The sequence below is a fragment of the Collinsella sp. AF23-2 genome, from assembly GCF_003459245.1.
Taxonomy (GTDB): Bacteria; Actinomycetota; Coriobacteriia; order Coriobacteriales; family Coriobacteriaceae; genus Collinsella.
This window is the reverse complement of sequence record NZ_QRVG01000004.1, coordinates 18,175-121,072: the sequence shown is the minus strand read 5'-3', so window position 1 is coordinate 121,072 and position 102,898 is coordinate 18,175. Positions and strand designations below refer to the sequence as shown.

Genomic DNA, 102,898 nt, shown 5'->3' with positions numbered 1-102,898 from the left:
GCCCCGAACACGCCGAGCGCCACGGCCAGCGCGCCCGCGCCGAGCGCCGCAAGGGCGAGTAGCTTCGCCGCGACGGCGCGCCCGCGCGAGGGGACCGCCGTGAGGTTGGCGAGACGCCCGGCAGCGCGCTCGTCGTCCACGGTGAGCCCACAGACGATGGCGGACATGAGCGGCATGAGGGCGCCGAGGAACTGGGCGTAGGCGTCCGCGCCCAGCGCCGGGTCCCATCGGGTTACGGAGAAGTACTCGCCGCAGGCAAGACCGGCTGCCAGGCCGCAGACGAGGTGCACCGCCGTGAGCGGGGAGCGCGCCAGGCGCAGGGCCTCGGAGAGCAGGGCCCGCGGGAGAGTCATGCGCGGCGTCGGGTCGGAGAGTCGTGTCATGGCCATCACCTCTCCTCGGAGCGCGCGAACCAGGCCGCGCCCGCCGCCGTGAGCGCGGCGAACGCGAGCGCGCTGACCGCAAGGCCCGCTAGCGTGAGCATGCCGTCCGCCGCGAGCGCCCCGCCGAGCGCCATGTCCGCCGCGAGTGGCTCGCCACTCGGCAGCACGGGGATGAAGCTCGTGGGTATGACCATGCTCGCCGACGGCGGAAAGAGCTGCGGCAGCGGCACCAGCGACCAGGCGAACCCGCCCACGAGCTGCGCGGCGAGCGGGCAGAAGATGCCCGCGAGCATTCCGAGCCGCGCCGTGAGGAAGAGCCCTGCGGGGATCATCCACGCCGCGGTCACCGTGTTGGCGAGCGCGCAGAGGAGCATCGTGAGGGTGCCCGCGGCCGTGAGGCCCTGCGAGGAGAACGCCGATCCCGCGAGGTAGATGCCGAAGACCACGAGGTTCGAGAGCGTGCAGAGAGCGAGGCACCAGAGCGCCTTGGCCCACCAGGCGCGCCCGAGCGGGAAGCCCAGGCCCAGAAGCCCCCGCATCCGCGTGCGAGCGTCCGCCCGCGCGACGCACGCCACCACGAGCGAGAGAGACACGGGCAGGAAGAGCGCGTACCAGTAGTTCCACGCGCTGAAGATCTGCACGCCCCGGTAGGGCATCGCGCCGAGCAGCGGCATCGGCAGCGCCATGAGCACGGCCAGGCGAACCGGTGCCGCGTGGCGCGACTTCAGGGCCTCGGCGCGCAGGCCCGCGAGCAGGCCGCCTTTCTCGCCCGTCATGCCGCCACCTCCCCGCGTGCTCGTCGCCCTTCCCGGCAGAAACTCATGAAGAGTTCCTCGAGGTCCTGCCCGGGCCGAAGCGCATCCTCGTAGGCGAGGCGCCCTCCGCAGATGATGCCGATGGTGTCCGCCATCTGCTGCACCTCGGAGAGGATGTGGCTCGAGACGATCACCGTCGTGCCCGCCGCCGCGAAGCCGCGGATCTGGTCGCGCAGCTCCTCGATGCCGATGGGGTCGAGGCCGTTGGTGGGCTCGTCGAGCACGAGCAGGCGTGGCCGGGCGATCAGCGCCAGCGCGAGCCCCAGGCGCTGCCGCATGCCCATCGAGAAGCGCCCGGCGCGCTTCTTCCCGGTGTCTGCGAGGTCCACGGCGGCGAGCACCTCATCTATGCGGCTCTCGGGAAGGCCCAGCAGCGTGGTGCGCACGCGCAGGTTCTCGCGCGCGGTGAGGTTGGGGTAGAGCGGCGCCTCCTCGATGAGGCTGCCGATTGCGTAGAGGTCCTCGCGGCGCCAGGCGTGCCCGGCAAAGAGGATCTCCCCGGCCGTCGGCCGCAGCATCCCGCAGATCATCTTGAGCGTTGTCGACTTGCCGGCGCCGTTGGGGCCGAGCAGCCCGTACACCTCGCCCTCGCGGATATGAAGGCTCACGTCGGCCACGGCGTCCTGCGCCTGGTCGCCGCGGCCGAAGCGCTTGGTGAGCCCGCGCGTCTCGAGCATGTAATCCATGGGCTTATCCTTTCTCTTCCGGGCGCGCGGGCCGAGTCGCCGTGCCCGCGCGCCTTACCTTTCGGGTTCACCATCCATGATGGGGCGCGTTTCTAACGAAGCCGTAACGGCCGTTGGGCTCTTTTGGTGCCAGCCCTTCTCGACCCGTACGCATTTGCTTAAAGCAACAACTTTCCCGATCGATGTAATCACCGAATCAAAACGTGTACACCAGCCACCAAAGATGCCGAAAAATGTCGCTTTTGGAGGCTGATGTACACAAATGCAGAATCCAGCGCAGCCCAGAGGCGCCCTCCACATGTCTGGACTCTCTATGGCTGCGCTGGATAGACATCGCTGGAACGGGTATAGTATCGAAAGTTTTGTCGTTAACCAGCGGGGGAGTCCTGTGGGCATCAAAAAGAAGATCAAAAAGGAGCTTATCGGCACTTCCGATTACCCGTCGAATAAGATCTTTACGATCTCCAATTTCATCACCTTTACGCGCCTGATCCTCACCCTGGTATTTCTGTACCTGTTTGTGACGGATAACAACCGTGTCATCGCCATCGTTATCTACGCCGTTGCCGCCTCCACCGACTGGATGGACGGTCAGATCGCCCGCATGACTAAGACGGTCTCGTGGCTCGGCAAGGTCATGGATCCCATTTGCGACCGTGCGCTGCTGTTCACCGGCGTACTTGGACTGGTGGTCCGCGGAGAGCTGCCCATCTGGGTCTGCGTACTCATTATTGGCCGCGACATCTATCTGGGCATCGGCACGCTTATCGTGCGTCATTATCACCGTCGCCCCATCGATGTGGTCTTTCCCGGAAAGATTGCCACGGCGCTGCTCATGACCGGCTTCTCACTCATGCTGCTCGGTTTCCCCGTTATTGACGGCCTGCACCTTTTATCTTCAACCCTTACGGCCTTCCCGGGCCTCAACGGAAGCTCGGTGCCCCTCGGCATCTTCTTTGTGTACGGCGGCGTGATCTTCTCCATGCTCACGGCTGTCATCTACTCCATTAAGGGCGGAGTGGCCATTAAACAGGCTCTCGCGCATCCCGAGGACGAGGACATCGACTTTCTGAACCCTGAAATCGAAGACTGATTCGTTGGGGTATGATTACGTACGGTTCATTATTTGCGGCACGTCCGCGATAAGTTAGGGGTTGTCATGGACAACATGGTTAACAATATGCCTCAGAATGATAAGACTGCTGACGCTACCTGCGTATTCCGCGTGCCTTCAAGCGACGTCACCGTTCCCGACCTCATGGCCAACGTGCGCATCACCGCCCCCGTCCTGTCCATCGTCAAGGGTCCGCAGACTGGTGCCGCCTTTGAGCTCGAGGACGACGTGACCACCATCGGCCGCGATCCCGCGAACGGCATCTTCCTTAATGACATGACCGTTTCGCGCAGCCACGCGCGCATTATTCGCGAGGGCCTCGGCGCTCGCATCGAGGACCTGGGCTCGCTCAATGGTACCTGGGTCGACGGTGCCATTGTCAATGCAGCCCCGCTGCACGACGGTTCTTCCGTTCAGATCGGTACGTTTACGCTCATCTACCACGAGAGCACGCCGGAGCGCATCGAAACCGGTGAGTAGGGCATGGCCGAACGCAACTATCTGAGTATCGGCCAAGTCGTCAACCTACTTCGAGGCGCATACCCCGATCTTTCGAACTCAAAAATTAGATTTCTAGAGGATGAGGGGCTCATTACCCCTCATCGTACGCCTAAGGGATACCGTCAGTACTCTAAGGAGGACGTTGATCGTCTGGAGGTCATCCTGCACTTGCAGAAGACCCGCTACATGCCGCTCAACGTGATTAAGCAGCGCTTGGAAAACGCCACGGACCTGTCAACGCTCGCCTACGAGGTGGGCTTGCTATCCGATGTTCCGCTCAAGACGGAGCCCAAGGAGACTAAGCAAAAGCTGCATCCCATCGAGACCATTCCCGATATGTTGGGCGTCGAAATTTCGTTTATCCGCTCGCTCGCCGAGAACGACCTCATTCGCATCATCAAGAGTCCGCAGAATCGCGAGCTTGTCGATGGTCGCGATTTTCCGATCATCCGCTACTGCTCCGAGCTGTCGCGCTTCCATATCGAGCCGCGCAACCTGCGTCAGTACGTGTCTTCCGCCAACCGCGAGTCCTCGATGTTTGAGCAGGTGCTTGTGAGCATGCTCGGCATGGATACCTCCGATGACGAGCGCGACGCCAAGCTCGAGCGTGCGTTTAAGAAGCTTCACGACCTGACGGAGGGCGTGCACACCGCGCTGCTCAAGAACCGCGTTTTTGAGTCGCTCAACGCCGTGGTCGAGGACGCCGACATCGATGCACTCGATGAGGAAATCACTCGCTCCGAGTCCACCAAGGCCAAAAACGAAGAGATAGCCGCGCCGGCTTCGCACAAGGATTCTCTCGTCAAGCCGCTCAAGGTCGTCCCCCCTTCGCAATCCGGCACCGCCACCGCGGGCAAATAACCGCTGCTGAAATTTCGGGAACCCATTGAAAGGTCATGCAATGTACGACTTCGAATCTCAAATCGTCGACATCCCCGACTATCCCGAGCCCGGAGTCATCTTTAAAGACATCACGCCGCTCTTTGGCAATCCCGAGGCGCTCAAAGCCATGACCGATGCCCTCGCCGAGCACTTTGCCGGCATGGGAATCACCAAGGTCGTGGGTCCCGAGGCTCGCGGCTTTATGGTTGGCGTACCGGTAGCTGTAGCCCTTGGCGCCGGCTTTGTTCCCGCACGTAAACCGGGCAAGCTACCGCGCAAGACTGTGAGCCAGAGCTACGAGCTCGAGTACGGAACGGATTCCATTGAGATCCATGCCGACGCTATCAGCTCTAAAGATACCGTGTTGATTCTGGACGACTTGGTCGCGACGGGCGGAACCGTCGAGGCAACAGGTAAACTGGTGCGAGATATGGGCGCAAAGCTTATCGGTTACGGTTGTATCCTTGAGCTTGCGTTTCTCAACCCGCGCGAGAAGCTCACGCCGTCTGATGACGATGTGGAGCTCTTTAGCCTGGTGACGGTGGACTAGCCGTTACCCTTAGTTACTGGAAAGGAAGCTACATGCGCACAGCAAACACGCACAAAAACATGGCACGCTGCGCTGCTACGGCAACCCTCGCTTGTGTTTTGGGCTTGGGCCTCGCGGCTCCTGCCTACGCCGATACCGCATCCGACCTTGCCGCTGCTCGTACGAAGCTCGAGCAGATCGGTACCCAAACTCAGCAGATTTACGATGAGCTCGCCACGCAGACGCAGGCGCTCGATCAGACTGCCGGCGAGATCACGCAAAAGCAGCAGGAGATCGCCGATGGTCAGGCTAAGCTCTCAACCTATGTCGCCGGCGAGTACAAAACCGGCGGTCTGAGCCTGCTTCAGGTTCTGACGGGTGTCGATGACCTGAGCGATATGCTCAACCGTCTGTTCTACTACGGCAAAGTTTCCGATAAGCAAGCTCAGACCATTCAAGAGGTCAAGGAGCTTAAGCAGCAGCTCACCGATAAGCAGGCCGAGCAGGAGAAGAACGTCGCCGCCACGCAAAAGAAGGTCGACGAGCTTAACGCCCAGCAGGCTGAAGCCCAGAACGTCGTAAACTCCCTGGATTCGCAGCTGCAGGCCGAGCTTGCCGCCGAGGCCGAGGCCAACGCCGCGCTGCAGGCCGGCATCAACGCCAGCACCGCCGAGAAGGCCACGGTGAGCAACGAGACTGCCGGTACGACCGAGAACACCAACAAGGGTGGCGGTACGACCAACGACGGCGGCGGAAACACGCCCGCGCCCGCTCCCACTCCGCAGCCCCCGACGCCCGCTCCGGCTCCGGCTCCGGCTCCGACGCCTTCCGCACCGAGCCAGTCCGTTGACGGCGGTTCCGTTGTTTCGCGTGCCTATAGCAAGCTCGGATACGCTTACTCTTGGGGTGGCATTGGGCCGAACAGCTTTGACTGCTCCGGTTTTGTAAGCTATTGCCTCACGGGACGCTACTGCCGTCTGGGCACCACGGTCGACTTCATGGGTTGGACCCGTGTGTCCGATCCGCAACCCGGCGATGTTGTGGTTAACTCCTACCATACCGGCATCTATATCGGTAATGGTCAGATGATCCATGCTTCCGACTACAAAACGGGCGTCATCATCAGTTCCGTCGCAGCCGGTATGAACAACAACTACATTTTCGTGCGCTACTAAGTCACTCTGTATAGCGAACGAAGGTGAACCTCGTGGCCTTTGAGCTGCGAGGTTCATTTATTTATGACCGTGCTCCATACATGATCCTAATGTGCTAGTTTTCAATACTAGATGCACGCTTCATCGGTGAGCAATATAGCTATAATGATTGAGAAGCATATAGAAAGGACCCTCTATGAGCTGGGCACTTATCTCCGATTCGAGCTGTAACCTCCGCGATTGGCAACCGACCGCGCCCCATACCACCTTTGCATTTGCACCCCTCAAAATTCGAGTGGGGGAGCGCGAGTTCGTCGATGACCTCACGCTCGACGTTCACGAACTCAATTGCGCCGTGCAGGCGGAGTCGAGCGCTTCTTCGAGCGCCTGTCCGAGCGTAGGCGAGTGGACCGAACTCTTTAGGCTTGCCGACAAGACGATTTGTATGCCCATCTCGGAGGGCGTATCGGGGAGCTATAACGCCGCCGCCACGGCACGCGATTTGGTTCTTGCCGAGGAGCCGAACCGTCAAATTCATTTGGTCAATTCACGCGGAGCCGGCGGCAAAATGGACCTGATCTTACTGCTGTTCGACCGGTATCTTGCAAGCAATCCGGATGTCTCATTCGAGGACGCTTGCGCATACTTCAATAGCCTTGAGCAGAACAGCAAAATCCTCTTCAGCTTGTGCAATTACGAAAACCTGGCCAAAGCCGGACGTATCCCTAAGGCAGCCGGCGTCATTGCCAACAAGCTCAATATCCGCATTTTGGGCACGGCGAGCGAAGCGGGCAAAATTGAACTCGTTGGGCACACCCGCGGCGAAAAGAAGATGCTCACCAAGATTGTCGACACCATGGAGGCCGCAGGCTTTACCGGCGGCGAGGTCGTTATCGACCATGTCGAGAATGAGGTGGGCGCCCAAGCACTTGCCAGCCGCATTGTGGAGCATTGGCCCGGCTCCAAGACGATTATCATGCCCTGTAACGGGCTAGATTCATACTATGCCGAGATGCACGGCCTCATTATCGGCTACGGTATGGGCGTGGCGTCGGGCCGATAATATCCAACTAGACAAACGTATGGGCGGGATAAGGAGCCATTGGCTCTTTATCCCGCCCATCTTATACCTCGGTTAGCTATTAAACCCATTGAACTTGAGATAGCTCATCAGATACGCCTTCGAAACGAAGGACGATACCGCACTGCGCACGAGCAACGATTCGCGCGTAACCTGATGTGCGGTATCGGGCACGGGAGTCTGCTCAACAGAAAACGCCGCACGAATCGATGCCTCGAGCTGATCGACAACATAATCGAAAGCCGTCGGAGCGTCGTAGCTCAAGCGCTGAATATTAAAGAGCGCCTGAACCGCAGCGATGGGCAGCACCTGCTTAAAGATACAAATGGCGATGAGACGCGCAATCTGCTCACGGCCATACTGCTTTTTAACCGGAGCAGGAACGAGGCCGACCTTTACGTAGTTATTGATCATCGATGGCGTGATAACGGGTTGCTCTACGCAAATCGAAAGCGGCTCCATCCACAGCGCAACATATTCAATAACCTGATCGCGATAGAGCGTTACGTTGGGCAGCTGGTCATAGCGTGGCAGGCTCAACGCGTTGAGTTTACCCACCATATCGGACTGAATAAATGCATCCGGCAGAACCGTCGGCTGAATATCCTCAGGCTTAATGCTGACCGACGTATCGGACATCGGGATAACATGTTTAGCATGGTTCATAAGAGGCCCCCGTTCGTTTTCTATATTGTATTCTAGGTTATATAGTTTTGCATACTACATAGCCGCAAAGTAAAAGTGGTTGGACGGCACATTGATGCACTGTCCAACCACTATGTTAAAAGATAGCAACCTTACATAAGATATATTATCGTACTTATCCACGGAGAAACGCGTATGCGCTCGTTGCCGCTATGGCTCCGTCCGAAACAGCGGTCACAACCTGGCGTAAACGTTTGGAACGGATATCGCCAGCGGCAAATAGACCTGGCGTGCGGGTCGCCATGGATTCATCAGTCAGAATGCCGCCATCAGGCGCCAGATCGACTAGATGCTCAACAAGCTCGGTATGGGGCTGCGTTCCGGTAAAAACAAAGATGCCAAACGAGCCGGGCTCAAATGACTCGGTATGAGTCTCGCCGGATGCATTGTCCTTAAAGGTAATCGTCGTTGGCATGGCTTCGCCCGATAGCTCCACAATACTAGTTTGGTACCTAACTGTAATATTGTCCTTTGCGAGTACTTTCTGAACAACACCATCGGGCGCACGGAACTGGTCGCGGCGCAGCACGATGGTCACACTGTTGGCAATGTCGGACAGGAACAGAGCCTCTTCGCATGCCGAATTGCCACCACCGATTACAAAAACCTGCTTGCCGCGGAAAAACATGCCGTCACATGTTGCGCAATATGAAACGCCACGACCGCGATACGTATCCTCGCCTGCGAAACCTGCCGGACGCGGCGTGGCACCCATGCAAGCGATAACGCTCGGGGCCAGCGTATCGCCCATATCGTGATGCACCGTAAACAACGCTGCATCGGCATCGTAATCGACACCCGTAACCATGCTCCATGCAACCTGTGCTCCCAGGCCCTCTGCATGCTGCTGAAAACGCTCGCCGAGTTCGGCGCCACTCAGGAGCGAGATACCCGGATAGTTCTCGACCTCATTGGTTGTGGCGATCTGCCCTCCCGACATGCCCTGCTCAATCACGGTCGTCGTCAGGTTAGCACGCGCAGCATAAATGGCGGCAGCATAGCCCGCGGGGCCGCCACCGATAATCGCAACATCGATCGGCTTATCGGTAGTCATGAAGCGTCCTTTCGTCGAAACGTTGTCGTTCTTTGCGCTCATACCCAAATTTACGTGAACGTGACACTCATGCACTACAATGATAAATCCGTATTACAAAGCTGAAGGGGAGTTATCGATGGACCAGGCGCAGACGAGTGACGACGCTCCCCTGCTCACGCACAGCACTCCCCAATCGGAGCAAACCACGCTCCTGGCTCAGCAAAAACCTCTCGTGACCATCGTGCACGCCTCCGTTGGCTCGGGCCACAAGGCCGCCGCAAATGCGATTGCGCAGGCATTCGACCTCATCCGCGGCACCAATGGCATCCCCGAGGATATTGAGATTGAAGTGCTCGATATCCTTGATTTTGGACGTATTAAATTCGACGGCAATAAGACCGCGGCTTCTTTTACGGGAGCCACGCGCCCCATTTACGACCTGACCTGGCGATATACGCTTACGGGACATCTTCTCTGGGGTGGCGGAACGGCATGGTCGCGAATTATGTTCCCCGCCTTCAACGAATATATTCGTAGCCGCAGGCCCATAGCCGTGGTTGCAACGCACATCACAGCAGCCAATGTTGCCGTGGGCGCCCGCGTAATTACGGGTATCGATTATCCGGTCATCTGCGTACCAACAGACTATGAAGTCGAAGGCTTTTGGCCCCACAAGGACACCGACCTGTTCTGCGTAGCCAACGAATTTATGGCCGAGACACTTCGCCCCCGTAAAGTTCCCGAGACCAAAATCCGCATTACAGGCATCCCCATTCGCGCCGGGTTTGATACGGACTACAATCGCGAGGAAGAACTCGAGAAGTTCAATCTCCCCACCGACAAGACCGTCGTGCTGGTAATGGCCGGTGCCAGCTTGCCTCAACCGTACGTTCGCTTTCGCGCGGAGATGGACCGCACCCTCCCCTTCCTACGCAGCTTCGAAGACATGCACTTTGTCTTTTTGCCGGGCAAGGATAAGGAATACGCCGCCCGCCTCAAGACACTCTTCGATGCCATGAAGCTCGAAAATGTCACGGTGCTGGACTATGTCGACGACATGGCGGCCCTCATGCACGGGTGCGACCTGGCAATCCTCAAATCGGGCGGACTCACGGTCACCGAGTGCCTATGCGCACATCTGCCGATGATTCTGCTGGGCAAGTCCTATGGCCAGGAAAAGGCCAACACCACCATGCTCACCGGCATGGGCGCCAGCATGCATGTCACCACCGCACGAGAGCTCATCGTTACCCTACGTCACTTGCACGACCATCCCGAATCACTCAAAGCCCTACTCATCAACGGCGAAGTACTACGCCGCCCCCACGCAGCCGAAGACATAGCCATCGCAACCATGGAGCTCGTAGGCAAACCCCAAAAGCGCAAACGAGCCTTCTGCCGCTTCTACTGGGGCGGAAAACCCGCGCATATCAGGTAGTGATTTACTGTCCGCTGACCGGCCCGACCCGCCTATATATCATCCCATGCTCAAACATTCTCGCTGCGCAGGGCGCACTAATCCCGCCCGTTCGGGGCTCACCCATATCATTCCATGCTCAAACATTCTCGCTTCGCTGCGCTCGCTGCGAAACTGCGCGTGGAACGATATGGGTGAGCCCCGAACGGGAGGCTTCTTGCTTGTAACAATATTATTCTTACTGGTTAGTTGATACGACAAAGGAACAGTTCCTTTGTCGTATCAACTAACTGTTATTAGATTATTTGTTTCTACCTTCGCAGGCTCTAACTGGGGCGAACCCGGCGTAGCCGCTAGCAAGTAAACGTAGCTCACCCGTGGGAGACCCCTATATATCGTTCCACGCGCAGTTTCGCAGCGCAGCGAGAATGTTTGAGCATGGAATGATATATAGGGGGCCTCCCACGGGTGAGCGGACATTACAATACGCCGCTAGAACCGAAACCGCCGGCTCCTCGGTCGGTTTTGTCTAGTTCTTCTACTTCTATGAGATTGACCGTGGGGACTTCTTGGATGACGAGTTGGGCTATGCGGTCGCCTTTGTTGATTTGGATGTCGTTGGTGGGATCCAGGTTGATGAGGATAACCTTGAGTTCTCCTCGGTAGTGAGCGTCGATGAGGCCCGGCGTGTTGACTATAGACAAGCCCTGCTTGATGGCCAAGCCGCTGCGGGGCTGGACGAAGCCGGCGTAGCCATCGGGCAGGGCGATGGCCAGCCCCGTAGAGACCAGACGGCGTTCGAAGGGCTTCAGGACGCAGTCTTCGTTGGAGCGTAGATCCAAGCCGGCATCGGTGGGATGGGCGTATTTGGGAAGCTCGACGGTGGGGTCGAGACGCTTTATGTTGACGGTAATGTTGGACATGGAATCACCTTAGCTTGTCGAGCTCTTGCAGAAATTCATCGACGTCTTTGAAATCGCGGTAGACCGAGGCAAAACGGATGTACGCAACCTTGTCGATCTTGGCCAAGCGCTTGAGCACCATGTCACCCAACTCATGGGACGTGACGGCCGTCAGTGTGCGAGAGCGCAGCTCGACCTCGATGTCGTCGATAATCTCATTGAGCTTCTTAGTGTCGATATCGCGCTTGATGGTGGCGCGCATCAAGCCGACGAGCAGCTTATTGCGATCGAACCGCTGCTTGGTTCCGTCTGACTTAATGACCTCGATAGGGTCCTCGCATCGCTCGAACGTTGTAAAGCGATAGTTACACGAGCAACATTCGCGACGGCGCTTAATGGTGTTATTTGACTCCTGCATACGGGAATCAACGACGCGGGTATGTGCCTTGCCGCATTTGGGACAGCGCATGGTACCTCCTCTTAAACGATAACAAGGGTACCATGCGCAGCGCGATAATGATTACGAACGAGCAGGAACCTTAAGATGCGCACCGGCGGCGAGCGAACCATGCTCCAGATGATTGACGTTACGGATCATGTCGGAAGTCTCTTGCGTGGAAAGGCCTTCGATTGGATATTCCTCGGCAAGCGACCAAAGAGAATCGCCAGTCTGAACGCGAATGGTCTCGTAAGTAATGTTGGAAACGGACTCGGCATACGCGGCGTGACGAGCGCTAAAGACCGAAGTAGCGAGGACAAAGAAGAGCGTAAGCGCAACGGCGACGGCGACAATCGTCGGAACCTTCAGGGCAACGCGGGCCGGCGCGACTACAGCCTGCTGATTGCGAGCAGGCTTTACGGTCAAAGGTTGAATGCCGGAGCGGCCACCCTGAACAACAGTAAAAGTGGGTTCTGCAGGCGTCTCGAGCTTAAGGGCGAGGTTTCCCTGGACCATATTCGTTACGTTCATCATGTTCTCCTCTCGCGTGTTTTGCTGAGAACAGTTTTATCAAGCCGCGCGGACAAAAATGTCTAGCGCGAGAACGAATGTTCGGTTATTATTATCTTCGAACAGTTGTTCCTGTCAAGCAAAATTCGAACATTTGTTTGACATGGGTAGAGAGGATGCCCTGATGGCTCGCAAAATTACCAAGCGTCAGCAGCAAATTTACGACTTCATCAAGGAATATCAGCAGGAGAAGGGTTATCCGCCCAGCGTGCGCGAGATGGCTTCTGCCGTGGGCCTTTCCTCCCCCAGCACCGTGCACGCCCATCTCTCTGCCCTTGAAGCGCGCGGGCTACTCAAGCGCGATGCCACCAAACCGCGCGCCCTGGAACTCTTTAACGAGGATGGTTCCTCTGTCTCAATTTCTAAATCTGACGAGCCCACCGCACCTCGCGGAACGGTCTCGCTGCCGCTCGTTGGTCGCGTCGCGGCTGGGATTCCCATTCTGGCCGAGCAGAATATCGAAGACACGTTTACTATCCCGACCGAAATCGCCACTGATCAGGGTTCCTTTATCCTTGAGGTGCATGGGAGCTCAATGATCAATGTCGGCATCTTCAATGGCGATTACATCATCGTCCGTGAACAAAAAAGTGCCATGAACGGCGAAATTGTCGTGGCCATGATTGATGGTTCGGCGACCGTCAAGACGTTCTACAAGGAGCAGGGACGTGTGCGCTTGCAGCCCGAGAACGACGCTATGGAGCCCATCTATGCGACGAACCCCGTTATTTTGGGAAAAGTTGTCGGTTTAATGCGCCGGTTCTCGTAATGCAAAAACGCATCACCATCTTTGATACCGTCCGCGGGTTTACGATGATTTCTATGGCAGGATTTCACGCTTGCTATGATCTCGCCTACCTGTACGGCTGGGATATGCCCTGGTTTACCCAGTCAGTCTTTCAAGACATCTGGCGCGCCAGCATCAGCTGGGTATTTTTGTTTATCGCGGGTTGGATGTGCACGCTCTCACGCAACAATGCCAAACGAGCGGCTAAGTACGCTGCCGCAGCTTTGGTCGTCTGGATCGCAACAACGCTCGTATCGGTCGACGATTCAGTGAACTTTGGCATCATTTATTGCATGGCGGTGTGCACCGCGGTGGTTGCGTTCACCCGTCCGTTACTCCAAAAATTACCGGGCTCATGGGGCATCGCAGCGTGCCTTGTTCTTTTTGCCCTAACCTGGGGCATTCCAAAGGCGGTCTACCCACTCCCCTACCTGGCATGGCTTGGATTCCCAGGCCCGGGTTTTGTTTCGGGAGATTACTATCCGCTCATACCGTTTGTCTTTATGTACCTTACCGGCTTTTTTGCTGCCCAGGCAGCACAAGCATCAAGTCTCGAAGCGCCAGCATGGGCATACGCCAATCCTATCCCGGCGCTCGCAGTCCTGGGTCGGCATGCCTTACCGTTCTACCTGCTCCATCAGCCAGTCATTCTAGGCGTGCTGGAAATCGTTTATTCCGTACGATAACGCTCGAGCCGCGGTGCAATACGAGCCGGCAGTTTCGCCACAATGCGAACGCCGTCCTCGAGATATTCCTCATGCAGAAGGGTTCCCTGCTCATGCACCAGCGTGATGAGAGCGCCCTCACGATACGGGATATCAGCGGAGAGCAACACATCGGTGGCAGCTGCCTCGCGAGCAATCCGGTCGACGAGATCGTCGAGCCCCTCGCCCGTTTGGGCCGAGAACAGAACGGCCTCCGGATAGCGACGACGGAAACTCAATCGATCGACGCTATCGAGAAGATCGATTTTATTGAATACGGTCAGCGTTAAACGCTCTCCGGCGCCGATCTCATCAAGCACGCGGTCGACAGCCTCCAGCTGCCGCTCATAGTCCTCGTCAGACGCATCTACGACTTTGAGAATTAGATCGGCACCCAAAACCTCGGACAGCGTCGATTTAAAGGCATCGACCAGACCATGCGGCAGCTTTTGAATAAAGCCGACGGTATCGGTAATCGTCATGCCGCGACCGCCGGGCAGACGATACGAACGCGTCGTCGGGTCGAGCGTAGCAAACAGCTTGTCCTGCGAAAGTACCGTAGAGCCGGTCAGACGATTGAGCAACGTCGATTTACCGGCATTGGTATAACCGGCTAACGCGACGCGAAACGCCGGGGACTCAATGCGACTCTTGGATTGAACATCGCGACGCTGTTCAACCTGCTTGAGCTCACGACGAAGCGCAGCGATCTTATTACGAATGAGGCGACGGTCGACCTCGAGCTGACTTTCGCCCTGACCAAAACGTGAGCCGATGCCGCCGCGCGTCTGCTCCTTAGCGAGATGGCTCCACATGCCACGCAGGCGAGGCAACAAATATTGAAGCTGTGCCAGCTGTACCTGCAGGCGTCCCTCACGCGTCTGAGCATGCAGGCCAAAGATATCCAGGATCAGTGCAGTACGATCGATAATCTTTACCGGCTCGCCCACGGCTTTCTCCAAATAGGATTGCTGCGAGGGGGTCAGGTCGTCGTCAAAAATAACGACATCGGCATCCATGCGATGCACCAGGCCGCACAGCTCTTCAACCTTACCGGAACCGATAAACGATTTAGGATACGGCTTTACCAAACGCTGCGACAAGCGTGCCACGCACTGGGCACCAGCTGTGTGGGCAAGACGCTCCAGCTCATCAAGCGAGCGATCGAGCGGCCATGCATTGTCGCGCCACTCAACACCAACTAAAATGGCACGCTCGGGCTCGGGTGCCGTGGGAACAAGGGGGAAACGGGGCATTAGGCAGCCTCAATACGATGCAGGATATCCTCAACGACCTCATCGATCGTACATTCATCCATATCAAACCACACGATACGGTCATCGCGCTTAAACCACGAAAGCTGACGCTTGGCATAACGACGCGAACGCATCTTAATGAGTTCGCGAGCCTCATCCATGCTCATCACGCCATTGAAAGCATCAATGATCTCTTTATAGCCAATTGCCTGCATCGACGTCAGGGCATCACCCAGCCCCTGGCCCATAAGACCGCGGACCTCATCGACAAGACCCTGCTCAAACATCAGATCGACGCGCTGGTTAATGCGCTCGTAGAGCACCTCGCGATTACGCGTCAGACCAAACCAAAGGGCATGATAATGCTCGTGCGGAACACTAAACTGCGACTTTTGCTGCGCATAGGAGACGCCATCATCATGCATCTCGAGCGCACGAATCACACGGCGCACGTTATGGGGATGAATAACAGCAGCCGATTCTGGATCGCGCTCGGCAAGCAAGGCATGCAGTTCTTCCTCGCCAATACGCTCGGCAAGCTCCTGATAGCCCGCACGACGATCGTCCTCAAGTTCACCCGAGGGAAAGTCCATCTCATCGAGGGCGGCCTTGAGATACAGCCCCGTACCTCCGCAAAAAACCGGCAGGCAACCCGAACCAAGGAGACGTTCAACATGCGCGCGAGCGTCGGCCTGATAAAGCGCAGCAGAATATGCCACACCCGGCTCTACAATGTCGACGAGACGCAGCGGCGCCGTGCACTCATCGGGCGCCATCTTTGCGGTACCGATGTCCATGCCGCGATAGATTTGCATCGCATCGCACGACAGCACTTCGGACGAAAGACGAGCTGCCAAACGGTCGGCAACATCACTCTTACCAACCGCCGTCGGACCGACGATCGCAACGGCGGAAAGACCTGCCCCGGGAGAAACCATTAGCGCGGCTCGCCCACAACGGAGCCGGACAAATACCAGGTCTTGGCAACGTCAACGTCAACATCAACGATCTTACCAACAAGCTGATCGATGCTGTAACCCTCGGGGATAGGCGCATGCACGGTCTGATTCTTGGGACTCTTGCCCAGCAGGACCGCGTCGTTCTTTTTACTCGTTCCCTCAATGAGCGCCGGAACCACAGTATGAAGCTCACCCTGGTTATACTCGTGTGCCGTGGTCTCGATAACCTTAACCAGACGGTTGAAACGCTCGAGAATAACCTCATGCGGCGTAGGATCGTCAATCTCGGCGGCCGGGGTACCGGCGCGCTTGGAATAGATGAAGGTATAGGCCTGAGCATAGCGGACCGTCTCGGCAAGTGAGAGCGTCTGCTCAAAGTCTTCTTCAGTCTCACCCGGGAAGCCAACGATAATGTCGGTCGAGAGCGCGATATCGGGCATGCGGTTGCGAATGCGATCGACAAGGCCCAGATAGTCCTCGCGTGTATAACGGCGATTCATCTCTTTGAGGATCCGCGTCGAACCTGACTGGACGGCCAAGTGCAGCTGCGGCATAACGGCAGGCGTCTCGGCCATGGCGTCGATGGTCTCGGGCAACAGGTCCTTGGGATGCGAAGACGTAAAGAAGATGCGCTCCACGCCCGTATCGCCCACGGCACGCAGCAGATCGGCAAAACGCGGCTTGCCAAACAGATCGCGACCATATGAGTTAACGTTTTGGCCCAGCAGCGTAATCTCACGCACGCCCTGGCGCACCAAACCGGTCACCTCGTCGACAATCTCCTCGAAGGGGCGGCTCTTTTCGCGACCGCGCACGTACGGCACGATGCAATAGGTGCAGAAATTATTGCAGCCCGTCATGATGGGCACCCAGGCGTGATACTGAGTCTCGCGATGCCACGGCATGCTCATGGCATCCGTATCCTCATGCTCATTGGTGCGGATATGACGCTTACCATCACGGAACGCCTCGGCAATGAGCTCGGCCACATGTGCAATGGAATGCGTGCCAAAGATGACATTGACGTTATCGACGTTGGTGAGCAGGCCCTCGCCATCGCGCTGCGCGATGCAACCGCCAACGGCAACCACGCGCTTGCCCGAAGGCGAAGGCGGCAGGCTTTTGCAGGAATTGCACTGACCGTACAGGCGAGTATCGGCGGCCTCGCGCACGCAGCACGTCATGAAGACAACGATATCGGCATGCGCGGGATCGAGCGCCATGAGGCAGCCATACGAATCAAGCAGACCGCTCACACGCTCGGAGTCGTGCTGATTCATCTGGCAGCCAAAGGTGCGGATAAAGTAGGTTTTACCGGCAAGAATATCGCGTACGGAACGCTGGTCCATGTGCATAAGTCCTAACGATGGGGAGCGAAACAAGGCAAGCAGAAGCTATGCCACAGGCTTAACATCATCCATGACGACGTTATCCATAGCAGCTCGATTGATCTGGTGAACGTAGATAGAAAGGCGGATGGCCGTGCGCGACTCCCCGTTAATGAGGATGTCGGAGAACACGGGCGCGCAGGAAATATCAAAACCGGTTGGAATCAAAAAACCGCGCGCGATAGCAACGGCCTTAATAGCCTGGTTGACGGCACCGGCGCCGACACACTGGATGTTGACGGGTACACCATCCTTGACCATGCCGGCGATGGCGCCGGCAACGGACGCGGGCGATGATTTGCTTGATACCTTCAGGCAATCCATGAAGAAACTCCTGCATTTAAAAGTACGTTTTAACTGCAACAACTGTATCGTACCGAGTGGACTCGGTAAAGGCACTATTCCTCTTTGGCAAGATCAAAGGTCACGGTGATTCGATCACGCGAAACACGGATCTTTGGGTCGCCGCAAAGGTTGAGATAGTACCGGGCGGCAAGGTCATTAAAGTCGCGTTCCACAGCGCGCGAAAACTGTGCCATGTCATCCTTGGCAATACGTAGCCCGCGACGATCCTTCGCGAGATCGACAGGAGTCGGCGCATGCGAGGACGAATCACGCTCGCGCAGCAGACGCGCGGTCACACCGCGAACGGGCTTAATCTGCCCTGCCAAAATGCGATGGGCCGTGCGCTCGGACATCTCAAGACCCAAACCCGAACAAATACGGATAAAGTCCTCGGCATCAGAAGCAAGGCCTAAACGATCGACAACCGGAAGCTCGCTCTCGTCATCAATGAACAGGAGACGAGACGTATCGAGCCGACTTGACGCTTGAGCATAAAGGGTCGCGGCAATCTCAGACGGAGAACCGAGATAGACATCGCAACCACGCAACTCCTCGAGCGCAAACTCACAAGCAGCGCGAATAATATTATGTGGACCGCGAGCGCAGACATAACGTCCGTCCTCATCCTTGACGGCCTGGGGCCAGCTGGACTGATCGGCACGCTCACTGAGGCGGTCGGCCGCAACGCTCACCTTGAAGGCTGAACCAAGATCGACGCCGGACGTGACCACACGGGCCTCGTCGGCGTTCTGCTTAATCGAAAACAATGCCATGCCACGACCGTGAACGCCCCAACGGTCCATCTTCATGCTCTCGAGCTTGGAGGTAACGCGGGCATCAAAGATTCGCTCTTGCATATCCTGCGGAACGCCAGAACCGTTATCCAGAAAGACAAGCGTGCGGACGCCATCTTCCTTGGTCGTGGCGAGATAGACCTTGTCGGCGCCGGCATCGCGAGCATTACGGAGCATTTCGATGACGATGTCCTCGACATGCTGAATGTCGTGCTTAGCCTGGCGCCGCTCGGCCTCCGAAACGCGGAGGCGGACATACCCCTCGCCAAGGTTCTCCTCGACGCGAAGGTTGCCCTCCCCCGACATCGACGCGATAAATGAGATGAGCTCGTTCGCGTCGCTCATGTTATTTAGCGATATCGACAGCGCGGCTCTCGCGAATCACGACGACGCGCACCTGACCGGGATACTCCATCTCTTCCTCGATCTGATGGGCGATATCGTGAGCCAGAACCGTGGACTGGGCATCGGAAATCTTGTCCGGCTGGACCATGACGTGGACCTCGCGACCGGCCTGCATGGCATAGGTACGTTCGACGCCGTCATGGGAGTTGGCGATCTCCTCAAGCTTCTCAAGACGCTTGATGTAGTTCTCGGCAGACTCGCGACGGGCACCGGGGCGAGAGGCAGAGACAGCATCGGCGGCCTGCACCAGGACATCGAGCACCGTGTTGGGGTCGACATCGGCATGGTGAGCCTCAATAGCGTGGACGATAACGGGCTTCTCGCCATAACGGCGGGCAAGCTCGGCGCCGATGACGGCGTGCGGGCCCTCGACGTCGTGGTCGATTGCCTTGCCCAGGTCATGAAGCAGGCCGGCGCGCTTGGCGGTCACAACGTCCAGGCCAAGCTCGGAAGCCATCACGCCGCACAGATCAGAGACCTCGAGGGAATGCTGAAGCACGTTCTGACCAAACGAGGTACGGTAGCGCAGGGCACCAAGGGTCTTGACGATCTCGGGGTGCAGATCGTGGATGCCGGTATCGAAGGCAGCCTGCTCGCCAGCCTCGCGCACGCGCTGCTGAACCAGGTCGGCGGCCTTGTGATACATCTCCTCGATACGGGCAGGGTGAATGCGGCCGTCGGCGATGAGGTTCTCGAGGGCGACGCGGGCGGTCTCACGACGGACCGGGTCGAAGCTCGAAAGAACGACGGTCTCGGGCGTGTCGTCGATCACGAGGTTGACGCCGGAAACCTGCTCGAAGGTCCGGATGTTGCGACCCTCGCGACCGATGATACGGCCTTTGAGGTCATCAGAGGGAATGTGCACGGAGGTAACGGTGACCTCGGCAGTGTGATCGGCAGCGCAGCGCTGAATCGCCAGAGACAGAATCTCCTGGGCGGTCTTGTGGCACTCGGCGCGAACCTGCTGCTCAGACTCGCGAATGATCGTGGCGGCCTCGTGGGTGACCTCGCCGCGAACCTTATCAAGGAGCTCCTTGTGCGCGTCCTCGCGGGTAAGGTCGGCGATACGCTCGAGCTCGGAGGTCTGCTTTGCGCAGAGCTCCTCGAGCTCACGGGAGCGCTTCTCGACCTGACCGGCCTGGCTGGACAGCTGATGCTCGCGCTTGTCGAGAGCGTCGTTGCGGCGATCGAGAGATTCCTCGCGCTGCATCACGCGGTTCTCGAGCGTACGAATCTCGTTCTTACGCTGCTTGTCCTCGGCCTCAGCGGCCTGCTTGTTCTTGATGATCTCCTCTTTAGCCTCGAGCAGAGCCTCTTTTTTGAGGGTCTCGGCCTGACGCTTAGCATCACCGATCAGGGACTCAGCCTGTGCGTGTGCCGACTGGATTTTTTCGTCGGCCTCGTGAAGACTACCCTGCTTGGCGGTGCGCATGTAGGCAATGGCGGCGATGGCACCCAAAATGATGCCAACGAGCGCTGCGATGATAGGCATGCTCACTCCTTTTTATGGATTCGTTACACAACAAAGCGAACCGTCCTTACGAACGGCTCGCGACATTTGAGTAATATGGGCGCAGCTTATGCGGGTCGGATACAGATAAACATATAAACAAACTCATCACAGATGAGCACATATCACAAAGCAAATGACAGTGTTTATCGTACGTTGAACCACAACAACTGTCAAATAAATGGCCCCAGCACGGCGGCTAAAACGCGGTGAACGGCAGGGCCACAAAACGCATACGCCTAAACCGCACATTCCTCACGTTCGGCATCGAGACGTGCCTTAACGGCATCGGCGGCGATGTGATACGAGAAGCCCTTGCCCATCAAAAACCGAACCAGTTTTTCGAATCCGCGCGTCTCTGGAACACGCCGCTTGGCGAGCAGGGCTGACGCACGCGCCAAATCGTCTTCGACGGCAAAATAATCCTCGGGATAACCGGGAATGTCATCGAGCACGACATGACGGCGCTTGAGCTCGGTCTCGATTTTACGCTGTCCCCAACCGCGCCGCTTGCGTTCCTCGATAAAGTACGAGCAAAAGCGGTTCTCGTCTAAAAAGCGATACTCGGTGGCGCGCTCGACGGCGAAATCGATCGCGGGCTGGCGAAAGCCGTAGCGTGCCAACTTGTCACGGACCTCACCCGTCGCATGGTCGCGTCGCGATAGCATCTCGGTCACCATGGTAAGTGCACATTTACGCTCGATGAGCTGCACCGCTTCACGAAAGTTATCCCAATCACAGGGAAGATCGGGGCGATTTTTGACATACAGGCGCGCGACCCGCACGGGAATCCAAATGGACCGCTCAAAACCGCCCTCAAGCTCACAATCGATATGTGCGCAAGGCTTTTTGGACGCATACCCGCTCGAGAACGAGGAGGCCGCCTTCTTATCGGGAAGGACAACCGTGGCCTCGGTCACCGTATACGACATGAGCGTAACCGCTACTCGTCGTCATCATCGAGCATGGCGGAACCATCGATGGCGTAAAGCTCGTCAAACTCCTCAGGCGCAGGCTGATCGGTCAGCTCGACCTCGGACGGAGCATCGTCATCAAACTCAAGCCCGCAGGCAAGGCGGACCTTATGCTCAATCTCGTCGGCGCAATCGGGGTGTTCGCGCAGGAACGCCTTGGCGGCCTCGCGACCGTTGCCGAGCTTGTCCTCGCCATAGGCAAACCAGGAGCCCATCTTCTTGCAAATGCCGCACTCGACAGCCATGTCCAGAATCGAGCCCTCCTTAGAGATGCCCGTACCGTACATGATGTCGAACTCAGCAGAACGGAACGGAGCTGCCACCTTGTTCTTAACGACCTTGGCGCGCACGCGGTTACCGATAACCTCATCCTTAAGCTTAATGCTGTCGATGCGGCGAATGTCGATACGCACCGAAGAGAAGAACTTAAGGGCGCGGCCGCCCGTCGTGGTCTCAGGGTTGCCGAACATGACGCCGATCTTCTCTCGCAGCTGGTTAATGAAGATGCATGTCGTGTTGGACTTGGACAGCGAGCCGGCGAGCTTGCGGAGCGCCTGACTCATCAGACGAGCTTGCAATCCGACCGTGGTATCGCCGATCTCTCCCTCGATCTCGGCACGCGGGGTCAGCGCGGCGACGGAGTCGACGACGATGGCATCGATGGCGCCGGAACGCACGAGCATGTCAACAATCTCGAGCGCCTGCTCACCCGTATCAGGCTGGGAAATCAGTACCTCGTCGATATCCACGCCAATGCGCGCGGCATACGTGGGATCGAGCGCGTGCTCGGCATCGATAAATGCCACCACGCCACCCATTGCCTGGGCTTCGGCCAGGATCTCGAGCGAAAGCGTCGTCTTACCGGAGGACTCAGGACCGTAAATCTCGACGATACGGCCGCGCGGCACACCGCCGATACCCAGAGCGGCATCGAGTGCCAGAGCGCCCGTGGGGATGGCCTCAACCTCAAGCTCGGGGCCGCCGTCACCATACCTCATGATGGAGCCTTGACCGAACTTCTTCTCGATCTCGGCCTTGGTGGTGGCGATCATCTCATCGCGCTCTTTACCCGTCGTGCGAGCATGAACGGTACGTACGGGACCTGAATTCTTGGCCATGAATAGCCCTCCTCTTAACAACCTGCATCGATAATAAACGAACGGCTGTTCGTGGTCAACCGTTCAGGCCAATCATATGCAGGCAGTCTTTCCAAAACCCAACCAAACGCCGACCAAACACTGACCAAATGCTTGACCACAAAGGGGCAAATAAGAACAAGAAAGGCAAAAATACACCTATGACCAGCGCAAACGCTAAATTCGTCAGGGGTCCCTATCTCCACAATTAAGGGGCCCGAAGGCCCCTTAAAACACGTCTATTCCATAGAGTTGAGCACAAGGGCAATGCGTCCCAATGCCTCCGCGACCGCATGGGCACGAACACACGAACGGTCGCCCTCATAGTGGCAGCGCACAGAGTCCACGACCGGCACTTCCCCATCAGCCGCGCGATACGCCCAGCCAATATAGAAAGTGCCAGCCGGATCGTCCTCAGTGCCGCCGCCGGGGCCGGCATAACCCGTTGCGCTCACTGCAATATCGCTCTGGTACAGCTCCAGCGAACCCGCCGCCATCTCGCGCGCGGTCTGATGCGACACCGCGGTATAGCGGTCGAGCGTCTCCTGATCAACACCCAAAACGCGATGCTTGATCTCATCGCAGTAGGTCACCGCACCGCCACGCAGCACCGCCGAGGCGCCCGGGATATCGGCAATCGTCGAGGCGATCATACCTGCTGTCAGCGACTCAGCCGTCGAAACCGTCACGCCCCGAGCGCTCGCGCGCTCGACAATATGACGCGCCAGCTCCTCGTTATGTGCGGAGATCTGCTCAAAAGAGTCCGTCATACCCACCAGAACCTAGACCGAAAAGACGATCTTGCGGCAGTTCCAGAAGTACTGGGCGCCCGAGATAACGGTCAGGACAACGGCAACGGCGTACAGGAAGCGCGACACCGAGTAGATGCCGAGCGTCAGCGCCAGCGGGCCAAGGTGCAAGCCGGCCATAGCAAAGACGCACAGGTAACCGCAGATGGAGACCATCGTGGTCGCCGTCTTGTACTTGCCAAGCTTATCGGCGGCAACGACCACGCCGGCGGCACTCGCGACCATGCGAAGGGCGCTCACCAGAAGCTCACGGAACAGGATAATGAACACGGACCACACGGTCACAGCGCCAAAATCCAAGAACAGCAGCAGAGCCGAGAACACCAGCAGCTTATCGGCAATGGGGTCCAAGAATTTACCGAAGTCGGTAATCTCATTGCGCGAACGCGCCAGATAACCGTCGACCTTATCGGTGCACGACAGGATCACATACAGAATGAAGGCAGCGGCGGCGAGCGGGCCGTCGAAGGTGCTCCAATCTGTACCGGCAACACTCGTGTGAGAAAGCGCCGACACGATCATGAACACCGGGATAAAGACGATGCGAACGCACGTCACGATGTTGGCGGGCGTCCAAACACTCGTCAGTTCCTTATTGCTCTCGTTTGCCACGATGCTCTCCTACTCCACAACATGGCCGATAAGCTCATAGCAGAAGCTATCGGTAAACTCGACCGTCAGAATATCGCCCACGGACGCCTCACTGGCGTCCAAGTGCACCGCGCCATCCGAATCGGGCGCCTGGAACCAAGCATGGCCGATCAGCTCGGCGCCGTCCTCGGTCTCCTCGATGCCGTCGACAATCACCTGGGCGCGCTCGCCCACATGTGCGGCGGTGGCGGCAAAACCGAGCGACTCGGCCAGGTCCATGGCCTCCTGGGCGCGCTCGAGCTTGACCTCCTCATCGACCTGACCCTCCATCTTAGCGGCCAGGCTGCCCTCCTCCTGCGAGTAGGCAAAGACACTCGTGTAGTCAAAGCCGACGGTGTCCATAAAGTCGATAAGGTCGCGGAACTCGTCGTCGGTCTCGGTCGGGAAGCCGACCATGGCCGTGGAACGGATCACGATGCCGGGGATACGCTCACGCAGATCGCGGAACAGGTCCTCGAGCTCCTGGCGCGAACCAGAACGGCGCATAGCCTTGAGGATGCGCGCGTCGCAGTGCTGCACGGGGATATCGATATAGGGCAGCACCTCGGGCATATCGCGAATCGTATCGATAAGCTCGTCGGTCATGCCCTCGGGCTGCAGATAGAGCACGCGGACCCAGACGTTGTGCGGGCGCACGGCCTCGGCGACGGCATGCAGCAGCTGCGCCAGATTGCGCGGCGAGCCATCGGTGGCGTCTTCGTCGGCAAAGTCGGTGCCCCAAATACCCGTGTCCTGGCCGATCAGCACGATCTCGCGCACACCGCCGGCAACCAGGTCGCGTACCTCGGAGATAATGCTCTCGGCATTGCGCGAGTGATAACGACCGCGGATATACGGGATCATGCAGAAGCTGCAGAAGCGGTTGCAGCCATCGGAAATCTTGACGTAAGCAACGGCGCCCTCGACAGTGCGCTTGACTTGCGGAATATAGGCAGCGATCTCACGCTCGACACCCAGCACGCCATCGATGACCGCCACGACGCCGTCCTCCTCGTCGGCCTTCACAAAGGCAGCGACCTCGGGCAGCTCGTCAGGCAGGTCGTCGCCATAGCGCGACGGCACACAGCCGCACATGACGATGGGACAAGAACGAACGCCGTCCTGAACCTCGTTGGCGAGCTCGAGCGTGGTCTCGATGCTCTCGGACGTTGCGGAGGCGAGGAACGAGCATGTATTGACGATGGCGATATCGGCATCCTGTGGGTCGAATGCCTCCTCGTAGCCCGCGGCGGTCAAAAGAGAACGCATGCGGTCGGTGTCAACCTCGTTCTTAGCGCACCCGAGGGTGATGTAGAGCACGGAGCCCAACGGTGTATCCATGTTGGAGAGCAGTCCTTTCGAATGATATTAGCGGTAGTTGGTGAACTGCAGCGGCTGGCCGTAGTCCTGGTCGCGCAGGAACTGGATCACGGTCTGCAACGCGTCCTTCGAAGCAGAGGAAACACGCAGCTTATCGGCCTCGATAGTCACCTTGACCTTGAGCTTTTGGTCCTTGATGTCCTTGTTGATCTTCTTGGCGGTCGCCTGGTCGATACCCTCGACGATATGGCCGAGCACGCGCACGGTGCCGCCCGATGCCGCCTGCGGAGCATCCCACGAGACAGCCTTGAGGTCGATGCCGCGCTTGATGAGCTTGGAGCTCAGCACGTCGATAATCTGCTTGGAGACAAAGTCGGCCGGGGCGTTGATCGTAAAGAGCTTGTCGCCCTTCGAAAGCTCGATCGTGGCGCCGGAATCCTTCAGGTCATAGCGCTGGGAAATCTCGCGCGTGGTTTGCTGGAAGGCGTTGTCGACCTCTTGCATGTTGACCTCGGACACGACGTCGAAGCTGGAATCTTTAGCCATGATGTTTCCTTTCGCGTACGAGCGACTTAGTAGCTATCGTACGAATAGTCGGTAGAATCGGTGGACGTCTGGCCGTCAGTTGCGGTATCGGCGCCATCCGTGGACTGGGCATCGGTGCCGTCGGTGGTGTCGGTACCATCGGTGGTGTCGGTACCATCAGAACTTTCACCATTCTCGGAACCAGTCGTCTCCTTCTTGGGAACGGTGATCGTCACACGCGCCACGCCCGAGGTCTTGGTATCGTAACGGACCTTTTCGCCGTTCTTGGTAACGGTGACATCGGAAGGCTTGGACGTGGTGATCTCGATCGAGGACTCAGGCGTGTACTCCTGCTCAAAGGGGCCAGTCGCCTGGGCGCCATAGACCGACTTGCCATCGACCTTGACCTCAATCCAGGCGGTCTTTCCCTTGGCAACGGAGACCTTGACCTTCGTTACCTCGTTTTCTTCCTTTTTAGCCGTCGTCTTGGTGGCGTCCGAATCGGTCGACTCATCCGTCGCCTCATCGGTGTCCTCATCCTCGTCGACGATTTCGGTCTTCTTAGAAGACTTCTTGGTCGTCGTCTTGGTAGCAGTGGGCGTCTCGGGCGTGGTCTCGGGCGTCGAAGATGCGCAGCCGCGCAGAAGTACCACGATGAGCACGATCAGCAGCAACGCCACGGCACCGATACCGGCGTAGACGATACGCGGATCGAGTCCGTTGTTTTGAGGAGCACGGGAACCGCCGCGTCCACGACTGGAACTGCTGCGGCCGCCTCCCTGAGGCATACGGCCACGATGGCTATCGGAACGGCCGCGATAGCCACCCTGGCCCTGAAGGCTGCGCTGACCCGATCGGGGCGCAAGTTCACCGCGGCCTTGATAGCCACGCTGGCCCGCACGCGGAGCCGAAGAGCGCTGGCCATACGGCTGTGATTGAGAGCGAAGACGCGGCGTCACCTGCGTGGTATCGGCGTCCGCATAGCCGCCGCGAGCACGACCGGCAGAGATACCACGGTGACCGCGATCGGAATAGCCGCCGTCGCCGTAGCCGGCACGAGGGTCACGCGCCACGCCGCGGGCAGCGGGAAGTGCACGGTCCTCGGGCATCGGCGTACTGCGGAACCGGTCACGCTGCGAGCGAATCTCCTCGCCCGAACCCGTCTCGGTAATATAACCGGCCTGCTGAGGACGCTGTCCATAGCGAGTCGAACGACCGCCCTGAACCATCAGGAAGCGCCCGTTATCGACAGAGGAACGCGAATTGACGTAGCCGGCGGCGTCCTGGAAACGACCGCCCTGCTGCGACGTCTCGCGTTCGTATGCCATCAGTTCGTCAAAGTAGGCATTGACGACCTCGCGCGGATTGAGGCCCAAAAAACGAGCATAGCTCGAAATCATGCCCTGCGCATAGCCGCGCGGCGGCATCGAAGCAAAGTTACCGGTCTCGAAAAACTCGATGATCTGCGGCCTGATTTTGATGGTGTTGGCGACCTGCTGAATGGAAAGGCCCATTCGGCGACGCTGCTCGAGCAGCATGTCACCAAAGCGTGCAGCCATCAGAATCCTCCAAACTCACGATCTTCACGTGCCATCTCGGCGTCGACAGATTCCAGCGCGGCAAGCCCTTCCTCGTCCAACAGGACCTCGCGCGGCTTGGAACCGTCGGGCGGGCCGACGACACCCTTTTCTTCCAGCATGTCCATAATACGCCCGGCACGCGCATAGCCAACCTTCAGGCGGCGTTGCAGGCCAGATGTGGAGCCCAGCTGCGATTCCACCACAATATGGGCGGCTTCCCAAATGAGCGGATCATCGTCTTGCGGCTCGGCGACTCCGGTGCGGACAATGCCGCCACCAGCCATGGACATGGAAGCGGGCGCCACGGCGGACAGAATCTCCTCGTGGTAGTCGGGCTCGCTCTGCGACTTGACGAACTCGACAATCTCGTTGATTTCGTCGTCCGAGACAAAGCAGCCCTGGATACGGCGGGGCTTGCCCCAGTCGACCTTGGAGAACAGCATGTCGCCCAAACCGGTGAGCTTCTCGGCACCCATCTGGTCGATGATGACGCGCGAGTCGATGCCCGTGGCGACGTTAAAGGCGATGCGGTTGGTGATGTTGGCCTTGATAAGGCCCGTCACCACGTTGGAGCTGGGGCGCTGCGTGGCAACGATAAGGTGAATACCGGCGGCACGGCCCAGCTGTGCAATACGCACGATCGAGGCCTCGACATCCTTACCGGCGACCATCATCAGGTCAGAGAGCTCGTCAATGATAATGACCAGGTAGGGCATCTTTTGCGGCGGGTTGTCGTAATGCTCAAACTCGCCAGCAGCCTGCTTTTCGTTGTAGGTCGAGATCTTACGCACGTTGAGACGCTCGAAGACCTTCAGGCGACGCTCCATCTCGGACACAGCCCATTGCAGAGCGCTCGCGGCCTGCTTAGGCTCGGTCACCACGGGCACATAGAGATGCGGAAGACCGTTATAGCCCGCAAGCTCGACGCGCTTGGGGTCGACCATAATCAGGCGAACGTCCTCGGGAAGGGCGCGCATGAGCAAGGTCGTGATGATGGAGTTGATCATCACCGACTTACCAGAACCGGTCGTACCGGCAATCAACAGGTGAGGCATCTTGGCGAGGTCGGCGACAACCGGCGTGCCCTCGGCGTCGCGGCCGATGGCGAGCTCGAGCGGACCGCCCTTCACATAGGGCAGCACGTCGCCCAGATTGACGTTCTGGCGCTTGCGGTTGGGAATCTCGATGCCCACGAGCGAGGTGCCGGGGATCGGGGCAAAGATACGCACCGACTGGGCAGCGAGCGAAAGCGCGATATCGTCCTCGAGGCTCGAGATTTTGCTCACACGCTCGCCCTCACCGGGCTGCAGCTTAAAGGTCGTCACCGTGGGGCCGGCGATCCAGCCGACCACGCGGGCACTGCGGCCAAACTCAAGCAAGGTGGATTGCAGTGACTCAGCGGTCTGCTCCAGCTCCTTGTCCGAAGACGCGGCGGAAGCCGACTGCGGGTTGGCATGCAGGATTTCGAGCGGCGGAAGCTTGAGGCCGTCCTCCTCTTCGCCCTCGTTATCTGCGGCGCCGTCGTCCACTCCCCCATCACGAGCCGCAGCCGATTCGATAGCACTCGTGGCAGGCGCATCGGCAACCTTGGGATGCTTTAAGAAGTCGGGAATCTGAGGTGCGGCCGAAACAGGGTTCACGGCAAACGGCGGCTCGGACTCGTCAACCTTGTCCGGATCGTCCTCCATCGAAAGCTGTCCAGTGACCTGCCCGCGCTTGGCGTGGCGACGCGGCAGCAAGGTTGTCTTGGCGGTCTCGAGCGGAGCCTCGTCGTCCTCGTCGTCACCCTCGGTGAGCTCAATCTCGCTATCGGACCAAGACGGGTCGGGCTCGCTTGTGTTGAGCTTGGGCGCAGCCTTGCCCTTCTTGGCATGGCGGCGCGGCAGCAGCGTGGTCTTGGCGCGCTCGGCTTCAACCGACTCGGATACGTCGACAAATGGGTCATCGTCCTCGTCGTCATCCAAAACCGGGTCGACATCGCCACCCATGACCGTGGTCACCGCGGCGTCAGTCCCCTTCTGGCGCAGAATGCTCAGGTGCGGACGAGCGACGCCGGGAACAGACAGGGCCTCTTCATCGCCCCACGGGCTCGCATTGACATCGGCACGTCGACGCTCGGCAAAATCGGCAGCGCGATCGCGTGCGGAGCGCAAAACGCCACCCACCGAAAAGCCGATAATGACCAAACCAACGACGACAAGCCCCAGCAAGACAACCATGGCGATAGGTTTACCCAGGGCGTTTTGCAAGGCACTTGCGATAAAGGCGCCAATGTAGCCGCCCGACACGGAAAGGTTCTGCGGCGTAAACATAAGGTCGCACGAATCGCTCGTGCCCGGCACCATCAGCGAAAGAATGGAGACGACGGCGATAAAGACCAAGGCGCCGCCCGCAACAGAGCGCACGTTGAGCGGCGAGTCCTCACCCAAAAAGAGCGTGGCGGCAAACAGCAAGATGACGATCGGCAGCACGTAGGCGCCCAGACCAAAGCCCAGGTGGTAGAAACCGGCAACCGCAGCCGTCACGGGCGCTGTTGCCGGAGAGATCACGGCAATGAAGGACGCGATCGCCAAAACGGCGATGACCACACCGGCGATATCGCGATTGGCTGAGGGCTCGACCAGGGGCTCGAACTCATCAAACTCGGACTCGTGGCCCTTATTGGCACGCAGATGGGAACCGGCACCCTTAGCAGATGCCGGTTGGTTATTGGCCTTATTGCCTTTGGCGTTTTGTGCAGATCCGCGCGCCAAACTAAACCTCCATGACGACCGGGATGATCATCGGGCGGGTGCGCGTACGGCTCCAGATAAAGTTAGAGAGCGAATCGCGTACGGCCTTGCGAATGGCATCGGAACCGCTGCTCGTAAAGCCGAACTTGCCCTTCTCGATCGTCTTCATAATGGATGCGGAGGCATCCTCGGAGAACTGGTCGTCGATGGCAAACGAGACACCACGGCCCGAGAACTCGATGGCCTCGATCTTCTTGTGCTTAAGCGAGACGATGGCAACAGCGGTAACCATACCGTCGTTGGCGAGCTTCTGACGATCGCGCAAGACGATGGGGTCGGTATCGCCGATACGCAGGCCGTCGACGTAGACGACGCCGGACTCGACGGGCGTACCGCGCTTAACGATACCGCCACGCATCTCGAGCGTGTCGCCGTTGTCGAGGATAAAGATATGATCGTCCTTGAGACCCATCTTGCGGGCCAGCTGGGCATGGGCGCGCAGATGCACGGCTTCACCGTGAACCGGCATAAAGTACGTGGGCTTGGCCATGGCCATCAGGAGCTTGAGCTCCTCCTGGCTACCGTGACCGGAGACGTGAACGAGAGCGCGGTTCTTATCCCACACGTCGCAGCCGAGCTTGGCCAGGCTGTTGACGACCTGCTGAACGGCCTTCTCGTTACCGGGGACCGGCGTTGCCGAGAGGATGACGGTATCGCCCTCGTGGATGGAGAGCGTCTTGTGCTCGCCGTTGGCCATGCGCGAAAGGGCCGACAGAGGCTCGCCCTGCGAACCGGTACACATGACGACAATCTTGTCGTCGGGCAGGTTGTCAATGTCGAAGGCATCGATGATATCGGCGTCGTCGATGTTGAGGTAGCCAAGCTCACGCGCCACGCGGGTGTTCGTGAGCATGGAGCGACCGGTCACGACGACCTTACGGCCGCACTTGCGGGCGGCATCGCAGATCTGCTGCAGACGATGGATGTGGCTCGAGAACGACGCGACGAACACGCGACCCGGCGCATTCTTGATGGCGTGCAGCAGGTTGGGACCAACCTCGGCCTCAGACTTGGTAAAGCCCGGAACCGTGGCGTTGGTGGAGTCGGAAAGCAGCAGGTCGATGCCCTGCTTGGCAAAGCGGCTGATAGCGGCATAGTCGGGCGTGACGCCATCGATGGGCGTCTGGTCGAGCTTAAAGTCGCCCGTGTGCATGACGGTGCCCTGATTGGTGCGGATGAACACGCCCAGAGCGCCGGGAATGGAGTGCGTCATCGAGAAGAAGTCGAGCGAGATGCCGCCGAGGTTGACATGGCTGCCGCCCTTGACCTCGCGGAACTTAGGTGCGCGGATGCGAAACTCGGAGAGCTTGCCCTCGATAAAGCCAAGCGTCAGCTTGCTCGAGAAGATGGGCACCTTATTGTTGAGATCCTGCAGCAGATACGGAAGCGAACCGGTGTGGTCCTCGTGGCCGTGGGTAACGACGATACCGCGTAGCTTCTCCTCGTTTTCTAGAACATAGGTGTAGTCGGGAAGCACCAGGTCGATACCGGGCTGGGAGTCATCCGGGAACATGAGACCGGCGTCGACGAGCACCATGTCGTCGCCGCACTCGAAGACCGTCATGTTCTTGCCGATGCCGTCAAGGCCGCCGAGCGGGATGATCTTCAAGGGAGATGATTTTTTAGCTGCCATAAGTGAGTGTTGTTTCCTTTCTTCGAAACGGGTCTGGAACAACCGACGGGGCGCTTCTGGCAAACCGACCGCCGGGAACGTACAAACATGCATCACCGAGTCGATGCAGTAACCCCAGTATGATACCCATTTGCACAACAACAGACCACCCATGCATCAAAGCCCCATCTGAACTGGTCTATCCCGCCGGTTTCCCGTGGGGCGGGCGCTGATGAAGTTTCCTGCTCTACAGTCCTGCTCACGACGGAGGCCACATTAAGTGGCCTCCTGTTCGTGCGGAACTCGCGATAAACTTCATCAGCGCCCGCCCCACGGGAAACCTGCCAAAAAAGGACAGGTTTGTTTTGGTCGGTTTTATATGGGAAGATGCTGCTGCGGCTATCTACAGATCTGAAATCTGACTACTGAATAGACTGTCTAACTAAATAGCGAGCGACACTAACCAGCCCTTTTGCTTGCGACCGGGAGGGGCGCATATGAAGTTTATCGCGAGTTCCGCACGCAAAGGAAAGCACTTAATGTGCTTTCCGTCTTGCGCAGGACTGTAGAGCAGGAAACTTCATATGCGGCCCTCCCGGGCGCAAACAAAAGGGCGACCCCTTAGGAGTCGCCCTTGCATGAGCTGCTTATGTACGGCTGTTACTCGGCGTCGTGGTGGCGGCGGGGCTTGCGGCCTCCGTTGTCGCCGGGACGGCGCGGACGGTCACTGCGCTCGGAGCGCTCGCGTCGCGAACGCTCACGGCGCTGGAAGTGCTCGCCGTCGCCCTCGGAGGCACCCTCGGTGCGAGCCGGAGCCTCGGGCTTGTCGAGACGATCGAGCGAGATCTTGCCGCGATCGTCGACCTCGATGACGACGACCTTGACCTCGTCGCCCACGTTGAGGACGTCCTCGACCTTCTCCACGCGGCCCTTGGCAACGCGGGAGATGTGCAACAGGCCGTCCTTACCGGGCAGCAGGTTGACGAAGGCGCCGAAGGGCTGGATGGAGACTACGCGACCGGTGTACTCCTCGCCAGGCTCGGGAACCTTGATGATGAGCTTGATGCGCTCGACGGCCTGGTCGACGGACTCGCCGGTGCCGCCGACAAAGACGGTGCCGTCCTCCTGGATGTCGACCGAAGCGCCGGTCTCGTCCTGGATGCCGCGGATGACCTTGCCGCCGGAACCGATGACGTCGCGGATCTTGTCAGTCGGGACCTGGATGGAAACGATGCGCGGAGCGGTGCTGCGCGTGGTGTGGCGCGGCTCGGGGATCACATCGAGCATCTTCTGCAGGATGAAGGCGCGACCCTCCTTGGCCTGCTGCAGGGCGCGGGCCAAGATGTCAAAGGTAAGACCAGTGGCCTTGTTGTCCATCTGCAGAGCGGTAATGCCCTCGGTGGTGCCGGTGACCTTAAAGTCCATGTCGCCAAGGAAGTCCTCGAGACCCTGGATGTCGGACAGGACCACGGTCTTGCCCTCCTCCTGGATCAGGCCCATGGCGATACCGGAGACCGGGCGCTTAATGGGCACGCCGCCGTCCATAAGGGCGAGCGTGGAGCCGCAGGTCGAAGCCATCGAAGAGGAGCCGTTGGACTCCATGACCTCGGAGACGACGCGGATGGCGTAGGGGAACTCGTTCTCGTCGGGGAGCACCGGAAGCAAAGCGCGCTCAGCCAGGTTGCCGTGGCCGATCTCGCGGCGCTTGGGGCTGCCCATGCGGCCGGTCTCGCCGGTGCAGAACGGCGGGAAGTTGTAGTGGTGCATGTAGCGCTTGCCCTCGGTGGGCTCGATGGTATCCAGACGCTGGCCCTCGTTGAGCATACCGAGCGACAGGACGGAAAGCACCTGGGTCTGGCCACGCTGGAACAGACCGGAGCCGTGAACGAGCGGCAGGTAGTTATCCTTCACCATGATGGGGCGAATCTCATCGGCGGCACGGCCGTCGACGCGCTCGCCGGTCTCGACGACCATGGTACGCATAGCCTTCTTCTCGAGCTTCTTGAGCGCCACGGGAATCTCGCGCTCCCAAGCGGACTGCTCCTCCTCGGTGAACTCGGCACGGATGGACTCCTTCAGAGCCTCGACCTTACCGATACGGGAGAGCTTGTCGGCGTCGCGAAGGGCGGCTGCCATCTCGTCGTAGTGGGCGAAGATGCGCTCCTGGACCTCCTCGACGGGCTGGTCGAGCGGGTACTCCTTCTTGACGATGGCGCCGTTGACCTGCTCCCACTCGGCGACAAACTCGTCCTGAGCCTGGCAGAAGGCAGCAAGGGCCTCCTGGCCAAACTTCATGGCGGCGAGCATGTCGTCCTCGGAGATCTCCTCGGCGCCGGCCTCGACCATCGAGATGAAGTCGGCGGAGCCACCCAGCTCCAGGTCCAGATCGGAGTTCTCGCGCTCCTCATAGGTGGGGTTGACGATAAACTCGCCGGTCTCCACGTTGCGGCCGATGCGCACGCAGGCAAGCGGACCCTCGAAGGGCACGCCGCCGAGCGTCATGGCCAGGGAGGCACCCATGACGTTGATGACGTCGAAGGGGTTGACCTGGTCGGCGACGAGCGAGGTGGCGACAATGTGCACCTCGTTGCGGAAGCCGTCCGGGAAGCTCGGGCGAATCGGACGGTCAATCATGCGCGCGGTGAGCGTGGCCTTCTCGCTGGGACGGCCCTCACGCTTGAGGTAACCACCCGGGATGCGGCCGGCTGCGTACATCTTCTCGTTGAAGTCGACGGTCAGCGGGAAGAAGTCGTAGTTCTTGCGCTCCTTGGAGACAACCACGGTGTCGAGCATCGTGGTGTCGCCCTGCTTGACCAGGCAGGCGCCGGTGGCCTGCTTGGCAAGCTCGCCGGACTCAAAGGTGTAGGTCTTGCCGTACAGCTCAAAGGTCTTGGATACGAGTGTCATTGTTCTCCTTTACCCCACAGGCCCCTTGCCTGTGGGCTTCTCATGTGACGCGGGCCCCCTGCCCCCGCCACGCTTCAGAGCGTGATTGTTCGCGCCCTTACACAAAAAGAGCGCCCCGCTGCGCAGGACGCTCTTAGCATGTACAAATCCTTACTGGATGTTACACATACCAAGGCTCCCATAGGTTAGCATAGTGCTCCATAGTGCAGTTATACAGTTTGTAAGGTCTCCATAGACCTGCATATTTCAGAACTTATGGTCTGAGTTAGGACGCGGGCGCAACCGCTAGATAAAAAATTGGCCCCATTTCCATCAATTCGGGAGCGGGGCCAATAACCTCAAATGAGGTTTGTATTGCGCCTTTATTTTAATCGTCTCGAAACGCGCCAACAATGCACAAAGCCATGAAGAAAATCAGGCTGCCGAAGGTGGAGCCGAGGATAAAGGCTACGACGATGCCCATCATCGGCGGGTACCGTCAGACACGTAGCACTGGAGACGATCAAGCGCATAGCCATAGATGCCAGCGTAGTCATCGCCGCCGTAGGTGGAGCCGTCATCGCAGACCTCATCGTGCCAGTTTGCGTGTGCAACGTCCTGAGCACGGTAGTAGACCTGTTTCCATTCGCCAGACGGGGTGATGTAGTACATCATCACGCCGTCGATGGTCTGGCCCCAGATGCCCGCCATGCCGTTGACGGAGTCACCGTAGTTGGCGGTCTGGACGTAGTCGAGCCAGCCGCTTTCCTTGGTGTGGACTCGATACATGAGGGTGCCAGAATCAACCCAGGCAATGAGCATGTCGTGCGATCCATAGGGTACGCCGGCAAAGCCCTCGCTGGTGCTGTCGTCGAAATTGGTCACGACTTCGTTCCAGCCGCCGCCGCGATTGTGCAAAGCGTAGTGGATGTTGACGCTCTTGCCCGTGGACTTCGGGAAACTCGTGCGCGTGGCAGAAGTGGATGGCTGGTACGTTCCCCCATTACCGTTGGTGGGAGCGATGGGTGCGACATAGCCGCTGCCGAGATAAGCCGCGACAGCCTGCTTGAATTCGTACCACGTCTTGCCGTACTGACGGAAATATCCGTTCGGGTCGGTATGGTCGCTGCCGCCCCAGCGTTGAGCTGCCTCGTAGTGGCTCAAGAGTCGAGACGTGTCCCAACCGTGGGCGCGGAGCTCATCGCCCGCCCACTTGACTGCTTCATTCCACTGCTTGGAGAAGTCAGAGGCATTGGTGGCATGCGCCAACTCGATGCCGATCGTGTAGCCGTTGCCGTTTCCGACATGCCAGCACAATCGATTCTCCTCGACCGTGTTGTAGACCGTGGAGCCGTCCAGCTCCATGACGTGATGTACCGCGTAGGTATCATTGCCGCGCCAGTACAGCACGTGGTTCCACGCGGATGCGCCGGGGTTCGCCGTCTCATGGATAACCAAGTACTGGGCGTTGAGGTAGCCGTGTCCATTGCTCACGTAGGCATCTTGGCTCTGGTAGGCTTCGGCGCTGAGCGGGGCGGCGAGCGCTGCCACAAGGGCGAGGACAACGGCAAAGGCGCTACGCAACGGCAGCTTGCGCTTAGGCTCGGCGTTAGTCTCCGTCATGCTCGCCTCCCGACTTGAGTCGCGCGGCGTCCACGGCCTGCTCGGCCGCGGCGTAGATGGCCGCACTCGCGACCCCGCACACCGTGCCGATGGCGGCGACGGTCTGGTTGTCCGTGGCGATGCCGGCCACGCTGGTCGCGACGGAGCCCAAAAAGGCAGCCGTGCACAGCCAGAACTTGCGGCTCGTCAGCTTGTGGATAATGTCATCGGTAGTCATTTTTCCTCCTATCTGCATGTTTCTTTGTCGTAGAGCAGGTCAACCCGGTCGCAGATGTGGTCGACCTTCTGCGCCATGCCTTGGCTTCTCGCCTGGCTGTGCGCAAGGTCGTTGTGCAGGACCTCGTTGGACGCCACGACCGACTCCATGAGGGTCTTCATGGCCTCCATGAGGCTGTTGCTTCGCTCCATCTGCGCGGCGATGCGGCCTTCCATCTGCGAGCGCTCGCGGTCCCGCTGCGCGCGCTCGTCGACCTCGGCCTGCTTCCGCTCCTCGCGTTTGAGGTCGATGCCGGCCTTGCGCTCGTTCTGACGCTTGTACTCTTCGAGAAATTGCTTTCCGAAATAAAAGGCGATGAGCGCCAGTGCCGCGCCGCCGAGCCAGCCAGGGCCATAAGGCGCAAAGAGCTTTAGCACTTCCATCCACTCACCTCCCCTCCTACGCTTGGTATTTATTGCGAGTATCCAAGCCATGTCCCCCGCGCTTTAAAGCCAAAAATCCCAGACGAAACGCGGAGGTCTACCATGCGAAACGTCTGGGATTTCTAAGAGATTGGATTGATCAAAAATGCTGTTTTCCACCGCCGTCACTGAGTACATGGCCGACAAATGTAAGCGCCTGCGCGCCACCACGCTGGAGGGCTACCGAAGCGCCATCCGCTGCCACCTGATGCCGATGTGGGGCGGGCGCGAGATAGAGACGATCAGCTTTGGAGAGGTACAGGATTGGGTGGATTCGTTCGACCTGCCCGGTGCCGCCGAGAAGGCCTACAAGACATTCCGCCAGATATACCGCTGGGTCTTGCGCCGCCACCAACTGCGCATCTGGGACGTTACGCAGGGCGTGGAGCTGCCGCAAAAGCCAACCGTGCGCCGACCGACACTGACCGCTGAGCAGGAGCGCACTACGCTGAAAGCAATCGTGGGACAGCCATTTGAGGCCGCCGTGCTCTTGGGTGCCGCTCTCGGGCTTCGCCGATGTGAGGCGTGCGCCGTGAGAATCGAGGATGTGGACTGGCGCTCGGGATGGGTTCACGTACAGCGTGGCCTGCACGTCGTGGGCGGCGAGGTCATCGAGACGGGATGCAAGACCAAGCTGTCTGACCGCAAGCTAAAACTGCCGCGCTTTGCATTGGAGCGCCTTCGTGCGATACGTGGGGCGCGTAGGTCTGGGCGCCTGTGCCTGCTCGACCCCAACGCCGTCGCCCGCAAGTTCCGCGCATTCTGTAAGCGATTCAGCCTGCCGCATGTGCCCATGACTTGTCTGCGCCACTCGTGGGCGACCATATCGCTTGAGCACGGTGCAGCCATCGAGGACATCGTCGTGGCGCTGGGGCATTCAACGGTGAATACGGCCATGAGCCACTATTTGCAGAGTTTCCGCACGGTCGTGGCTAGGGCGAGCGATTCGTACACAGCGGCGATGGAGATGTGATTCCGTATCCCGCGTTTACGCGATGGAAGTTAACGATTTGGACAACCCACCCACGGCGCTCATTCTTAATACGTCACCCGACCCGAAAGGGTTCCCGTCTAAACTTGGAGGAAATAGTTGCATTGTCATCCAGCAAAATTTCGGTGATAAAACCTACTCGGCGCAGCTCGCGTTTGGATTCGGCTCCGACAAGATAGCGATCAGAAACAAACGCAACGGCTCAAATTGGACTGACTGGAAGTACGTGACGCTGAGCTAGAGCATTCCGTATCCCGATTTGGCCTAAAGCAACAGGCTGTCGCTGTGTACTTCTCGGTGTGGAATGATGGCGGCGCATCAATCGACATCAAAAGAAACGACGGGAAAACCGTAAGCATCTACTTCAAAAACTCCAATTTTTCGCAGAGTGTTCAGTAGCATTCCGTATTCCGGACTTCCAACGACATTACGGCGAAAGTGGAACTTAATAACCAAAATTTGCCAACCTTCGGTTTTCAACTCGGAGCAACCAGGATTACGGTGAACTTCTTAAGTGACAGTATTCTCGTCTTTAACGAGACCGAGAGTAAAAGAATCGCTCTATTTAACAAGGACAAATAGTTTTCCGTATCCCGCTGCGAGAAGTACGTTACGGCAACGGTCAAAAACGTGCGATTCAGGCAGTCGAACAACAACACGACCGATGTGATCGTCGAGGTTACGATGTCCGACGATTCGGTCGTGACGCTCGGTTTTTCTGCCGACAAGTTCAGCTACATGAACAGCGCGACGGGTGAATCAACCAAGGTCGCGCTGTCGAAGTAGCCTAGCTAAGCTCTGCGTCCGTCTGGTCGGACGATACGTTTATCGGCGTCAGCTTAACTTTCGCAACATGCTTTCCGCCGCGAATAACAACGAGCTCGTTGTCCGACCAGGCTAGCCCTCGTCTATCCGGGTCATCTTCGCTTTTCCCGATGGTGAGCCAAGCCATGCCTGCATAACTTGCCTCCTGTATCTTCCCGAGTTTCTGGGATACGGAATCCCCGAGAGCATTGGTCTGCTTCGCGCAGTCGCTGATTCCCTTCTCGATTCGGTTCAGCTCCGCGGCGGTGACGGGAGTGTTACCGGAGACCTTGTCCTTCCAAGTCTTCATTGCGAATACGATTTTCTCGAATGCCATTATGGTGTCCTTTCGTTAGATACCGAAGGCGGTCCAAGCGCCCTTTTCATCGGGGAATGTGCTGTCGGAGGGGAATGTCGTGGCGCCGGGCCACAGCGCCGTGCCGGGAAGCCCTGCATCCCAGCGGTTGAATGCCGCGATCTTCTTGGTGCTCTCGTTGGTCTGCATCCAGAGCATGCCGTCCACGCGTTTGTCGCGGGCGGGCTCCGCGGCCTGCATGTAGTATGGCTTGGTCGCGGATGCCGCGGCGTTGGCCTGCTTTGCTGCGGCGGTGGCTGCGCTTGCCGCCCTGTTCGCGGCGTCGGCGTTCGCATCTGCCGAAGCGGCGGACGAATCAGCCTTGTTCGCTGATGCGTTGGCGCGATTAATGACCTGATTGAGGTTCGCGATCGTGTCGTAAAGCTCCTTGACCGCATCGCCGCTGGTCGTGCCGGATTCGAGCGATACGAGATTTCGGTCGACCGAAGCATGGAAGACACGTGTGCAGACCACATCGGAGCCCTGCCAGAACTGTACGCACAGATGCGCTGAATCGGTCTTGAGCACGCTGCCGGGTGCCGCGCACTCCCAGGCGGCGGTCTCATAACCGCTGACCGGGGTCATCGTCTTGTAGCCGCTGTTGCCGCACCCATCGGCGTACGCCAGCTTCGCCGTGATGCCGGCGGCGGACGTGATCGCCTTACCGTTGTCCGTAAGCTTGACCAAAAGCGTGCGACCGTTTGAATCGCCGCCGGAGAGCGTCACTGGCGGGATGTAATCATTTGCCGTGTCCACATTGATGGTGATGCGACGGAAGTTGTCTAGAGCCATTCTGACCCCCTTAGTTGCTTGCTGCGGTCAATAATCGGACAGCTGTCCCCCGCCGGATCAGTCTCGGTCGCGCTCGAACATCCAATCGAGTTGGAGCAGCTGAGCGCCACTGATGGCGTCAATTGCTTTCTCCTCTGGCAGAGTCAGAATCTCGACCTCACACTCAATATCGGCAAGCTCCTGGTACTTAGCGGCGAACTCGGCGAACTTCTCCGATTTGGGGTCGACCACATAATCGTTGATGTTGCCGTCATCGTCGTACTGCGCTTCGCCGTACTCCACGATCAACTTGTTGCGCTGGGTGAGGAATGGTTCAGCCACGTCGTGCAAGGCGCGGTAGTTTCGCGCCGCCGTGTAGCCCACGATGCCGACGTTATCCAGCACGCCGTTGTCGAGGTCTCGGCACATTGCAGCGATCTTCTCGTTAGTTAGCTTCAACGGTATCGTCCTCCAGGCTTGCTGTGCTTACTCCCAAGGCTTTCAAAAGCAGATTCACCTTGGAATCGATGCGCTTGACATCACGTGCCAAAGTCGTGCTGGTCCCCTGGACTTCAACTGGCTCACCAGCCCCTGCCGTCGGAACACCTGCTTCCATTACGTACTTCATATCCTCCATTGCGATCCTTTCTCTTCTCTACGAATAGTTATTCACAGGCCATGCAAAGTGTGTAAGCAAACCGCCCTCGAACTTCATGCTGCATCCGTTTGAGAACGTAAAGCTTCCGTCTTTGTTGGCGTTGGTGACAACGGTAAATCGAAGCGTATTGGTACATCCGTTGCCGATGTTTTTAATCGACCAGTTGTGCATGTCCAGATCGCATCCGGCGTTGAGCGCATAGGCCGTGAAACCGATGTTTGGCTTGTTCGCATACGTCAGCTTCATTGCGTAATACGGATCGTCTGCGTTCTTCATCGCAGCCCAAGACATATAGCCGCCGGACTCTTTCAGATTGAAGTTAAGTCCGTATACGCTTGGGTGCTCGACGAGATGGTTGCTACCGATGAAGCCGATGTCTTTGCCGTCATAGATGAAATGAGGACCGTCGTCCTGAAGCGACAGCCTGTTGTTGGAGATGTTATATTTGTCGATGGTGAATCCGCCGATGGTGCCGCGCGTCGTCTTGAGATAACCGGTCTTGAGATTCCAGCTGTTCGTGTTGGTCACGTCTGCGATGATGCCTGCGGCAAGGTAGCTGGCGTTCATGTACAGCTTGTTGTCCTGCATGTAGATGCCCTGCTCGGTACCGTTGTTTGTCAGACGGTTGAAAATCTTGAGCTGGTTCAAATCATCGTCGTAGTTGTCGAGCAGACCCTGCGCCATAGACTTGGCATCCTGTTGCTCGATGGCATGCTGCGCCTGACGTGCCGCGGCGGTATATGTGTTGACATTACCTGAGTGCGTGTTGTAGCAGGACTTATAGGTAGCCATGGCGCTGTCCAGCGCTTCCTTCGTGGTGCATTTGAGCACGTCCGAGATGGCGGTGTTGAGCGAGCCGTATGAGCCGCCTGTACCGAAAGCAGAATTGTACGTTGGGCCTAGGACATTGCCGATGAAATATTGATTCAACGACTTGTTGGACTTCAGACCGTTGAACTGCGTTGTCAGCTCGTCCTTCTCCTTGTCGATGGTCTGCTGAATCTTCTTGACCGCAGCCTTCTCAGCCTCGGTCACGACGCCGTCTGTGGCGAGGTCGTTGACCGTGGTATCGAGGTCGTTGAGAGATTGGTTGAGGTCGTAGGCACTCTGGTTCGCCTTATTCAGCGCAGCCACGAGGACGGGCGTTGAATGGTTGACCGAGCCGTCGCCGTAGGTGATGCGGTCCATCTCCCAGATGAAATAGCCGTTCGACCATTGCGGTATGTCCTCAGACCATCCCAACTCGGGATTCTGCATGTTCAGAGGCGGCACTGTGTCGGACTGATTCTTCGCGTAGAGCTTCACCGTGGACTTGACCACAGTGTTCGTTGTTGCGATGTCCTTGCCGTCAAGCTTGGCGCCGGGGCCTAGACGGACCTCGCTGGCATCGAGATTCCAGTAGTTCTTGCCGCTTTTGTCTTTGATGATGCCGGCCTTGATCAGGTTGGCGCTGATGGTGCCGGAGACGATCGCATCGGCCACCAAACCATGCCCGTTGCCGAGCGTGCGGAAGTTCCACGTGCCGTCCGAATTCTTGCCGTCGGCGATGCGGAAGTAGCCGCCGCCGATCTGGATGCACATGGTCGGGTTGGCATCCTCCGGTTTGTCGTAGACGAACAGGCCCTTGCCGGGCTTGATGTAGGTGTAGCCGCCGGTCTCGTTCATCACCTTGTTCAGGCCGTCGATAAGCCCATTGAGGTAGGCGCTGCCGAGCGTGGCGGCGCTGTCCCAACTGCCGGCGCTGCTCGTCAGGCGGTCGATTGTCTGCTGCACGCGATCGGAGCGCTTGACGATGCCCTCGATGACGTTGCCGACCTTCACGGTGGACGGCGAGCCGTCACTGAGCAGGTCTTCCACGATCTCAAGCACGCGACCGCTCAGTCGCAGCGGCTTTGGGAACGTGGTGTCGACCATCTGGAGGTTATCGCCGAGGTCGCAGGCGCTGGCATCGAATCCCGCGCGACCGAGGGCTTCGACCGTACCCTCGTAGCTCACGATGGGCTTCGAGCGCTCGGCGAGCGCAGCCCTGCCCTCGGCGAGAAGCGTTGCCTTGTCCTCGCAGTCTCCGTCCTCAAAGATGCCCTCGGTGTGCATGAGCGACCCATCGGGACCTGGCACGCCCCAGACCTCGAGCAGTGAATCATCCTGGATGTACTCTTTGCCGCCGTTGATGTCGGCAAATGTGATCTTACGCGAATATCCGCCAGTCGCATTTCCATCGTCATCCGTTGTCTGTACGCCCTTGCCGTAGCAATATAAGCGCGTAACCACGTCATCTGCGGACAGAACTCGGTCAATGCCGGACAGACCGCTACCGTAGTCGAGACGCAGCGCAGTATTGGCACGACCGAGGCGCTTGACCAGGCAGACCGAGCGCTTGGCGATGGAGTTGCCGTCTGCAGACAACTCGATTACCGGCTCGACCTCCATTTTGTAGGCTTCGGCTATATCTTTGACGGAAGCCAGCGAGGACTTGTGGTAGACGCTGTATTCGCCGCTGCCCTCGTCGCACTGGCCTACCGACCATCTGGTGCCATCGAGTGCCTTTGCAAGAGCCTGCTCGGGCGTGTCTTTGGAGCCGCGGCGTAGCGTCGGCATGAAATGTCGCGATAGCTCCTGCATGGAGCCGTAGCAGTTGACGGTGCAGATAGGTATGCTCTTCGCCCTCGACTCGCGCGAGGACATGACGATCCATTCGCACGTGCGCCCCATGGAATCACAGAACACGATGCGGTCGTACTTGTTGACACCGTTGTCCATCAGGACGAGCTCCACCTTGTCAACGCCGCACTGGTCGACATTGCGCGTGCGCGTGGCCTGCATCGGCGTGAGCTCGCCGAGGTATGCGCCGAAACGGCTGAAATGGATGAATCTCTTGGACATCTGACCGTCTCCTAGGGGATGAGCCAGAGCGGCTCATATGATGTCGTGATGCTGCTTGCACCGACCACTGTGATGGTCGAGTCCCCAACTGGCAGGTCGAAGAAATCCGATGTGAGTGTCGGGCAGGTCAAGACGTCATTGATGTACACGCCGCGCGATTTGGCCGGCGAGGTCTCGATGACGGCGACGGCGCCGGCGGCAAAGATCCTCTCGGCATCGACCTCGATGAACACGCCGTCCGCGCGGGAAATCTTCAGCTTCTTCTCGGCCTTGAGCGTGGCGGTGAATGTCGGGAACACCCGGCAGTTGCCGCTCACGGTCAATTTCGTACCGCTCACCGCCGTTTTCCTGCCGTACAGCATTGGCATAGCGCTCATCGTCAGGTCGATTTCGTAGTAGGCGAACACACCGCGCTGCCAGACCTCGCTGGGGCTTGACGATTCGAGCCTGCCGACGAAATCGCCGGGGAGCGCACGCCATGTGACGCGAGCATCGCGACCGACGATGGAGCCGAGCGCAATCTTGGACTTGACCGCCTCCTGCCACGTGCCGACCGTACGCAGGTGGAGCGTCACCGTGCGCCTGCCGGCATAGGCGAGACCGCTGCCGTCTGTCAGCGAAAGATCACGGGAGCCGTGGGCTCCGGTGACGGTCGTGTAGGACGTGTCGAACGAGATGGCATCGACCTCCGGCGCGGAGGTCAGATACCAGCCCATATCGCCGAGCCTGACGCCGTTCACGGTGACCGTGCCGTCATCGACGAACATCTTGTTGCGCAAGTAGATACCTAACCTAGAATCAGCCATTTAGACCTCCATTGCGTCGCGCTTGCCGAGCTCAGAGTCGATACAAGGCGCGAGCAGCATGGCGAGCGTCTTGAGGTCGACATCGAGCTTGAGCGCACCGATCTTGCTGAGTGCCGTGACGATTGCGAGCACGATGTCATCCACGGATAGACCGCCAGCGCCGCCAGATGCCCCCTGAGCGCCGTTTGCGCCAGATGCGAGCGACATACCAGCAGCCACGTCAACAGCCGCGGACGCGCCGCTCACGCGGTCGACGAGGGCATCGATCATCTTGTCGGCATCTGAGAGCAGCGCCGGGGTGTTCCGCTTGATGCCGACGCCGATACCGGACGGGATGAACTTGCCGACCTTGTCGCGGAAGACGCGCGAAGGCGAATGGATGCCGAGTGCGCTCATCGCCTCGTCGACCAAGCCAGAAAGCGCATTCCTGATGTTGTTGTACAGGCCGCCGATGGCACCCGAGATGCCGTTCCAGAGACCGGCGATGATCTGGCTGCCTGCATTCCAGAGCCAAGTCCCCGCGCCAGAGACCGCAGCCATCGCGGCGTTGTAGATTCCGCTCAGGATGCCGCCGAGCGCACCGACGGCGCCGCTGGCGATTTGCTGGCAGCTCTGCCAGACCTGGGACCAATTCCCCGAAATCAGCCCGGCAACCAAATTGACGACGCCCTGAACGATCTGGGCAATCGAGCTAATCACCTGGTTTACGGATGCGACGATTCCCGAGATAAACGGGGCCATCGCCGCAAAGGCGGGCTCAAGGGTGCTCACCAAAAACTGAACGACCTGCTCGATTACGTAGCCCGCGACAGACATGAATTGGTTGAGTGCGCTGCCGACCACCTCAAGCGCATCGCCGATGAGGTCCATGACGGTCTCAAAGGTGGAACCGAGCTGGTCGAGCCAAGGGCTGCACTTGGTCAGCAGGTCGGAGATGCCCTGAATGACCGCCGTGATGATGGGCAGCAGCAGCGACTCGATTCCCGCGACCAGCTGGCCGACAAACGACAGGACGCTGCCGATTAGGACTATCACGCCGTCGAGGATGCTCGTGAGTGGTGGCATGATGACCGTCAGGATGTTGGTCAGCGGCTCGATGAGCTGGGATATGCAGTCGAGCAGCGGTTGCAGGATTTCGGCGGCGACCGGAGCCAGCTGAGCCACCACATTGCCGATTGCCGAGAAGAGCTGACCGAGACAATCCTCGAGGACGGGGAAGATCTCGGATGCCGCCTGAGACAGCTTGCCGAGAATGTCCTGCGCGATGGGGGCGAGCGTGCTGAAGGCATCCATCAGCGATGAGCCGATGGTGCCGGCGACCTGACTCAGGGTTTGCTGCAATGTCGGGCTGATCATCACGAGACCGGCGAGAAGCGACAGCACGACACCGACAGGACCGCCGAGCAGCTTGAGCGCGTTGCCGAGAAGCGCGGACTCCCCTACGAGACCTTTCAGGGCCGGGCCGACCATGGGCACGTTGACGAGAAGCTCGCCGATGGTGCCGAGAAGCCCCGTGCCTCCCATGGCGGCGACCAGGGAGCCGACCAATGGGATTGCCGCCATGATCCCGCTGGAAAAACCCGAGAAGCTGTCGCCGCTGAGCACGGATGTGATCTTCTCGAATGCATCGACAATCTTCGGCGCGATGGTGTTGGAGACCAGGTCACCCCATTGCTCGAATACGGGAGTCAGCTTGGTCGTGACGGCATCGACCAGCGGGATTGCGGCGTTGAAGATGTCGCGCAGGCCGTTCAGGACGGGGGTCATGGCCTTCTCGCCGAGACGGCTGAAAGCTGCCTTGACGTTAGCCATCGCGCCCTTGAACGTGGTTCCCGCGGACTGCGCCGCACCGCCGAGGTTCTCCTGCATGGCGGCTGCGAAGTTCTCGAAGTCGACCTTGCCGGAGGACACCATCTTCTGGGCCTCCTCGGCGGTGATGCCGTAGTGCTTGGCAAGGAATTGCAGGATGGGGATGCCGGAGTCGAGAATCTGGTTGACCTGCTCGCCCTGGAGCTTATTGGATGCGGCTACCTTGGAGAAGATCGAGCCCATCTCCGTGAAGTCTCGGCCTGAGATTTGCGCGGAATCGCCGACCGTCTTGAGGACGCTCGTGAGCTGGTCGCCCTGCTTGACGCCGGACGCCACGAGCTGTGACGCCGTTGTCGCCGCGTCTCCCAGACCGTAGGCGGTGCCCTTGACCGAAGCCAGGGCGTTGTTCATGATCTCGTCGATGCTGCCGGCATCGTGGCCGAGACCCTTCAGCTTCGCTCGCGCGTCCTCGATGCTGAGGGCGCGGTTGAAGCCACCCGTGAGCGCCATCTTGCCGAGCGCCACGGTGACACCCGCACCCACGCCCACGATAGCCGTGGACACGTCCTTGAAGGCGTTGGCGGCGGCGGAGCCGATGCTGCCGAGTGCGGACAAGCCGGAGGAGATTGCGCTCTTCGCGCCCTCGATGCCCGATTTCGCGGAATCGGGCAGCTTGTCGAAGACGGATTTAGCCGCGGTCTCGACATTGGCGAACCACGTATGCGCGGTCGAGCAGACGCTTTTAATCGGTTGCGGCAGCTTCGATGCGATGTTGCCAACAACAGCCTGCACCTTGCTGCCAGCACGGGACAGGCCGTCCGAGATGGCGTTTCCGATCTCGGCTGCGGCAATCTGCATCCTGTTCTTGGCGCTGCTGGCGAAGTCGGCGATCGATGCCTTCACCCTGGCGAGACCGGCTGTCGCCTTCGCCGCGATCGGCCCCCACATGTCGATACCGGATGCGGCGCGGACGATGGAACCCAAAGCGCCTGCCATGCCGGTAGCGGAGCTCTTGCCCGCATCCAGCGACTTAGCACCGGCAAGGAAATTCTTGGCGGCGCGGGCGAAGGCGTTGGACGATTGGTTCGTATATTGCGCCAAATCCTGCTGCGCCTTGGCGGCGAACTCGTTGGCGACGTTCAGCTTCTCGGTCGCGTCCTTTACGGCGGCGGCGCTCTGCTCGGATTTACGGCGTGCGGATGCCAGGCGCTCCTCGGCGGCGACTGCCTGCGTGGAGCCCTCGCCGTACTTGGCGACGGCATCCTGCAGCTTCATCTCGGCCACACGGACCCTGCCGGCATCGTCTGCCTGCTTCATGCGAGCCTTGCTCAGCTCGTTGGTCGCGGCCTTCACGTCATCGGTGAAGACCTTGAGGGCATCGTCGGCTAAGCCCTTGGAGGATGCGGCGAAGGATTCCTTCAGCTGCTTTCCAAGCTGCCGACCGCTGATGCCGCCTGCGTTCCTGAATGCGCTTTTAAATGAATTGCTGGCTTCGTCGCCGGTCGACTTTACCTCTTTGTTGACCTTTGAGCGGAAGCCCGTCATTACGGGAAAAATCGATATATGTGCGGAACCGACCTCAGATGACATGCGCGATCTCCCCCGATCTCGTTACTCGTAAAGCGAAGCGAACAGCGGCGCCATGTTCTCTGCCGCCTTCTGCGCTTCATCGCCAGAGGCCTTGAAGGAGGCAGCTCGGAACTGCTCCTCTTCGGTCGGGATGGGAGATGGGAACTTGTTCTGCGTCAGCGCCGCCACGACGAACATGTCAGCGAAGCTGGTCGGATACTTGAGGCCTGCCACGTGCGCACCCGTTGAGGTCGCCGGGTCTCCTGAGAGCGCCCTGAACAGCGCGATCGCGTCCGCATAGCGGAGCCTGCTTCCGAGGTCGGCCTGCAGGCTCCATCCCCTTGCCGCGAAATCTGCCCTCGCGGCGTCCTCGTGCTCCTTCAGCTCGGCGATGAAGCGGGCTATTCCCCCAGGGTCGCTCCCTGGGTCTTAGCCAACTTCTCGCCGAATACCTCGAGGATCTTGACCATCGTCTGGAGCGGCTCGGCCTTGAAGCGCTCGACGGCATCGGTGCCGCCCTTGCCGCCCTCGATAAGCGTGCAAAGGTGCTCGAAGGCATCGTTATCGGTGCCGCTCTGGATTGCGGACACCTCTGCATAGCTCGGGCACATCGGCAGGCGGTAGACGTTGCCGGCGGACGTGCGGACGAACAGCGTGTTGTCGCCGATCACATACATGACCTTGTTCGCATCGGCGATGCGCTCGAACTCGGCCTGCTCCTTCTCCTCGGTCCAGTTCTCGAAGTCCTCGATGGTCGGCTCGAACTCTTTCTCTTCAGCCATCTCGACTTTCCCTTCTCTCGAATGGCCTCTTACGACATGGACATTGTTCGGCTGGGGTCCCCCGATAAAAAAAGGGCACCGCGCCGAAGCGCGATGCCCAACGAGAGAAGGGAAAGCTGTGTTTCGCTTAGGAATTCTTGCCAGCGGCGGCAGAAGAGGCGGCTACCGTGACATCGGCGGGCGTGCAGTGAGCCTCGATGTAAGCCTTGCCCTCGTAGAGGTCATCGCGCACCCACTCGACGGTGACGGCGCGACCGAGGACGGAGCCGCGCTCGGCCTGACCCGGCTCGTTGGCGGTCACCTTGATGACGCCGGCGCGGCGGTCGACGTTGCCGTTCTTGTAGGTGATCTCCTCGTACGCCATCCACTTGGTGTCGGGCGTGTAGGTGTCGACCGCGATAACGCCGTCGGCATCGGGCTTCTCGCCGAAACAGAGCTCTCGAGAGAGGTCGGTGTCCTCGGCGATGGTGAAGGCTGTGTAGATGGCAGTCTCGCCGTTGAGGGTGTAGCCCCCCTGCCAAAACTCGATGGGGTCGCCCTTCTCGGTGGAATCCTGCGGTGCACCGTCGCCGGCGATGAGACCGAGGCAGGAGGTACCGCGGGCGTACACCTCGGGCAGCTTCGGCGTGGCGTTCTTCTTGCTGATCATGGTGCGGGTGATGACGTTGCCCTCGGCGTACGGGACGATGCAGATCGCACCGGTTACGGGCACACCTACGTTTGCGAGGTCGTTACCCTGCTTGTCTTTAGCCATTGCAAGCTCCTTTCCAGGGCAAAGCCCTAACCTTAATCCTCTATTGCACCGACGACCGAGTACTCGACCGTCATGTAGCACTTGCTCGAATCGTGCTGGTCCGTCACGCGGTACGGCCCGTTGCAGCCGTCATCGATGACCGCCGCGATGGGAGACCCCTTCTCGTGGGCGATGGTCGGCGATGTGAGCGCGGCGAAGGCGCGTCTGGCAAGCTCTCCGGCCTTGAGTGTGCTCTGCCGGTTCCCCGCATAGATGGAGATGCCGACCGAGCGGTCGAAGGTGGTGAGACCGGTCTTCTGGCCCCCATCGTCGCGCACCACGCAATAGGGTGTGCCGCCGTCGAAGTCTGACGGCTCGCGATTGTCGACCTCGATATTCGTGCCGAGGACGGCGCGGAGATACCCACAGAGGAACATCTCCAGATCGGGAGGGACAACCATCTGCATCTACTTCACCGCTTTCAGGGCTCGGGCGAGATAGCCGCCCTCGTACTCAAGGAGAATCGTCTTCCAGTCGTGACCTACCACGCGGTAGCTGTTTCGGTGCGCCGATTTGTGGACCTCGATGCGGAACCCATCGCGGTACGCGCCGGTGTCGACGGGCGCGGTCGCGCGGATGTTCGCAAGCGCCTGCTGCGCCTTGGACAGGCACATGTTCTCGACGCCTGCGCTGTGGAGGATGTCATCGAAGAACTTGTCGTTGAACTTGACCTTCGTCTGTCCTGCTGCAGGCATCAGCCCTCCACCTCCTGAAGACCTACCTCGAGGGTAGGCTGCCAGCCCGTGAACGGGTTAGCATCGACCGACGGCACGACATCAACCGTGTAGACGTGTGCACCGTCCTTGATTCGGTCGCCGCGCTTGATGTCGACATTCGGATCAGCCACCGTGAGCGTGACGGCTGTTGCCGCCTGCTCGCGTGCGCCATCTGGCGTCATGACTGAGGATGCCGTGGCGATGAAGCCGTTGAACGCGAGCTCATCGACCTCACCGTCCCAGTCAGACACAGTGCGTGCGGGATTGTACGGGTCTTCCACAAGGGGTGCGCGGAGGCGCTTGAGCGGTCGACCGAAGTTGCCGAAATCCGAGCCACTCACGGGAGCCTCGCAATCCTGTACCTGTCGAGAATCTCGCGCTCGTCCTGCATGAGCTGGATGGAAGTCGCGCCGGACCCGCTGAATGCATAGCTCACCGAAGCGCCGTTGACGCTCTGGGAGCGCACGGTGCCCGCGGGGGCGCTGGCGGCTCGTCGGGAGACCTGAAGCGCGACCGCGATGAGATCTGGCACGTCATCCGTGTTGAATCCGGCGGTGACGGTGTACTCGATGGCGCTCAGGCACGGCTCGACGGGCGCGGCAAGCTCGACAAGGCCTGCCGTGTTCCACTGGGCACCGTCCAGAAGGTCAGTGCCGTCGGTCAGCGCGAGCTTCGTGACCTCGGTCACGTTGAGCGCGGGGATGCGGATGATCTTGCCGCCAGCGGAACCGACCCTGCCGGACAACTCCATGGACGGCGCGATATGCCACCCGCAGTAGCCGCGGATGGCGCTCACGGCGGCGGCGTTGAACATGGGGGCATCGAGCCCGCTGTAGTCGGTATGGTCGCCGAGGAAAGATTCGGTCATGATGCCCCCTTCCAATCAGTCAGCCGAGGCTATTTCGCAGCCTTGGCGGTCTTGGCGGTCTTGGTGGCCTCGGCGGTCTCGGCATCGGCCACGGGCTCGTCGGACTGGACCTCGATGCCGGAATCGTCGGACTGCGCGACGACCTTGGTCTCGTCCGTGGACACCTTGACGAAGGCGTACGGGTACTTGACCTGGAGCGTGCAGCGCTCCTTCAGGCGGAAGGCGGTGATGCCGGAGCCGAAGTTCTCCTTGTGGGAGTCGCTGGTCTTCAGCGTGCGCGCGCCGCGGGACAGGACCTTGCCGGTCTTGAAGGCGCCGACCACGCAGTTGCCCTTCGCCTGGGTCGGGGTGACCACGGTCGGCAGGCCCCACGGGGTCTGCTGGATGACGAGGGTGCCGGTGCCGTTGTAGGGCGGCAGGAAGAAGCCGCCACCGTAGTACTGGCCGTTCTTGTCACGCTTCAGGCGCAGGGTCTTATAGTCCTCGGGGTTGATGACCAGACCGTCAGCCGTGCGGTTGACGTTCTTCTTGATCATCGTGACTGCCGTGAAGATACGGTCCTCGAGCGGCTCGGTGCTGGTGTTGTCGATCACGGAGTCAGCCGGGATTCGAGCGACAAGGCCCTTGATGTTGTCGCTGGTGCCGTCGCCGTTCCAGATCTTGTCCTCCTTGACCAAGTCGAACTCATAGTCGTTGTGGTCGTTGATCTCGGACACCACGTAAGGCAGGTCGTCGATCATGTCGTCGGTGATCTCCCACAGGTCCGTGATGGTGTGGAGGGAATCATTCTCCCAGGTGGGGTCGGGGAAGTGGGTGTGCGCGGCGGCTGCGCCCTCGGCGGTCTCGCCGGGCTTGCCCTCGAGCTTGCCGTAGACCGGGTACTTCAGCACCTGACCGCCCATGGTGCCGGTGCCGAACAGGTTGACGATGAGCAGATCCTGGCGAGGAGCGAACACGGGGGTGTCGAGCTCGGTGAGGTACGGGGCGTTAGAGCCGGCGGGACCGCCGGTGACATTCACGTCGGTAGAGGCTTTGACGTTGAACTCGGAGGTCTCGAAGTTGATGGTCTTCGCCTGAGCGACGTCGATGCCCTTGGCCTTCAGCTCGTTGGCGAAATGCTCGCCGATGCTCTTGGCGGCCACGGCGTTCTCCTCCTTCTTCTGCTCGAGGTTCTTGCCCTCGGCGGCGTTGTCGAGGATCTCGGCTCCGTCCTTGAGCAGGGCGGCACGCTCCTCGAGCTTCTTGGACTCGGCAACGTGCTGCTTCAGCTGCTCGAACTCCTCATCGGTGAGATTCTCCTCGCCCTTGGCGAGGATGTCCTGTGCCGCCTTCTTCTCGGCGGCGATACGCTCCTTAATGCGCATGTTTGTCCTCCTAATCGGTGACTCCGCCGAAGTATTCGGCGATTTTCTCTATCTCAGACTTGCGCTCGGCAAGTGCATGAGCCTTCTCGTCGGTCTCCTCGGACTCATCCTCATCGGAATCGTCATCGGAGCCGACATTCTTGAGCACATCCTGCAGGCAATCGACGGCCTGCTGGATGAGGGACTCGTTGTCCTTGGAGATGGCTCGACCGCTCTTGACGTTGGTGACCTCGGCCTGCTGGTTGCAGGCGATGGGCACCACGGAAACCTCGAAGAGCTTGATCTTCTCGATTCGGCGGTGCGACCACTGGTCGCCCTCGTCCTTGACCCAAGCGGTCTTCTGGGCGAGGAAGCCGACCGACATCTGGTGCACGAGGCCACGCTTGAGCAGGTCGTACGCCTTCTTGCCCTCATTCGTGTCGAGGTCGAACTTGAACTTGACGTTCAGTCCCTTCTCGTCCTCGCAGGCGGAAAGGGACTCGCCGATGCAGTTGAGCGGGGAATCGTAGTTGTGGCCCCAGTAGAGCGGGATTCCCGCGCCGCCGTCCGGGTAGTCGGCGGAAAGCGTCTCGGCGTATGCGCCCTTGGTGATCTCGTCGTCGATGAGGTCGCGCTCCCAGGTGGAGGCGTATCCCTCGAACACGCCCTCCTCCTCGGGGACTGCCTTTACCTCGAAATTGAGGAAATCGAGCTTGCTCATCTAGTTACCTCCCGTTCGGGCTCGCGCCCGTCTGGGCGTTCTGGGTATTGCCGCCGTCCTGCGGGGACGGCTGACCGCCTTGGGTGACGTTGAGCGGGACGATCACCTCGTCGCCGTCCTCCTTGGCGGGAAGGTTGAGCTTGCGTCGGCCCTCATTCAGGGACATGAACGGGCGACCGGTGGCCGTGCTCAACGCCTTATATTGTTCGCTGGGGGTACCCCGCAGCTGCGCATCCATGTTCGCGAGGATGAATACGTCCTCCTCGCCGACCGCCTTGGGGATGACCTGATTCAGCTGCTGCTCGAGCTGGACGACGTAAGGCGACAGCTCAACGTTCCAAAGCTGGTCCTTGTAGGCCTCCACGCTCGACTTGTTGCCAGTGCGGATACCGACGTTCTCGGGCGAGATATGGTAGGCATTGCACACGGCAATACCGATACGGTCGCGTGCGTCGAGGTCGGCCATGTCGACGGGCTTGAAAGCGTCGACCGTGACGATCTCCATGCCGTCCTCGAGCAGGGGCCAGCCGCCGTCCTTGCCGCCGCCCTTGCGGTAGGCGCGCATACCCTGGATGAAGTCATTCCGCGCATTCTCGCTCGCCCACGGCATACCGGCGGGTCGCTTGACGTAGGCGGGGATGCGACCGCCGTTCTGGGCGATGAAGCGGCGATAGCTCGCCAGCTCGCGCGCCTCGGTGAGCAGCGGCCCCAAAGCGCCGGACATGGGCTTGGGGTTGCCGACCGCGCCGGGGTAGCCGAGTGACAGCAGGACGTTCTTGTTAGGCAGCTCGTAGTTGACCTGACCGTTGGGCAGCGTGATCTGGACGCCAGTCGGCTCCGCGAGCGCGTTGTACCGCACGGAGTACGTGCCGTACGGGATGCGGCGCAGGCGGTAGTCGTAGTCGTTGTCCATCGTGAGCAGCATCAGCCACTGGTCGTTGAGCATCATGTCGACCACCAGCGAGTGGATGAGACGGTAACGGGTCTCGTTCGCGACGTAGCTGGGGTCCGCGATGAGCTTGCCGATTTCGGAGTCCGGAGCCTCCTCGCGGTCGCCGTTCGGCTTCACGCGGTACGCATGGAAGGGCAGCGCCGCGATCTTGCTCGCCACGAAATCGACCACCATGCGCACGTTGTACTCGGCGGCCCACAGGTCGCGGCGGTCGTAATCGCCGAATGCGATGTCCTCGGCGAGACCGGGGGAAACCATCGGCGCATACGGAACAGCGTGCTGCGCGGTGGTCTCGGACTGCTTGGCGGCATTCTCGGCAGTCTCGGATTTGCCCGTGAAGCCATCGTAAGCCGCCCTGATGCGGTCGGAAAAACGCATGTATCAGCTCCTAGATAATCGTCAGCGGATAGGGCGAAGGCTTGGCCTTGGGCTTCGGTCGCTCGCAGTTGCGCAGCGCCCAGAGCGCCTCGCTCGCGGCGACAACCGCCGAGATCTGACCCTGCGATGCCCTGCGCGTCCAGACATCGACCTCGCCGAGCTTTCGCGTCACGGCGCACTTGAGCTGCTGCGTGAGGACCGGCTGGTCGGTGTGTCGGATGGTCCCGTCGAGCACCGCATCCTTGAAGCTGCCTGCTACGGAGCCGAGCTTGCTGCCCTCGATGGCATGGACCGTCCATCCTTCTTCCTCAAGCATGTCGCGGAAGTCCCCCGCAGGGCATCCCTTCGACTGCAAGGCGACCTCGTCGATGCCCCACGCCTCCTGCACGGACTTGAGGTACTTCGATACCCACAGGTTGCCGTCTCGGCGAGCGATGACCTCGACATGATCAAGGCCGTCGCCCCTCGCTCCAGCGACCGCGATGTAGGTCGTCTTGCGGTCCTCGCTGGTGTCGATGGCGAGCACGACGCGCTCGTCCTCGGGGATTCGGCTGTCGTTGTCCGTGAGCGACTCCCATGTCTCGACGTCGACGTAAGGGTCCACGTCGGCCGTGACCCATTGGCAGAGCACCTCGGTGCGGAAGGACGCCTCGGTCATGCCGTCGATGTCGGACTTGAGCGACTTGAGCGTCATGCCGCCGTAGCCGCACGAGGGGTTCGCCTGCAGGAGGTCCTCGTCGCTGTCGAGCTCGCAGCCGTCACGGCCCGACCACTCGAAGATGCCTATCGCGTTGTCGTGCTTGTCCGCCCACTCGAACGGATCCATGCCGCGCTTCTCGACAAGCTTCTCCCAGCTGGCGACCACCTTGAGGGCGGCCTTGCGCTGGGCGGCGAGAACGACCGACTTCGCATCGCCGGCGTTCGAGATTCCCCAGAGCTGACCGCTCCAGAACGACTTGGTGGTCTGCGAGGTGGCGTTCCACGCGACCCAGTTCTCCTGCTCGCGCAGCTCGTCCATGAGGACGCGGGCGGCGGGCTTGCCGCGGGCGTTCTTGGCGGCGCGGATCTCGTAATGAGCCAGCGATGCCGCCTGGATGTACTCCTTGCCGTTGGTGTCCGAGACCTTGTTGGTCGCCTCCTGCAGATCGGCTATCGCGACTTCCGATTCCGCCTCGCTTGGCGGTTCGGGATTGCACCACAGCCGCACCTGCGACCAGGGCTCGCGCGCGATGTCGAGGTTCTGGGCGGTTCCGACGATCTTGAACTTCACGGGCGGCACGCGCTCGGGATGGCGCTGCGAATCGACGAACAGCCACCAGCTGGAAAGCACGCTGGCGAGCATCGTCTTGCCGTTCTGTCGAGCGACGAGAACGATGACCTTCTTGAAGCGGTAGCTGCCGTCCTCGTTCAGCTCGAGCGCGTGGATGAGCAACCACTTCTGCCAAGGTCGCAGCTCCACGTGGAGCACCTCGCGGGCGTAGTCGATGACCTCGAAGCCGAGCGAGGTCTCGGGCGTGAGCTCGCGCAGCGGCTTCGTCCAGATTCGCGGCTCGGCGTAGCCCTTCTCGTCTACCTTGACGCAGAGCACGCCCATCAGCCGTTCACGACCTTGAATCCTGATGTGAATGCCGCCAGCGAGCTCGTCTTCTTCCTCTGCGGCTCGGCCTTGATGGACTTGTCGCAGCTCGGGTTGAGCTTCAGCGCATCCAGGACTTTCAGGTACTGGCTCACGGTGGTCGTGTCGGGCTTGTCGGCAGCGTTTATCCAGTCGTGCTGCTCAAGCTTATCGAGTTTCTTCGCTAAAGACCGCCCCAGACGGACCGTAGCCACGAATTTCGGGGCAATATTGCCGTACTGGTCTCTCAGCCAGTCGGCGTGCAAAACGGCATCTTCAAACGTCTCTGAGAAGCCTTTAAGTTCATCCAACTTCATCCAAAATCACCTCGTCCGCCGGCTTTTTCAGGGCATCTTCCCCGAACATCAATCAAAAACACCCCTCTACCTGCGGTTATTCCAAATCGAAATATCGGGGAGAGAGGAAGAAGGCACACGCGGATGGTAGTCCGCCAAACCCGCAGGTAGATCGCTTACCGCCCCTCCCCGTCAGTCCGCAGTCCACTTGCGGCTCAGCACTCCCAGGCTCACGGGCGGCTCGCCGTTGCCTCGTCTCGAGTTGCACGCGAAGTGTGCCGGCTCGAAGTTCGCCGGGTCTTCCTGCAGGTCAGGTCGCTTGCTCACGGGCACGCGGTGGTCAAGCGTCAGCGAGTCGGCGGTCGTGCCGGGGTCGGCCGAGTAGTCGATGGGCTGACCGCAGAGCCAGCACACCGGGCGCTCTGCCTGGCACCTGGCGAAGAACTCCGCCTTGAGCCTGTGGAACCTACGCGTCTGCACGCGGCCCGCGCTGTTTCCTCCCATTGCCTGTGTCCCTTCTCCCGTTACTTCCCTGTGCCAATAGTCGCGGCGCCGTCCCCCGAATCGAAGCCGATGCACTCGACGCGGACGTAGATTCCCTGCGGGTCCGACCATCCCTTGGTCAGGTCGTGCGAGCAGATGAACGAGTCGTCCCCGATCACCCCGCATCTGGTCAGGCAGTCCTCGAGCGTCTTCAGCAGGTTGCTGGTGTCCGGCTTCGTGAGGTGCGGCTCGCCCTGCCGGTGGTCGCCGGTCACGTGGAAGCACCACGTCACGTGCAGCCTCAGCGCTCCGCCGAGCGGCTTGTCCGGCACGCCCTTGGCGATAATGCGGGCGATGATCCTGTCCTCGGCCTCCTTCAGCTCATCGGACTTGCGGATACTTGGCTTGCCCTTGCGCATGAACGGCTCGAGGGCGTTGTGCGTGACGGTGGGCACGGGCATGGCGAGAAACGCCGACCACTCCCCCGCCATCAGCACAGCCCCCTGATCTGCGCGAGCACGGCGAGGCAGCCCCACAGGATGAGCAGCAGCCCGAGCGCGACCAATGCCAGCGCGACCAGATAGCCGACGAATGTCCATGGGTCGAATTTCATAGCGAACCCCTCTCGTTTGATTCAGTTGTCGAAAAATTTGAAAAGCGGCGAAACGCGGAATTCCCGTTTACACCGCGGGGGTGTGTACAGACCGTTAGCCACACGCGTACGAGTGCGGGCGCGGCTTTAGCCCGCACGCACGTGTCTGTACTCACCCTTGGGTGTAGGGTACAAACCCCTATTACGTAGTAATAGGTTTGTACCCCTGTTTTTGTACCCCTACAAACCTGTAATACCTAGGGTTTGTACCCCGTGGGTTATATAAATCAGAACCTAGTTCGAAAGGTCGATTTCACCGTCGAAATCAAGCGCCTGATTGTTCTTGTCATAGAGCAAATCGGTGCCTTCCTTTACTCGGAATGGACTCCATTTTGCGTTGTTTCCAGTTGCGTATTTCAGCGCCCTCATGTCAAAGGGTTTGCCCCTGAACTCGACCTCGCCGATGCGCTCGAGCACGTTGACCCTTGTCGGTTCAACCCCGTCCTCGGCGCACTGCCCCATTGCCTCACGGATCAGGCTCACCTTCTGCTGCTGCTCCGATTTGAAGGTCTTCTGGGATGCCTCCCTACCCTTCGAGTGGCTCGCCCTCGGGTCGTACTCGCCCTCGCATTTCAAGTCCGCCAAGGCACCCGTCTCATCCGGTAAATGAACGGGATACTCGAACCACAGGTTCTTGGGCTTGAAGCTGCGGAACTCGCGAAGCGTGCCCTCGATGCGCCACGCCGCCCATCCGCGCGACGATTCCCGCAAGCCCTCGTGGATGGATTCGAGCTCGCGGCGCAACTCGATGGGTGCGCCGTTTGCCGACTCGTTCGCCCACTTCTGCAGATCGTCGGCGGAATCGATGCCGACGAACTTCTCATCCGAGCGCCATTCCGGCAAAAACCTGTCGAAAGCATCCCAGATCGCGTGCTGCCTGCGCCAGTCGTAGTGCGCCTTGGTGCACTCGTCCGTCAGCTCGAGCGCGGTCATGTCCAGCAGCGCGTCCGGGTCTCGCGCGAACACGCCGGAGCCGGACGCGCGGTCCATCGAGCGCTTCTGTCCCTGCAGGCCCTTGGAGTGGTGGTGGCAGTAGATGACGGCGCACCCGACCTGCTGGGCGACCTTGTCGAACTGGTTGCAGAACGCCGCCATCTGGTCGGCGCTGTTCTCGTCTCCCGTGATGACCTTGTAGATGGGGTCGATCACCACGGCGATGGGGCGCGTCTTGAGCGCCCGGCGGATGAGCGACGGCGCCAGCCTGTCCATGGGGACGGAGCGCCCTCGCAGGTTCCAGATGTCGATGTTGCCGACGTTCTCGGGCGCGTAACCGAGCGCCCTGTACACGTCTTTAAAACGATGGAGGCAGCTCGCGGAATCGAGCTCGAGGTTGACGTAGAGCACCCTCCCCTGCGCGCACTCCCAGCCGAACCACGGCTTTCCCTCGGCGAGCGACACGCACAGCTCGATGAGCGCGAACGACTTGCCCGCCTTGGACGGCCCCGCGATAAGCATCTTGTGGCCTTGGCGCAGCACTCCGTCGATGAGCGGAGGCGCGAGCTCTGGCATGTTCTCCCACTCGGATGCCAGGTTCTCGGGGTCGGGCAGGTCGTCGGTCGTCTCCTGCATCCAGTCCCACCACTCGGCCCACGACGCCTTGCCGCACGGTCCGCTCACGAGGCGCTGCCGCTCGCCCGAGCGCATGGCACCGGGCATCCTCGACAGGCGGCTCGGGTTCTTGTTCTGGGTGTCGGGGTCGAGACCGTTCTTGCGGCAAACGTCGTACAGGCGCATGACGCGGTCGCGGTACTCGTTGTAATCGCGGGCGTCGACCTTCACCACGGCGTGCAGGCTCTTCTTTCCGGAATCGACGATTGCGGCGCACGGCAGCTGAAGCTCCTGCATGAGCGCCAGCTGCTTCTCCTTGGGCAGCGTGTCGGACTCGACCAGCGCGTACTTGAACTCGGAGACGTTCGCGTTGCCCACGCCCTTGCCGTCGAGCGGGTTGATGCGGATCCATGCGCCGGCGCGGTCGTCGTATGAGCCCAGGGCCTGCTCGATGGAGCCGTACTTCTTCAGCTCGCGCATCAGCTCGCCGGCGGTGCGCGAGTAGCAGCCCTTGGACTTGGGGAGCCACTTGCCCTCGCGGTCCCAGCTCTCGCACACGTAGCCGACCACATCATCCTCGTCGAACAGGTGGCCGAGATACTCGACAAGCTCCTCGGGACCTGCCTTGTCGGTCTCGGGCAGCTCGACCGGCTCCACCCATGACGGGTCGATGAGCGCGGTCGAGATCTCGCCGTCCCACGACAGCGCCTCGCCCATTCCCTGGGACATGCGCGGGGGGACCCATCCGCGCTCGGTCGCCATCTTCGCGAGCGTGCCCGACTTGACCCTGGTCTGCCCCGAGCCGAATCCGCGCCATTTGCGCTCGCACTCGCCCTCGTGGTACCTGCCGGCGTCCCTGCGGCTCCACTCGTCCCAGGCATCGAGCGGAAGCCCGCTCTCATGGAGCGCCATGCCGACGTCCAGCCATTCCTGGTAGTTCAACGTGGACGGGTCGATTGCCGAGAGCGCGTCCAGAAGGTCGCTATGGTCTTCCATCAGCTCTTCTCCTTTCTGAATTTCCTCTTCCTGCACTTTGGGCAATACTTCCCCCGCACGCTCAGCTTCTCGAATGTCGCACCGCATTTCGCGCACACGGCGATGCCGTAGCTGCGTTTAGCCTTGCGCCCCGAGTCCAGGCACTCGCGGCAGGTGCGCTGCGCCTTGTACTGCGGCCTGTATGTCTTGCCGCAACACGGGCACTTGCGCGGCCTCAGCTCGGCGGTCACGATCGCCTCGTTCAGCTTCGCCATGGAGACGGCGGTGCGCAGCGACTCGGCATCGTGGTAGGGAATGTTGTGCCTGTTGATGAAAAGCCGCTGCGCCTGCGTGACCATCACGAGGTTCTCGGGGTCGAAGTTCGTCATGTCGCGGTCTCCGAACATGACGCTCTCGCCCTTCTGGAGCTTTCGACCGTTGACCTGCTCCCAAATGAGCCGGTGCTTCGGCTTCCACCATCCGTGGGGGCGGTCGTCGGCATCCTCCTTGGGCACCTTGACCTCGATATACCCGTCCCTGCTCACGCGCTCGGTTCCTATGGGACACTCGTTGTGGACTTCCTCGCCCTTCTTGAACTGGCACCTGCGGATGTTCGCAAGCTTCGCCTCGTCCTTGACGTAGTCGGTCAGCTTCTTGCCCTTGTTGGGCGGAACGGTGCCCGGCGCGAACCTGCCTCCAAACGTGCCCTGCTTCAGGCCCAGCGTCGCCTCGCGGTCTTTGAGCTGGGTAACCCTCAACCTTATATCGAACCTTTTATCGAACTCGTCGATGATCTCGCCCTGGCTGTGACCGGGAACGAATTCACGCAGGAACTCGTCAAACTCCGGATGCTCCAGCCAGCGGACGGTGGTGCTCATCAGCTTCACGCCGTGCCTGGACGTATAGCTCTGTGCCGTCTCGCGCTTCGGTCGGTAGCCGAAAGCACACTCGAACGAGGCGAGAAGATCGTCCCATGAGCGGAATCGCGGAGCCATGTCGAGAAGCCACGCATGTTCCGCCTTCGTCATGACCCTGCTCATCGTCTTTAGGCCTTCAGCATCGCGGGGACGCTCGCGAGCTTCGCGCCGGCCATCTCGGAGCGTGCGCGGATGATGACCACGGCGGTGTTCGCGTTCTCGATGGCGCGTGCGCCCACATCGGACACCGCCTTCGCGCGGTTGATCTCGCGCTCGATCGCCTCGTCATCGCCGCTGATGTCGAGCGACATCAAGTTGTCCAGCTCCTCGAAGAAGATGCCCTGGAGTGCGCTCAGGTCGGTCGAGCGCACGGTCTCATGTCCTGCCATCTGTCTTGTCCTTTCCCTCTCTTTTGCGAGCTCATCGGTCTTCAACGCTCTTGCCGACGATAATGCGGTCGGCCTTCATCTGCGACTTCACGCACGGCTTGATCTCCTTGCGCAGCCTGTACAGACAGTCGATTGCCTTGTCGATGTACTCGAGCGTCTTGCCCTTGACCATGCACCTCCACATGTACTTGAATGCGCAGCACCACCACCAGATGGACATCGTGCTGCACAGCACCATGGCGGCAGGCCACATGGCGAGCGCCGACTTCATGGCACGGGAGCACGTGATGAACCCATCACCTCTGTAGTGCTCGGGACACCCGGCATCCCTCGTCAGCGTTATCTCGTTTTCAGTCATATCGATTCCCATCACTTGGCACATCAGCGGTTCTCCCTGTCCAGACCGAAACACTCGGCTATCGCGGAGACGCGCCTCTCGAACTCGACAACGGCTTCATCGGCGAGATCGGGACCGACCTTCGTCCAAAGCCACGTGCTCATTCCCTCCAAGAAAACGACCGCGCGTGCGGCTTCCATCAGTTTCTTCTGGACTAGCTTGTCGACGCCGTTCATCGCTCGACCTCCTTCGACTCCCAGAAATTGCACCTGTTCCACGGTTGGCACTCGTGCGGCAGGTTGTGCCAGCACGTCAGGTACTTGACCTCGACCACGGTGCTCTTGGTCGTGTGCGGGTTCTTTGCGAACCTGCACGTGGCGCAGCGCTTCCCCACCTGATCTGCCATCACATCGCCCCCGTGCTACCGTAGCCGTCCTCGCCGCGAGAGCTTTCCGGCAGGCTGTCGTACGTTGTAAACACGGCATTGACGAACGGCAGGAACACCAGCTGGGCGATTCGCTCCAGCGGGTAGACCGTGTAGGGCTCATCGCTCAGGTTCACCAGCTTGCAGCGAATCTCGCCGCGATAGCCGGGGTCGATGATTCCCGGCGCATTTGCGAGCGTGATGCCATGGTTGCAGCTGAGTCCCGAGCGAGGTGCCTGGAGCGCGAACATGCCCTCCGGCATCGCCAGATGAACTCCCGTGCCGACCCAAACCGATTTCCAAGGCTCGATGGTAATTGGGTTGGGAATGTTCGCTTTGAGGTCGCACCCGGCGTCTTCCACGCCGTGGGCGTACTTCGGCAAAAGGTCATCGCCGTCAAGCATGATCGGCACGACCTTGAGATTAGGTCCTTTGGGATTCATTTCATTTCTCCGTAAAGACAGACCGCGATTATCGCGGCGATTGAAAAAAGGACGGTCGCCATATACACGACCGTCCTTCCCTTGCTATTCAATTGTTCCGGCCTTTCCAGCTAGAGGTATCTCACCTTAATCCCGAGGTGCTCGCAGATGGTCTCGAATGCCTCTTACGGTCCCATGCCGAGAACGGTATCGACTTCGCTCCAGCTGGTCACGCAACCCTTCTTGCCGTTGTAGCGGAAGGCCATGCACTCGGAATCTAGCCTGAGAAGCCCCCAGCCTCGCTGCACCGTCCACTCGATGTAGTCGATGTAATAGCCCATCTTGTGCTCATCCAGCAGATACCAGGTGGTGTGCCTGCCGATATTGTTTGTCCAGACGCTCTTCTGCGTCAGCTTGTAGACGTCACTCATTTTTCGGCCGCACTCTCTTGCCGCATTTGGGACAGAAGTTCCACTCTCCGCTCACGTGGTAGTGCTCCTCGTCCTCGACCCTGCATCCGCAGACCGAGCACTCGAAGCCGTTGTCGCAGGCTCCCATTTCGTTCTCGTCGTAGACGTTCTCGCACTCGCCGCGGTCGATTAGGTCGGCGATTGCAGCCATGGTCTCTTGGGGACACGGGAAGTCCTCAGAGCCAGTCACGGCCTCATGGAGACGCATCCACCAATCGCCCCAGTGACCCGCGCGTGTATAGGATCTCGCGGCGCAGATTCTCGGCTATCTCGCGGCGCTCTTCGTCGCTAGTGAATGTCATCAAAACCAGCTCCGAACATACAGTCGTAGTCGCACTCCCAGATCTCTCCGTCGCGGCTCATGGTCGCTCCGTACCTCGGAGTACCGCCGTTATCGTCGCCCCAGAAGTGGAAGTGCCATCCCAAAAAGTCGAACTCCTTGTCGTACTTGTCGGCGGCGTACCTCGTGTTGTCGTACTCCTCGTAATCGTCCCACCCGAACTTGCGGGAAAGGTCATCGAACGTGTATTTGGTCGGCTTATCCTTGCCGTCCTCCCACTCGTAGACCTCTGGCCAATACTGCTTGTAGCACCCGACGCGGACGTTGCCGTCTCCCATGACTCCGTGGTGCGAGAACTCGAACCACTCGCAGCCGCCAGAGTGTTTCATGATGTTCGCGTATATGCGAAGTCCAGTAGGCAATGAAGCCTCGTCGGTGTCGCATACGCCTACGTCCTCCTTGTCGGTTCTGCGCTCGCCGTTTAGGTACACGAACGCGCCGTAGTCGCTGTATGCCATGGCTAGACCTCCTTCGCCGCTACATTGCGGCGTTCTTCATCGGTAATCATTCATCTACCTCCACCATCTTGTAGAGCCTGAGCAGCAACACACGCGCCGAACGGATGCTGTTCAGAACGTTCGTCCTGCTTAGTTCGCGTGGCATCTTCTCGTACTCCGGGTGATACGAGTCAATCCACTCCTCGCGATCCTCAACCAGCCTGCTAACGGCTTTTGTGTAGTCGGCGGCTATCTGGGCTTCTTCGGTTATCTCGTAGCTCATTCGTCCACCTTCTCAACAAGGTCACGCGGATCCATACGCATCGCGTCGGCGAGCGCGAACAAGTTGCCCACGCGCATGTCACGCTGGCAACGAATGAGGGCGCTAAGCGCACTGGGCGTGATACCCGCCATCTGTGCCAACTGTTTCTGCGTGAGGTCATGGTCGGCTAGGTAGCGCTTGATAACCTTCTTACTCACCTTGTACCGGGTCGATGCCTTAGCCGTCATTCGTCCTCCTTCGTCAGCTTGCGACCGCAAATCGGGCAGAAGAAAATACGGCGCGATTGGAAGTTGGGCGTGAGGACGCTATACGGATACTCGTTGCAGCGGATAACAGGCTCACCGACGCCTTTCCAAAAGATTGTCATTTCGTAGTCCGCATCATCGGCGAAGTCCACGGGCTCGCCAGTGCAATACGGGCAGGGCTTCGATTTGGTTTCGTCGATCATTCGTCCTCACCCCTCAGCTTGCGAATACGGTCGAGAATGTCCCCGAAAGCACGCTCGTCTTTATGTGTGCAACAGCCATCGTCGTTGTGAATCGAACAATTGACGCATCTGTTAGTGGTGTTGAAATATCGACAGTATGAAGTAACAGCACTGCGTTCTGCCGCTCTTCCCAAGTCCTCTTCCAGCTTCTCCCAGCTGTCAGGCGTGGTGAGGTGCAGTCTCGTCGCTGCGATCCGATGCGTAGAGACCGATGAACCAAAATGCCCAAAGAACCACCATTCATCGGTCACACGCATATACATGGATTTGTCAGTGAAAAACTCGATTCCATCACTGTCGTACAGCACCTTGGTATCAAGCGGAATCTCGCGGCCCTCGGCATCTTTTGGTAGCTCGATATTCGCCATTGCTATCACCTATCTAGCCCAAGCAGTACAAAGGATAGGTCGCGGTAAATGAGGATGCTGCCGCGAACCTTCACGGTCATTAGCTCCCCAAGGCTGCACATCCTGTAGACGGTCCTCAGGCTCACGTTGAAAGCCTCGGCCCATTCGTTGGGCGTTGCATACTCGGGGAGCGTGGATAGGGTCACGCTCTTGTTGGCCTGTGCTGCGTTCTGCGGGGTTGTCTTCTTGGGCCTGTTTACCAAAACGTCCTCGGCCCTGCACTCCGCGACCTTTTTCTTGCTTTCGAGATACAGCTTGTTGGTCTCGATGCATTCGCTTCCGCTTCGCGCGAACCACTTATCCGGCTTCGCCTCATAGAAGAAATCGGTCACATGAAACTGGTTACCGTTCTCGCGGTACATCATGGTTGTGTCGAACGGGACGATCGCACCGTTCGCGTCCTTCGGCAATCCAATCGCCATCTTACTCACTCCTTTCACTCGGTACGTACGTCGCAGGGTTCACGCCACTCGGGATTCGCCAGCCGCTCGCGCTGATTCGGGAAATCATCGAGCTCGCGGCCTCCATCGACCACGTGCCGACATGCTGGAAGCCGCGGCGCTCGAGCAGGCGGATCTGCTTGGGAGAGCTGAGTCCGCTGTCGCGGCGCTTCTTCACTCGGTCGAGCAGTTTGCTTGCCTTGCCGGCGTTGGAGATCTCGGACGCGTCGATGCCGTACTTCTCGAGCGCGGCCTTCTGCTTGTCTGTGGCCGGTGCCATCTCCCAGGCGAATTCGGGGATGTATCCGCTCAGGTCCTCGGCGGCAATCGACATCTCGTACTGCAGCGGGTTGACCAGCTTCGCCTTCTTCTTGCGCTGCTCGGCAAGCTGGTTGGCGAGTGCCTCCTCGCGCTCAGCGACCACCTCGTCAGATGCCTTGCTCTCGACCTTCTGCAGGTCGACCGGGCATCCCGCCTGCTCGACCATTGCGGTCATCTTCTGCGCGACCTCGCGAGAGCTCGTAACGAGCGCTGCAGGGCGAACCAACTCCAAACGCTCGGTCATCCACAGGAAGTCGAGCAACAGCAGGTCGGTCTTGCCAGTCTCGGGCGACAGGCGAGTGCCGCGACCCACTATCTGGGCATAGAGCGCACGGCTCTTGGTCGGGCGGAGGTTGACGATGCAGTCGACGCTCGGGCAGTCCCACCCTTCAGTCAAAAGGAGTGAATTGCACAGCACATCGTATTTGCCGCCGTCGAAGTCTTTGAGGATTTGCGCGCGGTCCTCGCTCTGCCCGTTGACCTCCACAGCGCGGAACCCACATTCATTGAGCAGGCGGCAGAACTTCTGGCTGGTCTTGATCAGCGGCAGGAACACGACCGTCTTGCGTTCCTCAAGCCCGGCGTTCTTCATCTCCTGGGCGATTTGCGGAAGATACGGGTCGAGAGCCGTTCCCAGCTCGTCTGCCGCCCAGTCACCGGAGCGAACCGAGACATTGGAGATGTCGAGCTGAAGCGGCACGGTCTGTGCCTTGATCGGGCACAGGTAGCCGTCCTTGATGGCCTCGGGCATGTTGTACTCGAACGCCAGTGAGTCGAACACCTTGCCGAGGTTCTGGCGGTCACCGCGGTCTGCCGTCGCTGTCACGCCCAGCACTTTCGCGCCGGCAAAGTAGTCGAGCACCGCCTTATAGCTCGATGAGACGGCGTGATGGCACTCGTCGATGAGGATGTGCGTGAACCTGTCCCTGCCGAGCGCCCGAAGGCGCTTCTCGCGGCACAGGGTCTGGACGGATCCGACCGTCACGCGCTCGAATGTCCCCACGCTCGTGTCCTCGGCCTTCTCGACCGAGCAGCGCAGTCCGGTGGATGATTGCAGCTTGTCGGCTGCCTGCTGGAGCAGCTCGCCGCGGTGGGCAAGAATGAGGACGCGACCGCCATCGCGGACCGCGTCCTCAGTGACGCCGGCCATGACGATTGTCTTGCCGGTGCCCGTTGCCTGAACGAGGAGCGTTGCGCGGTCTCCCGCTTCCCAGCGCTCCTCGATTGCGGCTATGGCTTGCTCCTGATAGGGACGCAGGTTGAATCTCATTCCTTAGAAGCCCCCGTTCTGCGCGGCCTGCGCCTGCTGGAAGGTCTGGTTGATCATGCCCTGCAATGCAGGTGAGACAGGCTCTGGGTTGGCGTTGCCGTAGACGTGCTGCTGGGGTGCCGCGGCCTGCGCCTCAGGCTTCATCCACTCGGAAATCTCGTTGTAGGTCTTGTCCTTGTACTCGTGGGTGCCGACCTTGATTTTGCAGCGGCGACCGACCGCGCCGACCCAATCCATCCTCAGCTTCTGCTCCTTGGGGGCATCGACCGCTCGCATCCCGATCGAGACGAAGAACTGGGTGATCTTCCAAGCGCTCTTGGAATTCAGGAACAGGCGGTCGGAGAGCACTCGACCGTTGTCCAAGCGGACGTTCACCTTGGCGATGGGGCAGGCGCACATCTTGTCGCTGCCGTTGAACTGCTGACGCTCGACGTTCTCGACCGTGGCCAAGTACTCACCGGGCTCCATAAGCTCGAACTCGTTCTCCATCGCATCGATTTCGCCGTCCCACTCGAACGACTGACCCATATCGTTTGCCATTTCTTACTCCTTTCGACCGGCTGCCATGCCGGAATTGATGTAGTCGCGCATGCTGTCCCAGGCCGACACCAAAAACTTCGCGAAGTCCTCGGGCAGGGTGTCGACCGGCGTGCCCTCGGGGAAATAACCGCGCGTTGAGATGGCCTCGCTAACCGTCTCCGCGCTGATGCCGTCGCGCCGCATCAGGTCGTAGAGCGGCTTGAGGTATGCCGGGCGCTTCGGCTCGAACGGGTCTGGGATGCTCCGTGCCTGCTCGATCTGCTCGGGCGTGACCGTGGAGACGTTGACCGTCTCGACCACCTGCGGCTGCTGTCGTGCGAATTGCGGGACGGGGATGAACGGTGCCAACTGCTGGTACTCCATGGGAACCTCGTCCGGCAGGCCCCAGCGGTTCTTGGCGTCCCACGTGGCGGCATGGGAGCAGTAGAGCATACGGTTCTTGCCGCCCTGGGCCTTGCCGACCTTGCCGTCCTTGCTTGTGGTGATGACGATGGTCTTGTAGTTGGCAAACAAAACAGCGTCAGCCCACTCCTTGAGCATCGCCGCGACGCTGGCCTTCTTGCCGTCGATGAGCTTCAGGCCCCAGCGATCATAGGCTCCCATCTCATCAGGCTGCTCGAACTTGCTGATGATGGCATGGGCGGTAACGACCACGTTGCAGCCGCGCTCGCACACCTCGCTCAGCAGGTTCAGCAGCTTGCCGAAGCGCTCGGTGACGTAGGTGTAGCCCTTGCCGTATCCGGCATCCTCGATGCTCTTGTAGCCCATGGCGTTGCACACGTCATCGACTGCAAGTTTTTGCGCCCAGTCGGCGGTGTCCAAGACAAGTGTGCCTCCGCACTCCTCGGGGTAATCGCGAATCCACGTGACCTCATCGAGCAGCATCTGCCAACTCGTTGGGGCGGGAAGGCGCGGGACGTCCAAGTAGTCGGACGAGCTTTCGGTGTCGATGAACAGGGGGCTTGGGAATTGAGCCGCCAGCGTCGTCTTGCCGACGCCCTCGGGGCCGTAGATGACGACCTTTTGGGGGCGGAGACGCTGACCGCGGGTGATCTGGAATGTCATTAGAAGCTACCTCCAAATTTCATGGCAGCGGGAATCTTGACCTCGGGAATCTTGATTTCGGGAATCTCGACCTTAATCTCAGGCATCTCGGCCTTCAGCTGCCCGGCGCCCTCGACCACGCGCCCGTCCTCGATGATGACCGAGCAGGTGTCATCGGTCGCCACGCGGGTGCCGATGACCTGAAGGCCCTCGGATTCAGCCCAGGCACCGAACTCGGCGAGCGTCTGCGAGTCCATCTGCTCCAGCTTGTCGACCAGGACGAAACCGCACTCGGGCTTGAGCGAGCGCACGACCGCCGTCGCCACGCGAAGCTGCTCCGCACCGCTCATGTCCGACCAGACCGCGCCGTTGTACACCAGCTTGCCGTCCTCGACCGTCAGGCCGTCCAGCGGCATCTTGGCGGTCTCGAGCAGTTTCTTGCGCTGGTTCTCGACCGCATTGACCTCGCTGTTGCAGCTCTGGTAATCGTCGTTAAGGGATTCGGCATCCTTCAGCGCCTGCTTGCGGCGCTCGTTCGCCTCGACCTTCTGGTTGAGCGCGTCGATGTTGGCGATGCTCTGCTCGATCTCATCGGTCTTCTCGTCCTCGAGGTCGGCTGCGTCCCTGAGAGCAGTCTGGTAGTCCTCGGTGAGCTTCATCAGCTCTTCGGTCTTGCGCTTCAGCTCCTCGTTGAGCGACATGATCTGGCTGTTGAGGCTGTCGCACAGCAAGTTCAGGTTGTCGCGCTGCTGCTTGATGATGCCGACCTTCTCGCGCTTGCGCTGGTTCTCGCCGTTCTTGGCGAGGATTGCCTGCTGCTGCTCGATGAGCTCGGCGGGAGACACGCGGTGGTCGGGGGCATCGGGGAAGAACGGCATCTCCTCTGCGATCTTGTCCTTGGCGCGCTTGCGCTGACCGATGTCTAGGCGCTCGTTCTTCAGTTCGTTAAGCTTCTTGTCCAGCTCATCCAACTCGCCGCCGATGCCGATGATTCGAAGCAGTTCCTGTGCCTTCTCGTTGTCGGTCATGACCATGAACTTCGGCAGGTCGATTGCGAGCTCCTCGATGAAGCTGTCAAGAAGCTTCTGGCCTGCCTTCTTGCCGGATGGGTCGGTCACCGTGAGCGATGCGTTCTTGCCCGAGCGCTCGACCACGAGGCCGTTGCTCAGTTCCACGTGCAGTTTCGCAGGTGTCGCGCTGCCCTCGCGGTTGGGCTTGGACGGCTGCTTGCGCTTGCCGCCGAGCGCCCACGAGATTGCATCGACCACGCTGGTCTTGCCCTGGCCGTTGCGACCGCCGATGACGGTCAGGCCGTTCTCGGTCGGACGCAGCGCCACGGCCTTAATGCGCTTGACGTTCTCGAGCTCAAGCGCCGAGATCTTCACGGGCTCGGGCTTCGCCTGAACCTGTTCCACAGTCTCTTCCATTGTTCTTTTCCTTCTCTCTTTGCAGGCGCTTTCTCGCATCGCGTCTGCGCTTCTTTTCCCTTTGGTACTCGGCCTCGGCCTTCTTCTCGTCCATGCCCTCGCGGATTGCCTCCGCCTGCCTTCGTCTCCAGCAGGCGGGGCAGAGCCCCATTCGCCCGGCATGGGAGTTGGGGCGCACGTCCCATTTCCCGCACGAGATGCAGCGGTGCATCCCCGATTCGGGGTATTTGCCTAGGTTGATTCCGAGCACCCTCTTGGCGTGCTTCTTGATGGCTTCGGGAGACCTCGGCCATCCACGGCCTGTCATCATCTCCGACAGCAGCAGATAGCCGTCCATCCTGTGCGTCCTGATGTATCTGTCCTCGTCAGAGCGCCAGAAATATGAGTTGTCCCTTTTGCGAGGGACAACTACCCCCGATTCCACATTTTCTCCATTGTTTTCGGTCGGTTTCGTCATTGCAGCGCTCCGATTACGTAGAGACGCTTGATCTCACGCATCGCAGCTTCCTTGCTCGCGGCCTTGCTGACGTTGACCAGTAGATGGCGCGAGCAGACGATTCCGGTCGCGCTGCCCCTCGTTGGGCCCTTCTCGACAAACTTGGTCGCGAACCAGCTGCCGTCTCGACCGCGCTCGGCGGTCCATCCAAAGAAGCCGACCATCGGCACCTCCTAGTAGTACATGCCGCTCGGAGCGGTGCCCTCGAGCCATCCCGCGAAGATGAGCCCCGCGATAAGGACGGTCGAGACGATGGCGTTGCGCAGCTTCGGGTTGAGCCGCATCCAGCGGTCCGACAGGAAATCGAAAACCTTAACGGCCATCGGAGCGTCCCTCCATCCACTTGTCGACGTCGACCACCCTTATGAGCGCATTCCTGCTGCCGACCGTCTTGAATGGCAGTCGGCCAGCCTTGTTCTCCGCATAAAGAGTGCTTGCCGAGACCCCCGTATACCTGGACGTCTCGGAAACCGTGTAGGCCATCTGCGGTTGCAGACCCGCCCTGACGGCGAACTTGAGCGCCTGCGATCCGCAGTACGGTTCGAGGTCTTCGAGCTGGTTGCGCAACTTCTCCGCCGCCGCATCCATCGACTGCTGGAACTCGCTGAGCGGATTGGCCCAGGCGCTTTTGGTATGATTCATGCGTCCACCTCCTTTGGTGGGTGTTTGCCTGTGGCTCCCGTTCACTCCCCTGCGTTCCAATTCAAAGGAGTGTTCTCGGAGCCACTCTTCTTTTCTCAGCGCCTTGAGGTGCACATCCTCGCGGTAACGGACGGACAGAGAACGAATCGAGAACCTACGAAGTCTTGATTCGCGGATGCGCACCGCACGACGCTGAGACTTACTGCCAGGCACCGCACCTGACCGTCTGGCTTTTCAACGGAGCCAGCTGCCGAGCCATTGCAGCCGTCACAGGCTCCCCCTGCTCACGGCAAATGGCGGATGCGGTTATCAAAGGTCGCTCCATTCATCCGCTACGCGCCCGTCTCGTCAGGCGGAACAGCTTGGTATGGGTGTCACTGCGTTCCATGTCGCCTGGGGTTGCCAGCCGGCGACACAGGTACCGCCTTGCGATCGGCGTCAAGGAGAAGGCCAAAAAGCCCAGCGCCGATGGCGACGGGTGCGGAGCGGATGAACAGAAGTGCGCTATCTACCAGCGCAAACGTTCGGCGGGGGAACATCGGAATATAGTCCCCGGCATGATCAAGAGGAATTCGACATACCGTCATATGAGGAAACGGGATTTTGCTTCCGTTCCTGAAAGCCCGCGCGCTGCATTTCTGCGCCTGCGGGTCGGTCTCGGTGACTTCGCAGATTTCTGCGAAATGGTCTGGAATAGGATTCCAAGGTTGCTGAGGGTGGCGATTTCGCTCATTTACGAAGCTGCCATACTCAAGCTCATAAGCATCCTTCTAGGGCTTTGACCAAAAGCACGAGGAACAGGACGGCTAAAAGTACGATGACGTTGAGGAACAGGCAGTAGTTAAAGCCCTTCTCAAAGTCTGGAGACCTGCGTTTCACAGCCTGTTCGCCTCATTCAGAGTCGTGATGAAAATCTCTGCGGCCCTGTAGGCCGCGTAGAAAAGCCCGAAGCCGACAATCGGGTGGCGCTCGAACCAATCGGCAATCACAGTCCCATCGCCTCGTTAAGCTCATGGGCGGCATCCAGCCACTCGTTCAGGCGCATGTCGGCGTGCATCCAGTCGGCTTCCATGAAAGCCTCGTAAGCATCGCGTTCGCGCTTCTCAAGCTCCTCAATCGTCATTTCCTTCTCCTTCTTTCTGGTCTTGGGGGACACTCCCCATAGATTTGTCGGCATGAACAGAACTGACCGACATAGCAAGCTAAAAATCGTGGTGGAGACCGTTTCTCGTAAGAAGCGGGTCCTGCGGCGAGTGCTATTTCTCGCTGTTGTCAGCGGGCTTCTCAGCTGCATCCCTCAGCCTTATGCGATGGCTGCGCAGACGCTTTTCTATGTCGTCGACTTTTATCTGAATGCGGACAAGCTCAAATAACAGAGCTACGCACATGCCAGCACAGAAATTGAGCGTCCATTGGACCGTGTCAGGCATCCATTCCTCCTTCCCTTTTGACTTTTAGGGGGTATGGGCTTGGTGGTTTTGGCTAGCAGAAATCAGACACTTCACATCGGACGATCGACGCAACAGCAACGACCTCACTCCAAAGCCACGGCGTTTCGCCAGTCAGCTTGTTGGTAAGCGAATCGGGGGTAATCCCAAGCTCAGCCGCCATCTTCTTCTTGGTATTGCCTGGGCGCTGAAGCCATCCACCTACCTTTTCGGTAATCTTGTCCATACGCTCACCTCCTTCGTTGTTGTTAATTGACAACTCATAAGGTAGTTGTTAATTGGCAACTTTGCAATAAGATTTTTTGTCTATTGGCAATTTTTTTCGGATTGAGTACAATTCAATCGACAGAAGGAGGGTCTCATGGCATTCACCGAAACCCTAAAAGCCGTAATGGATGCGAAGAACCTAAGGTCCGTAGACATTACTTCAGACGAAATCACTGCGCCCTATTTGTCGCGTCTTTTAAAGGGAAAGGTCAAGGAGCCAACATGGCAGAAAGCCTTGGTGATTATCAATTCGCTCGATATGACAGTTGATGAGTTCTGCGATCTCGAAGCAAAGCTAAACGCTAAGCATGATTCAACCACTCAAGACAAGGAGGAATAAACATGGACAACGACACGTTGCTGTTCAGGGATAAAGGCGCCGGCGTCTTTAAGGAGATCTGCATCTTCCCGAACCGGATCACCACGCTCAAGAAGAACCGCTTCTTTGGCACGCATGAAGAGGTGGTTTATCTGAATGACGTCACCGGTGTGTACAGGGTTAAGGGCAAGCAGGTGATCCTGAACAACAGGCTGCGGACGGGCTATGACTACAGGCTGAGCAGCCGCTCCCAGGCGCAGGAATTCGTGAGGGTCCTGAACTCGACCATGTAGTTATAAACAGATTTTCTGTTTATAAAAGAAAGCGCCCCACTAACCCGCCAAGACCAGTGGAGCGCTAAACAATCCCATCCGCATTGCTAGAGTCGGCTATGCCCGACAGGAGGGACTTTTTTAATTATGACACGTTCGTCATGGGGGACGAAGACCAAAATCACCAAGAACAAATGGCGCATCAGGTGGTGCGAGTGGGACGGGCTCAACCGCGTTCGCCGTTCAAAGACGCTCTATCCCTGCACCTCGCGCGAAGCGGACGATGAGCTGCGCCGCCTTTGGCAGCTCCACCACCTGCCGCCCAACGAGCGCGTGATACCGTGCCCGACATTCTCGCAATGCTGGTATGAGTGGTATCTGCCCGAGCTGAACAGCCGCGTGGAGAAGGGAGAGTTAGCCGACAACACGCGCAAGTTGTACGTGACCCAATGGGCGGCGCACATCGAGAAGCGCTGGGAAAAGACGGCGCTCGACAAGGTGGACGTGAACGAATACCAGCTGTGGCTGAAGACGCTGAAGCCGTCCGTTGCCAAACTGTCCAACATCACGGTCGGGAACCTCGTGACGTGCGCCAAACTGCACGGCGTAAAGGGGATTTACTTTAAGGACGTGGCATACAAAATGCCCAAGAACGACAAGACCCCCAACAGTGAACTCGAAGTGTACACGCTCCCAGAACTCCACCAGCTCTTAAAGGAAGTGGAGGGCAAGCGCTATGAATCGAACTGCATCCTCATGGGAATCGGTTCGTGCCGCGTCGGCGAGGCGTCGGCGGCGGGCGTGGATGATATTTCGTTCGAGCGGTACAACGGCCACACCTATGCCGTCTACGACCTCCATCGGCAGTTCGGGTTCAACTCCCAAGGCTTCATGACGCTAAAGACCAAGGACAGCTACCGACCAATCGTCATCCCCGAGCCGTGGAGCCTGCGCCTGCGCGAGATCATCGCAGAGCGCCGGGCCGAGGGCGAGCTCTATCTGGTAGACCGTGGCACCGGCTACCCCTACGACCGCAGTACGCTCAACCAGTTCTGGCGCAAGGACTTTAAAAATGGAGACATAACGGTGCGCTACCTTCCGATGAAGAACCTGCGCAACACGTGGGCCACGGCGATGCTGTGGAAGTACAACGTCCCCGCCCAAATGGTGGACAAGATGATGGGGCACGCAGCCAAGAATATTCTCGGTAAAAATTACGACCGCCCCGACAAACAGATGTTCATCGAGGCGGTCGATAGAGCCTATTTCGGCAATTAGTTAGGTACCCGTAAGGACAAATTAGGACGCAGAACCTTTATGCAAGCGTTCTACCTGCGGGTTTGTACCTATCCGCGACTACTGGATGTTGTCGCGGATGCCCAGAGCCTTGATGAGCTCACGGTACTCGACGATGTCGTTCTTCTTGATGTAGGAGAGAAGACGACGACGACGGCCGACGAGCATGAGCAGGCCACGACGGGTGTGGAAGTCCTTCTGGTGGGACTTCATGTGCTCGGTCAGCTCCTTGATGCGCTCGGACAGGATGGCGACCTGAACCTTGGGGTTGCCGGTGTCGACCGGGGTGTTACCGAACTGGGCAGTCAGCTCAGCCTTGCGCTCTTTGGAAACAGTCATTGTTTCACCTTTCGTTTCTTGTCGCCCGCGGGCGACACTATTCGCCTCGGACTGGGAAGCCGTCGGTGGAGCGAGCATCCAAGGTCGAGGTACCAACAGGTCGGTATGTTACCACAAGCAGACCGCCCATGCGCATCATCACCGACCCAACATGAATTCCATCGCACGGAGGCGCTGGTCGGTGTGCGTCGCAGCCCACACATGCGAAAGCCCGAGCAAGAACGCCGCCGTATGCGGGTCGATTCGCTCGACCATGAGTGCATCGAAGGTCATGGACATGAGGGCGCGCAGCCACTCGACCTCACCGGTCGAAACCAGCTCGGCACCCGGAACGCTCGACGCGCACGAACCGCACATGAGCCCGCCCGCCTGGGGCGAAAAGTACGACAGCATGGGGTCTCCGCACAGCACGCAGGCCGAAAAATCGGGTCGATAGCCCACGTGCGACAGAAGTTTAAAGACAAAGGCCGCCACGAGCAGGTCCATATGTGCCGAGTCGAGCCCACAGCCGACAAGCGTGAGCGCCCGCTGCGTGATGGCAAAGGTAAACGGGTCCTCGGCGTCCTCGAATGAGCACACGCGCGCGACCTCGGCAATCGCGCTTGCGGCGCAGGTCGTCTCGTAATCGGGCGCGGCGCCAACCGGCGCTTCCAAAAGCTCGGCCTGAGAAACAACATCGAGCGAGCGTCCATGTGCGAGCAGCATATCGACGGTACAGAATAATTCGCAGCGCGCCGCCAAGCGCCCACCGGGTTTGCGGGCCCCCTTTGCCACGGCACGAACCTGACGACCCCGCTCGTCAAGCATCGTCAGAATCAGATCGGTCTCTTTGAGCTTGGTCTTGTCGAGCACGAGCACCTTCGTGCGATATGTCCGGGAGCCTGCCATGCGCGCTGCGCGTCCTTAGTCCTCGGCGTTGTAGCCAAAGCGGCGAATCTGGGCCTCGTCGTCACGCCAGCCGGCCTTGACCTTCACGTCCAGCTCCAAAAAGACCTGCGTGCCAAAAATGCGCTCAAGATCGCGACGGGCGTCGATACCGATATGCTTGATCATCTCGCCGCCCTTGCCGATGATGATGCCCTTTTGGCCCTCGCGCTCGACGTAAATAGTGGCGTGCACGCGCAGCACCTTCTTGGTCTGCTCGAGCGCGTCGCAGATTACGCCAACGGAGTGAGGGATCTCATCACGGGTGCGGCGCAAGACCTTCTCGCGCACAAACTCGGCAACGAGCGTCTCGTCAGAAGCGTCGGTACCCATGTCCTCGGGGAACCAACGCGGGCCCTCGGGCAAAAAGTGCGCAACGGTCTCGATAAAGGCATCGACGTTGAAGTTCTTGACCGACGACGTCACGATCTCGTCGTCAAAGTCCATAAGCTCGTGGGCTGCCTTAAGCTGCTCCATGACCTGTGCGGGGTCGGCCTCATCGGCCTTGGTGAGCACCAGGACCTTCTTGGAACGGGCATTCTTGACACGCTCGGCAACCCAGGCGTCTCCCCTGCCGATCGGTTTGGTGGCATCAATCAAAAACGCGACAACATCGACATCGTTCAGCTCGAACAGCGCGCTCTTGTTCAGCTCGGACCCTAGACCGTCCTTGGGCTTGTGGATACCCGGGGTATCGACAAAGACCAGCTGGTAGCCGGGGCGGTTGACGACGGCGCGCATGCGGCGGCGGGTCGTCTGGGCCACCGGCGAGGTGATGGCGACCTTTTTGCCATAGCAGGCGTTGAGCAGCGTTGACTTACCGGCGTTGGGGCGGCCGACCAAGGCCACGAAGCCACTGCGGAAACCGGGCTCAACGTCGCCAAAGCCCGCGAGGCTGTCGTCCTCATCGCACAGGGCGTCGAGCTCCTCGTCGCTCATGCCCTCAAACGGGTCGAACTCCTCGACTTCCTCATAGGCCTCGGTCGCCTTAGCATCCGGGGACTCGTCGTCCAAAATCTCATCGGTAGACTGCATATTGTCGGACATGGGAATCCCTTTCTAAATAAAGCCGAGCGCGTGGGCAAATACCAGCACGCCCACAATCGCGGCGGTGATGGAAAGAACGTATACAGAGGCGGCGGCGATGTCCTTGGCGCGTTTTGCCAGCGGATGGAGCTCCTGGGTCGCCAGATCGACAATGGCCTCCATGGCGGTATTGCACAGCTCGCCGTGAATCACCAGGCCGCAGCAGATGATAATCGTGGCCCACTCGGCAATGTCGAGCCCCACGATGCAGCCGGCAATGACGGTGCACACGCCCGCCACGAGCATGACCTTAATGTTGCGCTCGGTCTTGACGGCGGTGACGAAGCCCTCCATGGCGTAGGAGAACGACTTTAAAAAGGACGGATGGTCCTTGTTCGATCCGGGAATCATAAACGGCTCCTAGTCGTGGGCATGATTGGTGATGGGGCCGACGTGAACCAGTTTGGGATCCTCGCCGCGCTCGAGCGCCAGATCGCGCAGGATAGCGTCCTCGCGGGCCTCCATAACCTCGGCCTCGTCGTCCTCGATGTGGTCATAGCCCAGCAGGTGCAGCATGCCGTGAACGAGCATCAGACGGCACTCGTCAGCGGGGCTATTGCCAAAACCGGGGGCCTGACGGGCAATAACCTGCGGGGCCAAGATGATATCGCCGAGCTCGAGCGTCTCATCGGCGGGAATGTCATCGTCAAAGGCCGAATCGCACTCAAACGAGAGCACATCGGTGGTGCGGTCGATACCGCGCCACTCGTGGTTGAGCTCGTGCATCTCGTCCTCGTCGACATACGAAAGGGAAATCTCGACTTCACGCTCAACGCCCTCGGCGGCAAGCACGACCTCGCAGATGTGCTCCACCTCCTGGGCATCGAGCAGCGTATCGAGCTCGGCATCGTTGCTGATCAATACACTCAACGGGACTCCTTTCGATCGTGTGCGCGCTGCTCACGCGCATCGTCGTATGCATCATAGGCCTCAACGATACGGCCAACCAGGGCATGGCGCACCACGTCGGCACGCTCGAGGTGAGAAAACGCCACATCGTCGACGCGACCCAAAATTCTTTCGACATCGGCAAGACCGCCGCGACGACCCACCAGGTCACGCTGGCTCAGGTCGCCGGTAATCACGAACTTGGAGTTAAAACCCAAGCGCGTCAGGAACATCTTCATCTGCTCAGGCGTGGTGTTTTGTGCCTCGTCGAGTACCACGAAGGCGTCGCTCAGCGTTCGGCCGCGCATGTAGGCAAGCGGGGCAATCTCGATCACGCCACGCTCCATGAGCTCATCGGTGCGTTCACGGTCCATCATGTCAAACAAGGCATCGTAGAGCGGACGCATGTAAGGGTCGATCTTTTCCTCGAGGGTGCCGGGCAAAAAGCCCAAATTCTCCCCCGCCTCGACAACGGGCCGCGTAAGCACCAGACGACCCACCTCGTGGCGCTTGAGCGCGGCGACGGCGAGGGCCATGGCTAGATAGGTCTTACCGGTACCGGCGGGACCCAGGCCAAACGTGATGGTATGCGAGCGGATGGCGTCAACATAGCGCTTCTGGCCGAGCGTCTTGGGACGAATGACGCGGCCGCGATACGACAGCAGCACGTCATCGCGCAGCGACGAAGCGTCGTGCTCGCCATCGCGCAGGACAGCCAAGCAACGCGAGACGTCGTCGGCAGACAGCGTGCGACCGGCAGCCGCCTCACGAAAAGCGTGTTCGAAAAAACGCGCCACGAGTTCTACCTCGTCCGGGTCGCCGCTCACGGCAATCTGGTCACCGCGCGCAACCACATGGGCGCGAACCAAGTCTTCGACCTCGCGAAGGACGCCGTCGCCGGCGCCCAAAACGCGCGAGGGATCAATTCCCTCGGGAACGGTAAGTCTAATCTTCGAGGCTTCCATGGACCTCCCTGCGCGCATGGACCAAGCCGGAATCATCGACTCCGATGATAGCAACATCGAGCAGGCACGGGGCTGTAAGTCCACAGGTATCGTCAAGACGGGCATGATGGAACGAACCGAGCGTCAGGTTGTCACCATACTCGAGCACGGCACGCTCGACAGTGCCCACGCGACGACGAGCATCGGCAATAGCGAGCTCCTGCGCCGTGTCTCGCATACGACGGCTGCGCTCGGCCATAACCTCGGGCGGCACCTGGTCGGGCATGTCGGCAGCAAGGGTACCGGGACGCTTGCTGTAGCGGAACACGTGCATACGCGAGAAACCCACACGGCGGCACAGCGCCAGCGACTCCTCGAACTCCTCGTCCGTCTCACCAGGAAAACCGACGATGACATCGCACGAAAGAGACGCCTGGGGCAAGTTGGCGCGAATCATACGCACCGTGTCCTCAAAGGCCTCCGCACTATAGGGACGACCCATGCGATGCAGGGTCGCCGTACAGCCGGACTGCACGGGCAGGTGCAAAAACGGGGCGATACGCTGCGGATAGCGCGCCATAACCTTAAGCAGGCGCTCAGAGATATCCATGGGCTCGACCGAGGAAATGCGCACATGCGCAATAGTCGTGCGCTCCATGATGGCCTCGAGCAGCTCATCGATTTCGACATGCTCGTCGGTCGCGCTCTTGCCATCGTAGGCACCCAGGTTCACACCGGTCAGCACCACCTCGGGCACGCCGGCCTCCTGGGCCTCGCGAACTTGTTCAAGCACGGACTCGACGGGCACGGAGCGCTCGGGGCCGCGCGCCTTCCACACAATGCAATAGGTGCAGCGATGGTTGCAGCCGTCCTGGATCTTCACGCCCAGGCGAGAGCGACCGAGCGCATCGACCACCTCGCCATCGCTGCAGGCGGGAACGCTATCGGACTCAACGCCCAGCACCTCGCAGACACGTTCGGCGACATCGATCTTGGACGGCTCGGCGATCACGCGATCCGAAAGCTCCAACAGCTCCTCGGGATGCAAATTGACCACGCAACCGGTCACGAGCACATAAGGCTCGTTTGGATGGGCCAGCGCATGACGGACGGCCTTACGTGTCTTGGCCTCGGCCTCGCCCGTAACGGCACAGGTGTTAATGACGATCAGATCGGCATCCTGGGGCTCCACCATAGCAAAGCCCAGGCGCATAAGATCAGCAGTGATACGGTCAGACTCAACCCGGTTGACACGGCAGCCGAGGTTGACGACGGAAATATGGGGTGCGAGCACGCGGGCTCCTTAATCGAGGATATCGTCGAGGGCACTCTTGATACGGTCGGTCACCGACTTCTTACCGGAAGCGACGTCATCGCCCATCTCATCGGCAAAAGCACGGAGCAGCTCGCGTTGCTTATTGGAAAGATTGGTGGGAACGACCACGCGCAGTTGCACGATCAGGCGGCCACGCGAACCGCCACCGCCAATGCGCGGCATGCCGTAATTATTGACGCTCACGGTGTCGCCGTACTGGGCGCCGGCGGGAACCGTCACCTTAACGACCTCGTCGGGCATAATGCCCTCGACCTCGATCTCGCAGCCGAGCGCAGCCTGCGCAATCGAGATATCGCTCACCAGGTACAGGTCGTCACTGTTGCGCTTAAAGCGCTCATGGTCGGCAACGCGCACGTTGACAATCAGGTCGCCCGAAGGCTCGCCGCGAAGGCCGGCCTCGCCAAAGCCGCTCACACGCAGCTGGCGACCGGTCGAAACGCCGGCGGGAATATCGATGTCGATCTTTTCGTGCGAAGGCGTGCGGCCCTGACCGTCGCAGGTCTCGCAGGGATGGTCGATAACCGTGCCCTCGCCATGGCAGTCGGGGCAAGGCGAGGAAGACTGAACCTGGCCCAAAAACGATCGCTGAACCGTCGTGACGTAGCCCGTACCGTGGCAGCGACTGCATTGCTTTTCCTGTGCACCCTCGGCCCTACCGGTACCGTTGCAGTCCTCACAGGGAGCAAGGCGATCATAGCTGATCGTCTTTTTGCAGCCGAGCGCCGCCTCCTCGAGCGTCACCGAAAGCGAGATGGCCATGTCACGTCCGCGACGACGCTCACGACGGCTGCGGGCGCCACCACCGGCACCGCCGCCAAAAAACGACGAGAACAGGTCGTCCATGCCCATGCCACCAAAGATATCGTTGATGTCGACATAACCAGAGCCACCGGGGCCGTCCGCGGTGCCGTAACGGTCGTAGTTAGCACGCTTGTGCTCATCGGAAAGGACAGAATAGGCCTCGTTAAGCTCCTTGAACTTGGCCTCGGCCTCGGGGTCGTCCGAAACATCCGGGTGTACCGTACGGGCTTTCTTTAGAAACGCGCGCTTAATGGTCCGCGCGTCGGCATCCTTATCGACGCCAAGTACCTCGTAGTAATCCCTATTTTCCGACACGACCGAATCCTTCCGACTTTCATTATTGTCACAGTGCGTCCTATACCCAAGCAGGGCCGACCGCAAACAGAGGGTTTGATGTTATTGCATTTGGTACGGCGAAAGCATGGCCCGTTGCGAACAGCTCGCGAACCAAACCGACACGAGCGCGAACATGAAGCCGTTGGCAAAACCGTTGGCAAACTGCATCGCACCGCGCTTCCACCACAGCAGGCTGCGATGAAGCACGCCGTCCGAAAGCACCATGAACAGGCCCATGGCAAACGGAATAAAGCACATCATGGCAAAGGCCGAGAACACGCCCGAGATGGCCGAGAGTACCAAAAACGGCGCCACGATGCCCATCAGGTAAAAACCGGTACGAGCTTTGCCTTCCAAGCGCTCGGCCTCAACATGGGCGCGGCCGACCAGATCGCCGCCCGCGGCACCGTTGGTGCCAGCATGACCCATGCCGCCAATGCGGACCTCGTCGCCATCGTGCGTGCCGGCAGGAAACTCAATCGTCTGCTCGGAGGTTACGCGAGTACGACCGCTGCCGCCGCAATCAGGGCAGGGGTCGGCCACGACCTTACCGGAACCGCCGCACTCGGGGCAGACCGACTGGAACGTACCCGCACCAAACAGGAAGGACAGGTCGACGTCGATGTGGCCGCGGCCACCGCAGCTCGGGCAGGTATGGGCATGCTCAGACGAAACGGAGCCCGAACCGCCGCAGTTGTTACAGGTATCGAAGCGCGTGTAGCGGACGGTCTTGCGGGCACCGCCCTTGGCCTCCTTGGCGTCGAGTTTGATATCAACGACCACGTTGGCGCCGTTCTCGGGATTGTAGGCAGCCTGCCCGCGACGCGGCTGGCCCCAGGCGCCACCAAAGGGAAAACCGCCCTCAAAGGGATTGCCATAGCCCGCGCTGCCGGCGTAGCCGCCGCCATAGGGCGAAGCCGTAGGAGCGCCGGCGAAGGGGTTGCCCGAACGCATGGCGTCGTAGCGCGAACGCTTCTGCTCGTCCGAAAGCACGGCGTAGGCCTCGGAAACCTCTTTAAACTTTTCCTCGGCATCCGGCTCTTTGTTGACGTCCGGATGGAGCTTGCGGGCCTTTTGCTGGAAGGCCTTTTGAATATCACGCGAGGTGGCGTCCTTAGAGACACCCAAAATCTCGTAGTAATCTTTTTCGTTCATCGTCGCCATGCGTGGCAACCTCCTGCTCACAGCAGCGTATATATTCCGGTAATTCTACCCGAGCGGCCTAAGCTAGATCCCAAAACAGCTCGAACAGAACATTTCCATCGAGCCAGCCCAGGTGTGTCGGCGCCAGACGAGCTCGGACATGGCCCGCGAGGACGTCTGCCGAAGTGAAGGGTCCCTCATGGACTCCGAGCGTCTCGGGCACCCAAGTGGCAAGACCCAATTCGAGCGCGCGATCGCAGGCAGCTGCCAGCTCGCCCGTTGGGATGACGCAAGCTGCACGAACCAACAGATCGGACGCAATACCGCGCGTCATGCGACAAGCGAGCATCAGGTCTTCAGCCGCAGCCTCACGCTGCGACAGATATTCAGTCTCGAACGCCGTCGCGTCATCGTCACGTTGCACCAGACGCACGCGGTACGCATCGCCTCGAGAAGAAACACCGGGGAACAACCCTGCAAGACGGTCGAAATCCTCGGCGTCGAGCATGCCCGCGGCAGAGCGACCAAGGCCCAGGTAACCCCGTCCGGTCCAGTAGGCAATGTTATGGGCGCACTCATGGCCGTCGAGCGCATAGCTTGCCACCTCATACGGGTGATAGCCGGCCGCACCCAGACGCTCACGCGCCACATCCATGCACGAAGCTTGAAAATCCTCGTCGGGCTCGACCGACTCGTCGCGGCACGCCATGCGATAAAGGGGGGTCCCCTCCTCAAGCGTGAGCGGGTAGACCGACACATGATGCGGAGCCGCCGCCAGCACGCCATCGAGCGTGCGCTTCCAACTCGCTGCGGTCTGCCCGGGAAGTCCGCACATAAGGTCGCACGACACGTCAAGCCCAGCGTTCTTGACCGTCGCGATGGCGGCAAACGCCCGATCGGCATCGTGAATACGGCCGATGGCGGTAAGTTCGGTGTTATCGAGCGTTTGCACGCCCAGAGAGACGCGTGTGACACCAACCTTGGCAAGCGCAGTGGCAAGCTCGGCGGTCAGCGACTCGGGATTGGCCTCGCAGGTAAACTCAACGGGGGCGCACCACGCACGAATACGCCGCGCCAGCTCCACCAGGCGCTCCCCCGCCAGCGACGGCGTACCGCCGCCAACATAGACGGTGCGGATATGGTCAAGGGCCCCAGCCTTGCCAAAAGCATCGAGGCGCGCGAACAACTGCTCAAAATAGACATCGAGCGCAGCACTCAGGTCGCACGGAGAAAAACTGCGCGAGTCAAAGTCGCAGTACCGGCACTTTTGGGCGCAAAACGGCACGTGCACGTACAGCGCGGTAACGGCCACCCTTAAGCCTCCAGCGGATGAGGGGGCACCGATTCGCCGGCGGCAAGGGCAGCCTCGCAGGCCACCACATCGCGCTCGATATCATCGACCAGTGCCATAAACTCCTCGTACGTGGAGCAGCGCACCACCTGAGCGCGCCAGGCGGCGGCATGGGGCATGCCCTTTAGATACCAGCTCGCGTACGTACGGGCGCGCGACATAAGCGGCAGAAGCTCGTGCGTCAACGTCAGGTGCTCACGCAGAGCCTCCAGGCGCTCGACCGAGGAGCGAGAAGGAACCGGCGTGCCATCGAGCGCAAGGGCGCGAGCATCACCGAACACCCACGGATTGCCGTAGATGCCGCGCGCGATAAACACCGCGCTGGCACCCGAGTTTCGCAGATGCACCGCGGCATCCTCGGCGGTGAACACATCACCCGAACCGATCACGGGAATCTCAACGGCATCTGCGACCTCATCGACGACCGACCAATCAGCCTGGCCCGTGTAGAGCTGCGTGGCGCAACGACCATGCACGGCGACTGCGGCAGCCCCTGCGCCCTCAAGCATCTGGGCAAACGTCGCGGCATTACGGTCCTCGGCATAAAAGCCCTTGCGGATCTTGACGGTCACGGGCACATGCGCCGCGCCCACCGTGGCCTCGACGATCTTCTCCGCCAGGTCGGGCGTGCGCATGAGCGCCGAACCCTCGCCCTTGGTGACAACCTTGCGAGCCGGGCAGGCCATGTTGATATCGATCAGCGACAGGCGATCGCCAACGCGCTCCTCGACGGCGGCGACGGCGCTCGCAAACTGATCGGGCTTGGAGCCAAAGAGCTGCACGCAAATCTGCTGCTCCTCGTCGGCCGGCAGCACCAGGCGCCACGTTTTGTTGCTGGCATAGGCAAGGCCTGCCACGCTCACCATCTCGCTGTAGGCAAGGTTGGCACCACGGCGGCGACACATGATGCGATAGGCGGGGTCGGTAACGCCCGCCATGGGAGCCATAAGGAACGGCTGCTCGGCATAGGCGCCCAGCAGCCGCTTGCTGTAATCAGAAAGCGCCATGGACCTACTCGTCCACCTTGAGGATCGCCATAAAGGCCTCCTGCGGGACCTCGACCGATCCGATGGCCTTCATACGCTTCTTGCCCTCTTTCTGCTTCTCGAGCAGCTTGCGCTTACGCGAGATATCGCCGCCGTAGCACTTAGCAAGAACGTCCTTGCGACGCGCCTTGACGGTGGAACGGGCGATGATCTTGTTGCCGATAGCACCCTGGATGGGAACCTCGAACAGCTGACGCGGGATGATTTCCTTGAGCTTGTCGCACAGGCCACGGGCCAGGCCATATGCCTTGTCCTTATGGACTATAAACGAAAGCGCGTCCACCTCGTCGCCCGAAAGCAAAATATCGAGCTTGACGAGCTCGGAGGGACGATATTCGTTGAACTCGTAGTCGAGCGACGCATAGCCCTTGGTGCGGCTCTTGAGCTGGTCAAAGAAGTCCAGGATGAGCTCGGCAAGCGGCATATCGAAGCGCATCTCGACCGATTTGCTCGTCAGGTGGATCATGTCGGTTGTGACGCCGCGGTGCTCGATGGCGAGCTGCATGACGGCACCCGTGTACTCAGGCGGGCAGATGATCTTTGCCTTGAGGTAGGGTTCCTCGATACGCTCGATGCGCGTGGCCTCGGGAAGGTCCTGCGGGCTGCGGACATCGATCATCTCGCCGTCAGTCTTGTAGACGTGATAGTCCACCGAGGGGCTCGTGGCGATAAGGTCCAAGTTGAACTCGCGCTCCAGGCGTTCCTTAACGACTTCCATGTGCAGCAGGCCCAGGAAGCCCACGCGGAAGCCAAAGCCGAGCGCCACCGAGGTCTCGGGCTCCCACACCAACGACGGGTCGTTGACGTGCAGCTTATCGAGCGCGTCACGCAGGTTCTCGTAGTCCTTGTTATCGATCGGGAACAGGCCCGTGTAGACCATGGGCTTGGCCTCGCGATAGCCCGGAAGCGGCTCGGGACAGGGATTCGACGCCCACGTGAGGGTGTCGCCCACGCGCACGGCCTCGGGGTCCTTCAGGCCCGTGACCACATAGCCCACCTCACCGACCGTCAGCGCGTCGACTGGCGTCTCGGCGGGACGCTTGACACCCACGCCGTCGACCAAAAAGTCGCCCTCGGCCTGCATCATGCGCAGGGTATCGCCCTTTTTGATGGAGCCGTCAAAGACGCGCACCGTGGCGACGACGCCGCGATACTCGTCGAAGTACGAATCCAGGATGAGCGCCTTGAGCGGCGCGTTCGCATCGCCCTTGGGAGGCGAGATCAAAAAGACAATGGACTCCAGCAGATCGTGGATGCCCTCGCCGGTCTTGCCCGACACGCACACGGCATCGTCGGCGGGAATGGCCAGATCGTCTTCGATCTCGGTCTTAACCTCGTCGGGATGCGCCGAAGGAAGGTCGATCTTGTTGATGGCCGGAACAATGTCCAAGTTGGCGTTCATGGCGAGCGTCGCATTGGAAACGGTCTGCGCCTCGACGCCCTGCGTGGCGTCCACGACGAGCACCGCGCCCTCGCAAGCTGCCAGCGAACGCGAGACCTCATAGGTAAAGTCCACGTGGCCCGGCGTATCGATCAGGTTGAACTGATACGTCTCGCCATCATCGGCGTCATAGGACACGCGAACGGCATTGGACTTGATCGTGATGCCGCGCTCGCGCTCGATATCCATAGTGTCGAGCAGCTGCGACTCCATGTCGCGCTCGTCAACGGTATGGGTGAGCTCGAGAATACGGTCACTGATCGTGGACTTGCCATGGTCGATGTGCGCAACAATCGAGAAGTTACGGATGTGGGAAATGTCAATTGAAGTATTCATGCGGACTATCTTACCCGAGCGATACAAAAAATGGAGCCTGTTCCATAAAACAGGCTCCATTTATGCGCGTAATCTGTGTGGTGTGAAATTTACAACTTAGGCGTTGATGCTGTTCACGAGCTTGGCAAGACCGGACTTGCGGTTGGAAGCCTGGTTCTTGTGGATGACATGCTTAGCGGCAGCCATGTCGAGACGCTTGGTGACGGTCTTGAGGGCAGCCTGGGCCTTCTCGGCGTCGCCCTCGGCGACGGCGGACTGGACGTGCTTGGTCAGCGTCTTGAGCTCGGACTTGACAGCCTTGTTACGCATGCGAGCTGCCTCATTGGTGCGGATACGCTTCTTCTGAGACTTGATGTTTGCCACTTCTGGAGTTCCTTTCGAGTTCCTTGCAAAAAATGTATGACACCTCTGAGACACGGTGAGGTCATGCAAGCGCCTACTATAGCACGCTCCCCCTCAAAGGGATAGAACGAATTTGTCAAATAGGCAGGTATCATCACGATTTTCTCAAGATGTTCGTAATCCAGAGCAAAAGCGCAGTCTGAGAATCGGCCGAACCCTTGAGCGCGAGCTCCACATCAACGGCACCCTCGAGCGCTGCGACGAGCTCTGCCATCGAAAAGCGACGTGCCCAGGTAAGGTGATTCTTGACCTGCCAGGCCTGAAGCTTGAGCGTCGCGGCGAGCTCACGCCCCTGCCCACGAGAGTCAAGCGCCTTGGCGACGATCAGCTCACGGATGCGGCCGCACAGCAATGTGTAGGTCCACACGTAACTCTTGGCGGGCAGTAGATTGAAGAGCTCGAGCGAGCGTCGCATGTCACGGGCCGAGACCGCATTGAGAAAGTCCCAGGGTTGAACCTCGGCCGTGCGGACGATCCAGCGTTCCACATCGGCAAGCTCAATCTGGGGGGCCTCGACCATCTGGGCAAGCTTGGCCAAGTCGTTATCGAGCATGCGGGTGTTCTCGCCCGAGCGCGAGACGAGCTCCTCGGCGGCCGCCGTCGAGATGGACTTGCCGTGTTGCGTCGCCATCTGCTGCACGCGGCGTGGGAGCTCCCAGCGCTTGGTGCCGGAGCAATCGATCACCGCCTTCTTGTCGATCTTGGCGATCGCTTTATACAGGCGCGTGTTCTTGGCAAGCGAGTCGGCGATGATGAGACAGACCGTTGTGGGGCTGGGACTTGCCAGATACTCAACGAGCGGCTCCGAGACCGCCTTGGCGAGCTTTGAACAGCCGTCAAGGATTACCAGGCGAAACTCGCTGCCCATCGGAAAGGTGTTAAGCGATCCGATAATGGACTCGATATCGGGGTCCTTGGTCATGTCGCGCTCGTCGAGGTTGAACTCGACCATACCCGACTTTTCCAGACGCGCTTTCATACGCGAGACGGCGTGATCGCGCTTGACGCCGTCGGTACCGACGATCAGATATGCCGGCAGCAGACCGGTTTCGGACATTGCGCTCCCCTCCCGCAGGCCTTCGTATTCGCTCCGTGCCATTCTAGCCCAGGGGCCCACCACACGCCAACGACGATCGTCACGATCGCTGGCATCGCATCGCAAAGCCATTCGCAGTCGGCGTGACGGTAATGTCGCCGTGTTGGATAGTGCACGCGAACACGCCGCCCGCTTCCTTAACGGCATCGATGCAGGCATCGGACGGATGGCCGTATCGATTCCCCTCACCGGCGCTTGCGAGGGAAAGCTCGGGCTTCAGGACGTCCAGTAACTCACCGTCGACTGAAACCTTAGAGCCGTGATGCCCAAGTTTAAGGACATCGATATCCCCCACCTCCTGCACGAATTCCCGTTCTTGGTCGAGCTCGGCATCACCGGTGAGGAGCAGACGCAGGCCCTTGCCTTTCTGAACATAAGAGAGCAGCAGGACAAGCGAATCCTCATTTCCCTCGCCATCCACGGACTCGAATGGCCACATCACGCGGGCGCAAAATGAGCCGATATCGACCGTATCCCCACGGCGCACCTGCCGATACTCCACGCCAGGTCGGTTCAATACCTCGGCAGGAGCATCCTCCAGCGCATCCGCCGCAACGGCAATCGTTCCAACCGAAAACTGTTCGAGCACATCGGGAAGACCACCCCAGTGATCCTCATCCCAATGCGTCACAAAGACGGCATCGATATGGTGCACGTTATTGCGAACCAAAGCCGCCACCACGCGCTCGTCGAGCCCGCAGTCGACGAGCGCTACTGCGCCGCCCTGGCGGATAAGAATCGCATCGGCCTGGCCCACATCGAGCACCGTCACCGAAGGCGGAGCAAATCGATCCCAATAGACGTACGGAATCGCAGCCAAGAGCACCAGGCATGCAAGCCCCACCGCCATAGGACGTACACGGGGACGCGGCCACCAGACCAGCAGAACCGCCAGCAAACACGGCACTAGGTAAATCCACATGCTATCGGGCGGCACGCCCACGGATGCACCCGGCATGGCGGCAAACAGCTGCTCGAAGAACAGCGCGCAACGGGCGGCAATCATGGGCACAACGAGAGCCCAAGTCCGCAACGGTCCCACGAGCGAAAAGGGAGCCAGCACGATCGACACAGCGAGCAATACGCTCACAACCGGACCGATGACCGCATTTGCCAACGGAGCAATGAGCGAGAATGTACCGAAGGCAGGAATGGTAATGGGAAGTGTCGCCAGTTGCGAGCACAGCGTGACGGAAAGCATGCTGGCAACGCCCGATGGCACACCCAGCTCACTCAAAGCGTAGGTCGCATAGGGGCAAAAGCACAGAATGGCAAAGACGCTGGCACATGAAAGCTGAAAGCCCATCTCGAACAGCACCGTCGGCCGCAGTAGCACAAAGATGGACATGGTTACGAAGAGTGCCGAAAGGCCGTGCCGGCGACGCCCCGCGCCGTTTACGACAAGCGTCGCGAACACCATACAGCACGCACGCACGGCCGAGGGAGACGCGCCAGTAAAGGCAGCGTAACCCACAAGCGTTATCGCCAATATCGCCCGCTGAAGGCAACGTGGGCACCGAATCTTTTGCAATACACCCTCGATTACAAACCCCACGATGGCCAAATGGCTGCCCGAGACGGCGATAAGATGCGCCGTTCCCGTCACCGAAAACCAGTCGCCCGCCGGCTGGACGCGCAGCTCGGCCGAACGACCGCAGACGACACCGGCTATGAGCGCACGCGCCGGGTCGGTCGCAGGCGCGATGGACGCAAGCAGCCCATTTCGCAGCCGAAGCAGCGGCCCCGGAGAACCCTCATCGACCGACACAATCCGAACGGCTTTAACCTTGCGCACCTCGCCTCGGAGCACGCGCGATCGTCCATATGCATCGTTCTCAAAACGTGAAACGCGACCGATAACACGCACGTGCGCCCCGACCTTGAGCTCACGATCACACGATAGGCGAACCGTTGCCAAGTTCTTACCGTCCGCGCGTGCCTCGCAGGTATAGGAATACACGTCGTCGTTTATGGATGGGTCACCCTGCACGACAAACTCGAGGCTGCTTGCCGCTCGACCATCGAGCGCCTTCGAGGCACTGAGCACGTCCACGGCCCACCACGCCGAGACGACCGCTCCCGCCACGAGACCGACGGAAGCGGCATACAGCCACCGCTTCCAAGGGGCAAGCCGCGCACAAGATTGAGCCAGCACAACGAATACCGCTGCCGCAACGGGAATGGCCCATAGCGGCCCGACCGCCGGCGCCCGCTCCCTCAGCAGCGCATCAGCGGCTATGTTGAGCACCAAGACGCAGCTCATGCACATGACGGCACACAGGGCCATCGTCCACGGAATCAGGGGCCGCGGAGGCATCACGTGCTCGCGCTCGGTCGCACTCATACGCAGATGCAATCTTTGATTTTGGCAAGCTTCTTCTCGCCGATTCCCGACACACGCATCAGATCGTCAACCGAGGCGAAAGCACCGTTCTTTGTCCGCTCATCGATAATCGACTGGGCCATGGAGGGGCCGATGCCCGAGAGCGTCTGCAGCTCTTCTGCGCTTGCCGTATTGATGTTTACTAGACCTGTTGCGCCACTAACGCCCGACGATGCGGAAGCCCCAACATCAACACCGGCTTCCGCAATGGACGCCTGCTGCTCCCCTACCGTTGGAACGTGAATCTTCTGTCCATCGACGACCTTAGATGCCCGATTGAGCCCCGTGACGTCTGCCTCGGGCGCCAGCCCGCCGGCGGCATCAATCGCCTGAGCCACCCGCGCGCCGTCCTTGAGACGATATACGCCGGGCGACACAACGGCGCCATCGACATCGACATAGACCTCTGCCGCGGCAGAAGCCTTAGTCGAAGAGCCTTCGGATGTCTTTCCGCTCGAGGCATCGCCGGATCCCGGCTCCACTAACGAGCCCGAACCATCAGTACGCTCAAACGACACGCCGCCGGCACTGCCGCCAAGGTTCGCCATTGCCAGTCCACTCGCCATCGCAATGACGACCAGTATCGCCATCACCACTGCCTTATGACCGAGCAGTTTGCCCGCCCAGCGGTCCATCTTTTTGACTCGTTCATGTTGTTCGCGCTGCGCCATAGCAAAACCTCCCAACACCATCGTGTCAGGAAAGGAGCTCCGCAACAGCCACGCCCCAAAACCGGTTTTCGCGGTCAAACCAAAAGCTGACCAAAACCTTGCGCAATAATGTCCATTTATTCAGGCAAACGTCGACAAATGAACCGTTTATCGCCTAATGCCCAGATAGCAAAAGACCGACGATGCAGGCGCATCGTCGGTCTATGCACAAATTTATTCGTGATCTTGGTAAATCTCACGCGGAGCAAGCTCCGAATGTTTGCGTTTTAAGGTCTTAGGGGCCTTGTACGTGTTGCTCTCGAAGTCGATGTACTCGGTCTGCTTAAGCAGGCGCTCGATCATCTCCTCATGATCGAACAACTCCCAGGCCTCATGCACGGCATCGAGTTTAGCGTGCGTCTCGGGTCGGCGCGGCATAAACAGCGTGCAGCAGTCGGGAGCGGCCTCAGTCGAGATATCGAACGTACCGATCTCCTCAGCACGCGCGATGATCTCCTGCTTGTCCGAACCGATGAGAGGACGGAACACGGGGATCTTCACGGCCTCGTTGACGGCCATGATGTTCTCAAGCGTTTGGGAGGCAACCTGCCCAAGCGATTCGCCCGTAACGATGGCCTTGGCGCCCTCGATGCGCGCAATGCGCTCGGCAACCGAATACATAATGCGACGATACATGATCACACGCAGGTTGCTGGGGCAGGTGACCGAAATCTCACGCTGGCAGTCGCCAAACGGCACCACGTACAGGCGGCCGATCTGGACACCCGGCTCAAGCGCACGGATGATGTCCTGCACCAAATACTCGCTCGTATCAGGCGTCTGCGGACGACCGGAGAAATGCACCGGCACGCACACCGCGCCGCGACGCGCGAGCATCCAGGTCGCCACCGGAGAATCGATACCCGACGACAGCAGCGTCACGACCTTGCCGGCAGAACCCACCGGCAGACCGCCCACGCCGCGCTCGGAGCGCGCGTACACATAAACGCTACCCTGGACCACCAGTACGTGCACCATCACATCGGGGTCGTGCATTTGAACCTTTTTATCGGGGAAGGCCTCACACAGCACCTCGCCAACCTGTCGATTGATATCGATCGAGGTGAGCTCATAGTCAGTATTGGAGCGCTTGGCGTGCACCTTAAACGAATCGAAGGAACCAAACTCGCGCAGCGCCTTCACAGCGGCGGCGCAGTACTCCTGCGGGTCGCGGTTGGTGTGATACGCCAGGGACACACGGGCAACGCCGGGGACGGTGCGAATGACACGCGCCGCCTCGTCGGCCTGATGCTCGTTAAAGGTCACGAGGATATAACCGGAAATTCGAGACACGGCGTTCACGGAAAAGGCGGCCAAGGCCGCCTTGATGTTATCCATGAGGATATGCTCAAAATGTGCGCGGTTCTTGCCCTTCAGTCCAACCTCGTGATAGTGGACCAGGCAGACGCGAGCTGCCATTTAGGCTTCAGCAACCTTGTGGCCGAGCGCCTTCTCGTAACGGGCCTCGTCGTAAGAGATGTCGCCGTCGACAATCTCGTCCATAGCCATCGAGATGGTATCGGCACCGGAAAGCCCGATGGTGATGTCATCGACATCCTGGACGGCAAGCACGCGGTTGTGCTGGCCACGCAGCATGCTATTGATGTCGCAGGCGCGCTTGGAGGCAAGCGAAGCGAGCAGGAAGCGGTTGTGATCGGTCTTCTCCAGAAGATCGTCAATGCAAGGCTTTACAACGGACACGGACCTCAGATCCTTTCATGCATATCGAGAACGCGAACGAGCTCATCGGTCGCGCGGTCGAGATCGTCATTCACCACGACGTCGTCGTAGCGGTCGGCAAGGGCAAGCTCATCGGCGGCGTTTGCCATACGCAGCTCAATCGTCTCGGGCGTCTCGGTACCGCGACCGACTAGACGCTCGCGGAGCACCTCAAGCGAAGGCGGCTTGATAAAGATCAGCACGGCCTCGGGGAAACGCTCCTTCACCTGCAGGGCGCCCTGGACATCGATCTCCAAAATCAGAGACGAGCCCGAGGCGAGCTTGGATGTGACCTCGCTCACCAACGTGCCGTAGCAGTTACCGTGGACCTCGGCCCACTCAACAAACTCACCGTTTGCCACGCGGCGGTCGAACTCCTCGCGCGTCAGAAAAAAGTAGTTGACGCCGTCGACCTCACCTTTGCGTGGTGCTCGCGTGGTAGCCGAAACCGTCAGACCCAGGTTCGAGCGGCGCTCGCGCACACGAGTGACGAGCGTACCCTTGCCTGCGCCTGACGGTCCAGAAATCACAAAGAGCTTGGAATCCTGAGCGCTCACTTATTTGGTCAGCTGCTCGAGGAGCTGCTCGCGCTGACGGACACCGAGGCCCTGGACGCGACGAGTAGCGGAGATACCGAGCTCCTCCATGATCTTGGCGGCCTTGGCCTTGCCATAACCGGGGAGAGACTCGATGAGGGTGGAAACCTTCATGCGGGAAGCGATGGGGTCATCGGAGTTGAGCACGGACTCGAGGGACTTCTCGCCCTTCTTGATCTGCTCGCGAAGCTCAGCGCGGGCGTGACGTGCGGCAGCAGCCTTCTCAAGAGCCTGCTTGCGCTGCTCGTCGGTAAGCTGAGGGAGTGCCATTCGTACCTCCAAATAGTTGGGTTATATCTGATTCAATAATTGGCATTTTAGCACGTAGAACGTACAAAATGCCTAATCGCGGCTCCATAGGTTAGACGATACCCGCAAAAAGTGCAATATACTGCGCCCAAAGTTAAGCCACTGACCTGCGATTCCACACAAAGGATGGGAAAGTTTACGCAGGCACAGGGGCTATTTTGTGCTAATGAGACCCAAAAGTGGTGACTTAGGGGAATCTTTTACGCGACGTTTTCGACCAGCTCGGTGACGATGGCGTCAAAGGCGGCAACCGGATCGTCGGCGCCGGTGATGGGACGACCCACCACAATGTGGCTTGCGCCACGCTCGATAGCCTGGGAAGGCGTCGCCACGCGGGACTGGTCGCCTAAGGCGGCACCCACCGGGCGCACACCCGGAGTCACGATGAGGGCATCGGGACCCAGCAGCTCACGCATGTCGTGAGCCTCCATCGGCGAGCACACGATGCCATCGATGCCGTTGGCCTGAGCGAGCTTTGCCAGGCGGGCGGCCTCCTCGGCCACGGGCGACTCGACGCCGATCTCGCTCAAGGCATCCTGATTCATGCTCGTGAGCACGGTGATGGCGACGAGCTTGGCGCGGTCCTCGCGCGCCTCCTCGGCACCCTCGCGGCAGGCAGCGAGCATGGCGCCCGAACCCAAGCCGTGAACCGAGAGCAGGTCGGCACCAGCAAGCGAGGCCGAACGGGCGGCACCGCGAACCTGATGCGGAATATCATGGAACTTAAGGTCGAGGAAGACCTTAAAGCCCAGCTCCTTGAACGTCTTGACGATCTCGGGACCCTCGGCGTAATAGAGCGTCATGCCAACCTTGAGCCAGGCGGCATGGCCCGAAAGCTCGTGGGCAAGCTCGAGCGCACGCTCACGGTCGCAGTCGAGGGCGACGATTACGCGGTCGCGGGCATCGGTCTCTAGCATTCGAACGCACCTACCAGTTCGTTGATGTCCTTTACGCCCTGGGACTCTGCCCAGGCCTCGAGCTCGTGCGCGATCTTAATCGAGGCGCACGGATCAACAAAGTTGGCCATGCCGACCGACACGCAGGTGGCGCCGGCCAGAATAAACTCGGCCGCATCCTCGCCGGTCATGACGCCGCCGACACCGTTGATGGGGATATCGACGGCCTGGGCAACCTCCCAGACCATGCGCACGGCGATGTGGTGGCACAGCGGGCCCGAAAGGCCGCCCTTGGGCTTGGCCACACGGGACTTGCGGGTATGAACGTCGATGGCCATGCCCTGGATGGAGTTAATGACCGAAAGGCCGTCGGCGCCTGCAGCCTCGAGGGCTTTGGCGATCTCGGCGACGTTGACCGGCGCCATCTTCACGAACAGCGGCTTATCGGTCACCTTACGGCAGGCAGCCATAACGGCAGAGGCGCCCTCGGGCGAGGAGCCCATGGCGGCACCGCCGGCGGCGATATTGGGGCAGCTCACGTTGATCTCATAGCCGGCAGCCCAGGGGCACAGCTCGACATACATCTCGAGCGCGCGGACAAACTCGTCAACGGAATGGCCGGCGACCTGACAGATGACCTGGCAGCCGTCCTTGGACAGCTGTTCGAGCCACGGACCGGACTCACGGGCAAAGGCGGCCACGCCGGGGTTCTGAAGGCCCACGGAGTTGATCATGCCGCCGGGAATCTCGGCCATGCGGGGCGCGGGGTTGCCGGGCCAGGGCTCGGCAGCGCAGCCCTTGGTGGTGATGGCACCCAGCTGGGAGACATCAAAGAAGTTCTGGAACTGCCAACCGTAGCCGAAGGTGCCGGCTGCGGTGTTGATGGGGTTCTGCATCTTGACGCCGCCGAAATCGACGGCCATGTTCACGGTACCCACTAGAAGACCACCACCTTGGAAGCATCGAACACGGGGCCGCACATGCAGGCACCCTTCATACCGTCGACCGTCTCGACATTGCAGGTGTTGCAGGCACCAAAGCCACAGCTCATCATGCGCTCGAGGGACACCTCGCAGTACGCACCGGCCTCGGCGGCAGCGGCGGCGACTTTCTTCATCATGACAGCGGGGCCGCAGCTGGCCACATAGTCGTAGCCGCCCTCGCCGAGCAGCTCGGCTGCCGGGTCGGTGCAAAAACCGTGCGTGCCCAGCGTGCCATCGTCGGTGCACACGTTAACCGTGGCGCCCAGCGCGCGGAACTCATCGACACCCACGGCCTTGGAAGCGGTGCCAAAGCCCAGGCACACGTCCACATCAACACCCTGCTCGGCAAGCACGCCGGCAAGACACAGCACAGGCGGAACGCCGATGCCGCCCGCAACGAGCAGCGCCTTCCTGGTGCCCTCGGGCACAAGCCAGCCGCGGCCGCCAGGGCCCAGCAGATTAGAGGTGGAACCGGGGGCCATCTGCGACAGACGACGGGTGTCGTCGCCCACGACGGCGTACCACAGCTCGACGGTGCCGGTCTGGGCGTCGGCGCGATAGAAGCTCAGGGGCACGCGAAGCAGCGAGGACGCATCGCCGGGCACGGCAATGTTCACAAACTGGCCGGGCTTGAGCGCACTTGCAAGCTTGGGGGCCGAGATAACGAGCGAGAAGATGCCGTCGGCGATCTCCTGGTTCGAGACGACCTCGAAGTCGTGCATGCGTGCAGTGGAAGGTGTGGGCATAGACGCTCCAATCCCCCATGCGGTTGCATGGTTCAGGCGAACAGAAAGCGCGGCACCGCAAGGGCACCGCGCACAAAAGCGATAAGGCTATGCTAGCAGATGCAGCCGTCGGCGAGCGTCTGCTTGCCGCCGACAAACACATCGGTGGCACGACCGGTGAGCGTGCGGCCGGCAAAACCGGAGTTCTCGGCACGCGACTCGTAACCGTCCTCGCCGACCGTCCAGGTAGCAGCGGGATCGAACACGGTCAGGTCGGCAACGGAGCCCGCCTTGACCTGAACCTGGTCAAGGCCCAGGATCTCACGAGGCTTGATGGCCATGAGCTCGACCATGCGGCCCATGCTCATCTTGCCCGTGTTGACCAGCTCGGTGAGCACGAGCGACAGCGAGGTCTCGAGGCCGATCATGCCGAAGGGCGCAAGCTCGAACTCGCGCGCCTTCTCCCACGGAGTGTGGGGAGCGTGATCGGTGACGATAGCGTCGACGGTGCCGTCGATGACGCCCTGGCGGATGGCCTCGGCGTCCGCCTCGGTACGCAGCGGCGGGTTGACCTTGAGCGAGGTGTTGTAGGTCTCGTCCAGGTCGTTCTCGGTCAGGAACATGTGATGCGGCGTGGCCTCGCAGGTAACCTGAACGCCAGCGGCCTTGCCGGCACGCACGAGCTCCAGGCCATGGGCGGTGGAGATGTGCTGGATGTGCAGCTTGGCGCCGGTCAGCTTGGCAATCTCGATGTCGCGGGCGATCTGGAGCTCCTCGCCGACAGCCGGCCAGCCCTCGAGAGCCAGACGGGTCGAGACCTTGCCCTCATTGATCTGGCCGTGACCGACCAGGTCCTCGTCCTGGCAGTGGCTCATAAAGACCTTGCCGAACATCTTGCCGTAGTCCATGCAGCGACGGAGCATGCCCGCGCCCTGCACGCCGCGACCGTCGTCGGTGAAGGCGACGGCGCCGTGGGCGACCATATCGCCCATCTCGGACATGGCCTCACCCTTAAGACCGCGGGTCATGGCGCCCGACGGATAGACGCGGCAGTGACCGACCTCGGCAGCACGGGACTTGACGAACTCCACGACGGTGCCGTTATCGGTGACCGGATCGGTGTTGGGCATGGAGCACACGCCGGTAAAGCCGCCCTTGGCAGCTGCGCGGGTGCCGCTCTCGATGTCCTCTTTGACCTCGTAGCCGGGCTCGCGAAGGTGAACGTGCATATCCACCAGGCCGGGAACGAGGTACTTGCCGGAAAGGTCGCGGACCTCGGCTCCCTCGACGGCGAGATTCTCGCCGACCTCGGCGATCTTGTCGCCGTCAATCAGGACGTCAACGACACCGTCAAGCTCGACGGACGGGTCGACGACGTGGGCATTCTTAAGAAGCAAGGCCATTATCGGCACCTCCAAGCAGCAGATACAGGATAGCCATACGCACGCAGATACCGGCGTAGACCTGCTCCAGGATGACGGAGCGTTGCGGGTGGTCGGCCATATAGGAGTCGAACTCGACGCCGCGGTTGATGGGGCCCGGGTGGCAGATGATCGCATCGGGCTTCATGAGCTTCTCGCGGTCCTTGGTCAGGCCGAAGAGCTTGTGATACTCGCGAATCGTGGGGAACGGAGCGCCCTCAAGGCGCTCCTGCTGCACGCGCAGCATGTAGACGACGTCCAGCTCGGGCAGGACGGAATCGAGGTCGCTCGTCACGTGGTCGCAACCCAGAACCTCGGGCGCCGGCGGCAGCAGCGTGCCGGGGGCGACAGCGTAGGTCTCGCAGCCCATGATCTTAAGGGCGGGGATCAGCGAGCCGCAGACACGGGAGTGCGCGATATCGCCGACGACAGCGACCTTCAGACCGTGGAAGTCACCCTTGTGCTCCCAGATGGTGTACAGGTCGAGCAGGGCCTGCGTAGGATGGTTGTGCTTGCCGTCGCCGGCGCAGATAACGCTCGCGGGCGAGTTCTGCGTGACGATGTAGGGAGCACCGGCGTGCTTATCGCGAACGACGATGCAATCAATCTTGTAAGCGTTGAGGGTCTCGACGGTGTCGACGAGGCTCTCGCCCTTGACCGTGGAAGTCGAGGAGCCGCCAAAGTTGAGGCTGTCGGCCGAAAGGCGCTTCTCGGCGAGCTCGAAGGAGCTGCGGGTGCGCGTCGAGGGCTCGTTGAACATGTTGACGATGGTCTTGCCCTTGAGCGTGGGGACCTTCTTGATCGCACGCTCGTTGACCTCGGAGAACGCCTTGGCGGTCTCGAGGATGAGCTTGATGTCCTCTTCGGAGTACTCGGTAATGTCGATCAGGTGCTTATGGTTGAACGCCACGGTACTACTCACCTCCCAGCGGCGCGGAGCCCACATGGGAACCCGGCGCGACGTCGTTAATCTCGACAGCGGTGCGGCCGTCTACTTCCTTCATATATAGGTGCACGTTCTCCTCATGCGACGAGGGAACGTTCTTGCCGACAAAGTCCGGCGAGATGGGGAGCTCACGGTGACCGCGGTCAACGAGAACTGCCAGCTCGATGCGGCTCGGACGGCCCAGGTCCATGACGGCATCCAGAGCGGCGCGGATAGTACGGCCCGTATACAGGATGTCGTCCACCAGCACAACGCGCTTGCCGTCGACGCTGAAGGGAATGTTGGTAGCGTGGATCGCGGGAGCGAAATTGGTCGCATAGTCATCGCGGTAGAAGCTGATGTCGAGGCTGCCGAGCGGAACGTCGACGCCCTCGATCTCCTTGATCTCCTCGGCGAGCTTCTTTGCCAGAAGGTCGCCGCGCGTGACGATACCGACCAGAGCGAGGTCTTCACAGCCCTCGTTGCGCTCGAGGATCTCGTGCGCGATGCGGGTCATCGCTCGGTTGACGGCGGTCTCGTCCATGATGACCGCCTTGGGGGAAGTCGTGCCCATCGATCTCCTTCCTCACATGTCTTGACTGCTGACACAGTCAAAAAAATAGATGCCCGACCGCTTAAAGCGGACCAGACACCCACAGGAAGTGCTGCTCTTTGGCAGCAATGTAATTCCATGTGGGTATCTCGTACCCCTTTAATGGTCAAGGGATAGTGTAGCCAACCTCGAGCTTAATTGCGAGCATAAATACAGAGCAATCCGTAAACGGGCGCAGGCGCTCCATAAACCTATATATATTTGTGGGACGAGCTTGAAAACGCACGCACGAGCTGGCATAATCCCCTCTGCTGCACGCAAATCGGATCTACGTCCAGGGCCGTAGCGTGAGCACTATCGCCAAAAGAGGAATATCTCTGTGTAGATTACGCACAGGGAGCTGCTTCTGTGCTATAGTTCAGGCTTGTTTGTTAACGCGACATGTTCGTTTGTCGCCCAAGGAGGGTCAGTTATGTCCAAAGTTTGCGAAGTTTGCGGTAAGCACCCCGTTGCCGGTCGCTCCATCAGCCACTCTCACCGCGTCACCAACCGTAAGTTCCGCCCCAACATCCAGCGCGTCTACGTCGTCGTCGATGGTCACCGTCGCAAGATGAACGTTTGCTCCACCTGCCTCAAGTCTGGCAAGGTTGCGCGCTCCTAAATAAGGTCTTACCAACAAGTACCTCGGACTCTCCGGGTCAAAGACCTCGCGTTCACATAGAACTTACCAAAGGCGCCCTCCCCTAAGGAGGGCGCCTTTTGCACTCATTGGGGACAGACTTACATGAGTGTTTGCAGATGTCAAAGGAATCATAGCCTAGCTGATATGCCTTAAAGCTTGACCAACGGTACGTCTCGAGTGAGTCGATTGCACTTTTCACAGGATTGAGATGGATATAATCGAGAAGCTGCACCGCCTGCGTGTCCGACTCAACAGCGACCCGCGAATAGCGATTATCAAACAGATGCCCCGTTCTCCCCGTTTTCCCATTGAAATACTTATATTAGTCTGTCCCTAATGAGCGGGGCGATGCACTGGCAGATAGTTTTAGTTAAAACGCTTCAGTTTATTGAAGCGTTTTAGTATGCCTTTTACGGGAATCTTGCCGTTCGCCGAATAATTTCTTGCTATCATGCAAGTCGTAGGGTAAATCTCCGATCGCAAGGAGACACAAATGGTGAAAAAGTCACCGGAAAACACTACTCCCGCAATTGTGGACAACGTAGAGGCGCTTGAGGCTAAGCTCGCTCAGATGCGAGAGGCCCAGGCGCTTTTTGCTACGTACACGCAGGAGCAGGTCGACAAGATCTTCTATGAGGCCGCCATGGCCGCCAACAAGGCTCGTATCCCGTTGGCGAAGATGGCCATCGAGGAGACCGGCCGCGGCGTTCTTGAGGACAAGGTCATCAAGAACCACTACGCCGCAGAGTACATCTACAACGCTTACAAGAACACCAAGACCTGTGGCGTTCTGGAGCGCGACGAGGCTTACGGCATCACCAAGATCGCCGAGCCCATCGGCATCGTGGGCGCCGTCATCCCGACGACCAACCCCACCTCCACCGCGATCTTCAAGACTCTGATCAGCCTGAAGACCCGCAACGGCATCATCATCTCCCCGCACCCGGCAGCCGCCAAGTGCACCATCGCCGCCGCCAAGCTCGTGCTTGACGCCGCCGTCAAGGCCGGCGCCCCCGAGGGCATCATCGGCTGGGTCGATGTCCCCTCCATCGAGCTGACCAACATGGTCATGCGCGACGTCGACATCATCCTCGCCACCGGTGGCCCGGGCATGGTCAAGGCCGCCTACTCCTCGGGCAAGCCCGCCCTGGGCGTTGGCGCCGGTAACACCCCGGTCGTCATCGACGACACCGCCGACGTGCTGCTCGCCGTCAACTCCATCATCCACTCCAAGACCTTCGACAACGGCATGATCTGCGCTTCCGAGCAGTCCGTGACCGTCATCGACACCATCTATGACCAGGTTAAGGCCGAGTTCCAGAAGCGCGGCTGCTACTTCGTCAAGCAGGGTGCCGAGATGGAGGCACTGCGTGCCGCCATGTTCAAGAATGGCGCCCTCGATCACCGCATCCCCGGCATGGCTGCTGCCAAGATCGCTGAGCTCGCCGGCATCGAGGTTCCCGCCAAGACCAAGATCCTGATCGCCGAGGTCACCTCCACCGACCCCGCCAAGGAGGAGTTCTCCCACGAGAAGCTCTCCCCGGTCCTGGCCATGTATCACGCCAAGGACTTCCAGGAGGCCGTCGACAAGGCCGAGCACCTGGTGCTCGCCGGTGGCCCGGGCCACACCGCCTCTCTGTACGTGCACCCCGCCCAGGCCGAGAAGATCAGCCTGTTCGAGCACGTCATGAAGGCCTGCCGTATCGTCATCAACACCCCGTCCTCGCACGGCGGCATCGGTGACCTGTACAACTTTGGCATGAAGCCGTCTCTGACCCTGGGCTGCGGCTCCTGGGGCGGCAACTCCGTCTCCGAGAACGTTGGGGTGAAGCACTTGATCAACGTTAAGACTGTGGCCGAGCGCCGTGAGAACATGCTGTGGTTCCGCGCTCCCGAGAAGGTCTACTTCAAGAAGGGTTCCACGCCCGTCGCCCTCGACGAGCTCGGTACCGTCATGGGCAAGAAGCGCGCCTTCATCGTCACCGACCAGTTCCTCTTCAAGAATGGCAACACCCGCGCCATCGAGGCCAAGCTCGACGAGATGGGCATCGCCCACGACTGCTTCTACGACGTCGAGCCCGATCCGTCGCTGCAGTGCGCACGTCGCGGCGCCAAGCAGATGGCTCTCTTTGAGCCGGACGTCATCATCGCCGTCGGCGGTGGCTCCGCTATGGACGCCGGCAAGATCATGTGGATGATGTACGAGCACCCCGAGTGCAAGTTTGAGGACATGGCCATGGACTTCATGGACATCCGCAAGCGTATCTTCACTTTCCCCGAGATGGGCAAGAAGGCCTACTTCGTCGCCGTCCCGACCTCTTCGGGTACCGGCTCCGAGTGCACGCCGTTCGCCATCATCACCGACAAGGAGACCGGCATCAAGTGGCCGCTCGCCGACTACGCGCTGCTCCCCAACATGGCTATCGTCGACGCCGACAACTGCATGACCGCCCCGCGCGGCCTGACCGCTGCCTCCGGCATCGACGTCATGACCCACGCCATCGAGTCCTACGTCTCCATCATGGCTTCCGACTACACCAAGGGCCTCTCCGAGCGCGCTGCTAAGCTCGTCTTCGAGAACCTGCCCTCCAGCTTCACGAACGGCGCCAAGGACCCGCATGCCCGCGAGGAGATGCACAACGCCTCTTGCATGGCCGGTATGGCCTTCGCCAACGCCTTCCTGGGCCTCAACCACTCCATGGCTCACAAGCTCGGCGCCTTCCATCACCTGCCCCACGGCCTCGCCAACGCCGTCATCCTGACCCGCGTTATGCGCTACAACGCCGCCGAGGCTCCCGTCAAGATGGGTACCTTCTCCCAGTATCCTTACCCCAACGCGCTGCACAACTACGCCGAGATGGCCAAGTACTGCGGCATCGAGGGCAAGGACGACAAGGAGGTCTTCGAGAACTTCATCACGAAGCTCGAGGAGCTCAAGGACTTCATCGGCGTCAAGAAGACCATCGCCGACTACGGTGTTGACGAGCAGTACTTCCTCGACACCCTCGACGAGATGACCGAGCAGGCATTCAACGACCAGTGCACCGGCGCAAACCCGCGCTACCCGCTCATGAGCGAGATCAAGGAGCTCTACCTGGACGCCTACTACGGCCGCGAGCCTCAGGACTACGCCGTCT

Annotated in this window: 116 protein-coding genes and 1 pseudogene; 16 read left to right on the top strand and 101 right to left on the bottom strand. The window is 59.9% G+C overall.

Going from position 1 to position 102,898, the window contains the following annotated elements; all coding sequences use genetic code 11:
* The 3 genes and pseudogenes from DWY03_RS03490 to DWY03_RS03480 form a co-directional block, all read right to left on the bottom strand.
* Window positions 1–353: pseudogene (locus DWY03_RS03490) on the bottom strand (lantibiotic ABC transporter permease); the annotation flags it as partial.
* A gap of 35 nt (window positions 354–388) precedes the next feature.
* Complete coding sequence (locus DWY03_RS03485) at window positions 389–1,159, bottom strand: hypothetical protein (RefSeq protein ID WP_117839911.1); 771 nt, start codon at window positions 1,157–1,159, stop codon at window positions 389–391.
* Window positions 1,156–1,884, bottom strand: a complete 729-nt coding sequence (locus tag DWY03_RS03480; protein ID WP_055309961.1) for a lantibiotic protection ABC transporter ATP-binding protein — start codon at window positions 1,882–1,884, stop codon at window positions 1,156–1,158. Before DWY03_RS03480 ends, DWY03_RS03485 begins: the two co-directional genes overlap by 4 nt.
* Before the next feature lie 388 nt (window positions 1,885–2,272).
* On the opposite strand from DWY03_RS03480, the gene DWY03_RS03475 reads away from it, so the two are divergent.
* The 6 genes from DWY03_RS03475 to DWY03_RS03450 all read left to right on the top strand — a co-directional run bounded on the left by DWY03_RS03475 (window position 2,273) and on the right by DWY03_RS03450 (window position 7,127).
* Window positions 2,273–2,977, top strand: coding sequence for a CDP-alcohol phosphatidyltransferase family protein (locus DWY03_RS03475; RefSeq protein ID WP_040359866.1), 705 nt, complete (start codon window positions 2,273–2,275; stop codon window positions 2,975–2,977).
* 66 nt (window positions 2,978–3,043) lie between these two features.
* A complete protein-coding gene (locus DWY03_RS03470; protein ID WP_006236002.1) occupies window positions 3,044–3,478 on the top strand; it encodes an FHA domain-containing protein in 435 nt (144 codons plus the stop codon).
* 3 nt (window positions 3,479–3,481) lie between these two features.
* Window positions 3,482–4,360: a MerR family transcriptional regulator gene (locus DWY03_RS03465; protein ID WP_117770349.1), complete on the top strand. Its 879-nt coding sequence runs from the start codon at window positions 3,482–3,484 to the stop codon at window positions 4,358–4,360.
* Between the two features lie 40 nt (window positions 4,361–4,400).
* Entirely contained in the window at window positions 4,401–4,931 is a 531-nt protein-coding gene (locus DWY03_RS03460; protein ID WP_117770348.1) for an adenine phosphoribosyltransferase, read from the top strand.
* Between the two features lie 32 nt (window positions 4,932–4,963).
* Window positions 4,964–6,085 (top strand): NlpC/P60 family protein, encoded by a 1,122-nt coding sequence (locus tag DWY03_RS10125; protein ID WP_197032767.1) that lies wholly within the window; start codon window positions 4,964–4,966, stop codon window positions 6,083–6,085.
* Window positions 6,086–6,260: 175 nt separating this feature from the next.
* On the top strand, window positions 6,261–7,127 hold the full coding sequence (locus DWY03_RS03450) for a DegV family protein (protein WP_117839910.1): 867 nt from the start codon (window positions 6,261–6,263) through the stop codon (window positions 7,125–7,127).
* Window positions 7,128–7,199: 72 nt separating this feature from the next.
* Here the strand turns inward: DWY03_RS03450 and DWY03_RS03445 are convergent, their stop codons facing one another.
* Entirely contained in the window at window positions 7,200–7,811 is a 612-nt protein-coding gene (locus DWY03_RS03445) for a DUF1836 domain-containing protein (protein WP_187361898.1), read from the bottom strand.
* Window positions 7,812–7,965: 154 nt separating this feature from the next.
* Window positions 7,966–8,904 (bottom strand): NAD(P)/FAD-dependent oxidoreductase, encoded by a 939-nt coding sequence (locus DWY03_RS03440; RefSeq protein ID WP_117736843.1) that lies wholly within the window; start codon window positions 8,902–8,904, stop codon window positions 7,966–7,968.
* Window positions 8,905–9,022: 118 nt separating this feature from the next.
* Between DWY03_RS03440 and DWY03_RS03435 the strand changes: the two genes are divergently transcribed.
* On the top strand, window positions 9,023–10,324 hold the full coding sequence (locus DWY03_RS03435; RefSeq protein WP_117839909.1) for a glycosyltransferase: 1,302 nt from the start codon (window positions 9,023–9,025) through the stop codon (window positions 10,322–10,324).
* A 458-nt stretch (window positions 10,325–10,782) separates the two neighbouring features.
* Here DWY03_RS03435 and dut (DWY03_RS03430) read toward each other — a convergent pair whose 3' ends face one another.
* Genes dut (DWY03_RS03430) through DWY03_RS03420 form a run of 3 tightly spaced genes read right to left on the bottom strand, consistent with a single transcriptional unit; the run spans window position 10,783 to window position 12,175 of the window.
* Complete coding sequence (dut, locus tag DWY03_RS03430) at window positions 10,783–11,226, bottom strand: dUTP diphosphatase (RefSeq protein WP_117839908.1); 444 nt, start codon at window positions 11,224–11,226, stop codon at window positions 10,783–10,785.
* Between the two features lie 4 nt (window positions 11,227–11,230).
* Window positions 11,231–11,674, bottom strand: a complete 444-nt coding sequence (gene nrdR, locus DWY03_RS03425) for a transcriptional regulator NrdR (RefSeq protein ID WP_022093781.1) — start codon at window positions 11,672–11,674, stop codon at window positions 11,231–11,233.
* A gap of 51 nt (window positions 11,675–11,725) precedes the next feature.
* The gene (locus DWY03_RS03420) at window positions 11,726–12,175 is read right to left on the bottom strand and encodes a LysM peptidoglycan-binding domain-containing protein (protein WP_158558610.1); all 450 of its coding nucleotides are present in this window, start codon (window positions 12,173–12,175) and stop codon (window positions 11,726–11,728) included.
* 163 nt (window positions 12,176–12,338) lie between these two features.
* On the opposite strand from DWY03_RS03420, the gene lexA reads away from it, so the two are divergent.
* On the top strand, window positions 12,339–12,983 hold the full coding sequence (gene lexA, locus DWY03_RS03415) for a transcriptional repressor LexA (RefSeq protein WP_117839906.1): 645 nt from the start codon (window positions 12,339–12,341) through the stop codon (window positions 12,981–12,983).
* The gene (locus DWY03_RS03410; protein ID WP_117839905.1) at window positions 12,983–13,687 is read left to right on the top strand and encodes a heparan-alpha-glucosaminide N-acetyltransferase; all 705 of its coding nucleotides are present in this window, start codon (window positions 12,983–12,985) and stop codon (window positions 13,685–13,687) included. Before lexA ends, DWY03_RS03410 begins: the two co-directional genes overlap by 1 nt.
* On the opposite strand, the gene hflX is transcribed toward DWY03_RS03410, so the two are convergent.
* The 19 genes from hflX to DWY03_RS03315 form a co-directional block, all read right to left on the bottom strand.
* Window positions 13,672–14,961, bottom strand: a complete 1,290-nt coding sequence (gene hflX / locus DWY03_RS03405; protein ID WP_117766609.1) for a GTPase HflX — start codon at window positions 14,959–14,961, stop codon at window positions 13,672–13,674. The genes DWY03_RS03410 and hflX overlap by 16 nt on opposite strands.
* Window positions 14,961–15,899, bottom strand: a complete 939-nt coding sequence (gene miaA / locus DWY03_RS03400) for a tRNA (adenosine(37)-N6)-dimethylallyltransferase MiaA (RefSeq protein ID WP_117639866.1) — start codon at window positions 15,897–15,899, stop codon at window positions 14,961–14,963. The genes hflX and miaA overlap by 1 nt, the downstream gene beginning before the upstream one ends.
* Window positions 15,899–17,269, bottom strand: a complete 1,371-nt coding sequence (gene miaB / locus DWY03_RS03395) for a tRNA (N6-isopentenyl adenosine(37)-C2)-methylthiotransferase MiaB (RefSeq protein WP_117639868.1) — start codon at window positions 17,267–17,269, stop codon at window positions 15,899–15,901. The genes miaA and miaB overlap by 1 nt, the downstream gene beginning before the upstream one ends.
* Window positions 17,270–17,314: 45 nt before the next feature.
* Window positions 17,315–17,632 carry a stage V sporulation protein S gene (locus DWY03_RS03390; RefSeq protein WP_006235982.1) on the bottom strand — a complete coding sequence of 106 codons (318 nt, stop codon included), beginning with the start codon at window positions 17,630–17,632 and terminating at the stop codon, window positions 17,315–17,317.
* 74 nt (window positions 17,633–17,706) lie between these two features.
* Window positions 17,707–18,792 carry an ATP-binding protein gene (locus DWY03_RS03385; protein ID WP_117639870.1) on the bottom strand — a complete coding sequence of 362 codons (1,086 nt, stop codon included), beginning with the start codon at window positions 18,790–18,792 and terminating at the stop codon, window positions 17,707–17,709.
* A gap of 1 nt (window position 18,793) precedes the next feature.
* Window positions 18,794–20,344, bottom strand: a complete 1,551-nt coding sequence (gene rny, locus DWY03_RS03380) for a ribonuclease Y (RefSeq protein WP_117629182.1) — start codon at window positions 20,342–20,344, stop codon at window positions 18,794–18,796.
* A gap of 257 nt (window positions 20,345–20,601) precedes the next feature.
* Window positions 20,602–21,294 (bottom strand): regulatory protein RecX, encoded by a 693-nt coding sequence (locus tag DWY03_RS03375; RefSeq protein WP_117639872.1) that lies wholly within the window; start codon window positions 21,292–21,294, stop codon window positions 20,602–20,604.
* Between the two features lie 11 nt (window positions 21,295–21,305).
* Entirely contained in the window at window positions 21,306–22,454 is a 1,149-nt protein-coding gene (gene recA, locus DWY03_RS03370; protein WP_022094695.1) for a recombinase RecA, read from the bottom strand.
* A 257-nt stretch (window positions 22,455–22,711) separates the two neighbouring features.
* Window positions 22,712–23,242, bottom strand: a complete 531-nt coding sequence (locus tag DWY03_RS03365) for a CinA family protein (protein ID WP_117639874.1) — start codon at window positions 23,240–23,242, stop codon at window positions 22,712–22,714.
* A 12-nt stretch (window positions 23,243–23,254) separates the two neighbouring features.
* Window positions 23,255–23,803 (bottom strand): CDP-diacylglycerol--glycerol-3-phosphate 3-phosphatidyltransferase, encoded by a 549-nt coding sequence (gene pgsA, locus DWY03_RS03360; protein ID WP_231500751.1) that lies wholly within the window; start codon window positions 23,801–23,803, stop codon window positions 23,255–23,257.
* 99 nt (window positions 23,804–23,902) lie between these two features.
* On the bottom strand, window positions 23,903–25,252 hold the full coding sequence (gene rimO / locus DWY03_RS03355) for a 30S ribosomal protein S12 methylthiotransferase RimO (protein WP_117639878.1): 1,350 nt from the start codon (window positions 25,250–25,252) through the stop codon (window positions 23,903–23,905).
* Between the two features lie 27 nt (window positions 25,253–25,279).
* Window positions 25,280–25,777: a YajQ family cyclic di-GMP-binding protein gene (locus DWY03_RS03350; protein WP_022094699.1), complete on the bottom strand. Its 498-nt coding sequence runs from the start codon at window positions 25,775–25,777 to the stop codon at window positions 25,280–25,282.
* Window positions 25,778–25,803: 26 nt separating this feature from the next.
* Window positions 25,804–27,315: a helix-turn-helix transcriptional regulator gene (locus tag DWY03_RS03345; protein WP_117839904.1), complete on the bottom strand. Its 1,512-nt coding sequence runs from the start codon at window positions 27,313–27,315 to the stop codon at window positions 25,804–25,806.
* A complete protein-coding gene (locus DWY03_RS03340; protein ID WP_231500746.1) occupies window positions 27,315–30,089 on the bottom strand; it encodes a DNA translocase FtsK in 2,775 nt (924 codons plus the stop codon). The genes DWY03_RS03345 and DWY03_RS03340 overlap by 1 nt, the downstream gene beginning before the upstream one ends.
* A gap of 1 nt (window position 30,090) precedes the next feature.
* Complete coding sequence (locus DWY03_RS03335; protein ID WP_117839903.1) at window positions 30,091–31,761, bottom strand: ribonuclease J; 1,671 nt, start codon at window positions 31,759–31,761, stop codon at window positions 30,091–30,093.
* A 639-nt stretch (window positions 31,762–32,400) separates the two neighbouring features.
* Window positions 32,401–34,647, bottom strand: a complete 2,247-nt coding sequence (locus DWY03_RS03330) for a polyribonucleotide nucleotidyltransferase (RefSeq protein ID WP_117839902.1) — start codon at window positions 34,645–34,647, stop codon at window positions 32,401–32,403.
* 462 nt (window positions 34,648–35,109) lie between these two features.
* On the bottom strand, window positions 35,110–36,249 hold the full coding sequence (locus DWY03_RS03325; RefSeq protein WP_117839901.1) for an N-acetylmuramoyl-L-alanine amidase family protein: 1,140 nt from the start codon (window positions 36,247–36,249) through the stop codon (window positions 35,110–35,112).
* Window positions 36,236–36,466: a hypothetical protein gene (locus tag DWY03_RS03320; RefSeq protein WP_117839900.1), complete on the bottom strand. Its 231-nt coding sequence runs from the start codon at window positions 36,464–36,466 to the stop codon at window positions 36,236–36,238. Before DWY03_RS03320 ends, DWY03_RS03325 begins: the two co-directional genes overlap by 14 nt.
* An 8-nt stretch (window positions 36,467–36,474) precedes the next feature.
* The gene (locus tag DWY03_RS03315) at window positions 36,475–36,888 is read right to left on the bottom strand and encodes a hypothetical protein (protein ID WP_117839899.1); all 414 of its coding nucleotides are present in this window, start codon (window positions 36,886–36,888) and stop codon (window positions 36,475–36,477) included.
* Between the two features lie 145 nt (window positions 36,889–37,033).
* On the opposite strand from DWY03_RS03315, the gene DWY03_RS03310 reads away from it, so the two are divergent.
* Together DWY03_RS03310 and DWY03_RS10055 are read left to right on the top strand one after the other, a co-directional pair.
* Window positions 37,034–37,900 carry a site-specific integrase gene (locus tag DWY03_RS03310; protein WP_117839898.1) on the top strand — a complete coding sequence of 289 codons (867 nt, stop codon included), beginning with the start codon at window positions 37,034–37,036 and terminating at the stop codon, window positions 37,898–37,900.
* A 648-nt stretch (window positions 37,901–38,548) separates the two neighbouring features.
* Complete coding sequence (locus tag DWY03_RS10055) at window positions 38,549–38,704, top strand: hypothetical protein (RefSeq protein WP_156058420.1); 156 nt, start codon at window positions 38,549–38,551, stop codon at window positions 38,702–38,704.
* A 1-nt stretch (window position 38,705) separates the two neighbouring features.
* Here DWY03_RS10055 and DWY03_RS03300 read toward each other — a convergent pair whose 3' ends face one another.
* From DWY03_RS03300 to DWY03_RS03090, 48 genes are all read right to left on the bottom strand, one after another.
* Window positions 38,706–39,059 (bottom strand): hypothetical protein, encoded by a 354-nt coding sequence (locus DWY03_RS03300; RefSeq protein WP_117839896.1) that lies wholly within the window; start codon window positions 39,057–39,059, stop codon window positions 38,706–38,708.
* Between the two features lie 15 nt (window positions 39,060–39,074).
* Window positions 39,075–39,869 carry a hypothetical protein gene (locus DWY03_RS03295; protein ID WP_117839895.1) on the bottom strand — a complete coding sequence of 265 codons (795 nt, stop codon included), beginning with the start codon at window positions 39,867–39,869 and terminating at the stop codon, window positions 39,075–39,077.
* Between the two features lie 57 nt (window positions 39,870–39,926).
* Complete coding sequence (locus tag DWY03_RS03290; RefSeq protein ID WP_147334494.1) at window positions 39,927–40,307, bottom strand: hypothetical protein; 381 nt, start codon at window positions 40,305–40,307, stop codon at window positions 39,927–39,929.
* A complete protein-coding gene (locus DWY03_RS03285) occupies window positions 40,294–40,485 on the bottom strand; it encodes a hypothetical protein (protein WP_117839893.1) in 192 nt (63 codons plus the stop codon). The genes DWY03_RS03290 and DWY03_RS03285 overlap by 14 nt, the downstream gene beginning before the upstream one ends.
* Window positions 40,486–40,503: 18 nt before the next feature.
* On the bottom strand, window positions 40,504–43,389 hold the full coding sequence (locus DWY03_RS03280; protein ID WP_117839892.1) for a phage tail spike protein: 2,886 nt from the start codon (window positions 43,387–43,389) through the stop codon (window positions 40,504–40,506).
* An 11-nt stretch (window positions 43,390–43,400) separates the two neighbouring features.
* Window positions 43,401–44,195, bottom strand: a complete 795-nt coding sequence (locus DWY03_RS03275; RefSeq protein WP_117839891.1) for a hypothetical protein — start codon at window positions 44,193–44,195, stop codon at window positions 43,401–43,403.
* Window positions 44,196–47,594: a tape measure protein gene (locus DWY03_RS03270; RefSeq protein ID WP_117839890.1), complete on the bottom strand. Its 3,399-nt coding sequence runs from the start codon at window positions 47,592–47,594 to the stop codon at window positions 44,196–44,198.
* Between the two features lie 21 nt (window positions 47,595–47,615).
* Window positions 47,616–47,807: a hypothetical protein gene (locus DWY03_RS03265; RefSeq protein ID WP_117839889.1), complete on the bottom strand. Its 192-nt coding sequence runs from the start codon at window positions 47,805–47,807 to the stop codon at window positions 47,616–47,618.
* Window positions 47,808–47,974: 167 nt separating this feature from the next.
* A complete protein-coding gene (locus DWY03_RS03260; RefSeq protein WP_117839888.1) occupies window positions 47,975–48,355 on the bottom strand; it encodes a hypothetical protein in 381 nt (126 codons plus the stop codon).
* Window positions 48,356–48,482: 127 nt separating this feature from the next.
* The gene (locus DWY03_RS03255; protein ID WP_197032768.1) at window positions 48,483–49,109 is read right to left on the bottom strand and encodes a hypothetical protein; all 627 of its coding nucleotides are present in this window, start codon (window positions 49,107–49,109) and stop codon (window positions 48,483–48,485) included.
* 32 nt (window positions 49,110–49,141) lie between these two features.
* Window positions 49,142–49,549 (bottom strand): hypothetical protein, encoded by a 408-nt coding sequence (locus DWY03_RS03250; RefSeq protein ID WP_147335436.1) that lies wholly within the window; start codon window positions 49,547–49,549, stop codon window positions 49,142–49,144.
* Window positions 49,550–49,555: 6 nt separating this feature from the next.
* The gene (locus DWY03_RS03245; protein WP_117839886.1) at window positions 49,556–49,843 is read right to left on the bottom strand and encodes an HK97 gp10 family phage protein; all 288 of its coding nucleotides are present in this window, start codon (window positions 49,841–49,843) and stop codon (window positions 49,556–49,558) included.
* Entirely contained in the window at window positions 49,843–50,205 is a 363-nt protein-coding gene (locus DWY03_RS03240; protein ID WP_117839885.1) for a hypothetical protein, read from the bottom strand. The genes DWY03_RS03245 and DWY03_RS03240 overlap by 1 nt, the downstream gene beginning before the upstream one ends.
* On the bottom strand, window positions 50,202–50,732 hold the full coding sequence (locus DWY03_RS03235) for a hypothetical protein (protein ID WP_117839884.1): 531 nt from the start codon (window positions 50,730–50,732) through the stop codon (window positions 50,202–50,204). Before DWY03_RS03235 ends, DWY03_RS03240 begins: the two co-directional genes overlap by 4 nt.
* Window positions 50,733–50,761: 29 nt before the next feature.
* A complete protein-coding gene (locus DWY03_RS03230) occupies window positions 50,762–52,096 on the bottom strand; it encodes a phage major capsid protein (protein ID WP_117839883.1) in 1,335 nt (444 codons plus the stop codon).
* A gap of 10 nt (window positions 52,097–52,106) precedes the next feature.
* Entirely contained in the window at window positions 52,107–52,796 is a 690-nt protein-coding gene (locus DWY03_RS03225) for an HK97 family phage prohead protease (RefSeq protein ID WP_117839882.1), read from the bottom strand.
* A 4-nt stretch (window positions 52,797–52,800) separates the two neighbouring features.
* Window positions 52,801–54,126, bottom strand: a complete 1,326-nt coding sequence (locus DWY03_RS03220; protein ID WP_117839881.1) for a phage portal protein — start codon at window positions 54,124–54,126, stop codon at window positions 52,801–52,803.
* A 10-nt stretch (window positions 54,127–54,136) separates the two neighbouring features.
* Complete coding sequence (locus DWY03_RS03215) at window positions 54,137–55,720, bottom strand: terminase (protein ID WP_117839880.1); 1,584 nt, start codon at window positions 55,718–55,720, stop codon at window positions 54,137–54,139.
* A complete protein-coding gene (locus DWY03_RS03210; RefSeq protein ID WP_117839879.1) occupies window positions 55,720–56,058 on the bottom strand; it encodes a hypothetical protein in 339 nt (112 codons plus the stop codon). Before DWY03_RS03210 ends, DWY03_RS03215 begins: the two co-directional genes overlap by 1 nt.
* Window positions 56,059–56,229: 171 nt before the next feature.
* Window positions 56,230–56,541 (bottom strand): HNH endonuclease, encoded by a 312-nt coding sequence (locus DWY03_RS03205; RefSeq protein WP_117839878.1) that lies wholly within the window; start codon window positions 56,539–56,541, stop codon window positions 56,230–56,232.
* A gap of 20 nt (window positions 56,542–56,561) precedes the next feature.
* Window positions 56,562–57,011, bottom strand: a complete 450-nt coding sequence (locus DWY03_RS03200; protein ID WP_158558609.1) for a RusA family crossover junction endodeoxyribonuclease — start codon at window positions 57,009–57,011, stop codon at window positions 56,562–56,564.
* Window positions 57,011–57,133: a hypothetical protein gene (locus DWY03_RS10300; protein ID WP_255413477.1), complete on the bottom strand. Its 123-nt coding sequence runs from the start codon at window positions 57,131–57,133 to the stop codon at window positions 57,011–57,013. Before DWY03_RS10300 ends, DWY03_RS03200 begins: the two co-directional genes overlap by 1 nt.
* A 273-nt stretch (window positions 57,134–57,406) precedes the next feature.
* Window positions 57,407–59,716 carry an AAA family ATPase gene (locus DWY03_RS03195; RefSeq protein ID WP_117839876.1) on the bottom strand — a complete coding sequence of 770 codons (2,310 nt, stop codon included), beginning with the start codon at window positions 59,714–59,716 and terminating at the stop codon, window positions 57,407–57,409.
* Window positions 59,716–60,735, bottom strand: a complete 1,020-nt coding sequence (locus DWY03_RS03190) for an HNH endonuclease signature motif containing protein (RefSeq protein ID WP_117839875.1) — start codon at window positions 60,733–60,735, stop codon at window positions 59,716–59,718. The genes DWY03_RS03195 and DWY03_RS03190 overlap by 1 nt, the downstream gene beginning before the upstream one ends.
* 5 nt (window positions 60,736–60,740) lie before the next feature.
* Complete coding sequence (locus DWY03_RS03185) at window positions 60,741–61,001, bottom strand: hypothetical protein (RefSeq protein ID WP_117839874.1); 261 nt, start codon at window positions 60,999–61,001, stop codon at window positions 60,741–60,743.
* Between the two features lie 31 nt (window positions 61,002–61,032).
* Window positions 61,033–61,359 carry a DUF3310 domain-containing protein gene (locus DWY03_RS03180; protein WP_158558608.1) on the bottom strand — a complete coding sequence of 109 codons (327 nt, stop codon included), beginning with the start codon at window positions 61,357–61,359 and terminating at the stop codon, window positions 61,033–61,035.
* Window positions 61,360–61,382: 23 nt separating this feature from the next.
* Window positions 61,383–61,574, bottom strand: a complete 192-nt coding sequence (locus DWY03_RS03175) for a hypothetical protein (protein WP_117839872.1) — start codon at window positions 61,572–61,574, stop codon at window positions 61,383–61,385.
* Complete coding sequence (locus tag DWY03_RS10050) at window positions 61,571–61,744, bottom strand: hypothetical protein (protein WP_156058422.1); 174 nt, start codon at window positions 61,742–61,744, stop codon at window positions 61,571–61,573. The genes DWY03_RS03175 and DWY03_RS10050 overlap by 4 nt, the downstream gene beginning before the upstream one ends.
* Entirely contained in the window at window positions 61,744–62,205 is a 462-nt protein-coding gene (gene dut, locus DWY03_RS03170; RefSeq protein ID WP_197032769.1) for a dUTP diphosphatase, read from the bottom strand. Before dut (DWY03_RS03170) ends, DWY03_RS10050 begins: the two co-directional genes overlap by 1 nt.
* A 164-nt stretch (window positions 62,206–62,369) precedes the next feature.
* The gene (locus tag DWY03_RS03165) at window positions 62,370–62,615 is read right to left on the bottom strand and encodes a hypothetical protein (RefSeq protein ID WP_117839871.1); all 246 of its coding nucleotides are present in this window, start codon (window positions 62,613–62,615) and stop codon (window positions 62,370–62,372) included.
* Window positions 62,608–62,862, bottom strand: coding sequence for a hypothetical protein (locus tag DWY03_RS03160; protein WP_147334496.1), 255 nt, complete (start codon window positions 62,860–62,862; stop codon window positions 62,608–62,610). Before DWY03_RS03160 ends, DWY03_RS03165 begins: the two co-directional genes overlap by 8 nt.
* Window positions 62,863–62,942: 80 nt before the next feature.
* On the bottom strand, window positions 62,943–63,452 hold the full coding sequence (locus DWY03_RS03155) for a hypothetical protein (RefSeq protein ID WP_117839869.1): 510 nt from the start codon (window positions 63,450–63,452) through the stop codon (window positions 62,943–62,945).
* 46 nt (window positions 63,453–63,498) lie between these two features.
* Window positions 63,499–63,714, bottom strand: a complete 216-nt coding sequence (locus tag DWY03_RS03150; RefSeq protein ID WP_117839868.1) for a hypothetical protein — start codon at window positions 63,712–63,714, stop codon at window positions 63,499–63,501.
* Window positions 63,711–63,941 carry a helix-turn-helix domain-containing protein gene (locus tag DWY03_RS03145; protein WP_117839867.1) on the bottom strand — a complete coding sequence of 77 codons (231 nt, stop codon included), beginning with the start codon at window positions 63,939–63,941 and terminating at the stop codon, window positions 63,711–63,713. Before DWY03_RS03145 ends, DWY03_RS03150 begins: the two co-directional genes overlap by 4 nt.
* Window positions 63,938–64,162, bottom strand: coding sequence for a hypothetical protein (locus DWY03_RS03140; RefSeq protein WP_117839866.1), 225 nt, complete (start codon window positions 64,160–64,162; stop codon window positions 63,938–63,940). Before DWY03_RS03140 ends, DWY03_RS03145 begins: the two co-directional genes overlap by 4 nt.
* The gene (locus DWY03_RS03135) at window positions 64,159–64,569 is read right to left on the bottom strand and encodes a hypothetical protein (protein ID WP_117839865.1); all 411 of its coding nucleotides are present in this window, start codon (window positions 64,567–64,569) and stop codon (window positions 64,159–64,161) included. Before DWY03_RS03135 ends, DWY03_RS03140 begins: the two co-directional genes overlap by 4 nt.
* A 5-nt stretch (window positions 64,570–64,574) precedes the next feature.
* A complete protein-coding gene (locus DWY03_RS03130; protein ID WP_117839864.1) occupies window positions 64,575–65,030 on the bottom strand; it encodes a helix-turn-helix domain-containing protein in 456 nt (151 codons plus the stop codon).
* A gap of 1 nt (window position 65,031) precedes the next feature.
* Complete coding sequence (locus DWY03_RS03125; RefSeq protein WP_117839863.1) at window positions 65,032–66,639, bottom strand: DEAD/DEAH box helicase; 1,608 nt, start codon at window positions 66,637–66,639, stop codon at window positions 65,032–65,034.
* Between the two features lie 3 nt (window positions 66,640–66,642).
* Window positions 66,643–67,179, bottom strand: coding sequence for a DUF669 domain-containing protein (locus DWY03_RS03120; RefSeq protein ID WP_117839862.1), 537 nt, complete (start codon window positions 67,177–67,179; stop codon window positions 66,643–66,645).
* A 3-nt stretch (window positions 67,180–67,182) separates the two neighbouring features.
* The gene (locus DWY03_RS03115; RefSeq protein ID WP_117839861.1) at window positions 67,183–68,244 is read right to left on the bottom strand and encodes an ATP-binding protein; all 1,062 of its coding nucleotides are present in this window, start codon (window positions 68,242–68,244) and stop codon (window positions 67,183–67,185) included.
* Window positions 68,244–69,650 (bottom strand): AAA family ATPase, encoded by a 1,407-nt coding sequence (locus DWY03_RS03110; protein WP_117839860.1) that lies wholly within the window; start codon window positions 69,648–69,650, stop codon window positions 68,244–68,246. The genes DWY03_RS03115 and DWY03_RS03110 overlap by 1 nt, the downstream gene beginning before the upstream one ends.
* Window positions 69,589–70,107, bottom strand: a complete 519-nt coding sequence (locus DWY03_RS09990; protein ID WP_117846406.1) for a hypothetical protein — start codon at window positions 70,105–70,107, stop codon at window positions 69,589–69,591. Before DWY03_RS09990 ends, DWY03_RS03110 begins: the two co-directional genes overlap by 62 nt.
* On the bottom strand, window positions 70,104–70,310 hold the full coding sequence (locus DWY03_RS03105; protein WP_117839859.1) for a hypothetical protein: 207 nt from the start codon (window positions 70,308–70,310) through the stop codon (window positions 70,104–70,106). Before DWY03_RS03105 ends, DWY03_RS09990 begins: the two co-directional genes overlap by 4 nt.
* Before the next feature lie 9 nt (window positions 70,311–70,319).
* Complete coding sequence (locus tag DWY03_RS10045) at window positions 70,320–70,469, bottom strand: hypothetical protein (protein WP_156058424.1); 150 nt, start codon at window positions 70,467–70,469, stop codon at window positions 70,320–70,322.
* Window positions 70,459–70,788 (bottom strand): helix-turn-helix domain-containing protein, encoded by a 330-nt coding sequence (locus DWY03_RS03100; RefSeq protein ID WP_117839858.1) that lies wholly within the window; start codon window positions 70,786–70,788, stop codon window positions 70,459–70,461. Before DWY03_RS03100 ends, DWY03_RS10045 begins: the two co-directional genes overlap by 11 nt.
* Window positions 70,789–71,773: 985 nt before the next feature.
* The gene (locus DWY03_RS10040) at window positions 71,774–71,911 is read right to left on the bottom strand and encodes a hypothetical protein (RefSeq protein ID WP_156058426.1); all 138 of its coding nucleotides are present in this window, start codon (window positions 71,909–71,911) and stop codon (window positions 71,774–71,776) included.
* A 133-nt stretch (window positions 71,912–72,044) separates the two neighbouring features.
* Window positions 72,045–72,218: a hypothetical protein gene (locus DWY03_RS10035; protein ID WP_156058428.1), complete on the bottom strand. Its 174-nt coding sequence runs from the start codon at window positions 72,216–72,218 to the stop codon at window positions 72,045–72,047.
* Between the two features lie 52 nt (window positions 72,219–72,270).
* Entirely contained in the window at window positions 72,271–72,462 is a 192-nt protein-coding gene (locus tag DWY03_RS03090) for a hypothetical protein (protein WP_117839856.1), read from the bottom strand.
* Window positions 72,463–72,597: 135 nt separating this feature from the next.
* On the opposite strand from DWY03_RS03090, the gene DWY03_RS03085 reads away from it, so the two are divergent.
* From DWY03_RS03085 to DWY03_RS03075, 3 genes are all read left to right on the top strand, one after another.
* Entirely contained in the window at window positions 72,598–72,843 is a 246-nt protein-coding gene (locus tag DWY03_RS03085) for a transcriptional regulator (protein ID WP_197032770.1), read from the top strand.
* A 2-nt stretch (window positions 72,844–72,845) separates the two neighbouring features.
* A complete protein-coding gene (locus DWY03_RS03080) occupies window positions 72,846–73,115 on the top strand; it encodes a hypothetical protein (RefSeq protein ID WP_117839855.1) in 270 nt (89 codons plus the stop codon).
* Between the two features lie 126 nt (window positions 73,116–73,241).
* Complete coding sequence (locus tag DWY03_RS03075) at window positions 73,242–74,372, top strand: tyrosine-type recombinase/integrase (RefSeq protein ID WP_117839854.1); 1,131 nt, start codon at window positions 73,242–73,244, stop codon at window positions 74,370–74,372.
* A 78-nt stretch (window positions 74,373–74,450) separates the two neighbouring features.
* Here the strand turns inward: DWY03_RS03075 and rpsO are convergent, their stop codons facing one another.
* The 26 genes from rpsO to pyrR form a co-directional block, all read right to left on the bottom strand.
* The gene (gene rpsO, locus DWY03_RS03070; protein ID WP_035138510.1) at window positions 74,451–74,729 is read right to left on the bottom strand and encodes a 30S ribosomal protein S15; all 279 of its coding nucleotides are present in this window, start codon (window positions 74,727–74,729) and stop codon (window positions 74,451–74,453) included.
* A gap of 138 nt (window positions 74,730–74,867) precedes the next feature.
* Entirely contained in the window at window positions 74,868–75,617 is a 750-nt protein-coding gene (recO, locus tag DWY03_RS03065) for a DNA repair protein RecO (protein WP_117839853.1), read from the bottom strand.
* 15 nt (window positions 75,618–75,632) lie between these two features.
* Window positions 75,633–76,700: a GTPase Era gene (gene era, locus DWY03_RS03060; RefSeq protein ID WP_197032771.1), complete on the bottom strand. Its 1,068-nt coding sequence runs from the start codon at window positions 76,698–76,700 to the stop codon at window positions 75,633–75,635.
* Window positions 76,701–76,712: 12 nt separating this feature from the next.
* Window positions 76,713–77,090 carry a diacylglycerol kinase family protein gene (locus tag DWY03_RS03055; RefSeq protein ID WP_117639888.1) on the bottom strand — a complete coding sequence of 126 codons (378 nt, stop codon included), beginning with the start codon at window positions 77,088–77,090 and terminating at the stop codon, window positions 76,713–76,715.
* Between the two features lie 9 nt (window positions 77,091–77,099).
* Window positions 77,100–77,609, bottom strand: coding sequence for an rRNA maturation RNase YbeY (gene ybeY, locus DWY03_RS03050; protein WP_117654802.1), 510 nt, complete (start codon window positions 77,607–77,609; stop codon window positions 77,100–77,102).
* The gene (locus tag DWY03_RS03045; protein WP_117839852.1) at window positions 77,606–78,592 is read right to left on the bottom strand and encodes a PhoH family protein; all 987 of its coding nucleotides are present in this window, start codon (window positions 78,590–78,592) and stop codon (window positions 77,606–77,608) included. The genes ybeY and DWY03_RS03045 overlap by 4 nt, the downstream gene beginning before the upstream one ends.
* Window positions 78,573–79,865 carry a MiaB/RimO family radical SAM methylthiotransferase gene (locus tag DWY03_RS03040; protein ID WP_117839851.1) on the bottom strand — a complete coding sequence of 431 codons (1,293 nt, stop codon included), beginning with the start codon at window positions 79,863–79,865 and terminating at the stop codon, window positions 78,573–78,575. The genes DWY03_RS03045 and DWY03_RS03040 overlap by 20 nt, the downstream gene beginning before the upstream one ends.
* Window positions 79,866–79,874: 9 nt before the next feature.
* Window positions 79,875–81,023 carry a molecular chaperone DnaJ gene (gene dnaJ, locus DWY03_RS03035; protein WP_117837145.1) on the bottom strand — a complete coding sequence of 383 codons (1,149 nt, stop codon included), beginning with the start codon at window positions 81,021–81,023 and terminating at the stop codon, window positions 79,875–79,877.
* Window positions 81,024–81,104: 81 nt separating this feature from the next.
* Window positions 81,105–82,208 carry a DnaJ domain-containing protein gene (locus tag DWY03_RS03030; protein ID WP_197032772.1) on the bottom strand — a complete coding sequence of 368 codons (1,104 nt, stop codon included), beginning with the start codon at window positions 82,206–82,208 and terminating at the stop codon, window positions 81,105–81,107.
* 58 nt (window positions 82,209–82,266) lie between these two features.
* Window positions 82,267–83,499, bottom strand: coding sequence for a radical SAM family heme chaperone HemW (hemW, locus tag DWY03_RS03025; RefSeq protein ID WP_117837146.1), 1,233 nt, complete (start codon window positions 83,497–83,499; stop codon window positions 82,267–82,269).
* A gap of 2 nt (window positions 83,500–83,501) precedes the next feature.
* Window positions 83,502–84,545: a tRNA dihydrouridine synthase DusB gene (gene dusB / locus DWY03_RS03020; RefSeq protein WP_117837147.1), complete on the bottom strand. Its 1,044-nt coding sequence runs from the start codon at window positions 84,543–84,545 to the stop codon at window positions 83,502–83,504.
* A gap of 4 nt (window positions 84,546–84,549) precedes the next feature.
* The gene (gene lepA / locus DWY03_RS03015; RefSeq protein WP_117735177.1) at window positions 84,550–86,361 is read right to left on the bottom strand and encodes a translation elongation factor 4; all 1,812 of its coding nucleotides are present in this window, start codon (window positions 86,359–86,361) and stop codon (window positions 84,550–84,552) included.
* Window positions 86,362–86,457: 96 nt separating this feature from the next.
* The gene (gene rpsT, locus DWY03_RS03010) at window positions 86,458–86,724 is read right to left on the bottom strand and encodes a 30S ribosomal protein S20 (RefSeq protein WP_022094714.1); all 267 of its coding nucleotides are present in this window, start codon (window positions 86,722–86,724) and stop codon (window positions 86,458–86,460) included.
* Between the two features lie 133 nt (window positions 86,725–86,857).
* Complete coding sequence (gene holA, locus DWY03_RS03005) at window positions 86,858–87,820, bottom strand: DNA polymerase III subunit delta (RefSeq protein ID WP_117837148.1); 963 nt, start codon at window positions 87,818–87,820, stop codon at window positions 86,858–86,860.
* 79 nt (window positions 87,821–87,899) lie between these two features.
* On the bottom strand, window positions 87,900–90,203 hold the full coding sequence (locus DWY03_RS03000; protein ID WP_117839850.1) for a DNA internalization-related competence protein ComEC/Rec2: 2,304 nt from the start codon (window positions 90,201–90,203) through the stop codon (window positions 87,900–87,902).
* Complete coding sequence (locus DWY03_RS02995; protein ID WP_117800130.1) at window positions 90,200–90,913, bottom strand: ComEA family DNA-binding protein; 714 nt, start codon at window positions 90,911–90,913, stop codon at window positions 90,200–90,202. The genes DWY03_RS03000 and DWY03_RS02995 overlap by 4 nt, the downstream gene beginning before the upstream one ends.
* Window positions 90,914–91,126: 213 nt before the next feature.
* Entirely contained in the window at window positions 91,127–92,371 is a 1,245-nt protein-coding gene (gene thiI / locus DWY03_RS02990; RefSeq protein WP_117839849.1) for a tRNA uracil 4-sulfurtransferase ThiI, read from the bottom strand.
* Window positions 92,372–92,653, bottom strand: a complete 282-nt coding sequence (locus tag DWY03_RS02985) for a DNA-directed RNA polymerase subunit omega (protein WP_035138532.1) — start codon at window positions 92,651–92,653, stop codon at window positions 92,372–92,374.
* Between the two features lie 5 nt (window positions 92,654–92,658).
* Window positions 92,659–93,228: a guanylate kinase gene (gmk, locus tag DWY03_RS02980; protein WP_099431806.1), complete on the bottom strand. Its 570-nt coding sequence runs from the start codon at window positions 93,226–93,228 to the stop codon at window positions 92,659–92,661.
* Window positions 93,229–93,537 carry an integration host factor, actinobacterial type gene (gene mihF, locus DWY03_RS02975; protein WP_006236130.1) on the bottom strand — a complete coding sequence of 103 codons (309 nt, stop codon included), beginning with the start codon at window positions 93,535–93,537 and terminating at the stop codon, window positions 93,229–93,231.
* Window positions 93,538–93,776: 239 nt separating this feature from the next.
* Window positions 93,777–94,493: an orotidine-5'-phosphate decarboxylase gene (pyrF, locus tag DWY03_RS02970; protein ID WP_117839848.1), complete on the bottom strand. Its 717-nt coding sequence runs from the start codon at window positions 94,491–94,493 to the stop codon at window positions 93,777–93,779.
* Window positions 94,487–95,395, bottom strand: a complete 909-nt coding sequence (locus DWY03_RS02965) for a dihydroorotate dehydrogenase (RefSeq protein ID WP_192934394.1) — start codon at window positions 95,393–95,395, stop codon at window positions 94,487–94,489. The genes pyrF and DWY03_RS02965 overlap by 7 nt, the downstream gene beginning before the upstream one ends.
* 14 nt (window positions 95,396–95,409) lie before the next feature.
* Window positions 95,410–96,177, bottom strand: a complete 768-nt coding sequence (locus tag DWY03_RS02960) for a dihydroorotate dehydrogenase electron transfer subunit (RefSeq protein ID WP_117839846.1) — start codon at window positions 96,175–96,177, stop codon at window positions 95,410–95,412.
* Window positions 96,178–96,293: 116 nt separating this feature from the next.
* Window positions 96,294–97,583, bottom strand: a complete 1,290-nt coding sequence (locus tag DWY03_RS02955; protein ID WP_117839845.1) for a dihydroorotase — start codon at window positions 97,581–97,583, stop codon at window positions 96,294–96,296.
* Entirely contained in the window at window positions 97,567–98,547 is a 981-nt protein-coding gene (locus DWY03_RS02950; RefSeq protein ID WP_222847414.1) for an aspartate carbamoyltransferase catalytic subunit, read from the bottom strand. The genes DWY03_RS02955 and DWY03_RS02950 overlap by 17 nt, the downstream gene beginning before the upstream one ends.
* Window positions 98,516–99,100, bottom strand: coding sequence for a bifunctional pyr operon transcriptional regulator/uracil phosphoribosyltransferase PyrR (gene pyrR / locus DWY03_RS02945; RefSeq protein ID WP_117654814.1), 585 nt, complete (start codon window positions 99,098–99,100; stop codon window positions 98,516–98,518). Before pyrR ends, DWY03_RS02950 begins: the two co-directional genes overlap by 32 nt.
* 451 nt (window positions 99,101–99,551) lie before the next feature.
* Here pyrR and rpmB point away from each other — a divergent pair, with 451 nt between their 5' ends.
* Window positions 99,552–99,740 (top strand): 50S ribosomal protein L28, encoded by a 189-nt coding sequence (gene rpmB / locus DWY03_RS02940; protein WP_022094725.1) that lies wholly within the window; start codon window positions 99,552–99,554, stop codon window positions 99,738–99,740.
* A gap of 514 nt (window positions 99,741–100,254) precedes the next feature.
* Window positions 100,255–102,898: bifunctional acetaldehyde-CoA/alcohol dehydrogenase (gene adhE, locus DWY03_RS02935; RefSeq protein ID WP_117839913.1), on the top strand; the 2,644-nt coding region annotated here is incomplete at its 3' end.

What these genes read in the sequence shown, in the direction of transcription:
- DWY03_RS03440 (WP_117736843.1), bottom strand. Translation starts at nt 8,904, where the DNA reads ATGACTACCGATAAGCCGATCGATGTTGCGATTATCGGTGGCGGCCCC.
- DWY03_RS03030 (WP_197032772.1), bottom strand. Translation starts at nt 82,208, where the DNA reads ATGGCGACGATGAACGAAAAAGATTACTACGAGATTTTGGGTGTCTCT.
- DWY03_RS10040 (WP_156058426.1), bottom strand. Translation starts at nt 71,911, where the DNA reads ATGACGATTGAGGAGCTTGAGAAGCGCGAACGCGATGCTTACGAGGCT.
- DWY03_RS03315 (WP_117839899.1), bottom strand. Translation starts at nt 36,888, where the DNA reads ATGGAAGTGCTAAAGCTCTTTGCGCCTTATGGCCCTGGCTGGCTCGGC.
- DWY03_RS03190 (WP_117839875.1), bottom strand. Translation starts at nt 60,735, where the DNA reads ATGAGCAGGGTCATGACGAAGGCGGAACATGCGTGGCTTCTCGACATG.
- DWY03_RS03235 (WP_117839884.1), bottom strand. Translation starts at nt 50,732, where the DNA reads ATGACCGAATCTTTCCTCGGCGACCATACCGACTACAGCGGGCTCGAT.
- DWY03_RS03110 (WP_117839860.1), bottom strand. Translation starts at nt 69,650, where the DNA reads ATGGAAGAGACTGTGGAACAGGTTCAGGCGAAGCCCGAGCCCGTGAAG.
- DWY03_RS03080 (WP_117839855.1), top strand. Translation starts at nt 72,846, where the DNA reads ATGGACAACGACACGTTGCTGTTCAGGGATAAAGGCGCCGGCGTCTTT.
- DWY03_RS03085 (WP_197032770.1), top strand. Translation starts at nt 72,598, where the DNA reads ATGGCATTCACCGAAACCCTAAAAGCCGTAATGGATGCGAAGAACCTA.
- miaA (WP_117639866.1), bottom strand. Translation starts at nt 15,899, where the DNA reads ATGGTTTCTCCCGGGGCAGGTCTTTCCGCCGTTGCGATCGTCGGTCCG.
- DWY03_RS03485 (WP_117839911.1), bottom strand. Translation starts at nt 1,159, where the DNA reads ATGACGGGCGAGAAAGGCGGCCTGCTCGCGGGCCTGCGCGCCGAGGCC.
- DWY03_RS03410 (WP_117839905.1), top strand. Translation starts at nt 12,983, where the DNA reads ATGCAAAAACGCATCACCATCTTTGATACCGTCCGCGGGTTTACGATG.
- holA (WP_117837148.1), bottom strand. Translation starts at nt 87,820, where the DNA reads ATGTCCGAAACCGGTCTGCTGCCGGCATATCTGATCGTCGGTACCGAC.
- DWY03_RS03135 (WP_117839865.1), bottom strand. Translation starts at nt 64,569, where the DNA reads ATGGCGAATATCGAGCTACCAAAAGATGCCGAGGGCCGCGAGATTCCG.
- DWY03_RS03275 (WP_117839891.1), bottom strand. Translation starts at nt 44,195, where the DNA reads ATGGCTGATTCTAGGTTAGGTATCTACTTGCGCAACAAGATGTTCGTC.
- DWY03_RS03215 (WP_117839880.1), bottom strand. Translation starts at nt 55,720, where the DNA reads ATGGGCGTGCTCTGCGTCAAGGTAGACGAGAAGGGCTACGCCGAGCCG.
- hflX (WP_117766609.1), bottom strand. Translation starts at nt 14,961, where the DNA reads ATGCCCCGTTTCCCCCTTGTTCCCACGGCACCCGAGCCCGAGCGTGCC.
- DWY03_RS03045 (WP_117839852.1), bottom strand. Translation starts at nt 78,592, where the DNA reads ATGGAAGCCTCGAAGATTAGACTTACCGTTCCCGAGGGAATTGATCCC.
- pgsA (WP_231500751.1), bottom strand. Translation starts at nt 23,803, where the DNA reads ATGATCGTGTCGGCGCTTTCTCACACGAGTGTTGCCGGTACAGATTGG.
- dut (WP_117839908.1), bottom strand. Translation starts at nt 11,226, where the DNA reads ATGTCCAACATTACCGTCAACATAAAGCGTCTCGACCCCACCGTCGAG.
- DWY03_RS02950 (WP_222847414.1), bottom strand. Translation starts at nt 98,547, where the DNA reads ATGTGGGCTCCGCGCCGCTGGGAGGTGAGTAGTACCGTGGCGTTCAAC.
- DWY03_RS03330 (WP_117839902.1), bottom strand. Translation starts at nt 34,647, where the DNA reads ATGACACTCGTATCCAAGACCTTTGAGCTGTACGGCAAGACCTACACC.
- DWY03_RS03220 (WP_117839881.1), bottom strand. Translation starts at nt 54,126, where the DNA reads ATGCGTTTTTCCGACCGCATCAGGGCGGCTTACGATGGCTTCACGGGC.
- DWY03_RS03205 (WP_117839878.1), bottom strand. Translation starts at nt 56,541, where the DNA reads ATGGGAGGAAACAGCGCGGGCCGCGTGCAGACGCGTAGGTTCCACAGG.
- lexA (WP_117839906.1), top strand. Translation starts at nt 12,339, where the DNA reads ATGGCTCGCAAAATTACCAAGCGTCAGCAGCAAATTTACGACTTCATC.
- DWY03_RS03300 (WP_117839896.1), bottom strand. Translation starts at nt 39,059, where the DNA reads ATGGCATTCGAGAAAATCGTATTCGCAATGAAGACTTGGAAGGACAAG.
- DWY03_RS03445 (WP_187361898.1), bottom strand. Translation starts at nt 7,811, where the DNA reads ATGAACCATGCTAAACATGTTATCCCGATGTCCGATACGTCGGTCAGC.
- lepA (WP_117735177.1), bottom strand. Translation starts at nt 86,361, where the DNA reads ATGAATACTTCAATTGACATTTCCCACATCCGTAACTTCTCGATTGTT.
- mihF (WP_006236130.1), bottom strand. Translation starts at nt 93,537, where the DNA reads ATGGCACTCCCTCAGCTTACCGACGAGCAGCGCAAGCAGGCTCTTGAG.
- DWY03_RS03245 (WP_117839886.1), bottom strand. Translation starts at nt 49,843, where the DNA reads ATGCCTGCAGCAGGACAGACGAAGGTCAAGTTCAACGACAAGTTCTTC.
- DWY03_RS03250 (WP_147335436.1), bottom strand. Translation starts at nt 49,549, where the DNA reads ATGGTTGTCCCTCCCGATCTGGAGATGTTCCTCTGTGGGTATCTCCGC.
- DWY03_RS03375 (WP_117639872.1), bottom strand. Translation starts at nt 21,294, where the DNA reads ATGTCGTATACGGTGACCGAGGCCACGGTTGTCCTTCCCGATAAGAAG.
- DWY03_RS03285 (WP_117839893.1), bottom strand. Translation starts at nt 40,485, where the DNA reads ATGGAGGATATGAAGTACGTAATGGAAGCAGGTGTTCCGACGGCAGGG.
- nrdR (WP_022093781.1), bottom strand. Translation starts at nt 11,674, where the DNA reads ATGCGCTGTCCCAAATGCGGCAAGGCACATACCCGCGTCGTTGATTCC.
- DWY03_RS03310 (WP_117839898.1), top strand. Translation starts at nt 37,034, where the DNA reads ATGCTGTTTTCCACCGCCGTCACTGAGTACATGGCCGACAAATGTAAG.
- DWY03_RS10125 (WP_197032767.1), top strand. Translation starts at nt 4,964, where the DNA reads ATGCGCACAGCAAACACGCACAAAAACATGGCACGCTGCGCTGCTACG.
- DWY03_RS03335 (WP_117839903.1), bottom strand. Translation starts at nt 31,761, where the DNA reads ATGGCAGCTAAAAAATCATCTCCCTTGAAGATCATCCCGCTCGGCGGC.
- DWY03_RS03325 (WP_117839901.1), bottom strand. Translation starts at nt 36,249, where the DNA reads ATGACGGAGACTAACGCCGAGCCTAAGCGCAAGCTGCCGTTGCGTAGC.
- DWY03_RS03105 (WP_117839859.1), bottom strand. Translation starts at nt 70,310, where the DNA reads ATGGTCGGCTTCTTTGGATGGACCGCCGAGCGCGGTCGAGACGGCAGC.
- DWY03_RS03230 (WP_117839883.1), bottom strand. Translation starts at nt 52,096, where the DNA reads ATGCGCATTAAGGAGCGTATCGCCGCCGAGAAGAAGGCGGCACAGGAC.
- DWY03_RS10035 (WP_156058428.1), bottom strand. Translation starts at nt 72,218, where the DNA reads ATGCCTGACACGGTCCAATGGACGCTCAATTTCTGTGCTGGCATGTGC.
- DWY03_RS03390 (WP_006235982.1), bottom strand. Translation starts at nt 17,632, where the DNA reads ATGGATTGCCTGAAGGTATCAAGCAAATCATCGCCCGCGTCCGTTGCC.
- DWY03_RS09990 (WP_117846406.1), bottom strand. Translation starts at nt 70,107, where the DNA reads ATGACGAAACCGACCGAAAACAATGGAGAAAATGTGGAATCGGGGGTA.
- DWY03_RS03100 (WP_117839858.1), bottom strand. Translation starts at nt 70,788, where the DNA reads ATGAATCATACCAAAAGCGCCTGGGCCAATCCGCTCAGCGAGTTCCAG.
- DWY03_RS03055 (WP_117639888.1), bottom strand. Translation starts at nt 77,090, where the DNA reads ATGATTCCCGGATCGAACAAGGACCATCCGTCCTTTTTAAAGTCGTTC.
- dusB (WP_117837147.1), bottom strand. Translation starts at nt 84,545, where the DNA reads ATGGCGCTTTCTGATTACAGCAAGCGGCTGCTGGGCGCCTATGCCGAG.
- DWY03_RS03115 (WP_117839861.1), bottom strand. Translation starts at nt 68,244, where the DNA reads ATGACATTCCAGATCACCCGCGGTCAGCGTCTCCGCCCCCAAAAGGTC.
- recA (WP_022094695.1), bottom strand. Translation starts at nt 22,454, where the DNA reads ATGGCCAAGAATTCAGGTCCCGTACGTACCGTTCATGCTCGCACGACG.
- DWY03_RS03280 (WP_117839892.1), bottom strand. Translation starts at nt 43,389, where the DNA reads ATGTCCAAGAGATTCATCCATTTCAGCCGTTTCGGCGCATACCTCGGC.
- DWY03_RS03180 (WP_158558608.1), bottom strand. Translation starts at nt 61,359, where the DNA reads ATGACTGAAAACGAGATAACGCTGACGAGGGATGCCGGGTGTCCCGAG.
- miaB (WP_117639868.1), bottom strand. Translation starts at nt 17,269, where the DNA reads ATGGACCAGCGTTCCGTACGCGATATTCTTGCCGGTAAAACCTACTTT.
- DWY03_RS03145 (WP_117839867.1), bottom strand. Translation starts at nt 63,941, where the DNA reads ATGACGGCTAAGGCATCGACCCGGTACAAGGTGAGTAAGAAGGTTATC.
- DWY03_RS03270 (WP_117839890.1), bottom strand. Translation starts at nt 47,594, where the DNA reads ATGTCATCTGAGGTCGGTTCCGCACATATATCGATTTTTCCCGTAATG.
- DWY03_RS03120 (WP_117839862.1), bottom strand. Translation starts at nt 67,179, where the DNA reads ATGGCAAACGATATGGGTCAGTCGTTCGAGTGGGACGGCGAAATCGAT.
- DWY03_RS03165 (WP_117839871.1), bottom strand. Translation starts at nt 62,615, where the DNA reads ATGAGTGACGTCTACAAGCTGACGCAGAAGAGCGTCTGGACAAACAAT.
- DWY03_RS03295 (WP_117839895.1), bottom strand. Translation starts at nt 39,869, where the DNA reads ATGGCTCTAGACAACTTCCGTCGCATCACCATCAATGTGGACACGGCA.
- DWY03_RS03225 (WP_117839882.1), bottom strand. Translation starts at nt 52,796, where the DNA reads ATGAGCAAGCTCGATTTCCTCAATTTCGAGGTAAAGGCAGTCCCCGAG.
- rimO (WP_117639878.1), bottom strand. Translation starts at nt 25,252, where the DNA reads ATGGATACACCGTTGGGCTCCGTGCTCTACATCACCCTCGGGTGCGCT.
- rny (WP_117629182.1), bottom strand. Translation starts at nt 20,344, where the DNA reads ATGCCTATCATCGCAGCGCTCGTTGGCATCATTTTGGGTGCCATCGCC.
- DWY03_RS02955 (WP_117839845.1), bottom strand. Translation starts at nt 97,583, where the DNA reads ATGGCCTTGCTTCTTAAGAATGCCCACGTCGTCGACCCGTCCGTCGAG.
- DWY03_RS03090 (WP_117839856.1), bottom strand. Translation starts at nt 72,462, where the DNA reads ATGGACAAGATTACCGAAAAGGTAGGTGGATGGCTTCAGCGCCCAGGC.
- DWY03_RS03125 (WP_117839863.1), bottom strand. Translation starts at nt 66,639, where the DNA reads ATGAGATTCAACCTGCGTCCCTATCAGGAGCAAGCCATAGCCGCAATC.
- pyrF (WP_117839848.1), bottom strand. Translation starts at nt 94,493, where the DNA reads ATGCTAGAGACCGATGCCCGCGACCGCGTAATCGTCGCCCTCGACTGC.
- DWY03_RS03155 (WP_117839869.1), bottom strand. Translation starts at nt 63,452, where the DNA reads ATGGCATACAGCGACTACGGCGCGTTCGTGTACCTAAACGGCGAGCGC.
- DWY03_RS02995 (WP_117800130.1), bottom strand. Translation starts at nt 90,913, where the DNA reads ATGGCGCAGCGCGAACAACATGAACGAGTCAAAAAGATGGACCGCTGG.
- DWY03_RS03175 (WP_117839872.1), bottom strand. Translation starts at nt 61,574, where the DNA reads ATGAACGGCGTCGACAAGCTAGTCCAGAAGAAACTGATGGAAGCCGCA.
- DWY03_RS10050 (WP_156058422.1), bottom strand. Translation starts at nt 61,744, where the DNA reads ATGGCAGATCAGGTGGGGAAGCGCTGCGCCACGTGCAGGTTCGCAAAG.
- recO (WP_117839853.1), bottom strand. Translation starts at nt 75,617, where the DNA reads ATGGCAGGCTCCCGGACATATCGCACGAAGGTGCTCGTGCTCGACAAG.
- rpsO (WP_035138510.1), bottom strand. Translation starts at nt 74,729, where the DNA reads ATGACTGTTTCCAAAGAGCGCAAGGCTGAGCTGACTGCCCAGTTCGGT.
- DWY03_RS03075 (WP_117839854.1), top strand. Translation starts at nt 73,242, where the DNA reads ATGACACGTTCGTCATGGGGGACGAAGACCAAAATCACCAAGAACAAA.
- DWY03_RS03435 (WP_117839909.1), top strand. Translation starts at nt 9,023, where the DNA reads ATGGACCAGGCGCAGACGAGTGACGACGCTCCCCTGCTCACGCACAGC.
- DWY03_RS03260 (WP_117839888.1), bottom strand. Translation starts at nt 48,355, where the DNA reads ATGGCTGAAGAGAAAGAGTTCGAGCCGACCATCGAGGACTTCGAGAAC.
- DWY03_RS03150 (WP_117839868.1), bottom strand. Translation starts at nt 63,714, where the DNA reads ATGAGCTACGAGATAACCGAAGAAGCCCAGATAGCCGCCGACTACACA.
- DWY03_RS03140 (WP_117839866.1), bottom strand. Translation starts at nt 64,162, where the DNA reads ATGATCGACGAAACCAAATCGAAGCCCTGCCCGTATTGCACTGGCGAG.
- DWY03_RS10045 (WP_156058424.1), bottom strand. Translation starts at nt 70,469, where the DNA reads ATGGCCGTTAAGGTTTTCGATTTCCTGTCGGACCGCTGGATGCGGCTC.
- DWY03_RS03255 (WP_197032768.1), bottom strand. Translation starts at nt 49,109, where the DNA reads ATGGCTAAAGACAAGCAGGGTAACGACCTCGCAAACGTAGGTGTGCCC.
- dut (WP_197032769.1), bottom strand. Translation starts at nt 62,205, where the DNA reads ATGAATCCCAAAGGACCTAATCTCAAGGTCGTGCCGATCATGCTTGAC.
- DWY03_RS03350 (WP_022094699.1), bottom strand. Translation starts at nt 25,777, where the DNA reads ATGGCTAAAGATTCCAGCTTCGACGTCGTGTCCGAGGTCAACATGCAA.
- DWY03_RS03450 (WP_117839910.1), top strand. Translation starts at nt 6,261, where the DNA reads ATGAGCTGGGCACTTATCTCCGATTCGAGCTGTAACCTCCGCGATTGG.
- DWY03_RS03465 (WP_117770349.1), top strand. Translation starts at nt 3,482, where the DNA reads ATGGCCGAACGCAACTATCTGAGTATCGGCCAAGTCGTCAACCTACTT.
- DWY03_RS03345 (WP_117839904.1), bottom strand. Translation starts at nt 27,315, where the DNA reads ATGGCTGCACGCTTTGGTGACATGCTGCTCGAGCAGCGTCGCCGAATG.
- DWY03_RS03210 (WP_117839879.1), bottom strand. Translation starts at nt 56,058, where the DNA reads ATGAAGTTGGATGAACTTAAAGGCTTCTCAGAGACGTTTGAAGATGCC.
- DWY03_RS03480 (WP_055309961.1), bottom strand. Translation starts at nt 1,884, where the DNA reads ATGGATTACATGCTCGAGACGCGCGGGCTCACCAAGCGCTTCGGCCGC.
- DWY03_RS02960 (WP_117839846.1), bottom strand. Translation starts at nt 96,177, where the DNA reads ATGCACGACTTCGAGGTCGTCTCGAACCAGGAGATCGCCGACGGCATC.
- rpmB (WP_022094725.1), top strand. Translation starts at nt 99,552, where the DNA reads ATGTCCAAAGTTTGCGAAGTTTGCGGTAAGCACCCCGTTGCCGGTCGC.
- DWY03_RS02965 (WP_192934394.1), bottom strand. Translation starts at nt 95,395, where the DNA reads ATGGCCGTCGATTTCGGCGGCGTCAAGATGCAGAACCCCATCAACACC.
- DWY03_RS10300 (WP_255413477.1), bottom strand. Translation starts at nt 57,133, where the DNA reads ATGAAATTCGACCCATGGACATTCGTCGGCTATCTGGTCGCGCTGGCA.
- DWY03_RS03420 (WP_158558610.1), bottom strand. Translation starts at nt 12,175, where the DNA reads ATGAACGTAACGAATATGGTCCAGGGAAACCTCGCCCTTAAGCTCGAG.
- DWY03_RS03365 (WP_117639874.1), bottom strand. Translation starts at nt 23,242, where the DNA reads ATGACGGACTCTTTTGAGCAGATCTCCGCACATAACGAGGAGCTGGCG.
- pyrR (WP_117654814.1), bottom strand. Translation starts at nt 99,100, where the DNA reads ATGGGCACGACTTCCCCCAAGGCGGTCATCATGGACGAGACCGCCGTC.
- DWY03_RS03460 (WP_117770348.1), top strand. Translation starts at nt 4,401, where the DNA reads ATGTACGACTTCGAATCTCAAATCGTCGACATCCCCGACTATCCCGAG.
- era (WP_197032771.1), bottom strand. Translation starts at nt 76,700, where the DNA reads ATGTCCGACAATATGCAGTCTACCGATGAGATTTTGGACGACGAGTCC.
- DWY03_RS03185 (WP_117839874.1), bottom strand. Translation starts at nt 61,001, where the DNA reads ATGGCAGGACATGAGACCGTGCGCTCGACCGACCTGAGCGCACTCCAG.
- DWY03_RS03000 (WP_117839850.1), bottom strand. Translation starts at nt 90,203, where the DNA reads ATGAGTGCGACCGAGCGCGAGCACGTGATGCCTCCGCGGCCCCTGATT.
- DWY03_RS03160 (WP_147334496.1), bottom strand. Translation starts at nt 62,862, where the DNA reads ATGCGTCTCCATGAGGCCGTGACTGGCTCTGAGGACTTCCCGTGTCCC.
- DWY03_RS03470 (WP_006236002.1), top strand. Translation starts at nt 3,044, where the DNA reads ATGGACAACATGGTTAACAATATGCCTCAGAATGATAAGACTGCTGAC.
- DWY03_RS03130 (WP_117839864.1), bottom strand. Translation starts at nt 65,030, where the DNA reads ATGGCGATTGGATTGCCGAAGGACGCGAACGGTGCGATCGTCCCGTTC.
- DWY03_RS03320 (WP_117839900.1), bottom strand. Translation starts at nt 36,466, where the DNA reads ATGACTACCGATGACATTATCCACAAGCTGACGAGCCGCAAGTTCTGG.
- DWY03_RS03200 (WP_158558609.1), bottom strand. Translation starts at nt 57,011, where the DNA reads ATGGCGGGGGAGTGGTCGGCGTTTCTCGCCATGCCCGTGCCCACCGTC.
- DWY03_RS03195 (WP_117839876.1), bottom strand. Translation starts at nt 59,716, where the DNA reads ATGGAAGACCATAGCGACCTTCTGGACGCGCTCTCGGCAATCGACCCG.
- DWY03_RS03385 (WP_117639870.1), bottom strand. Translation starts at nt 18,792, where the DNA reads ATGAGCGACGCGAACGAGCTCATCTCATTTATCGCGTCGATGTCGGGG.
- thiI (WP_117839849.1), bottom strand. Translation starts at nt 92,371, where the DNA reads ATGGCAGCTCGCGTCTGCCTGGTCCACTATCACGAGGTTGGACTGAAG.